The sequence below is a fragment of the Serratia sp. BIGb0234 genome (assembly GCF_024809915.1).
Classification (GTDB): Bacteria; Pseudomonadota; Gammaproteobacteria; order Enterobacterales; family Enterobacteriaceae; genus Serratia; species Serratia liquefaciens.
The window spans coordinates 57,672-173,014 of record NZ_JANUEI010000003.1 but is presented as its reverse complement, the minus strand read 5'-3'; the positions used below and the strand labels follow the sequence as shown (position 1 = coordinate 173,014).

Genomic DNA, 115,343 nt, shown 5'->3' with positions numbered 1-115,343 from the left:
GCCATGATGGATTCCGGTTCAGATCGGAATAATAAAGTTTCTAACGGTGGCGATAAACGCCACTGAGATGCCAGGGGGAGTTGCCACATGGTGCTGATGATTGTCAGCGGCCGTTCCGGTTCAGGGAAATCCGTCGCCTTGCGGGCGCTGGAAGACATGGGTTTTTACTGCGTTGATAACCTGCCCGTGGTACTGCTGCCGCAGCTTGCCAATACGCTGGCGGAACGCAACAGCTCCGCGGCGGTAAGCATCGACGTGCGTAACATGCCGGAATCGCCGGAAGTGTTTGAATATGCGATGACCCAACTGCCGGACAGCTTTTCGCCGCAGTTGCTGTTCCTCGACGCCGATCGCAACACGCTGATTCGTCGTTACAGTGATACTCGCCGTTTGCACCCGCTGTCCAGCAAGAACCTGTCGCTGGAAAGCGCTATCGATGAAGAAAGCGATCTGCTGGAACCACTGCGTTCACGAGCCGATCTGATCATCGACACCTCGGAAATGTCGGTGCATGAACTGGCCGAAATGCTGCGTACCCGTTTACTGGGCAAACGCGAGCGCGAGCTGACCATGGTGTTTGAATCCTTCGGCTTTAAGCACGGTATCCCGATCGACGCCGATTACGTGTTCGACGTACGTTTCCTGCCGAACCCACACTGGGATCCTAAACTTCGCCCGATGACCGGCCTGGATAAACCCGTCGCCTCATTCCTCGATCGTCACACTGAGGTGCACAACTTTATCTACCAGACCCGCAGCTATCTGGAACAGTGGTTGCCAATGCTGGAAACCAACAACCGCAGCTATCTGACGGTGGCCATTGGCTGTACCGGCGGTAAACACCGTTCAGTCTACGTAGCGGAACAGTTGGCCGATTACTTCCGCTCACGCGGCAAGAACGTACAGTCACGCCACCGCACGCTGGAAAAACGCAAACAATGACGGTCAAGCAAACGGTTGAAATCAAAAACAAACTGGGCATGCACGCCCGCCCGGCGATGAAGCTGTTCGAGCTGGTGCAGAGTTTTGATGCCGAAGTGATGCTGCGTAACGACAGCGGCACCGAGGCCGAGGCCAGCAGCGTGATTGCGCTGCTGATGCTGGACTCTGCGCAAGGGCGCCATATCGAGGTGGAAGCCACCGGGCCGGATGAGGTTAAAGCGCTGGCCGCGGTGATTGAACTGATTAATTCCGGTTTTGACGAAGACTAGCTTCCCCGCAGCGAAGAAGCCAATATCAAGAACGCGCCCATCAAGGCGCGTTCAGCATTTGTGAGACATCCCCAATTCCCGATGCATGCTAAATAGAAACACCTTGCCTCTCCGCAAACCCGATCCCAACGATTGTAATAAGCATAATCACATGATTTTATTATTTAATAATAAATCTATAGTGGTTTCTCAACGGCAAAATACTAAACCCTACCGACAAGTTACGCCGCCGCTCGCCGCAGAGACAAAAAGGAAGTTTACAATTTGTGAACTAGCGATTCAGCCGCTACAATGATGACAGGGCATGGATGAGGGAGAGATGCATATAATTTCAAGGGAACCGTTCAACGAGGCCGCAATCCGCTACCCCAACGAAGCAGCCTCTCTCAACACAATCTACAAAACGCTGCGCCGGGGGACATTTCATACGCCGGAAGATTTAAAATCCCTTTTCCCCAGCCTGGACAGAATGAAGTACAAAGCAAAATGGTGGGTCATTGATGTCGGAGGAAATCATCTCAGGATCTTATTCTTTGCCAGTTTTGATACCCAGAAAATATTTGTTAAACAGATAGTGACTCATGCAGAGTACGACAGATTACTGCAGCAGTACCGGAGGAACCCAAAATGATCGCCGATGCGCTTAAGGCCACCCATGAGCTGTTACGCGCCATACCCTTGTTAGGTGGCAGCACCTCGCCACAGGATTACCGTGATGCTCTGGCGTTAGTGGAACACCTGCTTGAAACCGACGAGCACCACCCGCTGATTGACGTTCTGGCAGCCAAGATCGTCGAGTATGAAGATAACAGCCCTGATTTTGCAGAGTTCAATCAGCGTATCGCACAGCTACCACAAGGTGTAGCCGCGCTGAGCGTGCTGATGGAGCAATATGGCCTCAGTCAAAGCGACTTCGAAAAGGAGATCGGCAAAAAGTCACTGGTGAGCCAAATTCTAAGCGGAAAGCGATCGCTGACCATCCCCCATATCATGGCGCTGGCAAAACGTTTCAACCTGCCGCCGGCCTTGTTCTTGCCTGAAGCCCGTTAGAGAGGGCCCTCCAGTCCTAGATCCGGCTCAAACAGTCCAGCGCCACCGCCTTGAAGCTATCGAAGTTGTTGCTGCCCAACAGGCGGCTCATTGACCGCTCGCGTACAAAGGTGACAAACAGCTCATAAATAGCCATCGCTTCTTCGTAATCGCTTTTGCTGATCGCCAACAGGAAGATCACGTGGGCGATTTCGCCCTCTCCCCAGACCACACCCTGCGGCGCCAGCAACGTCACCACCACGGTTTTTTTCGCCAACAGGCCCAGCGAGTGCGGCAGTGCGATCCCCTCGCCCAGCAGCGTGGAAACTATCGCCTCGCGCTCTACGACCGACGGATAAAAGTCATCACCCACGTAGCCTTCGCGCTCAAGCTGGCTGCACACTTTCTGGAACAATTGCGCCTGAGTCAGCGGCTCGTTCACCACCATAAAATGGTCGGCGTCGAAAAACTTCTCCAGCATATAGGGCTTGGTGCGATCCACCAGCACCAGCTTACCCAACTGTTCTAGCTGGTATTCGGTCGGGAACGGTGACATCACCACCACCGGTTTGTTCTTTTCACTGACCCGCGCGTTGGAAATGACAAAGTCTTCGTCGATATGATTGAGCACCTCGTAATCGCGTAGCGAAACGATGCGCGTCATCACCAACTGCGGGTATTTGCGTGCGATTTGCGCCTGGATCATCCGGACCGTCGAATTGCCGGTATCGCAGACCAACATCACCTGCGGATGGCGCTCATAACCGATGTTGTAATGCCGCTCCAGGCCAACGCCAATGTGCAGCACCAAATAGCCGATCTCGTTTTCACTCAGGGTATAAGGCGTGTATTTTCCCCAGCTCGATACGGCCGCCAGCGTCACGTCGTAGGCCATCGGGTAGTGCTGCTTGATGTTCGCCAACAGCGGGTTGGGGATATTAATCTGGTATTTCACCCTAGTGATCATGGTTTTGATGTGGGTGAGCAGATCGGCCCGCAGCTGCTTATCCCCCTGCAGGTTGTAGTTATAGTGCGAATTGATATACGACAGGATGTAATCCACCAGCGCTTCTTCATCGTCGGCGTTGATCTCGGTCGGCTGCACCTCCTGCACACGACGCGCGGCGATGTTGACCCGTAGATAAGCCTCCTCCGCCATCGAGACCTCTTTGCCGCTGGCTTTGCGTAACTCCCCGGCTAGCCAGGTAGAAGCCTTACGCACAGCGTCATCACCGTCCTCAACGTCAAAATCCGGCAACGGATAGCCGTCGGTAATGCGCCGCAATGCCACCGCACAGTAGAAAATCAGGTACTGTTCACCTTCGTCGGTCAGACGAATAGCATATTGAGACAACAGCGGATGCAGCAGCCCGGCAAAGGTCGCCACCTGCGGTTTCTGCAGGATCTCATTGTTAAGCAATGGGTTTTCGGCGTCGGCCAAATGCAGTTGGAATAACAAGTCGGTCAGGCAGGCGCGGATCGCCATCTCCGAGCCGAACAGCTTCATGCCGTAGCGCGGCTTGGTCTCGATGGTCAACTGATAGTGCGCCAGGCGCTCCCTCACCTCAGCCATGTCGTTTTGCAGCGTGCCGCGGCTGACAAACCATTCGTCGGCTAAATCTTCCAGCTTCAGAGAAAAGGCTGAGGTCAAAAAACGAACCAGCAGATAGTGTACCCGCTCCTGTGCGCTGCGTGGCGTGGCGTGTTTTTTACGCTCCTGATGCTGCAGGGCGCTGAACAACCTGGCGTCATCCACCTGCAGGCGATAGCCCGCACCGCGGCTATGCACAAAGTGCGCACCATATTTTTCCAAAATATCGTTCAGCGCGGTGATATCAGCACGCACGGTTCGGGTGGACACGGCAAAACGCTTCGCCAACTCGTCCTGCGGCAAGGTTTCAGACTGCAAAGCATCGAACAGATAGGCCAAACGCGGGTAGGGAAATCGCACCATTCTCTTTCCGTCAATTAGAGTGCCCGCCAGGTGGATCCGGCGGGCAACAAGTTACTTGGCTAGCGGCAAGAACACCATTTGCGAGGGGCTGCCGACCGGCGTATAGCCTTCAACAAAGCTGAGTTTGCCACTGGCCTTATCCACGCTGAAACGGGTGACGTTATCGCTGCGTTGATTCATCGCATACAGATAGCGCCCGTCCGGACTCAGCGTTAACGAGCGCGGATAATCCCCGCGCGTCCAGGTTTCCGCCACCGAATGCAGCTCGCCGCCACTGCCAACGCTGAACTGCGCGATGCTGTTATGCAGCCGATTGGCCACGTACAGATTTTTGCCATCCTCGCTCAGCACCAGGCCGGCGGCGAAGTTGGTGCCCTTATAATCGGCTGGCAGCGAAGAGATCACGTGCAACTGTTTCAGAGTACCTTTTTGGTTATCAAAACGGTAGCTGGTCAGCGTGGAAGCCTCTTCGTTCACCAGCAGCAAGGTTTTCCCGTCCGGATGAAACACGAAATGACGCGGCCCGGCGCCGGCGGAAGATGCCGCGATCCACGGCGGATCGTTCGGCGTTAACTGTCCGCTGGCATCGTCAAAGCGCCATTGATAAATACGATCCAGCCCCAGATCGGTGGAGAACACAAACTTGCCGCTCGGATCGCTGGCGATCATATGCGCATGCGGGCCGTTGTGATCGCTGATAGCAAAGCTGCCCTCCACCGCCGCCTCCGGCTTGCCGGCCCCTGCCGGTCCTTGCTGTTGCTGCACCGAACTGGCCGTGCCCAGCTTGCCGTCGCTTTCAACCGGGAAAGCCGCTACGGTGCCGCTGACATAGTTTGCCACCAACAGATGACGACCGTTTGGCGTCAGGAAGAGATAAACCGGCCCCGCCCCCTGCGCATCAACCTGATTGAGCTGGGTCAGGTTGCCGTCCGTCGGATTGATACGGTAAGCAATAATGCCGCCATGCTGAGTCCCGTTAAAGTCAGCCACTTCGCTGGCGACATACAGCGTCTGGCCTTTGGCATCCACGGTAAGCTGTGCTGGGTTCGGCTGGCTGCTGGCCAGGGTTCTGGCGCTCAGTGCGCCGCTGACCGGATCGACCTGCACCCGGTAAACGCCTTCGCCGTTAGGGTTGTAAGTACCGATATAAGCAAAATGAGATGACGTAGATTTCATTGCATCCTCAGCATGAAGCGCCGGGCTAGCCATCGCCAGCAGCGCCAGAGTGACTGCAGTTCGCAGGGTGGAAGATGTTTGCCAGTTTCGCATAGTTATCCTGATGGTATACCCGTCATCTTTCAAGCCACAGCGTAGTTAGCTGCAACTTGAAAGCCAGAGGGGAAAGATAGCGGCGCGGTGTGCCCGCGCCTGGGGATACAGAGCCTGCGCCTCCCTGCCTTACGTCATCCGATAATGCGCTTTAACCCACCAGCTTTTTGGTGGTCACCAGCAGGGTTTTCACGTCCTGTGGGCGGGTGTTACCGGTGCTGGAGTCGATGATTGAGCTATAGATGTGCGGGATCACGCGCTTCACGCCGGCAGCCAATGCGATCTCGACGATCGGCTCGAAGTTTTCCAGATCGATACCGCCGGTCGGTTCCAGCATAAAGTCATGCTCGGCACAGGCTTTGGCGACATACTCGTATTCCTCTCTGCATGCCAGTCCGCCCATCGGGAAATATTTGATTGAGCTACCGCCCATGTCTTTCAACAAGGCGATGGCGGTTTCCACCGGTACAATGCCGTCCGGCGCGGCAGCGCTCAGCGGCCCCGTCGAAATTTTTACCCAGCCAACGCGGCCGGTTGGCGACACCAGACCGTTCACCACGCTGTCATTCTGCCCCAGCAGCGCACGGCTTGCGCCCACGCCGGTAAACACCTGATTGACGTGCTGCGGCTGTACCCGCTGGGAAATCAGGCTGACCATCGCCGATTGTTTAGGATCGCCTGCGCCCAAGCCTACCGACAGCGCATTTTCTATCAGACGCGCATAACGCTGCATGTCCGCAACTGCACTGTCGACGTCCGGGTAGTTCTTGGAAAGCACCCCTACCAGCACATGCCCTTCTGCCGCCGCATAAATCTCCTGCGCGTTGTCTTTCGAACCGGCCAACACGTTGAGGCACACGCGATCGCGATAGTAGTTAGGTTGCAGCTTCATGCTTGTTTCTCCGTGAACAGATTTTTAATACAGGTGAAAACGGTCATCAGCTGTTGCTGATCAACGCTGCGCACGTCCACTTCAATCTTGCCTTCGTTAGCTTTATAGCCACGGAAGTAGATAGCGATCTCGCCGGTTTTCAGCGCCTGCACAATGTCGTAGGTCGACCATCCCAGCACCGCTTCGTCGAACGTGATTTCTGCCCGTGCGATATCACGCCCGGCGCTGTCCCAGACGGTTTTGGCACTGATACCGGTCAGGGTATTCAGACTGTCGATAAACGGCGTCATTCTTTCAACCATCTGCTGCCCGGTGGTTTTCTCCAGCCGCAGGTAGCTTTCTATCGCCTGCGTCAGGCCGAGGATGCCCTCTTTGCCGACCTTCATCGCCCGGCCGATACCGCCGGTTTGCAGCTTCACCCATTCGACGTACTGTTTCTTGCCAATCACCAGACCGCTGGTCGGGCCTTCGATGGCCTTGGCGCCGCTGTAAACCACCAGGTCGGCTCCCATCTGGTAGTAGCACAGCAGATCTTCTTCCGCCGCGGCATCGACGATCAGCGGCAGGTTATGTTTGCGCGCCACCACCACCGCCTGCTCAACGGAAAGAATGCTTTTCTGCACGCAGTGGTGTGACTTGATATAGAGGATCGCCGCCGTTTGCGGCGTAATGCAGGCCTCGAGCTGTTCGGCGGAACACTCGTTGGCATAACCGGCTTCAACCACCTTACCGCCGCCCAGCGCCACCATGGTATCGACCGGCGCACCAAAGTTGACGTTATGACCGCGCGGCAACACGATTTCGCGCGGAACGGTAATAGGTGCAGAGTGCAGGTTCACCAACAAGTTGGCGTTGTCTTTGACGATCAGCGCCGCCACTGACTGGGCAATGCCCGCCGAGGCGCAGGAAACCACCACCGCGCTTTCGACATTCAGCAAATTGGCGATGTAAGCGCCGGTTTTGTCGACCAGATCCTTGATTTCGAAGTAGTGGTTCATGCCGTAATCCACGGCATCAATGACGTCCTGGCGCGGCGTAGACACGCCGAGTGCAGTCATGCGACCTGAAGTGTTGATGACCTGTTTTAAATTATATTTTTCATAAATCGAAGACATGAGCGGCTTTCCCTTCATCGGTTAATAGGATTTCCCCGGCCACCACGGCGGCCAGCGGAACCAGCAATTGTTGACCCTCGGCCGACTGCCCTTCTGAATCGGCGAACACCTGTGGCCCCTGACGGAGCTCGAACAGCGTGAAATCGGCATCGCAGCCCGGTTCTAGTCGCCCCTTATGGGACAGGTGCAGCGCCGAGGCGGCATTTTCCGTAACGCAGGCAATCACCTGCGGCAGCGATAGCCCAACGCTGAAGAATTTGGACATCACCGTCGCCAGGCTGTGTACCGGCCCGGCCATCCGGTTGCGGCAGTAGATATCGGAGCTGATGGTATGCGGCAAAATGCCGAGCGCTATCGCCTGGCGCGCCACCTCGAAGCTGAAGCTGGCGGTGCCGTGGCCAACATCCAGCAGGACGCCGCGCTTTAGCGCGCGCTGGATAGACTCACGCAGCGTGCCCGCCGGCGTCAGAATGCGATTCGGTTTGCCGTTGTAGCAGTGAGTGATAATGTCGCCACGGGTTAGCAGATCGGCTATTTCATCCAGATCCGGCGGGTTATTGCCAATATGAACCATCAACGGCAACAGGTTATTTTCTTGCTGGATCTCTTTGGCCAGCACCAGCGGCCGGATGCCGTTCTGGCCAACGACGCTGCTGCTCATGCGCGCCTTGATGCCGATGACAAAACCGGCATGTTTGTCGATCGCCCGGCTGACTTTCTGTTTGTCGATGTCTGCCAAATCAGCCAGTTCGTTCTGACGCAGCAGGCCGATGCGCGAAATGTTCAGGAAGGCGAAAACGTTGGTTTTGCTGCTGCGCGTCAGCGTATAAAACGCATCCACGTCGTCGGTGCCGGTGCTGCCGGCATCCACCACCGTGGTGACGCCACAGGCCGTCCCGACCAAGTCCGGTTGGTCATGGTAAATCGGCGAAGAGGGGTAGCAGTGCACGTGGGAGTCGATCCAGCCGGCGCTCAGGCGGCAGTTACCCGCCAGATCCAGTTTTCGATGGGCGTGGACGTCATCGGCCAATTGCCCCACTTCGGCAATCTTGCCGTCTTTGACCGCCAGATCCACCAGCCGATCATCCGCCAGTCTGGCGCCTGTGATTACTAAGTCATACATACCGCATTACTCCTTTTACAGCCTGGGGACGGCACCCGGTACCGCCCCCAGCAATCACGTTCGTGATTAGGCGATAGCTACCGGGAAAATGGCCCCTAACAGCATCGCACCGAGGATCGCCCCACCGGTGATCGGCTTATTCCAGATATAGAACAGCAAGGCGCCAAGCAGCGAGCCGATACCGATCGGAATGGAAGCGGTCATCGCCGACAAGATGATCAACGGCCCCAGGAAACGCCCTGAGGAGTTACCGGCGCCCATCATCACGTCCGCCCCGTAGGTGGAGTTGCTCTGATTGATGGTAAATTTACGCGCCAAAATGATCAGGTAGCCAATCGCCAGGCCAATCACCAGGCCGGTCACCAGCGAGGCGGCAAAGTTAGCGACCGGGAAAATGATCCCCGCCCCCAGCAACAGCGCCGGAACCCCCAGCCCCACGCCGGTCTGGATCGCACCGCCGATGTCCAGGATCCCCACCAGCGAACCTTCAATGATGCGCGCAAACAGGAAGCTGGCCCCGAAGGCCGCCACGGCACCGTAAACGCCAGTGTCCATTCCCGCACGCAGCATGGAAACAAAGGCCACTTCGTTAAACGCGCCGATGCCGTACAGGTAGTACATATGTGTTCCGGCGAACACGCCTGAGGAAAGCAGACCGACAAAAATCGGGAATGACCAGTCGGCATACCAGAAGCCTTTTTGGGTTTGTTCTTCCATTATCCAGCTCCTTATTTACCGCTCAGGGTGTTGTGAATGGCGTCCAACCAACCCGGCACGCCAAGGCTGAAGGACTCGAGGACTTTCATGTCGAAGCCGCGGAAGAACCCGCTCAGCACGAACAGCAGCACGATCACCGCCATCATGATCTTGGTGATTTTGTTCCAGCCGCTCTCTTCCACGCCTTTACCGATCAGGATGCCCAGCACCAGCCCCGGTACGGCGTTGCCCATAATCAGCTGCGCCAGGCCGCCGAAGATGGTGCCCCAGAAGCCGGAACGGCGTCCGGCGTCGATCGCCGCCAGCCAGAAGATCACCGGCATCACGGTATTCACCAGCAGGTTTGCTGCTGGCACCAGCACCTTGATCGCCGTCACCTGCAATGCGGCAGGCACGGCGGAAGCGGTGGTATTCAGGAATGCCACAACCAGCATGCCGATGATGCCGCAGGCGATAGCCATTTTTTTCGGATCGTGCAGCGTTTGCGCCAGGTTGCGGTTTTTGACCATCAACGCAGCCGCGCCCCAGTGTGGAATAATGCGGTGGTCAACGTCCTGCGTGAAGGCCCCTGCTGCCACGGAAGACGCCCAGGCGTTGAAGAAGAAGCCCAGACCGAATGAGAAGTGGGAAGCCGGGTCACCCTCGCAGGAGTTCAACTCGCCCAAGGTGCGGAAAGCTCCCATGCCCTGTGTCGTCGGAGCATGGAACATACGTGCGGCGCCGGCCCCTACGCCAACCCCCACCAGTCCGCCGATAATAAGCGACTTAAATAAGATGATTAAAAACATCAGTATACCCTTTGATTTATGCTAACGTTTTTATTTCGCGACGAAGACAACTTTTTCTGTATTGATCATTGTCACGTTCACGGTTATTTCCAGAGCCACGAAGTAGCTTTTTCTTTCGCGCGGCAGAAAGAAAAACAGAAACTTTTCTTTTGTTATTTTCTCTTCTGCTTTTAATACGCTGACATCCTGCGGTTCAATACGCAGCAGAATATTACCGGTGGATTTTAATACCGCGCCCTGCACATTGGCCAAGGCGGAAGCAAAAGCTTTCGCTTTGCTATCGCCCTTACCCTCCACCTTTACCGACGTTGTATATTGTTCTTTCATTACGGGTTGCCGTGTTTTTTGACGTAGGCTTCAACCAGTCTTTGACCCAGCTCTTCTTTATCCATAAAACCAAAACCCAATACGGTGCAGCCTTCGTTTATTGCCGTCACGCCCTCATCAATGGAACGCATGCCGTATTTGGCTTTGTAGCCATATTTAGTCTGGGCGGTAATGGCCCCGGCACCGCCGCTGCCGCAGAAAGAAATCCCCAGCTGCGCGCCTTCCGCTTTCATCACGTCACCCAGCTTCATGTCGGCCGCCACACCGGGGATCACGATGGCTTTTCCGCCTGCGTTTTCAATACCCTGACCCACTTTCTGACCTTTACCCAAACGATCGCCAATCACTACGGTAATCTGACCCATGGTATTTTCTCCTGATTAATTTAATTCGGTAAAAGCTATTGGTTATTATCTTTTGCCACTTCAAAATGGACGGAAAGCAAATAAGCCTCTTCAATCGGCAGAGTGGTAAATTGGTCGACTACCCGCTCCGCCATTTGCATGGATTCCGCCGAGATCTCGTCAAACAGTGATTTATCGACTTCCGGTAATGGCTCGCCGGTTATTGAGCGCAACACCATGGCGCGAATATGCGACTCCAGCATCTGTTGCTGCACCGCATTGGTATAAATATCTTCGGCGTTTAGCATGGCGGTAATATCAGCCAGCACCCGTTCGGTTATCGCCCCGGCCGTGCTGACGTCAGGTTGTTCACTATTTTCTCTCGCAGCAGATCCATCATTCACTTTTCAGTACCCCTAGATCCAAACATGATTCCGTAAGTCGCACAGCACATCACCTGAATAAGCCGCCTTCTCTGATGCCTTTACCCTAACCCCGGAGCGATATTCTGTGTACTCTGTTTTTTTCCAGTTGAAAGTGGAAATTCAATGACCGTCAGGGATCCATTTCGCAAAATAAGCATCTGCCAGATAATTCAATTAGATTACAAAAAGATATCGCCACAAAAGGTTTCCAGTTGAGCCAAGGGAGGTGAAAAGCTTCGTGATCGGGATCTCTTTCTTTTCCCGGCTTAACCGCCTACTATCGGTAAGACAATTCGACATCAACAACACCCCCGTACCTCTGGCGCGGGGGTTTTGCTTTTGTGCTGTTTTTCCGAATTTATGGGCGCGTTACCCGACGCCTTTTGATTTGACTGGAGAGTGGAATGACCAAGCCAACCATTACTATTAATGAGCTGGATGCGGAACGCCTGGATGCGCTATTGGAACAACCGGCCTTTGCCAACACCGATGTCGCGGCTGCGCTGAACATCGAGCTGGATCGCGCCGAAATTCTGCCGCCGTCCCAGATCCCGGCCAACGTAGTGACCATGAACAGCCGCGTACGTTTCCGCGATCTGCACACGGCAGAAGAACACGTGCGTACGCTGGTTTACCCGGCTTCGCTGAAGGATAGCCACGAACAGCTGTCGGTGATGGCGCCGCTGGGCGCAGCGCTGCTGGGCATGCACATCGGCAACCAGATTACCTGGCAGTTGCCGAACGGTGAAGAAGCGCGTATCGAAGTGCTGGAACTGTTGTACCAGCCGGAAGCGGCGGGTGAATACCACCGCTAAGCGGTTTTCAGGGCGGTGACCAGCCGCCCTTTCTGTCTCTTACACACCGATGGCGATCAAAACCAGGATCAGCAACAGCACGTAAATTCTGGCATGCAGCCGATCATTGACCTTCGGCAGCCACTTCCTGGCAACCACCGTCCCCACGACACCGCTCGTCACCAACTGCCCGAGCAGGGCCAGATTGACGTAACCCAGATAGTGTGGCCCTGTCATTTCCCTCCATCCCAAACCGACGTACATCAATGCCCCCACGACGGCGACAGGGATCGACAACGCATTGGCCGAACTGACGCAATGCCGCATCTCGAACCCATGGCGACGCAACAGAGGCACCGTCATCACGCTCCCCCCTACGCCGAGCAGGGTCGCGATGACACCAATCAGCGGGCCGCCGATCAACAGAGTCGATGGTGAAAGTGCAGCGCGTACCGGCTTAACCAAAAACCCCGGCCTGAACAGACAATCCGCAATCGTCACCAAGATGTAAATCACAAACAACAAGCGCACCGTGCCGTCCGCCAACAGGCTGGATGCAAAAGCCCCCAGCACCGCCCCCATCCCGATATAAAAAATGAGCGGAACCAGAGTTTCACGCAGCAGGTTGCCACTGCGCCACTGGGCAAAAGTGGCGTAACCTGCCGTGAAAATCATCACCGCCGTCGAGGTGGCCACTGCGATATGCATCGCCTGACCAGGCTGTTCCCCCGAGGCGATCACCAGATGGTAAACCAGTGGCACCACCACAAAACCACCGCCAAAACCGAACACGATGGTCGTCATACCGGTAACAAAGCCGGTCAACAGCACGAAAATAATATCCGCCATAGCCGCAGGCACTCCTGAGTAAAGATGTCGAGCGGCAGCATAAAACACCGGCTTTTGGCTTGCTTCATATCAAAGGCCAACTATCATTGCGTTTCGGCCAACTGTTCAGCGTAAGACTTTATGCGCAATCGACATATTGACGATCTCGACTCGGTGCAAAGGCCCGTGATTGCTATTGGCACCGACTACCCAAGGGGTTACCTGCTGCCTATGCACCAGCATCGGCGCGCTCAATTGCTTTACGGCGCCACCGGGGTAATGCACGTGTTCACCCGTCAGGGGAACTGGATTGTGCCGCCTCAGCATGCGGTGTGGCTGCCCCCACAGATGGCGCATGAAGTAAGAATGGTCGGCGTCACGACCCGCAGCCTGTACATTGAACCGGTCGCGTTGTTGGTTGACCCACCACAGGATTGCCAGGTGGTCAGCGTAACGCCGCTGATGCGCCAACTGTTGATGGCCGCCGTCGATATGCCACTGGATTACAATGAGCAAGGCCGGGATGGCGCGCTGGTTAGCCTGCTGCTGCATGAGCTGGCCAATCTACCGCCTCTGCCACTGCATATCCCCCTGCCGGCGGACCGGCGGCTGAGTGAACTCTGCCAGCAATTCCTGCAACACCCTGACGCGCACGATTCACCTCAGGCATGGGCTTCGCGGCTGTATATGAGCATCCGCAGTTTCAGCCGCCTGTTTCGCGCTCAGACAGGAATGTCCTTCTCACAATGGCGTCAGCGTGCCTGCGTGGTGTTGGCGCTGGCCCAATTGGCCGAAGGCAGCAGCGTGACGCAGGTGGCTCTGGAATTGGGGTATGAAAGCAGCGCGGCGTTTGCCACCATGTTTCGCCGCGTGCTGGGGCAGGCGCCGTCCTGCTATCTGGCTTCAGAACGGCGCGAAAGGGGTTAGCGGAACTTCTTGTGGTTAGCGTCGCGGGTTTGTTTGAAGCCCTGCGCGACCTGCTTGGCTTCGGCCAGCTTGCCCTGGTTGGCCAGCGCCAGCGATTGGTCGATCTGACCGATCAGCGTGTCCAGCCCGTGGTGGAAATCTTTTATCTCCGGGCTATCGGGCGCTTTGTCCTCCAGCTTGGGCGGCGTGCTTTGCTTTGCATCCACTGCGGCGGCGCGCATGTTCTGCAAACTTTGCTTCAAGGTATCCGTGGAGTCAGTGCTCAGCACCGTTTTGTAATTGCCTGCGATGGTATCCATATCGTCGGCCAGATCGGCCGCGACCGCCAGTGAACTGGCGCCCAGCAGCGCCAGCGCCATCAGCGCTTTCAGTTTGTTCGACATGCTTGCTCACCTTCCAGTTATTGTTTTAGTGGTCCCCTTTTAGGGCCGTGCGCCGCCATTGACCACGCCATGACGCAGCACAGCCTAAACATAGGCAAGGGAGCAGAAAACCGAAACCGGAGATTTGTAAGCAAGGTTAAAACAGAGGAAGGGGAAACGGCTGGCAACGGGAGCGGCCAGCCGTGGCGAACATTATTGACCGGCGATTTTCATGTCCGGCAGTAAAACGGAGCCGCACTGAATATTGCTGCGGGTTTCGATGTCGCTGCCCACGCTGACAATGTTGCGCAGCATATCCTTGAGGTTGCCGGCGATGGTGATCTCGCTGACCGGATACTGGATCTCGCCGTTTTCCACCCAGAAACCGGCGGCGCCACGCGAATAGTCACCGGTAATACCGCTAACGCCCTGGCCCATCAGTTCGGTCACCACCAGGCCCGTGCCCAGTTGCTTCAGCATGCCGGCAAAGTCATTACCCTGCCCGGCAATGCGCCAGTTGTGAATACCGCCTGCGTGTCCGGTGCTGTGCATACCGAGCTTGCGGGCCGCATAGCTGGTCAGCAGCCAGGTTTGCAGTACGCCATCTTTAACGATGTCGCGCCGTTGGGTGCGTACACCTTCGCTGTCGAACGGCGTGGAAGCCAGGCCTTTCAGCAGATGCGGGTGTTCTTCAATGGTCAGCCAGTCCGGCAGGATCTGCTTGCCCAAAGAATCCAGCAGGAAGGTGGATTTACGGTAAACGCTGCTGCCGCTGATGGCGCCAACCAAATGCCCGAACAGGCCGGTAGCCACTTCAGAAGCGAACAGCACCGGGGCGGTCATGGTAGACAGCTTGCGCGGTGCCAGACGCGACAGCGTGCGGCGGGCACATTCCTGACCCACCCATTCAGGGCTTTCCAGATCGCCCATCGCACGGCCGATGGTATAGGCGTAGTCGCGCTCCATATCGCCATCCTGCTCGGCAATCACGCAGCTCGACAGCGAGTGCCGGCTGGAACAGTAGCTTTGCAGCATGCCATGACTGTTGCCGAACACCTTGATGCCGTAGTGGCTGTTAAAACTGCCGCCTTCGGTATTGGTGATGCGCTTGTCAGCCGCCAACGAAGCCTGCTCTGCGCGAGCAGCCAATTCGATACCGCGTTCGGCGTCCAGTTCTGCCGGATGGAACAGATCCAAGTCCGGTGCATCAAACGCCAACAGGTCCTTTTCCGCCGGGCCGGCGTTCGGATCTACCGAGGTGTAACGGGCAATATCCAGCGCCGCCTGCACGGTGCGGGCAATGGCATCCGGGCTGAGATCGGTGGAAGAAGCGCTGCCTTTGCGTTGCTGGTGATAGACGGTAATGCCCAACGCGCCATCGCTGTTGAACTCAACGTTCTCCACTTCGCCAAAGCGAGTGCTGACGCTGATACCGGTAGATTTGGTCACGGCAACTTCTGCCGCATCAGAACCGGCGCGCGCCAGTTCCAAAGCCTGTGAAACGGCCTGTTCCAGCGCCTTGCGCTGTTCTGCAACTTGAGTGACTACTTTCATCAATCTGCCATACTTAATCAGAAAATCGTTGAGAAAAGTGCCGTGGCGGCGTGGTTGCGCGCGGAGTCACGCGCAAAAATCATGTGATTTATACTTTTGAGTCTAACAGGAACCGCGTGGAATTTCGCATAAAGCCGGCAACCTGTTAGGATTAGCCTCTTTTTAACGGAGCCTACCATGAACAAACAGCCTGAAGACTGGCTCGACGATGTCCCGGAGAACACGGACGAGGACGATGACGAGATTATCTGGGTCAGTAAAAGTGAAATTAAACGTGATGCCGAAGCCCTGAAAGACCTGGGGACCGAACTGGTCGAACTGGGTAAAAACGCGCTGGAACGCATCCCGCTGGACGAAGATTTGCGCGCCGCAGTTGAGCTGGCGCAGAAGATCAAGAAAGAAGGCCGCCGCCGTCAGTTGCAGCTGATTGGCAAAATGCTGCGCGCCCGCGATGTAGAGCCGATCCAAACCGCACTCGACAAGCTGAAGAACCGCCATAACCAACAGGTTTCGCTGTTCCACAAGCTGGAAGCGCTGCGTGACCGTCTGGTGGAAGAAGGTGATGACGCGATCCCGTCGATTCTGGCGCTGTATCCGGAAGCCGACCGCCAGCAGCTGCGCTCACTGGTGCGTAACGCACAGAAAGAGAAAGCCGCTAACAAGCCGCCGAAAGCTTACCGTCAAATTTTCCAATACCTGCGCGATCTGGCCGAAACCGCCGAATAATCGCCGCCGTCACCACGGGATGAACCCGATTCATCCCCGGTGATGTGCAGGTTCACCGCTGCTTTCACGGATATTGAAACGCAGGCTGCCTTCCAGTTCTTCTTCCGCCTCTTCAAACAACAGGATAATCGCACCAAAGCGACGTTTGCTGCGGGCGTTGAGATGGGTAAACTCAATCTCGACCGGCAGGCCGATATCCGCCGTGACCACGTCCCACAGCGCGTCAAGATTGGCACCAAAAGCCTCATCCAGTGCAAACTTATGCGCAAAAACGCGGTAAAACGCCGGCAGATCGCTAATCTGATTAAAATCGAACTCTACTTTTGCCATCAAGCTCACTCCACCCGAATGAAGTTTTTATAATGGTCACGCGTGACAAAAATCAGGCCATCACTGGAATACAGCAGGCGATCGGCACCACGCCGGCCGCATTGGTAATTGATATCCGCCTCGCGCCATACCCGGCTGCGGGCCGCAGGCAGTTGTCCTTCACGGTTTGAGAAACGGTCGCCACCAATTGCCTTGCCCGGCAGCACCGAACACAGGTTGCCGTTACGTGCATCCCATCCCTGCTCGCGCGCCTGTTTTTTGGTGATGTAATAGTCCGGCAGCCGCTGATGCTGCTGCAGGTAGCTCACCACCCTTTTCTGCTGCGTCAGTTGGTCAATACTCTGGCCTTCGGCCACCGCCGGTACGTTGGTAATCGCCCGATCGTTACCACGCAGTGCGCTAAAACCGGCTATCACAATGGCGATAACTACCGCCACGAGGATCCGCTTATTCATTGCTGTCCCTGAATTATGGCCGACAAGGGTGCACCGGCACCCATGCTAGTTGGATTTATAGATGAAGAGGATGAAGCAGAGATGACTGGTATGTAACGTTTTCACTTCAGGGAAACCACGCCCCACAACCTGCAACACCCATTCAAGCTAATCATGCCATTGTGCAGCGCGTCTGGCACTCAGTGCAACTCTGAAACAGGCCTCTATCAGGCAAGTATAGCCCCGGCAGGGGCGTTTGGCGTATCAGTCGATCAACGCGTGGCGGTAGCGATGCAGCATGCCGGCCAGGCGTTTTACCGGATCGGTAACGCTGAGCGGTGCGTGATAATCCACCAGCTTTTGCTGATAGTCATTCATTTCGTCCAGCAGCCGATCGTAATAGTAAGCGCGCTTCACGTCGTTCTTGGCCGAAACCACATGATCGGCAGTGTTGCGAATCTGCTTGTGGAACGCCGAAAGCTCCTCGCTAACCGGGATCTCCGCCCGCTGCATGCGCTGATGAGCAATGATCAGGTTCAGCGCCAGCCGGTATTTGGCAATGTCGTTCGGGAACATCATCAGCAGTTGGTTAAGCTGCTGATACAGCGCCGGCAGATGGTTTTGCCGACGGCGCGACGCCTTGGTGGTCAGTGCCGATACTGCGCTGCTGACAAACTGGTTCAGCAGCGTGCGGCCGGTGCGCTCACGTGAATTATCGCGGATCAGCAACAGCACCATCAACCCCACGCAGCTACCGAGGAACTGGCCAAGCGCACCGTCGAGAAACTGAGTGACGTTGAATTCCATCGGGTTACTCAACACCAAAATGTTGATGGTCCCCGCCAGCAGACCAAGCGAACCCAGCCGCCTTTTCTGCACTTCGATACCGATGAAAAACGCCAGCAGCCCCAGGCTGAGACACAGCAGCAAAATGCTTTGCTGGGTCGCCGGCAGGATCACCATAAAGAACAGCGAACCGACCGGGATTGCCGCCAGCATGCCCAGCACAAAATCCATTGCGACCATACGCGGCGCGGGGGTACGCATCGCCAGCGAGGTGATCACCGCAATGATCACCATAAAACCGCTGCCGGAGGTCCAACCGGTCCACAGCCACAACAGGCTGCCGAAGGTCGTCGCCACAAAGGTACGCAGACCGTTGATCATCGCGTGATGACCTTCCGCCGACGTCGGTTTGATCACCACCTCACTGCTCAGCACACTTTCTTCCACCGCACTGATGCTGCTGTTGGTGTGCACGCCTTTAGCCAATAACAGATAACGCGTGGCCGCCCCGACCCAACTGCTGATGGTCAGCAAGGTTTCGTCGGTGCGGTTGGTGGTCAGCACCTGGCGCAACAGCTTCATGCGCTTGTGAATTTCCTGCGGGGTATCCGCCGGCACCATCAGCAGTTCGCGAATATTCTCTTTCACCGCATCCGGATGATTCAGCAGGATTAAATACGTCTCGCAGGCCTGGGTAATCAGCGTCAGCGACAGCGTATGCAACGCCTGAACACGACGGTTCACCTTTTGCCAGCGTGAAGACTCCATCATCAGGTTGCTGCGCATGCCGTTCAGCGCAGTGGTGCTTTTCACCAGGTTGCTCCAGGCGCGGTCAATGTCTTCTTTCTCGGCATCGCTGATGCACATCTGCATCAAGCGGTACTGATCCACCAACAGTTGATCCACCGCGCGATCGATATCCTGCTTGATCGATCGCGGCGAGAACAACAGATCCGCCAGCACTGCGCTGACGATCCCCAGCACGATCTCGCTGCAGCGCTCAATGGCGAACTGCGGCGCTTCCAGCAGGTGGGATTCGCTGGTGGCGACCGTCACGATAATGATCAGCGCGGTATAACCGGCCAACCCCCAGGCGTAAGAATTCTCGACTTTAATCAGCGAGGACAACCAGGTACAAAAACCGGCCCAGATACAGCACAACAACAGCATCACAACGGGCGCACGCGCCGTAGTGACGATAATCGCCAGACCGACGAAACACCCGATAAAGGTACCGATGATACGCAGCCAGCCGCGGTGGCGGATAGCGCCGGAGAAGGGTTCGCCACCGGCGGCAAAGGCCGGGCCGGCGGCCACGATGGCGGCGGTCATCGCCGACCAACGTGGCGTTTCCAGATTGAGGTGGAAGCCGACAAACAGGGCAAACACAATGGCAAAGCTGAGCTTGAAGGCAAATCTCAGCCTGATAAAGGTTGGGTTATTCATTAACCGAACTCACGCAGCCGATGCATCAAACGCACAAAAGGCGAGCCGCTGTCGGTAGCGCGATCGTTCTTGCCGGTGATCACCACGGTAGCCGTGGTACCTGCCGGGTACGGATGCAATTGGTCTTTGTCATCCAGCAGAATTTTCACCGGCACGCGCTGTGCCAGGCGCACCCACTCCAGGTTGCTGTCGATCGACGCCAGCCCTTTGCTGTTCACGGTGCTGCTGCTGTTATTGACGGCGGCAGCCACGCTGTCGACGGTGCCATGCATGATACGGTTACTGCCCAACGGGGTAATTTCCGCACGATCGCCTTTGTTCAGACCATGCAGCTTGGTTTCTTCCAGATAGGCCAAAATATAGAAACTGTTTTTCTTCACCAGCGCCACAGCGACTGAACCACGGGTAATGTACTCACCGGCATGCACGTTCAGGTTTGTGATCCAGCCATCGGCCGGTGCGCGCACTGTGGTACGTTCCAGGTCCAGCTTCGCCAGTTCACGCGTCGCTACAGCCTTCGCCAACTGATGTTCTACGGTTTGCAGAACGTTATTCGCCTGGTCTATTTCTTCCTGCGACATCGCCTGCACGCCCAAGCGAACACGACGGCCCGCCTCCCTTCTTTTTTCCGCTGCCAAGGTCTGGTAGTAGGCCACGTCGGCGTTAGCTTCCGCCAGAGCCTGCTGGTAGCGCGGCTGGTCGATCACCAACAGCACCTGCCCTTTCTTGACCAACTGGTTATCCACCAGCGGCACGTCGGTCAGCAGCCCGGTAACGTCCGGCGCTATCGCCACCACGTCGGCAGTAAACTTGGCATCACGCGTCCAGGGGGACTCGGTGTAAAACACCCAGGCTTTGAATACGGCGACGATCCCCAGCAGGACCAGAATCAGAGTGATCGCGATTCGGGTTATTTTTATTGAAAAATTTTTCACAGCGACCTCAAACGAAAAGACATGAAATCAGATAGAACAAACAGCAGTACAGCGCGGTATTGAACAGCGCTGGATGCCAGACAAAATCGTAGATCCCGGTAGGCTGCAGCAGACGGCGCAGCAAGAAAAACAGCGCCAGCGAGACCAGCAATTCAAAAAATACCGGGGGGAACGACAGTCCGAAAATGACCATAACCGGAAGCAAACTCATCAATTTTTCCTTATTACTCACTGCACCGGGCGTAACCCTTTATACCCGTCATCTTTCAAGTTGCAGCGCTGTTATCTGCACTCGCTCACCCCAGTTACTTACTTAAGTAAGCGCCTGGGGTGAGCGAGCTGGTCGCCTAGCTGCAACTTGAAAGCTATAGGGTATATTTCATTCACATTCTCTTTACATTTTAGCCGACACGCACCACAAATTCCGCCCCAGACAGGTTGTCCAGGCCACGAACCTGAAAAAAAGGTAAACTCTGGAACGTACATCCGCGATAGGGAATGCGAGGATACCGGAGGGATCGGCCACGACGTCGGCGCCGATCGCACTCGCGCGTTGATAAGGTCTTTCCACCCGACCCCGTTATATTAGCGTGCTTACTATCAACTCATCAACAATCTGTGATCTAAATCACTTTTAAGCCAGAGTGAATAATGGAACGATTAAAACGGATGTCGGTATTCGCCAAAGTGGTTGAATGCGGGTCATTTACTGCGGCGGCGCGCCAACTCGATATGAGCGTTTCGTCTATCAGCCAGACCGTCTCCAAACTGGAGAATGAGCTGCAGGTTAAACTGCTTAACCGCAGCACCCGCAGCATTGGCCTGACGGAAGCCGGAAAAATCTATTACCAGGGTTGTCGTCGCATGTTGTTGGAAGTGAGCGAGGTGCACGAACAGCTGTACGCGTTTAACAATACCCCGACCGGCACGCTGCGCATTGGCAGCTCGTCCACCATGGCGCAAAACGTGCTGGCGACCATGACTGCCGATATGTTGAAGGAATATCCTGGCCTGACGGTGAACCTGGTGACCGGTATTCCGGCGCCGGACCTGATTGCTGACGGGCTGGACGTGGTGATCCGTACCGGTGCGCTTCAAGACTCCAGCCTGTTCTCCAAACGTCTGGGATCCATGCCGATGGTGGTCTGCGCCGCCAAAAGCTATCTCAGCCAGCACGGTACGCCGCAGAAGCCCAGCGACATGGTCAACTTTTCCTGGCTGGAATACAGCGTGCGGCCGGATAGCGAATTCGAACTGATCGCCCCCGAAGGCATCAGCACGCGTATTGCGCCGCAGGGACGTTTTATCACCAATGATTCACAGACCATGATCCGCTGGCTGAAAGCCGGGGCCGGTATCGCCTATGCGCCGCTGATGTGGGTGATCGAAGAGATCAAACGTGGTGAGATCGAGATTCTGTTTAAAAGCTATCATGCGGATCCTCGCCCGGTGTACGCGGTGTACACCGAGAAAGATAAGCTGCCGCTCAAGGTGCAGGTGTGCATCAACTACCTGAGCGATTACTTCAAGCGCGTGGCGGAAGTTTATCAGGAGTATCGCTGAGCAAAATACGGCGTGCCAACGCGCCAAGCAACAGCAAGGCCAGCATGCCCAGCCCCCAAACCAGCCAGACAAGATACCCAGCCCAGGTGATCAACTGCGGGAAATAACTCGCCAGCCAATCCCCCAGTTGCTGCAACAACGGTAACCAGCTTTCCAACAGCGCCTGCGGCACCAGGCTAAGCAACCCCGCCAACGGGGGCGCCAGCTCCGCAGAACCCCTTTGTGCCAGCCCCGTCAACGACGGCAGCCAGGCCAACACGCCGGAAGCTCCCCCGGCCAGCAGCGTCCATAACGTCATGGCCGCCAACAGGACGACCAGACTCCATCCTGATTTGGTCATGGTTGCCCTCCGCTGACCGCCGTACCACACTGTTGGCAGAAACGGCTCCCCGGCGGCAGCGGCGCCGAACACCCGCGGCAGGACGCTGACTCCGTTTCGAAAGGTTGGCCGCAGCGGTGGCAGTAACGGGCACCGGGCCGGTTAGGCGCCTGACATTGCAGGCACTGCTGGCCCTGATCGCCATGCTGGTTATAACGGTTACCATGGTGCCCGCCCCCGTGCCGCGAACGTGAGTAGCCACCACCAAAGCCACCTTGTCCCAAAAACTTTTTCAACATGCTCATCGCTCTTCACCTCTCTGCTGTACGCCAGGACTCAATGTAAACCCTGGAGTAAACTCCAGGGTAAAGCGCTGCGAGAAGGATTTACGTTTAATTACATCCTAAGATCAGCAACGCTTTGATGTGGCTAGCAAAAAGCATCATCTGTCATTACCTGGCCTGCTGCCGGTGCGCTATGCTGCGGAGACCTCTCCCTGCATCAGGAATAAAAATGAAAAAAATCATACTGGACTGCGATCCGGGGCATGACGATGCTATCGCCATGCTGCTGGCCTGGGGCAATCCGCAGATCGAGCTGCTGGCCGTCACCACAGTGGTGGGCAACCAAACGCTGGATAAGGTGACCCGCAACGCGCTGGCTGTTGCACGCATCGCCAATATTACCGGCGTGCCCTTCGCCGCCGGCTGCCCACGGCCGCTGGTGCGGCAAATCGAGGTTGCGCCCGATATTCACGGCGAGTCCGGCCTGGACGGCCCGGTTTTACCTGAGCCAACGCTGACGCTGGAAACGCGACACGCGGTAGATTTGATTATCGACACCATCATGGCCCATCCGCCAGGCAGCGTGACGCTGGTCCCCACCGGCGGCCTGACCAATATCGCCATGGCAGTTCGTAAAGAACCACGGATTGCCGAACGGGTGAAGGAAGTGGTGCTGATGGGGGGTGGCTACCACGTGGGTAACTGGAGTGCGGTAGCGGAATTCAATATCAAGATTGATCCGGAAGCCGCGCACATCGTTTTTAATGAGAAATGGCCGCTGACCATGGTCGGGCTGGATCTGACCCATCAGGCGCTCGCCACCCCAGAGGTGTGTGCACGCATTGCCGCCATCCACACCGGACCAGCCAGGTTTGTCGGCGAATTGCTCGAGTTCTTTGGCAAAATGTACCAGCAGGCGCAGGGGTTCAGTGCACCGCCGGTGCACGATCCCTGTGCGGTGGCTTACGTTATTGCCCCCGATGTGATGACGGTGCGAAAAGTCCCGGTAGATATCGAACTCACCGGCACCCTGACACTGGGCATGACGGTAGCCGATTTCCGCACAGCACCACCGCCCGACTGCCAGACGCAGGTAGCAGTAACGCTGGATCAGGATAAATTCTGGGGTTTGGTGGTGGATGCTCTAGAGAGGATTGGGGACGTGAAGATTTAATAAACGGTTAACGAGCCGGGTATTACCGATGCCGAACAACTGGAGCTCACCGCCGCACCCGGTGTTATTCGGTTGCTGTGGCGGGAGGACGAAGTTTTTAGGGTATAGATGTAAAAATCCCGGCCAGTTGGCCGGGATATAATATTACTGTTCCAATAGTTTTCTCTTGGCTTCATTTAATGCATTTTGAAGCCAATCAAAATTCATTGCACTAATATTAGATGAAAATTCAACCTTTATATCGTTTATCCCATCTTCTTGTTGTAAAAGTGCAATAAATTCATCATTTCGATAAATTTCAGCTATTAGATTTTCATAATCGACATCACTAGCAATGACAATTTTTAAGTGATCTTTACAATTCATAATTACGGTTCCAAAAATCCACGGAAGTTACCTTGAGGGTCAAACCTGGCCCCTCGTCCATCAGGATGGATAACATCAAATCCTCCAAAAAGATTCCCTTTTTTTACGGATGCTCCAGGTACTTTAACTATCCCGTCTAATATTTTCTACCCCTGTTCGTTGATTTGAGTAGGAGTACCTTTGGCAACAGGATAGACACTTCCTTCACGGCTGCCATGTTTCTGTAATGCTCTGCCTGCAACGGTAAAATTGCCAGATTTAGCTGCTGGATCAATATTGGTTCCAGTTTTAGAAAGAGAATTTAATTCAAGCTGGCCAAATTTACCGGCATTAATTTTACCTATATCTGAAGAGAGACTCTTCGCCGCATTAGCCGCCACAGCTTCAGCTTTCGCCGCCGTTGCCTCAGCCGCTGTCTTACCGATACCTACCGCACCACCGGCCCCAACACCGCCCGGTACGATGGCTTCCGACATCTGGATACCGGCATTATTCAGGCACAGTACAACATTACCCGCACAGGCTTGTATTGCTGCTTTCGCTGCCGCAGCGATTTCAGGAGTGGCCGCTGCCAGTAAACCACCGCCAAGACCTGCAGCGCGCCCGTTACCGCCTGCGCGGCCCGTTGCATATCGCTGCCGGTGCCGTATTTCTGCATCTCGGCCTGATATTCCGGCGTTTTACGCAACGCTGTCGCATCCAGCTCCGGATGCTTGTCCTTTGCCTTCTGCAAGCCATTGATATCACCCTGGGTGCGGACAATATCCATCGTCTGCCCGGCGATTTCGCCGATCAGCTGCGCCTGCTTCAGCCGGTTCTGCTCTTTCTCCTTGTCGAAGATCGGCCCGATACTGCCATTGGCGTTATCCGTATCCCGGCTCAACGCATTCACATCTTGCTGCTGGTTGGCCCGATCGCGAATAACCACGCTACCGCCCAACACCGCAGCCTTGGTCGTGCCTTCTGCATGCCTTTTAGAACGGCAATCTGATCATCGACATAACTGGCTCACCGAGTACGGCATCACCAACCCGAAACCTCTGAAGATCACCGCCGTACCCGGTGTGATCCGGTTACGACACAGGGAAGAGGAGGTTTTGAGGGCTTAGGAAGCAAAGATCCCGGCCAGTTCAAGTTGGCCGGGATTCATTTGATAGATCATCGTTTATTTAGAAACGTTATTTATCAAGTTTTATACCTAAGCGAATCACTTCTGTTGGAAATAAGGGCTGTAATATTATTTCATTGTTAAAAATAAACAATTTTGGTGATAACGCTGTCACATCATAAATATTTTCAGCAATCAAGCTTAAACTTGTCCTAAAAACAGGAATACTAGCATCATCCACAAAAACGAATACTGCATCATTTTTTATATAATTTGCATTCAATAGTTCATTAATGCCCTCATAATCTGAGTACTCTATCTCCGACCAAGATACATTACCACTTACAAAAGGATATTTATTTAAAATATCAATAACATCCTTCTGATCCTGACCGTCAACTATACTAAAATCAGCACTAAGTGCTTCTTTACACTCTTCAAATAAAGTCATTTGCTCTACCTGTTTAGCTGTTTTAATATTGTTTCAAAAGATTTCTCATTACCATCAAATGGTATGACCTGCTTTATTGCCTTACCCGGCCCTTTACCTTGAGAATAATCCCAAATATTAATATGAGTACCTTTTTCAGGATCATAATCAACACGCCAACCTACTTTTCCATCTTTAGATTGACGACCAATAACCTTTCCATTCCCGGCGCTTATTTCTAGCCGTCCAATAACAGGCTTAGAATCCGCTCCTAGATTACCAACAAGATTTAATGCTTTATTTCGAGCACTTTCCCAGTTTTTCTCTGGTGTGAGAGTTTGTTCAATTTTATTTCCCGGTTGTGTCCCAGGCTTAACCTTACCAATCACACCAAGCGCCGCCAGGGCCTTACCACCAACCGCAGCACCCAGCCCTATCGCTTCTACCGCTTCCTTACCGTTCAGCGCCACCTTCACATAGTCCGGCATCGCCTGGTAAATCGCTCTGGCGCTATCTTCATTCTCTGCCAGCACGAACCGGTCAAGCTGCGCCAGGTCGTCACTGCTCAGATTAGAGAATACTGGCAGACGTTTCAGGCTGTTGGCAATATCCGAACCTGCACCGGCCTCTGACAACGCTCCGTTTGCACAGAACGGATTACCGGAACAACCTTCCGCTACCGCTTCTTCTCTGTTTTTCTTGCTGACCTCAGCATATTTCTCGTAAATATCCTGTTTGTCAGCACCGGTTTTATCAGCGGCCTCAAGCTCTTTGTGCAGATTCAGCACGTCTTTAGCGCTTAAGAAGTTATTCTCTACCGCATTCTTACCGGCCTGCGAAGCCGCTACCGCCCCTGCCGTACTGTCTGAAGCTATCCCCCCTGCCAGTCCTGCGGCCAGTTGGCTCAAAGCACTCACCTCCTGCTTCTCGCCTTCTGTCAGGCTGCTTATGTCACGGCCCGGGAACCTTATCTCTACTATCACCCGCGCGGCCAGCTCGCCACCGCCCGCACCCACCGCACCGGCTACCGCAGACTGGTTGTTCAGTTGCGCAGTTATCGCCCCCAATAACGCATGCGCCATTGCGTTCGCTGCCACGTTATTTTCACCGACCCGCGCCTTGATTTCTTTCGCCAGATACGGTGCCGCTCCGCTCGCCAAAGCGCCGGCCAAATTGTTCCCCGCCAACGCCTGCAGCGCGCCCGTTACCGCCTGTGCGGCCCGTTGCATATCGCTGCCGGTGCCGTATTTCTGCATCTCGGCCTGATATTCCGGCGTTTTACGCAACGCTTTCGCATCCAGCCCCGGATGCTTGTCCTTTGCCTTCTGCAATCCATTGATATCACCCTGGGTGCGGACAATATCCATCGTTTGCCCGGCGATTTCGCCGATCAGCTGCGCCTGCTTCAGCCGGTTCTGCTCTTTCTCCTTGTCGAAGATCGCCCCGATACTGCCATTGGCGTTATCCGTATCCCGGCTCAACGCATTCACATCTTGCTGCTGGTTGGCCCGATCGCGAATAACCACGCTACCGCCCGACACCGCAGCCTTGGTCGTGCCTTCTGCATGCCCTTTAGAACGGCAATCTGATCATCGACGATAACTGGCTCACCGAATACGGCATCACCAACCCGAAACCTCTGAAGATCACCGCCGCACCCGGTGTTATTCGATTACGGCGGCGAGAAGATGAGGTTTTTAGGGCTTGATAACACTCCCCCGGCCAAGGCTGGGGGAGTAGATTAGTTCAGAAGATCCGTTGATACATTGCCAGTATCGAAGAACTCCTTAAAGATCCTGACAACAAGATCGAAGTCTTTTGTAAGCTGACGCTCAGGCCAGTGATTACCAAGGATAATGATACTATCTCCTGATGATGACGTATTATCCCATATGGATCTTACATCACCTCCAGACTCATCATATTCCAGCAAAGTAACTAGATAAAAACCATTCTCTGCCTCAACACTGAGTCTCTCTGGCCCGGTATCTGGAGCATTAATAATCCTGATATTTACGCTACCGCTGCTATTCTTCAGAACATTTAAAAAATCGAGCACATCAGACCACAAAGGGGATTCATTTCTGACATATTCCTCACCAGAACATAAACGAGAAAGCTCATATTTTATTATCATTTTGCAGGCCCCTTATTTTCTATTTTTTTCATACCCTGCTGCCAGAACAGAACGTTACCTGTTGACTCTTCATAAATTGTCAGTGATTTAAGCCCTGCTTTTTCTGCCATGACCTTTACATCACTCAAGCAATAGTTGCAGACTTCTTTCCCTGCTACGCTCATTGCCATTTCGCGCCCTTGAGTCATTCCCTTATCATAAGCCTGCTGGATCACTCCCACTTCCGCATGGGTTGTTCCCATGTTTCCATTAGGGTGATTTTTATCCGGGCGCTTATCTATCTTAGCCTGCACAACATCATTGATGAGAGTCGGTTTATTAAAATCGGCTAACTGTGAAGGCCTTGCTCCCTGGTTAGTATCACTGAACTTATTACCATCAACATTTCCTTTCGCAACGACCTTCACATTCGCATCTACAATCTTGCCAAGTTGTTTCGCCGCTGCCGCACCAAGTACCGGAGTGACCGAAGCAACAATAATATCGGCTCCTTGCTTCAACTCGGCGTAATCTTTGGCTGTTGCGTAATCAACCCCTTTCGTGGTCATAAAGAAGTTGATCAGTGCGTCTTGGATCTGCTGCTGATTCTGCGCATCAACACTGGTGATATTCAGCAGGTTCACTATCTGGCCGTAAGCATCCGCGTATTGCTGGCTCACCTTCGAGTTATACGGCCCGGTTTCATACTCACCCTTGGCCGCGATAACCTCCAGTCTCGCCGCACCACAGGCCGCACTGGCTGCCGCACCATTTCCGCAGGCCTCGATCACCTTCTTGTCGCTGGCGATATCCTTTTCACGCAGTTCATTAACTTTCTGCTGGGCCTGCTCACGCTCTGCCGGGTCTTTACTGTTCTGGAGCTTCTGCTTCGCCAGCTCGAGCTCTGTCTTTTCAGACACGCTCAGGAAGTTATTCTCCACCGCATTCTTACCGGCCTGCGAAGCCGCTACCGCCCCTGCCGTACTGTCTGAAGCTATCCCCCCTGCCAGCCCTGCGGCCAGTTGGCTCAAAGCACTGACCTCTTGCTTCTCGCCTTCTGTCAGGCTGCTTATGTCACGGCCCGGGAACCTTATCTCTGCTATCACCCGCGCGGCCAGCTCGCCACCGCCCGCACCCACCGCACCGGCTACCGCAGACTGGTTGTTCAGTTGCGCAGTTATCGCCCCCAGTAACGCATGCGCCATTGCGTTCGCTGCCACGTTATTTTCACCGACCCGCGCCTTGATTTCTCTCGCCAGATACGGTGCCGCTCCGCTCGCCAAGGCGCCAGCCAGATTGTTCCCCGCCAACGCCTGCAGCGCGCCCGTTACCGCCTGCGCGGCCCGTTGCATATCGCTGCCGGTGCCGTATTTCTGCATCTCGGCCTGATATTCCGGCGTTTTACGCAACGCTTTCGCATCCAGCCCCGGATGCTTGTCCTTTGCCTTCTGCAAGCCATTGATATCACCCTGGGTGCGGACAATATCCATCGTTTGCCCGGCGATTTCGCCGATCAGCTGCGCCTGCTTCAGCCGGTTCTGCTCTTTCTCCTTGTCGAAGATCGCCCCGATACTGCCATTGGCGTTATCCGTATCCCGGCTCAACGCATTCACATCTTGCTGCTGGTTGGCCGTAAGGCCATTTCCGAAGAGGTAAAGATCCGTAACCATACGCTACATGCACTGTGGCAGAAGGCGGATTTGTTTCCGGACTCCGATCAGCAAGCACTGATCGCCGTGCTGGACAGTTTTGTTAAGAAGTCGATGGCAGAGCAGGTTATTGGATTTAACAGCAGACGTTAACTAAGCGCGACGGAGTGAGTTCGCACCTCGCCCCGCCGCTGACCACAACCAACTAAGCAGGAGTTGATAATGGCTGAACACGATATTAAGCCAGAAGTTGTCACAACTGAAGCCACGGAGCTAAAAACCCTAGGTTATACCGTGGGTTACATCCGCGACTGGAAGACCCACAACAAGGCCACTTCCATCACCCTGAAGGGGGCTGGCTCGATGACGCGGGATTTGAGACGGGAACGGCGCTGAAGGTGCGGGTGATGCCCGGTTGCCTGATGCTCACAACTCAGGAACTCCCCCCGGCCCCACCGCCCGAGCCGGAGATTATGCAGACGCTACGCAGGGTCTGTAAGCTCTCCGCTCGTAAGCAGAAGCAGGTGACGGAGCTGATCGAAGCGATCGGCAAGCCGCAGCGGTGAAACGGTAACTGACTGGCGTATATAGTAAAATCACAGCTGCAGGGCTGGGATTTCTTTTATTAAGGGCCAACCCACGTTAATTTAGACTTCAAATCCTCAGGCACTATATCAATTAACTCTTTTATATAAATAAGATGTTGATTATAATTGGGAGATATATCTTCATTACATTTCTCAAAATAATATCTCGCCTGATTATTTAAAAACCACACATCATGCTCCACCATATCTTTCTCTAAAATACTTTTAGGTAGATTATGTATAAGCTCAGTTTCAAAGTAGCAAGACATATCTCTTGCCTTCACCCAGCAATTTTGTGACTGAATACTTCTTACATAAGGCAAAACAAGATCAAACATCTTGGTATATATTTCTAACTTTGTCATTTCTATCATCTCCATCAACGCTTAGGCATAGGTACTGAGCCAGCAGGAGCATTTTTACTTTGGGTCCAAACGCCGTTCCTTAATAACTGATCAATATATTTCGCATCGCCAGTTTGTTTATATATTTCTTGAGCGGCGACCATCCGATGGTTTCCTTCAGTTATATAATAACGCCCCTGAGCATCAACATAGCCAGCAATTTTTCCTTTAGGATCTGTGAATTTAAAATCACCACCTAGCATATCTTTCTTAAGCTTATCGACATAATCAGGATTCCTTAATCCTACTTGTAAGCTTTTGATAGTTACAGGATAGGATTGTGATGTTATCGCAGCTTTTGCCAACTGAACCACATCTTTACTTATTTTCGCGAAGGAAGCTACCGCAGCCTGGTTTTCCGGATCAGATACGAACGCCGCAAACTTCGTCCATCCCGGACTGTTTACATCTATATTTGCCAGATCCTGGCCGTTCCACTGCTGAACATAGGCTTTGGCTTCCTCACTGGTCATTACATCTGCACCAATGTTGTTCAGCCAGCCAGGCCGTTGTGTCATGTCGTAGCCACCCAGGGCCGTTTCCTTGTCGATAACCTGAGCTTCCAGCGGGTTATCTTTCAGCTTCTGATCGGTTTCTACGCTTTGCCCGTCACTGACGGCTTTCCATTTATCAATAACCGTCTGGCAGTCACCACCGGATTTGCGACAGTCTGACAGTTCTTTATCAAAGGTCAGCGCCTGAGTGCTGCTTAAATGATTATTCTCCACCGCATTCTTACCGGCCTGCGAAGCCACTACCGCCCCTGCCGTACCGTCTGAAGCTATCCCCCCTGCCAGTCCTGCGGCCAACTGGCTCAAAGCACTGACCTCCTGCTTCTCACCTTCTGTCAGGCTGCTTATGTCACGGCCCGGGAACCTGATCTCTACTATCACCCGCGCGGCCAGCTCGCCACCGCCCGCACCCACCGCACCGGCTACCGCAGACTGGTTGTTCAGTTGCGCAGTTATCGCCCCCAATAACGCATGCGCCATTGCGTTCGCTGCCACGTTATTTTCACCGACCCGCGCCTTGATTTCTTTCGCCAGATACGGTGCCGCTCCGCTCGCCAAGGCTCCAGCCAGATTGTTCCCCGCCAACGCCTGCAGCGCGCCCGTTACCGCCTGTGCGGCCCGTTGCATATCGCTGCCGGTGCCGTATTTCTGCATCTCGGCCTGATATTCCGGCGTTTTACGCAACGCTTTCGCATCCAGCCCCGGATGCTTGTCCTTTGCCTTCTGCAAGCCATTGATATCACCCTGGGTGCGGACAATATCCATCGTTTGCCCGGCGATTTCGCCGATCAGCTGCGCCTGCTTCAGCCGGTTCTGCTCTTTCTCCTTGTCGAAGATCGCCCCGATACTGCCATTGGCGTTATCCGTATCCCGGCTCAACGCATTCACATCTTGCTGCTGGTTGGCCCGATCGCGAATAACCACGCTACCGCCCGACACCGCAGCCTTGGTCGTGCCTTCTGCATGCCCTCTATTGCCCGCGCCGGAAAGGGCCGCGCCCGCCAGATTGGTCAGCAGATCTGACCCCACCGGGCCGCCGCTGCTGATGCTGCCCCCTTGATGCTCGGCCTTGAAATCCGCCTGATTATGGATATCACTGAAGCCCAGGGTGCCGGTATCAAGACGGTTTTTCTCTGGCGCGGCAGTACTGGCGATGACCGCACCGTCCAACTGCGTATGCTGGTTAACCTTAATATCATAGCCGCCCTTGCCGGCAAATATACCGGTTTGCTCCTGCACGCTGTTATAATTGCTGTGCAATTTGTCATGGCTCATACTCAGACTCCCCGAGCCGCCAGCACCGATGATAGCCACACTGACACCACCACTGACGCTGCTTTGTTTGGCGTCATAGTTGTCGCTATCCTGCTGGCTTTGCATTATCAGGTTACCGCCGGTATCCACCTCCACCCTTTCGCCACTGATTTGTGCCCCTGACAAAAGAGTATTCCGGGTACTGCGCAGTGACAGCACGCCAACGGTGTCTATCTTCGCCTGAGTCCAAAACGTTCCATCACCATGCTCACTGCCCTGGCTTTTGTTGGCATTGGCGAAGACGCTCAATCCCGTCTGTTTTCCCACGCCAATGCTGACGCCGATATTGCCGCCGCTGCTCTTGTTACTTCCTTCGGTCTTCTGAGTATTGGCTGCGCCCAACAGCAAGATGTCACGCTCGGCGACCACGGTGGTGTTGCCCGCCACTTTAAACTGACCGCCGACAACGACAATGTCACCGCTGTCAGCAGTATTGCCCTTGCCGGTTGCAGTCACCTGCATATTATTACCGGCACTGAATGTTGAACCGGCGATGCTCGTTTGTTCCTGATGCTGTTTCGACGACGATTTCTGGCCGCCAAGAGAAATACTGATCCCCACCATGCTGCCTTCTTCAGTATCGGTATCGCCGACTTTTGCCAGTCGACCCGCCTGAGCGGCCTGCACGCCGAATAATGCCGCTTTGACCCCCTGTAAGGCAGCCAGTCGACCATCGGTCTCCTGCTTTGCCTGTTGGGCCGTTGTCACCGCACTATTAATCGCACTGCCCACCGTACCGGACAGCGCCAGACTCAGGCCACTCTGTTTCTGTTCGAAGGCTTCGTCACGACGACGAATATCCTTACCCGGGTCGATATGGACGCTATCCCCCGTCACCGACAGATTCTTATCCGCAATCACATCTGCGCCACTGATATGCACCTTGCCGCGCGCTTCGATATCCACGCTGCCGCCGGTCGAACCTATGGTGCTGACGCTCTGGCTTTGGGTAGTACCATCTTCGTTCAATTGATGACGAGAAGATTTACTGCCGATGGTCACGCCGATGCCGCCACCGCTGAACACGCCGCTGGTTTTTTTCTCGTTCAGCCGGTAAAGGGATTGCTCCTCGGTGGCGGCAAAAATATCGATGGTATTATCGGCCTTTAATGTGACCTGGCCGTCACCCACTATCGTCGAACCCCGTACTGTCAGGTCGTTACCGGCGTTGAGTAAAACGTTGTCGCCACTTAGTACCGCTCCTTTCTCATGGGTCGCGTAGTCCTCCTCCACCGTATGGGTGGTGGTTTTGGACATAAACCCTTTCTTGACCTTAGTCTCTTCGAAGAAGCTGTAGTCACTTTCAGTTACGCTGTCCACCACGATATTACGGTCGGCGTTAACCACAAAATCTCCACTTACCTGTGCCTGAGTACCCTCGAAGATGGCATCCTGGCCAGCATCAACGCGCAAACTGCCGCCGGCGATTTCGGTGACCTGTTGGCGTATGGACTCCTTCACCCGCAGCTGGCCGCCGCCGTGGCTTGCCTGATACTCCCGGTTTTCCACGCTGTTAAGATTTACGTCTCGCTTGCCACTCAGAAGGATGTCGCCGTCACCCACCAACACCGCCGCCTGCGAGTTCAAATCATGCTCGGCATGTAGCGTCATATTCCCACTACTGGTGATAATGCTGCGATCGGCACCGCTGCTGATGCGCTCGCTATTACTGGTTTTATCAATGGATTCCGTGTGATTGACAAGCAGGTTGATATCACCCGTCGCCTGCAGATTCATCGTGCCATCAGAGGCGATCCTCGCGCCGATAACATCGATATTTTTGTCGGCACGCATGATCAACGCATCTTCTGCGCTAATGACAGCAGTATCGCCAACTTCGGTACGCGACAGCGACAACGTCTGGCCGCCCTGAGTCCCTGTGGCATCCCACTGGCGAGCCTGAGTTTTATTGATAATGCTGCCATCCAGACTTTCAATCACGACCCGCTTGCCGCTGATGGTCGAGCCGATATTGCTGATATCGCCAATGGCGCTGAGCTGCAAATTGCCGTCGGCGTCGAACAGCCCCTGGTTAAGGTTGCTGATACCCGTTTTACTATTAACGTTGAGCCGTTCACCACCTTGTAGCGAGCTGCCGTCATTACGAATACTGCCGCCGTTCAGGTTAACGATATTGCCGGTGATCACGCTGCCATTGAGCTGGGCTGCGTCACCTTTGGCCAAATAGAGTTTTGGCGCCAACACCGTCTGGCCGTTAATCGTTACCTTCTCCCACCAGACGATGCTTTTATCCAACTGCGCAACCTGGCCCGGCGTCAGGCTAACGCCAAACTGCAAGTTCAGGCCGCTCTGCGCTTGTGCGGCGTTGTCGATCAACTGCTGCATCTGCGCCAAATCGGAGCCGATACCGTTGAGATAGCGCTTGCCGGTCTGGCTGAGCATGGCGTTGCTGATATAGCGGGTATCGAACGCCGCATCCCCCAGGAACCGATAGTCGTAGTCCGGATTAAGTCGCAGCCGATCGAGGAAGTAGGCCGAACCGATAAACTGTTTTTCATCGGTAAAACGGCGGTCGTTTTCACGCGGAGCGGCACCCGGCTGTTGGCCCAGCATGGCGTAGAGATCGTTGAACAGGCCGTTATCCAACTGCCCCAGGCCGTCCAGTTTCGGGTTGGTGGTGATCAGGTATGGGCTATTGGGATCCGCGCTGACGACAAAACGGCCGCTATCCCCGCCCGGCAGTGGGTAGTCCGCCAAGGCTACGGCGTTATTACCCAGCGAGCCCAAGGCCGCCTGCAGGTTGTCTTTCCACTCCGCTGAACCGAAGGCAACGCTCTGATCCGCCGCCAGATCCTGCTGTTGAACACCGCTGATAACCTCCGGCTGCTGCAGGCTGTCCAACGTTGGTCTAGCCAGGGTATGGCTCAGGCTGCCGGCGTTCGGTGTCACCATGCTGTTGCTGATATCGTCGGTAAAGCGGACGTTAATGGCACCACCGGCCTGGATCACGCTGCGATAAACAGCGGTGTTTTCGTTCTGGTACTCTGGCTGTCCGGTTAAGCGGTACTGAATGGGGGTATTGACGTTATCACGGATGTAATTGCCGCTCTTTTTGAAGTCAGCCAACGAGCGGTGCTTGTCGAAATCATACTGTGCGATTTCGCCGTCATAACGGTAATTCAGGTATTTATTCTGGCTTCCTGCCTGGGTGCTCTCATTATTCAGCGAGCCGCCACTCAGCGAAATATCACCATTGGCCAGCATGTCGCTGGCAATATTTTCAAAACGCGTAATGGTGCCGACAATGTCCTTTCCTGCGGCAATTCGCCCAGCGCCCCCGTTCGCAGTGACGGTTACGCTGGAGGATTCAACCAGGATCTTTTTATCAACGGCAGGCGCTTTAGGCGCTAAATAATAGTAATCATCAACGGAACCGTTGCCATGCCCCATGCTGCCGCCGGTGCGCACCGTTTTGATGTAATAACCGAGCTCGCTTTCAGCCAAATCCCCCAGTTTCATATTGACCAGCGTCTGGCCATTCCACAGCGGATCTTTCGCCGTCGTCTGCTTTTCGGTGCTCACCGACCAGCCATCACGCTGATTGAGCAAATGCGCGGTGTTGATCTGAATATTGCCATTTTCGGTCTCGATGGTGCCGGAGGTATTGACGATCTCACTGTTGGCATTGCCGGCCACGTCTTTTTGCATCCACAGGTTGTTGCCCGCCAGGACGTCGCCACGCTGGTTAGTGATACGTTCCGCCAACAGTTGCACATCGCCACCGCCGTACAACATGCCGATGTTGAGCAGATGGTTAGCCGCGCTCAGCAGCAAATTGCCGGCGGTACCGATAAACCCGTTATTATTGATGTCGCCACGGCTCAGCAACTGTACCCAGCCACCCGACTGCAGACTGGCGGTGCTGGTTTGCGTGATGCCGGCGGCTTCGATCCGCACGTCGCCGCTTCCGCCGCGCAGGGTACCGGCATGGGTCAGTTGGCCAGCGCTACGCACATCGATGCTCTGGCCCTGGAGGGTACCCAGCAGCACAACATCGCCGTCGCTGCTCAGGGTCAGCTTTTTACCTGCCGCCAAAGTGCCATTCTGGGTGAAGGCTTCCTTTAACGTCAGCGTAATATTGCCCAGCGCCACCAGTTGACCGTACTGATTCAGCAGGCTGTTCACCAATGTCGCATCGCCACCGCTGAACAGCTTTCCGTTCTGGTGGTTATCAATCTGCCGCGCGTTAACGCTCATCTGGCTTGTCGCCAATAGCGTGCCGGTATTATCTAGGCTGCCTGTCTGCAGCGTTAAATTGCCGCCCTGCAGGGTTCCCATATTATTCAGAACATCGAGCGTAAACCGGGTATCTCCGATACCGCTCAATGTGCCGCTGTTATCCAACCGGGTGCCCCTGAACGTCAGGCTATTGGCCTGCAGCCAGCCGAGGTTATTCAGCGAAGGCGCTTGAAGATCCAGTGCGCCGCCGACGATCATTTTGCCTGAGTTGATCAACTGGCGATCCAACCGCAATACGCTGCCGCCATCTCCCTGCAGATCCCCAGCGTTGTTTAGCTCTGCCGCCTCTACCCGCAGGGTTCCCAGGCTGCGCACCGTGCCACCAGCCAGGTTATGGAATATGCCACTCAGCTTGGCCTCCAGATTTTTCTGCCCCTGCAGCCTGCCGGTGTTGGTCAGTTCAGCGGCTTTTAACGTCAACTCGCCCGCCTGTACATGGCCCTGATTGTTCAAGGTCTGCGCAGTCAGATCCGTTTTCCCACTGGAGAAGATCTTGCTGCTGGTTTCCGTCTTGAGGCTGTCACTGAGATCCAAATGGATCCCTCCCGTGCCCGCCTGCAACACGCCTTTATGATCCAACTGCTGAGCCGCCAGCCTGATGCTGTCGCCCTGCCATACTCCGTCGTTATCGACGGTCGCCGCCCCTACCGTCAGTTCCCCTTCGCTGAGCAACTTGCCGCTTACTGTGCTGTTCAGATCCTTTTGCAACTGCAACGCCAACTGCCGTAGACCAATCAGATTGCCGCTGTTGTTCACCGTGTTGGCCGTGACGGTGGTCGCCGCACCCTGCGCTTCCCCCTGATTGCTGATGCTGTCGGCCGAAAGCTGTAATGCGCCTTCGCTCAATACCTTGCCGTCGTTATTCAGCGTGGCAGCCGTCAGTTTCAGTAGCCCCTGGCTCAGCACTTGCCCACTGTTGTGCAACGTCTGTTCAACCGTTGCCGTCAGCCCATTTTCCCCCAGGGTGCTGCCAGTGTTGGCCCAACCTTGTACGCCGATATCAATGTTCTGTCCCTGTAGCTTACCGGCGTTATTCAACCGTTCCCCCTGCAGCGCCAACGCCCCCCCGGCCAGCACTCGCCCTGCCACGCGGTTTTGCAGATCTTTCGCTGTAATCTCCGCCAGCCCCTTGGCCTGTATCAGCCCACTGTTCTCCACGTCTTGCGCCGTGAGCTTCATGCTGTTTGCCGCGAGGGTGCCGGTATTGTTTAACGTTGGAGCCTTTAACGTCAGCGTATTGTCCGCCACCAGCTTGCCCTGGTTGTCCACCTTTTCACTAAAGCTCAGCTCTACTCCGGAGGCGCCGATCTGCCCACTGTTGACCAAGGTAGTGCCATTCACCGTCAGCCGTTTGCCGGCCAGCAGTTCGCCTTGTTGATCGAGCCGATTTACCTTCAGCGTGAAGCCATTATCGGCCTGCAGATGCCCTCGCTGGCGCAGTGAACCACCGCGCCAGTCAATGTTAAGTGCATTGATTTGGCCGCTGTTATCGGCCGTCGCAGCGGAAAAGTTCAAATCCCCCAAGGTGTTAAACACGCCCGCCAACTGCGCATCCTGCGTAATTTTTAACGCCATGCCCTGTTTGGCCTGGGTGCGGGCGCCTGTGGTAGTCGACAAATTCTGGCTGTCCATCGTCAGGGCGAGTTCGCTGGAAAGCAGCCCGCCCAACCGCACGTCATTAGCCTGAATGACAATATCGCTATCACTCAGCAGCGATGAGCCTGCAGCTGTGCTCAGTATGCCGCCGTTGAGGGTGATGCCCTGTTTGCCGCTGGCGCGGCCCGCCAGCAAGAATTCCCCGGCCTGTACGGTTAAGGGGCCATCTGCAGACAGGGAACCTGCCACGTTAAGTTTGTCGCGCACGCGCAGCTCAAGCTGCTGCCTGGCCCCGATGGCCCCCTGGTTATCGACGCTTTTAGCCGTAATCCGCTGAACACCGCCCGCTTGCAACTGCCCCCGGTTATCAAGCCGTTCGCCGATCAGCGTCTGCGTGCCCTGTGCCTGTATCCGCCCGCTGTTGTCCAGGCTCTGTGTCTGAATGTGGCTGTCGCGGTTGGCGGCCAGCTGGCCGCTGCTGCTGAGGTTATTGGCTTGCAGGTGCAGATCGCGCCCGGCGGTCAGAACGCCCTGCCAGTCGCCGTCACCGTTAAGCGTCATATTGATGTCGCCTTCGGCAGTCAGGCTGCTGTCTTTAGCGCTGCTCAGGCTGCCTGCGGTCAGCTGCAGTTTGCCGTCAGTACTGGCTTTGCCTGCCTGCAATTTGCCTGCGGCGGTAAGCTGCATATCGCCTTTGGCGTTCAACGCGGCCTTGTCCAGGGCCAGTTCACCCCGGCTGTTCAGGTTCATCGCCTGGCCGGCCTTATGGTTGCCGCTCAGCGTCATTCCTGCCGCCGTAGCATTCAGGCTCCCCTCTGCCAGCGTATTATTCAGCCGCAGTTGCCCATTGGCATCCAATTGAATATCGTCCTCACGCGCGTTGAGGTTGCCGAGGTTGACCCCAACGCCTTTTTCACTGGAGACCAGGTGGATACGGTTGGCGTACATGCCACCAAGCGCACCAGTATCAATCGCCACCTTGGGCGCGTCGCCGCTGCCTGCAATCGCCGTGGCCTTGCCGGTAGCATCTACCCGGTTGGCCCCGAGCGTGATGCTGAGGTCCTTGGCGTGCAGTTGCGCGTTAATCTCGGTTGCGCGGGCGATCAAGGCAAATTTTTCGCTCTTGCCGGCGTCCAGCCCTTTACCCTGAATGGTGATTGCCCCCTGGGTGACTTCCAGCGCCTGCAGCTTGCCGTCAGCACCCAGCACCGGCTTGCCGGTCGTCAGCGTCGCGTTGGGGGTATTGATAAAGCCGCAGCCGTCGCAGGTGATGCCATAGGGGTTGGCAACCATCACGCTGGCCTGCTTGCCCGCGACCTCCAGGTAACCGCGCAGCTGTGAGGGGTTCGGTGCCACCACCTCATTGATGATGCCCTGCGCTTCCCCGCCGGCCTGCAGGTTGGGGTTGTTCTGGATCAGCCCGCCAAGCTGGCTCTGATTGAGCTGGCCAGTGGCGTTGTTGAGGATCGTCCCCTCTTTGCCAACGTTGAAATCGTTGTATTTGTTATGCGAAATACCGGCCTGGTTCGGCGTGGCAATATTGATCACCGGCACACCATTGGCGGCCTGATCCACTCGGGTATTGCCTTCGGCTACGTTAATGCCCTCGGCCAGTACAGGCAGCAACGGTTGCCCCGCCAGCAATGTGCACAGGGTATAACTCAGCAGGCGCTGCGTGGTATTAAGGTTTTGATTATCACTATGTTTCATCCTTGAAACCTTCCTGTGCGTTAGCGTTAAATTACGATATTGACCCGGTAATAGACCGAAACACGATCCGGTTTCATTCCATCCGGGTAAGCCAGTGGCCAGCCGACGGTCAGTTGACTGCTGAAATAGCGGCTACGGCTCCCCAGGCCCAGGGCGCCGCCCCACAGCGTCCCCGAGGCATTGGCATCCAGCGCGTCAAGGTGCAGATAGCCGCCGTCCACCGCCACCAGGGCGTTAATACTGCCGACATACGGCAAGGTCACCAGCGCCCGGTTAACTTCATTACGCCAGTAGCCGCCCTTGTCACCGGAAAGATACTGCTCCTTGAAACCACGTACCGAGCTCTCACCACCGATGGTCAGACGTTCGCTGCCGTATAAGCGGTGATTGCTCCACTGGCTGTACAGGCTGGTGAGATAAGTCCAATCTTGCGCCAGCGGCAGGTAGTAGCTGCCGGAAAGCGAAAGTTTATGAAATTCGGCGCGGGGGGCTTCCTTGATTTTTCCGCTGTCGTTCTCTGCCCCTAGCCACGGCACCCCGCGGCTGTAAGCCGGGTTCAGGGTGGCGAAACCGCCCAACAGCTTTTGGCTGTGGCTAACACCCAGCGTCACGCTGGTCAGTTTGCGGCTGCTGCTTTCCAGCCGGGTGTCATTGAGATAATTGCGATTGATGCGGTGCGTGACCCCCAGCGATAGGCCGGTTTTCATTTCGCCGTCACGGAACAACACCCGCGAAACGCCCAACCGATGGATCTGGCTGTCACCGCTGGAACGCCAGTCAAAGCCCTGGTTGTTGAGGGTAGCCAGGTAGTCGCTGTAGGAATAGTTGTAATCCAGCGTCCAGTAGCCGTAAGGCAAGCTGAGGCCGGCCTGCACGCTGCGCGCATTGTGATCGTTGGCAAAATCGCTGCTGCGGGCACCGGCGACAAACCATTGATCCGCCAGCCCCAACAGGTTATTGCCGGTCAGCGATCCGTTGATCTGACCGGCACCGGTACTTTTTTGCCCGCTGTTGTCGAACCCTGCCCCCAGCGTCAGAGGAAACTCAGGTTTGGCGCTCAGATTGACCACCGAGTAACCCGGCCGGCTACCCGGCAGAATTTCTATCTGTACCGGCTGCTGACGCAGTCGGTTGATCTGTTCCATGCCCTGTTCGATATCACGCAGATTAAGAATATTGCCCTGCAGGCCCGGGAAGGCCATTTTCAGCATGCGATCGTCTCGTTGCTCCAGCAGAACGTTCTCCAGCTTGCCCTCCAGCACCAGCAACCGCAGCTCGCCGCGCGACAGATCCTGTTCGGTCAGGAATGCGCGGCTGGTGATATAGCCACGGTTGATATACCAATCGGAGATTTGCTGCACCAGCGTCTGGACTTGGCCCAGATTCAGACATTGCTGCAGATAAGGCTGCGTGAGTTTACGTTGTGCACTGGCGGGCAGATGATCCGCGCCTTCCAGCCGGATATGGGTGATGCTAAAACAAGGTCCGCCAGCGTTGGCGTTGGGTGATGCAGGGGGCGGCAAGGCCGGCGTCAGGCTACGTTGCAGCTCCTGCCGCTGCTGCTGGTTTTGCTCCAGCAATTCACGCTGCTGTTGTTGAATGGTGTCACGATCTGCCGGGCTAAGCAGGTTAGCGCACGCCGCGGAGGAAAAGAAAATGCACAGCAAAGCTGTCGAAAGCCGTTGAGTCACTGAATCCATTCAGAAGATCATCCGTGTGTTTTTTCAGCATTTTAACGACGGAAGGAAGAATGTAACAAGCTGTGAATCATTAGCTGGAGAGGCAATTAGGGCAATCGATACAGAAAGCTCTTAGGGAAAACCGCAGAAAATAGCTTCAAATAGTTAAATCTAATTTATTGATTTACTGAGGCTGGGAAAAACAGTGAATCGCTCTTAATTTAAGCAAAGCCAACTCATTGCCGTTAATGCGATGCAGGCCGCAAAATGGCGTTTGATAGGGGCCGGGATCCGGCCCCAGGAGACGGTTACGCGGTACCGCCAACGGTCAGGGTGTCCAGCTTCAGGGTCGGTTGGCCGACGCCCACCGGCAGGCTTTGCCCCTCTTTGCCACATACACCAACGCCTTTATCCAGCGCCAGATCGTTGCCGACCATTGAAATCTGCTGCATCGCCTCGATACCGGAGCCAATCAGCGTAGCGCCTTTCACCGGTTTGGTGATGCGGCCATTTTCAATCAAATAGGCTTCGGTGGTGGAGAACACGAACTTGCCCGAAGTGATGTCCACCTGACCGCCGCCGAAGTTAGGCGCATACAGCCCGTACTCGACGCTGGCGATGATCTCTTCCGGCGTCGACTTACCCGCCAGCATGTAGGTATTGGTCATGCGCGGCATTGGCAGGTGCGCATAAGACTCGCGGCGGCCGTTACCGGTCGGTGCAACGCCCATCAGGCGCGCATTGAGCTTGTCCTGCATGTAGCCTTTCAGGATGCCGTTCTCAATCAGCACATTGTACTGACCCGGTACGCCTTCGTCATCGATAGCCAGTGACCCACGACGCCCTTGCAGAGTACCGTCATCCACTACGGTGCAAAGCTCGGAAGCCACCAGTTGGCCCATCTGACCGCTGAACACCGACGTACCGCGACGGTTGAAGTCACCTTCCAGGCCGTGGCCTACCGCCTCATGCAGCAGTACGCCTGGCCAGCCTGCGCCCAACACCACCGGCATATTGCCCGCCGGCGCCGCAACGGCAGACAGGTTGATCAACGCCATGCGCACCGCCTCTTTGGCGTAGGCATCGGCGCGAACGTCACCCTCGACGATTTCCAGGAAATAATCATAGCCAAAACGACCGCCGCCGCCGCTGGAGCCGCGCTCACGCTTGCCGTCTTGTTCCACCAGCACGCTGACGGACAAACGCACCAAGGGGCGCACGTCCGCCGCCAGGGTGCCGTCAGTAGCAGCGACCAGGATCTGCTCATATACGCCGGTGATACTGGCGCTGACTTCCTGTACGCGCTTATCGGTAGCGCGGGCCACCTTATCAACGCGATGCAGCAAGGCGATTTTTTCTTCACGCGGCAGGCTTTGCAGCGGATCAAGCAGCGGGTACAGCGCCTTATGGCTGATTTCGCCCAGGGTATGTACCTGGCCGTTGCCCTTGTCACGTACGATGCTGCGCGCCGCCTGCGCGCTCTGCTGCAAAGCGTTCAGGGTGATCTGATCGGCATAGGCGAAGCCGGTTTTTTCGCCGCTGACGGCGCGCACCCCGACCCCTTGGTCGATATTGTAAGAACCATCCTTGATAATGCCGTCTTCAATCACCCAGGCTTCATGGTAGCTCGACTGGAAATAGAGATCGGCATAATCGAGGCGGCGTTCTGCCAGTTGCCCCAGGACGGAAAACAGGTCTTGGTGGCTCAACTTATTCGCAGCAAGTAACTGCTCACTGACAAACGTCAGGCTCATAATTTTTTCACTCTTTAATGGAGGAGTTTTTTTCAAACGGCGCCGTCAGCGACATCTGGAATCTGTTGTGTTGCAACACCGGCATCTGCTCACGAATCGTTTTGAGGCCGGTAGTGTCAACCCGCACTTTCAACGCCGAGACCGCATCCGCGTTTTCGGCCAGCACCTTGCCCCAACCGTCTACCGCCAGCGAGTGACCCCAGGTGCGGCGAGTCGGGCCATGGCTGCCGACCTGCGCCGGCGCCAGGATCACACACTGGTTTTCAATCGCCCTTGCGCGCAGCAGTATTTCCCAGTGCGCTTCGCCGGTCACGCGGGTAAAGGCTGCAGGCACGGAAATCAGTTCAGCGCCCTGCGCTCGCAACGCCTGGAACAGCGCCGGGAAGCGCAAATCGTAGCAGATGGTCATGCCAAGCCGACCGACCGGGGTATCCACTACCGTGAGCTGTTGGCCATGTTGATAGGTGTCCGACTCACGATAATGGCCGTGGGAGTCGTTAATGTCCACGTCGAACATGTGCAGTTTGTCGTAACGCGCTCGGATCTCGCCCTGATCGTCAAACAGCAGGCTGCTGGTAGTGATAAGCGCAGGATTTTCGCGGCTGACCAGCGGCATGGAACCGACCAGCAACCACACGCCATAGCGTCGCGCCATTTCACGCACCGCGTTTTGCAACGGCCCGTCGCCCTGTTGCTCCGCATGCTCACGATAGGCCGCAGAGTTGGCGAACAGCAGCGCATTCTCCGGCGTCATTACCAGTTTTACCCCGGCATTGAGCTGCTTAATCTGCTGTTCAATCTGGGCCAGGTTGTCACGCACCCGATCGCCACTGCACAACTGTAACAACGCAACGTTAGCATTTCTCATGACGCCTTATCCTCCTTTGGCTTACGCAACACCTCATTGATCTTCGGCTGATCCAGGCTGCCGCCGATATGGTAACGAATCAGCGAAATCTTGTTCCACAGCGGCCCCAGCACTTTGGACGCGGCAAACACCGCAGCACCAACAATCGGGTTAATCACGAATGCCGTCGCCACGCCGACGGTGGCTGAAATTTCCGGCGCCACCACCGCTTCCATATCAATCTGCCGACGCGCCAGGTCAATTTGCCCGCTCATGGCAATATCCGCTGCCAGTCCGTCAACCAAAAGGTTATCGGTATGCATTATGCCATCTTTCAACCACGAGGTGCTGCGGATGGAGTCAAAGTAGAAGCCTTTGCCGAAGGTATCGCTAAAATCGAACTGTAGCTTGCGTAACAGGGCATCGAAGCTCACCAGACGCAACAGCTGGCCGGCACGACCGCCGCCCATGCTGTCGATTTCGCCCTTGCCCATATTGATTTTCAGCGCGCCACTCAGGGTATTCAACTGCGGTTTCCACGGCTGGCCGCGCCAGTAGAGATCGAAATCGACGTCATAAGGTGCGCCTTTCAGCGGCGTGGTGATGCCGAAGAAAGCCGCGGTTTCATCAATTTTGGCACCCAGCAGTTTACCTTTCAGCGAGCTGCGCTCTTCCTGGGCATTCTGTTTCCACAAACCGCTGGCGGTCATGCGCCCTTTGCCGGTATCGACTAACCCGTGCGTCAGCAGGAGGGTATCCCCCTGATTGGTCAAATCAGCCTCAACCTTGCCGAGGTTCTGCCCCATCACCCAGCACGACTTACAGCGCAGCATCAGCGACGGCCAGTCGCGGAAGGAAACCTTGTCTGCGGCCACCTGCGCAGCTGCGGTCGCCGTCGGAGTGCTCTTAGCCGCGTCAAACTGCGGGTTGTAATAGAGATAATTGATATCGGCGCGCCACGGCCCCCGGTCCGCCACCCGTAAACTGCCATCAACCTCATCGCCCTTGGCGCTGACCAGCGTGGCCCCCAGCTGCTTCTCTGCCGACAGCGTCAGCTTATGCCACGCCTGACCGCCTAGCAGCAGCTGTGGCGTTTTTAGTGCGACGGTGGTCGGGAAGTTAAATCCGCCCACCTTGCCCATACCGCCACTTTGTTTCAGCGCCGGTGCCATCAGGCCCAGCCATTTCTCACCGTCCAGCGGCGGCAGGTTAAGCGTCAGCGATTTTCCGTTCGGTAACGGTGGGGTTCCACTACCAGCGGTCTGCCAGGCCGCCCGTGCCAGCGTGACCTGCTGTTTGGCGAAGGTCCATTCGCTGTTGAATTTGTTTTGTTTGCCAGCACTGCCGGTCAGCATGAATCCATTCAGGCCACCTTTCACTTTTACGCTCAGCGGCAATGGCTCACCCGCCGGTTTATCTAATGGCGAAGGTAAGTGACTACTTACTTTCTTAAGATCCGCATCAACGCCAATGTCATAGCTGGCCGCGCCCTGATGAGGCAAGACGATGGCCACCTGACCCTGCCAAGGGGCGCTGCCGCTCAGTGCATCGCTCACTTCCTGCGGGATGCCAGGGAATTTGCCCGGCTGCCAGTCAGCTTTCAGGCCAACGTTGACCTTGTAATCGTTTTTCCCTTCCTGAGTGTTGAAATCCACCGCCACCGGCTGTCCAAACCAATTGGCAGACAGGGTATCGCTGCTCAGGTTGCCGTTATCAAAACGGAACTTGCCGCTGACCTTTTGCAGCTCACTGTCGATAGGCTTCACCAACAGTGAGTTATTGTTCAGCGCGACTTCACCGGTGGCGCGCACCAGCTCGCCGTTCAAGGGAATATCGAGGTGTAAGCGCCCACTGACATTACCACCAATCTGCAGTTCGTCCAGGGCCGAGCCCAATGAATCGTGCAGCGGAGTCTGTTTGAAATAGTCATGGATTTCCCCCCCCTGGCCCGCGACCTCGGCATCCACCAACAAACGCTCTTTCAGGTAGTCCGGAATGACGGCGCTGACATTTTTGCCATCGACTTTACCCAATTTGGTTTGCGGAGCGTTCATCCACAGCCCTTCATTGGCGAAGTCGAGATCGATAGCCAGATCGGTCAACGCCGGCCAATCCGGTTGGAACTGGAAGGTGGAATGACGCAGCGGGACAAACACCTCAAACTGACCTTCGTTTTTGCGGTACGGGAAATGCTGCGGGTCACCGTTGTAGATCAGCGTGGCGTTATCCACCTGCCCACCCTGGATGGCGCCGCTGAGGTAATCCACCAGATGCTTGCCCATCAGGGGCTCAGGGAAGTAGCGCCAGGCGTCCGCGCCGTCGTACAGACGGATACCTGCCAGAATATTCAGCCACGGGTCGCCTTTGGCCGGCTGCTGATAGCGGAAGTCACCGTTAACCCACAGCGATTTGGCTTTCACATCCAGGTTTTGGCTCGCCAGTTCCCAGCCCTGGTCATTGTTCTGCCAGGTCAGAGCCCCCCGCGCGCTGCTGATTTCCAGAGGTGCCCGGAACATATCGCCGTACGGCAGGGTGCTGTTATTGAGATCAAGCTGCAGACGACCATTTTCCACACCGCCACTCAGTGCGCCGGAGAAGTGATTCACGCCGGGCAACAGTTTCCAGTGCTGCCAGCTGACGTCCTGCCAGAGGGCCTGGAAACGCGTTTTTTCCGGTTGTTTCAGCGGGATATCCAACGCCAGCGCGTTGACCTTGCCTTGCGGCTGCAGATCGTTCCAGCGATCCAACACGTCCGGGCTGAGGAAAGAGAAGGTCGGCAGTAGCGCGGCCAGGCGCTCAAGCTGAATGTCAGTGGCGCGCACGCGCAGCTCTTCGGTTTGCCCTGGGCCCAGGAATTCGGTGTTTTCCGGCAACCACAGCGCAGACAGTTTACCCTGTGGCCAGGCCTGACCGTCGGTGGCCAGGTTCAACTGCGGAACGTCCACCTGCCAGCCGGTACCCTGACGGCTGAGCGTCAGCGCCAGATTGTCCACGTCGAGCCGGTGAGCTTGAGTCCCCACGTTCCAATTGGCCGCCCCCTGTTTCAGTAATGCACTGCCGGTGGCGATTTCACCATTTTGGATCTGCAGCCAGGCCGCCAGACTGAAGTCTGCGCTTTCCAGCCCGGTATTGGCGCGCAGCCAACGGGTGAACCAGGGCTTCATATCGATATTGTCGGCCTGCATATAGACAGTGCCGGTATTCAATAGCCCTTGGTTATCACGCAGATCCATGCGCAGTTGCACCACACCATGCTGACCGTTCAGCGTCGACAGGCTGATCTGCCCTTCTGCCCGGTGACGATCGCGGCCGTTCAGCCAGGTCAACTGTGGGATTTCGAATTCGGCACGCGCGCCGGCGGGCGTCAGGAATGAGATGCGGCTGTCGCGCAGGTCGAAATGATCCAGCTGATGCAGCAGCAAATCGGTGATTTTACCCGGTTCGATGGTGCTACCCTGGTGCTCATCGCCGCCCAGCGTGGTGTTAAGATCGAACTGGAGTTGGTGAAAGGTAAGATCGCGGAACTGCCAGCGCAAATGCAGCAGCGATTGCCACACGTCCAGCGCCAAGGTCACGCGTTCAATCTTCAGATTGCTTTTGGGCAGCGTGGCGCGCACGTTGCGCATTTCAAGCTGTGGGCCAAAAGTTTCCCAACTGCCCTGGATGAAATCGACCTGTACGGGCACGCCGGATAGGCTTTCAACCTTTGCCAGCAATTGAGGGCGATAGTTGTTCAGTTCAGGCAGCACCAGACGCAGCCCGCTGATCAGCAACGCCACGATGACAATCAGAGTGGCGCCTGTAGCTAACAAAATCCCAGGCAGTCGCCTCACGCAGTTCTCCTTGCTTCCGCTGCCTGGCAACGGGAATATCTATGCACGATGGGGCTCAGTATGCTGAGCCCCACTCATGTCTGACTTTAGCCACCAACGGGCGAACTACATCATGACAACGTCAAATTGTTCCTGGCTGTATAAAGGTTCGATTTGTACCTTCACCTGCTTGCCCACAAAGATTTCCACTTCGGCCAGCGCATGGGACTCTTCGCTTTTCAGCGCCTCACCCACCGCCGCAGAGGCGTAAACCAGGAAACGATCTGAATCATAAGCATGGTGCACGCGCACAATTTCACGCAAAATTTCGTAGCACACGGTTTCCACTGTTTTCACCGTGCCGCGTCCCTGACAGGTAGGACAATCGTTACACAGCACATGTTCAATGCTTTCCCGTGTACGTTTACGCGTCATTTCCACTAAGCCTAGCTGAGAGAAGCCGTTGATCGTGGTTTTTACCCGATCTTTACTCAGCGCCAGCTCCAGCGAATGCAATACTCGACGGCGATGTTCTTCATTATTCATATCAATGAAGTCAATGATGATAATGCCGCCCAAGTTGCGCAGCCGCAGTTGGCGGGCAATGGCCTGGGTCGCTTCGATATTGGTGTTGAAGATGGTTTCGTCGAGATTGCGGTGGCCGACAAAGGCGCCGGTATTGATATCCACGGTCGTCATCGCCTCGGTCTGATCGATGATCAGATAACCGCCGGACTTCAGCTCGACCTTGCGCTCCAGCGCACGCTGTATCTCGTTTTCGACGTCGTACAGATCGAAGATTGGCTGGCTGCCGGTGTACAGCTCCAGCTTGGCGGTGATATCCGGGATGTACTCACCGGTAAACTCCACCAGCAGATCGTGGGTCAGGCGGGAATCCACGCGGATCCGGTCCAGCGCCGCGCCGGCGAAGTCACGCAAAATGCGCTGCGCCAACGCCAACTCACCGTATAATTTGTATTTGGTCTGGTTGCGTTTTTTACGCTCCATCACCTTGGTCCACAGGCGTTTGAGGAAAGCGGCGTCCTGCGCCAACTCTTCTTCGCCAATGCCTTCAGCCGCGGTGCGGATGATAAAGCCGCCCAGCTCATCACAGTAACCGGCCACCGCTTTTTTCAGGCGATCGCGCTCGGCTTCACTTTCTATACGCTGCGAAACGCCAACGTGCGCCGCCCCCGGCATAAACACCAGGTAACGCGAAGGCAAAGTGATGTCGGTGGTCAGGCGTGCGCCCTTGGTACCGAGCGGATCTTTCACCACCTGGACCATCAGATCCTGTCCCTGGCGCACCAGTTCGGCAATGTCACGCACGTGGAAATTTTTCTGCTCATCGCCGGCGACACATTCCGTGTGCGGCATGATATCGGAAGCGTGCAGGAAGGCCGCTTTATCCAGGCCGATATCGACGAATGCCGCCTGCATGCCCGGCAACACGCGGCTTACGCGCCCTTTATAAATATTGCCGACGATGCCGCGCTTAGATTCGCGTTCGATATGGATCTCTTGCAGGATGCCGCCATCAATATAGGCAACCCGCGTTTCAGACGGTGTGATATTAACCAGTAGCTCAGCTGTCATGCCTTCTCCTCAGAGCCGGTCGATAATGGCAGCGCCCATCAACCGGTTCTTACATCACGTAATGCGACAAAATTACTGAGCAGCTCATGTGTTTCGACTAACGGCAGGCCCATCACCGCATGATAACTCCCGGTTATCGTTCTGACGAAACAACCACCCTTTCCTTGAATTCCGTAGGCGCCCGCTTTATCCATCGGCTCGCCCGTAGCAATATAGTCGCAGATATCCTGCTGTGACAGGTTGCGGAATGTCACGTCCGTCACCACCAGTTGGCACAGAACGTCATGGCGATCGGCGATCGCCACCGCAGTCATCACCTGATGCTGTTTACCCGACAGCGCCGCCAGCATTTGCGCCGCGTGCGTCTCGTCCTGAGGTTTTTCCAACACCCGGCCATTGAGCACCACAATGGTATCGGCACCCAGCACCGGCCACGCCTGCGGTGCCAGCGCCACGCCGGCTTTGGCCTTATCCTGCGCCAAACGGCGCACATAGGCTTCCGCGGATTCCCCTTCCTGCCGCTGCTCTTCGGTATCCGTCAGGATAACTTCAAAGGGGACGCCCAACAGGGTCAGTAATTCATGTCGACGGGGAGAGCCGGAGGCCAGATAAAGCGAAGTCATTGTTATACCCTTACTGTACGGCGAACTGACGGCGAATTTTTCGCATCAACAGGAACAACCATGGCCACAGGATGCCGTTTACCACACTACTCCAGAACACCTCTGGGCGGAAAGAAACGTTGATCACTAAAAACTCGGCCCAGAACACCACAACGTCCATCGCCAGTGACAGCAGCACGACGATCAGCGCCTGTTGCCAGAGCGCCATATTGCGGAACAGTTGGAATTTGAACGCCACCAGATAGGCAATAATACCTAACGCCAGTGCGCGTACGCCCAGCGTGGAACCGAGGATCAGATCCATAATCAGCCCCAGCACGAAGCCGGTGCCGACGTTAACCCGATGAGGCAACGCCATCACCCAGTAGATCAGGATCAAAGCCAGCCAGGAGGGACGGAACATGTAGATCTGTTCCGGCCACGGCATGATTTGCAGCACCAGCGCCACCAGGAATGACAGCCAGATTATCCAGCGCCCGTTGCTGCGGTAACGATTCATTGCGTGACTCCCGCGGCAGGAGCAGCGGTTTGTACCGCGGCCCCGGTTGCCGGAGCAGGCAGAGGCAGTTGCGGCCCCACCGCATCAGCTGGCGGCAGAACCTGCGGCATCATCTGCATCAGACGCTCATTGGCGACGCGATGAACTTCATCGGGCGGCAACGGCATGTCGCCGTTACGATCGGCCCCCCACAGCAGCAGCAGATAGCGCAAGCGCTGTAACCCTGCGGTTGGTCGAGCCTGAATCACGGTATAGGCGCGCTGATTATCCACTTTGACCGAGGACACCACCGCCACCGGATAGCCTTCAGGGAAGCGACCACCAAGGCCGGATGTGACCAGCACATCACCCACGCGGATATCGGTATTGTTCGGCAGATGTTCAAGCTGTAAATCGTCGGCACAGCCGCTGCCTGCGGCGATCACCCGGATATCGTTGCGCAGCACCTGAATTGGCAGCGCATGTGAAGCATCGCAGATCAGCAACACGCGGCTGGTGACTTTAGCCACCGCCACCACCTGGCCCACTACGCCTTTATCACTGATGACCGGCTGGCCTTCATAAACGCCGTTATCCGATCCTTTGTCGATCACTACCTGATCGCTGTAAGGATCCGAGCCGGTCGAGATCACCTGAGTGACCATTTTGTGTTCGTCCTGGCGCAGCGGCGAGCCTAACAGCTCACGCAAGCGGGCGTTTTCCTGCTTGAATTGGCCAAGAAGAAGAATATCGCTGTTTTTCAGCAGCAGTTCCTGCCGCAGAGCCCGGTTTTCCAGCTCCAGCTGTTGGCGGGTAGCCAGCGTTTCTGAAACGCTGTCCAAAACTTTACGTGGCCCATTGGCCAAAAAATAGAAAGGGCTGACGGCCGTGTCCATGTAGTTACGTATTTTCACGAACGTACCGAGACGGCTATCGGCAACGATCAGGCCAATGGCCACGATCACCGCCAAAAAAAGTCGTAGTTGCAGGGAAGGCCCCCTGCTAAAAATCGGCTTCATAAATTATGCGTGTTCCTCGACAACAGAAAGAGGAACCGTACCTGATTTTCGCTTTGCGCATTCACCCGATACGATTCCTCCTTCTTGGGGCTGACTATTCTTCGCTGAACAAATCGCCGCCATGCATGTCGATCATTTCCAACGCCTTGCCACCGCCGCGGGCTACGCAGGTCAGCGGATCTTCTGCCACGACCACCGGAATACCGGTTTCTTCCATCAGCAGGCGATCCAGGTTGCGCAGCAATGCGCCACCGCCGGTCAACACCATGCCGCGTTCGGAAATGTCTGAAGCCAGCTCTGGTGGACACTGCTCCAGCGCCACCATCACCGCACTGACGATGCCGGTCAACGGCTCCTGCAGCGCTTCAAGGATTTCATTGGAATTCAGGGTAAAGCCACGTGGCACGCCCTCAGCCAGGTTACGGCCGCGAACTTCGATTTCATGCACTTCATCGCCCGGATAAGCGGAACCGATGCCATGCTTGATACGTTCGGCAGTTGCTTCACCGATCAGTGAGCCGTAGTTACGACGCACGTAATTAATGATAGCTTCGTCGAAACGGTCACCACCGATACGTACAGAAGAAGAGTAGACCACACCGTTCAGTGAGATCACCGCCACTTCAGTGGTACCGCCACCGATATCCACCACCATGGAACCTGTCGCTTCAGAAACCGGCAGGCCGGCACCGATTGCGGCAGCCATAGGTTCTTCAATCAGAAACACCTCACGCGCACCGGCCCCTTGGGCAGATTCGCGGATGGCGCGGCGCTCAACTTGAGTTGCGCCAACCGGCACACACACCAGCACGCGCGGGCTTGGCCGCATGAAGCTGTTGCTGTGTACCTGTTTAATAAAGTGCTGCAGCATTTTTTCGGTCACGAAGAAATCGGCGATCACGCCGTCTTTCATCGGACGAATAGCCGCGATGTTGCCGGGCGTACGCCCCAGCATTTGTTTAGCCTCATGACCCACGGCCGCAACGCTCTTGGGTGAACCGGCACGATCCTGGCGAATGGCAACCACCGACGGTTCGTTCAGTACAATGCCTTGCCCTTTAACATAAATCAGGGTATTGGCGGTACCCAAGTCGATGGACAAGTCATTGGAAAACATGCCACGAAATTTCTTAAACATAACTAAAGGATAATCCTGCAAGCTGGGGGCGGAAAATAAAATCCGCCTACTTTACCAACCACACGAAGCAGCGACAAGGCGCAAAAACGTTCTACTTCGGTGAAAAATAGTCTGTATTGTTTCTGCTCGAATGCACGGAAATTGGATGAGGCCTGAATTCCCTGAACAAAGGCTCAGTTTACCACCCTGTCAGCGCACGAAACGGCGTAACACAGCTCATAAAATCTAACATATTCCCTGATTGCCGCTGGTGGTAAGCACCTACCAACGTTCAACAGAAAAGGACTGACAAGAGCCTATATCAAATAGGCGTCATTGTCGCAGGCAGTTTGGGGGTTATCCCAAAATGACAGAGAAAAAAGCCCAGATGAATTGGCGCTCATTCTACGTTAATTTTTGTTCGGTATTCAGGTTAAACACGATAACGACGCGAATATTTTTTACGCCCGACGTCTATCGGTTCCGGCGACGCGAAAAAGTCGCCCTGTCCACCGAGGATCCCCCGCTCTTTCAGCGTCTGCCACTCATTACGCGTCCGCACGCTGGCGGCGAAAACCTGAGTGCTGGTGCCTTCACAGGCGCCGGTCAGGCTTTGAACGAACAGCTGATTTTCATCACGCTTATCAATACTCCGCACCAGACCCGGATGGAGCTTAACCAATTCCACCGGTAAGGACTTGATATAGGAGGTACTTACCACGGTTAACCCGGCCTGGGACACCGCCAGACGACAGCCCAGCCCTGACAGTAACTTCAGTACCGGACGTAAACGGTCGATATGTTGACACACGTCTGCCTCTGCAAGTTCAATCAGAATTCGCCGACGATGACTTTTTTCACACTGTAACAGGCTATCACGCAGCCAACGCTGGAAACTACGCTGCAACAGTGAGTCTACGCTCAGCGTAAAAGCCAATGTTTCTTCGGGCCACAGCGTCAGTAAAGGAAGAATACGGCTCAGATGTTGACGATCGTAGCTTTCCGCCAGCCCTAACTGCCGTACCAGAGGCATATACTCCGATGGCAGCAGTTCCTGGGTGCCATCGTAGATCCGGCTCATGATCTCACGGTGATGCACTTCCCCTTCTACCGTCACCGCCGGTTTCTGATACAAACGCGGGCCTCCCCGCGCCAGCACCTGCTCCAGCAGGGTGCGCCACTTGACGCTGCCGCGCCCTTTTTCCGGCACCTGGCTGTCATAAACATACCAGCCGTTTTCGCCTTGCAACGTAGCATGGCGCGTTGCCTGCTCCGCGTAATCGATCACCTGCTCGGTGGTTTGTCCGCTGCGGTACGCCACGATGCCAATGTGCAGGAATGCTTCACGATCGATAAGCGCCGTTGAAGGCAAGGCGTCAATCGCGTGGACCAGCTGTGAAGCAATGCCGTCCGCCTCTTTCAGCGTACGGTGCGGCAGCAGGACGGTGAAGTCGCTGTGGAAATAACGCGCCAGCAGCGCCGCCGGATAGCGCATCACGAAGGTCGACAGCAGATTGACCAGCGAGTACATCAGTTCCTGCACCGCGCCGTTGCCGTGAATTTCCCGCAGCGTGTCAAAATCGGGCAGTCGCACCATCATCACAATACCGTGCGAGCCCTCTTCTTCCAGTTGGGTGGTTAGCTGGTTGTCGAAGAACAGTCGGTTATTCAGGCCGGTTTTGGCATCCTGGGCGGCAAAGGCGCGGATCAAGGTATCGACCCGATTGCGTTCCTCGCGCGCTTCCGCCAAATCTGCCAGCAAGCGATCGAGCGCGCCACTGACGTTCGCCGGCCATTCGCGCATATCGCCCTGCATCACGCTCTCTCTTTCGCCGTTGAGAATGCGTCGTGCACGGCGTTCCAGCCGATCCTCTCCGTCGGCCTGATCGCGAAGCCAGCGCAGGCTAAACAGCAAGATCACCACCATCACAACGATCGAAAGCGTCACGGCGGCAGTAGATTGCAACGAGCGTACGTCGCTGGCGAAAGGATCGATATAAGTAATTTGCAGTGCCGCGCCGGGATGCTGCATCAGCGGCAAAGTCACCTGCCTGTAACCGTTGAGCGGATCCCAGGGCTGTTTGTTGAGCGTCGGCAATTTATAGGAAAGGAGGTTACTGTGGCTGGTATCCACGCTGACCGCCACAATACCCAGTGGACGCATCACCAACGGCAACCAGCGTTTCTGTTCCTCTGGGGATTCGCGCAGCATCGCTTGGTCGAGTGAGGTCATCAGCGACTCGAAGCGGCGATCCAGACGCTCCTGAGTGACGTAAAAGAAGCTGTATGAGCAGCCCATCAGCATCAAAAACATCGCCAAAGCAACAAGCAAGGTGATCAATGCAGAGAGTTTGGTGGTGAATCGCATCCCTGTGCCTTGTCCGGTATGGTTACGTGAGTTTTCACCTTTGGAAGTATAAAGGCCCCGAATCCGCTCAAATGAATCCAACACAATATCCTGATTTTTTTAATGAATAGCGGGTACCGCTCCGGCGATACCCGCTGTCGGTTCACGCCACCCAAGCTACCAAGCCTCGACAACGAAGAAAACCTTCAATCACCCTTTTTTGTCTTTTATCAGGACATAAATTTCTTATATGCATATAGTCAATTAAATCTGGTTCAGCCATCCATGGCAAAAATGCAAACAAGAGGAAGAGTGACATGCGTGCACTGTTATTGGAACAACAAGGCGATCAAACTCTGGCTCACATCAAGGATATCAGCAGCGATCTGCTGCCCGACGGCGATGTCCTGGTGGACGTCAACTGGTCCAGCCTTAACTATAAAGATGCGTTGGCGATCACCGGCAAAGGCAAGATCGTGCGTAACTTCCCGATGGTGCCAGGCATCGATTTCGCCGGTACGGTACGCGAAAGCCGCGACGATCGTTTTAAAGAAGGCCAAAGCGTGGTGCTCACCGGTTGGGGCGTGGGTGAAAACCACTGGGGTGGCCTGGCCGAACAGGCACGAGTCTCAGGCGAATGGCTGGTGCCGCTGCCGAACGGGCTGGATGAACGCAAAGCGATGATCCTGGGTACCGCCGGCTTTACCGCCATGCTGTGCGTGATGGCGCTGGAAGAAGGCGGCGTACACCCGGACGACGGCGATATTCTGGTTACCGGTGCCAGCGGCGGCGTGGGCAGCACGGCCATCGCGATTCTGGCGGCATTGGGCTATCACGTCACCGCCATCAGCGGCCGCGAGAGCAATACCGAGTATCTGAAAGCGCTGGGCGCCAAAGAAGTCCTGTCGCGCGACGGCTACCTGGAAGCCCCGCGTCCGCTGGAAAAGCAACTGTGGGCCGGGGCGGTCGATACCGTTGGCGACACGCTGCTGGCGCGAGTCCTGTCACAGATGAATTATAACGGCACGGTCGCCGCCTGTGGCCTGGCCGGTGGCTATCACCTGCCCACCACGGTGATGCCGTTTATCCTGCGCAACGTTCGCCTGCAGGGCGTGGACTCGGTTCATACGCCGCTGCATCGCCGCCAAACCGCCTGGGAACGGCTAGCCGGTATTTTGCCGGACAGTTTCTACCAACAGGCCACCCAGGAAATCACTTTGGAACAGGCACCGGCCACCGCCGCCGCGCTGCTGAATCATCAAGTGACCGGACGCACTCTGGTTAAAATCCGCTAAAGCTTAAATCGCCCCCCGGCAACGGGGGGAACATTCGCCTGCGAAATTTCATATTTTCCCGCGCCCTCTCGCATATAGCCTGATTTCACGCCATGCTTACAACACAGATACCCCAGCATACTGTAGGGGCGTTGCATGCTGCGTCCGCGTTAATCGGGCTCAGAAGGTTACCTCCTACAGTCACTCTGACGGGAGCAGGTTTGAGTACCCGCACCTGAAAGGCGGCGGGGATGAAACGCGGAGAAAACACCATGAGAAAGCCCCCTAAATTGACCGAAGCCGATGTCACGCCCGAGAGCGTGTTCCATCAGCGGCGCAAAGTGCTGCAGGCGTTGGGTATCACCGCCGCGTCGCTGGCCTTGCCGCTTAATGCGCAGGCCGATTTGCTGTCATGGTTCAAAGGCAACGATCGGCCCAAGGCCCCCGCCGGTAAACCGCTGTCATTCAGCAAGCCTGCGGCCTGGCAGGCGCAACTGGCCATGACGCCGGAAGACAAAGTCACCGGTTACAACAACTTCTACGAATTCGGTCTGGATAAAGCCGATCCTGCCGCGAATGCCGGCGGCCTGAAAACCGAAGGCTGGAAAGTGCGTATCGACGGCGAGGTCGCCAAACCGATCACATTGGATATCGATGACTTGATCAAACGCTTCCCGCTGGAACAACGCATCTACCGTATGCGCTGCGTGGAGGCCTGGTCGATGGTCGTGCCCTGGATTGGCTTTGAGCTGGGTAAGCTGATCAAGCTGGCGGAGCCGAACAGCAATGCCCGCTACGTCGCTTTCCAAACGCTGTACGATCCGGAACAGATGCCAGGCCAGAAGGATCGTTTTATCGGCGGCGGGCTGAAATACCCTTATGTTGAAGGGCTGCGTCTCGATGAGGCCATGAACCCATTGGCCCTGCTGACCGTCGGCGTATACGGCAAAACGCTGCCGCCGCAAAACGGTGCGCCGCTGCGGTTGATCACCCCCTGGAAATACGGCTTTAAAGGCATTAAGTCGATAGTCCATATCCGTCTGGTGCGCGATCAGCCGCCCACCACCTGGAATGAATCTGCGCCGAATGAGTACGGCTTCTATGCCAACGTAAACCCGAACGTCGATCATCCACGCTGGTCACAGGCCACCGAACGCTTTATCGGCTCCGGCGGCATCCTGGACGTTAAACGCCAACCCACGCTGCTGTTTAACGGCTATGGCGAACAGGTAGCGTCGCTGTACCGCGGCCTGGATCTAAGGGAGAATTTTTAGGTGCGTTTAACTCCGGCTCATATCAAGTGGATTAAGGTCGCCATTTATCTGGCGGCATTCCTGCCTTTTCTCTGGCTGGTGCTGTCGGTGGACCAGGGTTGGTTCAGCGCCGATCCGGCCAAAGACATTCAACACTTTACCGGCAGAATGACGTTGAAACTGTTGCTGGCGACCTTGATGATTGCGCCACTGGCGCGCTATGCCCGGCAACCGCTGCTGATTCGCTGTCGTCGTCTGGTGGGACTATGGTGTTTTGCCTGGGGCACGCTGCATCTGATAAGCTATTCGACGCTGGAGCTGGGGCTGAGCAATATCGGCCTGCTGGGGCGTGAACTGGTCACCCGCCCTTACCTGACGCTCGGCATTGTCAGTTGGCTGATCCTGCTGGCGCTGGCCGCAACCTCCACGCTGTGGGCGATGCGCAAACTGGGGGCCAAATGGCAGACGTTGCATAATCTGGTCTATCTGGTGGCGATTCTGGCACCGATTCACTACCTGTGGTCGGTAAAAACCTTTTCGCCGCAGCCCTTCATTTATGCTCTGCTGGCCGTCGCGCTACTGGCGCTGCGATACAAGAAATTCCGCAATTGGTGGCGTTAAAAGCCGGAACTTTTCTGTGTTCTACCCCTCATAATGCAATATCGCCCTGGCCAGTTTACTGATTTAGGGTTGAATATCTTCGCTGATAAGACCAGTATTTAGCTGCGAATTGCTACGATATCGTTATAATGCCCGACCTTGTTCCTGTTCTCAGGGTGAATTTTCCCCTTAACAGGTGACAAATCTGTGACGTCGGGTTATTTTCTACGATGATGGTTTTATTGCCGGAGATACCAGCACAATGGCGGATAAGTTTCACATTTTGCTTCTGAACGGCCCCAATCTGAATCTGCTGGGGACGCGTGAGCCGGAGAAGTACGGCAGCACGACGTTAACAGAGATTGTTAACGGATTGGAAAACCAGGCATCCGCACTGGATATTACCCTGAGCCATCTGCAGTCTAACGCCGAACATGCGCTGATCGATCGCATACATCAGGCGCGCGGCAACACAGATTTTATTCTGATTAACCCTGCCGCGTTCACGCATACCAGCGTGGCGCTGCGTGATGCATTGCTGGCGGTGCAGATCCCGTTTATCGAGATCCACCTCTCCAACGTGCATGCCCGAGAGCCTTTCCGCCATCACTCTTACCTTTCCGATATTGCGGTAGGCGTGATTTGCGGCCTCGGCGCGGATGGCTACACATTTGCTTTACAGGCAGCGGTTAACCGTCTGTCGAAAACCCACTAATTGCTACGCAAAAGAGTACGGAATCACACTCATGGATATTCGTAAAATCAAGAAACTGATCGAACTGGTTGAAGAATCAGGTATTTCTGAACTGGAAATTTCTGAAGGCGAAGAGTCAGTTCGCATCAGCCGCGCTGCTCCAGCGCAGGCTTACCCAATGATGCCACAGGCATACGCAATGCCGGCACAGCCGCAGCCAGCACTGGCTACCGCCGTTGCCAGCGCGCCAGCCGAAACGCCTGCAGCACCAGCGGCCATGAGTGGCCACGTCGTTCGTTCCCCAATGGTCGGTACTTTCTACCGCACGCCAAGCCCGGATGCGAAAGCCTTCATCGAAGTCGGCCAGAAAGTGAACGCCGGCGACACTCTGTGCATCGTTGAAGCAATGAAAATGATGAACCAGATCGAAGCGGACAAATCCGGCGTGGTGAAAGCCATCCTGGTAGAGAACGGCCAACCGGTAGAATTTGACGAGCCACTGGTCGTCATCGAATAACGAGGCGAACATGCTTGATAAAATTGTTATCGCCAACCGTGGCGAGATCGCGCTTCGTATCCTGCGTGCTTGTAAAGAGCTGGGCATCAAAACCGTTGCCGTGCACTCGACAGCCGATCGCGATCTGAAACACGTACTGCTGGCTGACGAGACCGTGTGTATCGGTCCTGCGCCATCGGTAAAAAGTTACCTGAATATCCCGGCAATCATCTCTGCGGCTGAAATCACCGGCGCAGTGGCGATCCACCCGGGCTACGGCTTCCTGTCTGAAAACGCCGATTTCGCCGAGCAGATCGAACGCTCCGGCTTTATCTTCATTGGCCCGAGAGCCGAAACTATCCGCCTGATGGGCGACAAGGTTTCTGCCATCAATGCCATGAAGAAAGCTGGCGTGCCTTGCGTACCTGGCTCTGATGGCCCGCTGACCGACGACATGGATAAAAACCGTGCCTTCGCCAAGCGCATCGGCTACCCGGTTATCATCAAGGCATCCGGCGGCGGCGGCGGTCGCGGCATGCGCGTAGTGCGCAGCGACAAAGACCTCGAGCAATCCATTTCCATGACCAAGGCGGAGGCCAAAGCGGCTTTCAACAACGACATGGTTTACATGGAAAAATACCTGGAAAACCCACGCCATATCGAAATTCAGGTGTTGGCGGACGGTCAGGGTAACGCCATCTATCTGGCCGAGCGCGACTGCTCCATGCAGCGCCGCCACCAGAAAGTGGTTGAAGAGGCTCCGGCACCGGGCATCACCAGCGAAATGCGCCGTTATATCGGCGAGCGCTGCTCGAAAGCCTGTGTGGAAATCGGTTACCGCGGCGCAGGCACTTTCGAGTTCCTGTATGAAAACGGCGAGTTCTATTTCATCGAAATGAACACCCGTATTCAGGTTGAGCATCCGGTTACCGAGATGATCACCGGCGTGGATCTGATTAAAGAGCAGCTGCGTATCGCTGCCGGTCAGCCTTTGTCGATCAAACAGGAAGAAGTGAAGGTTCACGGCCACGCGGTGGAATGCCGTATCAACGCCGAAGACCCGAACACCTTCCTGCCTAGCCCAGGCAAGATCACCCGTTTCCATGCGCCAGGCGGTTTCGGCGTGCGTTGGGAATCTCATATTTACGCCGGTTATACCGTACCGCCGTACTATGATTCCATGATCGGCAAACTGATCACCTACGGTGAAAACCGTGACGTGGCGATTGCCCGCATGAAGAACGCCCTGGCTGAGCTGATCATCGATGGCATCAAAACCAACGTTGAACTGCAACAGCGGATCATGAGCGACGAAAACTTCCAGCACGGTGGCACCAACATCCACTATCTGGAGAAAAAGCTCGGTCTGCAGGAAACCTAAGGCAGGCTATTCGCATCGCCTGACAGAAGGCCGGTTAATCACCGGCCTTTTTCTTTACTGCTTTGGGTCACTCAATGGATGATCAAATCCATAATAGTTGTATACCCTAAATAATTGGAGTTGCATCAAGGCGGCAAAGGAGCGCATCCCGATGATGCTTACTGTAGTAAGTGATTCGGGTAAGTGAGCGCAGCCAACACAGAGGCAGCTTCAAGTATGACGGGTATATTGGAGAAACGGATGGACACACGTTTTATTCAAGCTCACCGCGAGGCGCGCTGGGCTCTGGGCCTGACGCTGCTTTATCTGCTGGCCTGGTCGCTGGCAGCCTATCTGCCGGACAGCGCATCCGGTATTACCGGTCTGCCGCATTGGTTCGAAATGGCCTGCCTGTTGGTTCCGCTGCTGTTCATCGGCCTGTGTTGGCTAATGGTACGCGGCATATTCCGTGATATTTCGCTGGAGGACGGCGATGCAAACTGAAGTCATTCTGCCGCTGGTCGCCTATCTGGTGCTGGTGTTCGGGCTGTCGGTTTACGCCTATAGCCGACGCCAGAGCGGCAACTTCCTCAGCGAATATTTTCTGGGCAACCGATCGATGGGCGGCTTCGTACTGGCCATGACCTTGACCGCCACCTATATCAGTGCCAGTTCCTTTATCGGGGGCCCCGGCGCCGCCTATAAATACGGCCTTGGCTGGGTGCTGTTGGCGATGATCCAACTGCCGGCGGTTTGGCTTTCACTCGGCGTGCTGGGCAAGAAGTTTGCCATTCTGGCTCGCCGCTACAACGCCATTACCCTGAACGATATGCTTTACGGCCGCTATCAAAGTCGTCTGTTGGTCTGGCTGGCCAGCCTCAGCCTGCTGGTGGCGTTCCTGGGTGCCATGACGGTGCAGTTTATCGGCGGCGCGCGCCTGCTGGAAACCGCCGCCGGTATTCCTTACGACACCGGTTTGCTGATCTTCGGTATCAGCATCGCGCTGTATACCGCCTTTGGCGGCTTCCGCGCCAGCGTGCTCAATGACGCCATGCAGGGGCTGGTGATGCTGATCGGCACCGTGCTGCTGCTGGTTGCGGTGATTCACGCCGCCGGCGGCCTGCACAGCGCCGTGGATAAGCTGCAACAGATTGACCCCGCGCTGGTATCACCGCAGGGCGGTGAACAGATCCTCAGCCTGCCGTTTATGGCATCGTTCTGGATCCTGGTGTGCTTTGGCGTGATTGGCCTGCCGCACACGGCGGTGCGCTGCATCTCCTACAAGGACAGCAAGGCGGTGCATCGCGGGATCATCCTCGGCACCATGGTGGTCGCGGTGCTGATGTTTGGCATGCATCTGGCTGGCGCGCTGGGCCGTGCGGTATTGCCGGACCTGAAGATCCCCGATCAGGTGATCCCGACGCTGATGATCACCGTGCTGCCGCCTTATGCCGCCGGTATTTTCCTGGCGGCGCCGATGGCGGCAATCATGTCGACCATTAACGCCCAATTGCTGCAATCTTCCGCCACCATCATCAAAGATCTCTACCTTGGCGTACGCCCACAGCACATGCAGAACGAGCGCCTGATCAAACGCTTCTCCAGCCTGACCACGTTGATTTTGGGCTTGCTGGTGCTGTTGGCAGCCTGGCGGCCACCGGAAATGATCATCTGGCTGAACCTGCTGGCATTTGGCGGCCTGGAAGCGGTATTCCTGTGGCCACTGGTGCTGGGCCTGTACTGGGAACGCGCCAATGCGCAGGGAGCACTTAGCTCAATGGTGACGGGTGCGGTATGCTATACGCTATTGGCCAGCTTCAATCTGCAGCTAGCGGGGTTGCACCCTATCGTGCCTTCGCTGCTGCTTAGCCTGCTGGCGTTTTATATCGGTAACGTCATAGGCGAAAAGCGCCGAGTGGCGTCATCATTAGCCTCTTAAAGAGAATTGTTATGCCTTGGATCCAACTAAAACTGAACACCACCGGCAGCCAGGCGGAAGACCTGAGCGACGCGCTGGTTGAAAGCGGCGCCGTATCGGTCACTTTCCAGGACACCCACGACAATCCGGTGTTCGAACCGCTACCGGGCGAGACCCTGCTGTGGGGCGACACTGATGTGATCGGGTTGTACGATGCCGAAACCGACATGGCCGACGTGGTCGCCATGCTGGAACAGCACCCGCTGCTGGGCGCCGGCTTCCGCCATAAAATTGAACAGCTGGAAGACAAGGACTGGGAGCGCGAGTGGATGGACAACTTCCACCCGATGCGCTTCGGCGAACGTCTGTGGATCTGCCCAAGCTGGCGCGACGTGCCCGACCCGAACGCGGTCAACGTCATGCTGGACCCGGGCCTGGCATTTGGTACCGGCACTCACCCAACGACTGCACTGTGCCTTCAATGGCTAGACGGCCTCGATCTGGCCGGTAAAACCATTATCGACTTCGGCTGTGGTTCCGGCATCCTGGCAATTGCCGCGTTGAAGCTCGGTGCAGCGCGCGCTATCGGCATCGATATCGATCCCCAGGCCATTCAGGCCAGCCGCGACAACGCGCAGCGTAACGGCGTTTCAGAGCGTCTGGAGCTGTATCTGCCAAAAGACCAGCCTGCCGATCTGCAGGCCGACGTGGTCGTCGCCAACATCCTGGCGGGCCCATTGCGTGAGCTGGCCCCCTTGATCGGCTGTCTGCCGAAGTCCGGCGGTTATCTGGGCCTGTCCGGCGTGCTGGCAACACAGGCGGCAAGCGTGGCGCAAGCCTATGAAGAGAAATTCACGCTGGATCCGGTCGCAGAGCGTGAAGAGTGGTGCCGCATCACCGGTCAGCGCAAGTAATCCCCTTACTGCCCTGATAAAAACCACTGCCAACGTAGCCCGTGGCGGTGGTTTTTTGTTTTCCTGTCTACGCGACGGCGACACCCCGCTCCTTTGAAACGCCATGCCAAATTCACGTGACCCTGAATATTTTCTGCCTAAGCCTTCACCACGCGATTTCAGCATAATTCAGCCCATTCTCAATGAAAAACCCTGACAAACGACTTAAATCACTGCCGTTCTCGAGCTGAATCGAGACTCATTACAGATAAAATCCTGTTGTATTGGGAATATTTTATAGCGCACTAATTAACCAAAATCAGGCAAGCCATTGTTAAGTATATATAATATTTTTATGAATCCCGACAAACCGCATTTTTAATGGCGAATAGCGGCCAATTGGTCAAAGTTTGGCCTTTCATCTCAGCGCAAAAATGCGTAATATACGCGCCCTTGCGGACACAGTATGGTTACTCTTTGTCTATGCGCATTGGACACCACCAGCTTACAAATTGCCTGATTGCGGCCCCGATGGCCGGCATTACAGATCGCCCATTTAGGACCCTATGTCATGCAATGGGTGCTGGGATGGCTGTATCCGAAATGCTCTCCTCCAATCCGGAGGTGTGGCGGACGGATAAGTCGCGTCTGCGTATGGTCCATAGCGATGAACCAGGGATCCGCTCCGTGCAGATTGCCGGATGCGATCCGGATGATATGGCCGCCGCGGCGCGTATTAACGTGGCCGGCGGTGCACAGATCATCGACATCAATATGGGTTGCCCGGCCAAGAAAGTGAACCGGAAACTTGCAGGGTCTGCATTGCTGCAGTACCCGGATCTGGTTAAACAGATCCTCCACGCGGTGGTTAACGCCGTGGATGTGCCGGTAACGCTTAAGATCCGCACTGGCTGGGCGCCAGAACACCGTAACTGTGTAGAGATTGCCCAACTGGCCGAAGACTGTGGTATACAGGCCCTGACTATTCATGGCCGAACCCGTGCCTGCCTGTTCAACGGCGACGCGGAGTACGACAGCATTCGGGCAGTTAAGCAGAATGTTTCCATTCCGATTATCGCGAATGGTGACATTACTGACCCGCATAAAGCCAGAGCAGTGCTCGACTACACTGGGGCTGATGCCCTGATGATAGGCCGCGCTGCTCAGGGGAGACCCTGGATCTTCCGGGAAATCCAGCATTATCTGGACACTGGGGAACTGCTGCCCCCTCTGCCACTTGGCGAGGTTAAGCGTTTGTTGATAGGGCATATTCGGGAATTGCACGGCTTTTACGGCCAAGGCAAGGGATTCCGGATTGCTCGTAAGCACGTATCCTGGTATCTCCAGGAGCACGCCCCGAATGACCAGTTTCGGCGCACATTCAACGCCATAGAGGATGCCAGCGAACAGCTGGAGGCGTTGGAGGCATATTTCGAAAATCTTGCGTAACAAAAAAGAGCTGACAGAACTATGTTCGAACAACGCGTAAATTCTGACGTACTGACCGTTTCAACCGTGAACTCACAGGATCAAGTGACTCAAAAGCCTCTGCGTGACTCGGTTAAACAAGCACTGAAGAACTATTTTGCTCAACTGAATGGTCAAGACGTTAACGATCTGTATGAGCTGGTATTGGCTGAAGTTGAACAGCCACTGTTGGACATGGTGATGCAATACACCCGTGGCAACCAGACCCGTGCAGCCCTGATGATGGGCATCAACCGCGGTACGCTGCGTAAGAAATTGAAAAAATACGGCATGAACTGATACTAGTCAGTTGGCATGTTGAAAAGGCGCAACCTCGCAAGAGGCGGCGCCTTTTTCTTGTGGGCCGTCCCATTAGAACGCAAAAAAGGCGCTTTTCCCTCAGGATCAGCGCCTTTGTGTTTATTAAGCCTTATTAAACCGCGTGATGATGGCCGTGGTGGTGGCCGTCATCTCCCGACTCATCCATCCGTTTTGCTCGCGGTTGCGCGTACAGGAAGTACACCAGCAGGGAAATCACTATCAACCCAAGCGTAATCAACAGCACGGTTGGCGGGGTGCATGAACCGAGATAGAGGCAAACCAATACGCAAATAGGCACCAGTACCTTGAACCACGGCATGCGGTAAGTCCCTTGCATCTTTTTCTTGCGCACCACAAAGATACCGACAATCACCGCCAGATACTGCAGCAGACGGCAAACCGTTGCGACCTCCACCAGCAGTACAAAGGACTCTTTCGACATCGCATTCGCCAAGACGATAAAGATGATAGTCACCACCAGCATCGCAATGATCGACTTGGCCGGTACGCCGCGTTTGTTATTGGCACCGGCTGACTCTGGCAGGAAGCCATCCACCGCCAGCGGCACCAGATTTCGCGGCCCGGCAAAGCACATGGCCAGACCGATACCAAACAGGGCAACCACCGACCCTAAGGACATGATCGCACGAGCGCCATTGCCCAGAACCATCCCCACGCTGTCCGCCACGGAGTTATCGGAAAACGCCAGATGCTCGCCCCCCATAGACCCGATAATGGAAGCAAACAGCAGGAAATAGAGCGCCGTGACCGATAACAGCACCAGAATGATCGCCCTTGGGATATCGCGAGTAGGGTTTTCCATATCTTGCGAGGCCACGCCAATATTCTCGAAACCCACCATCGCGTAAAACAACAGCAGGAAGCCGCCTGAAAATTCTGCCGAGGTCAAATGGCCAAACGCGGGAACTTCAACCCCGGTCGACTGTGCCACCAACCCTGGCACATCGGTAAAATTAGCCAGGTCGAAATGGCTGAAAGAGACCAGGATGCAGCTGATTAATGCCGCCAATACCAGCCAACTGCTCACGCGGGTAAACACCGACATCACTTTTACCGAGATCAGGTTGATACCGCAAAGCACGCAGGCAAAAGCGATACTGATCATCGCCGAGTTGGCTGGCGCCAAATGGATACCTAACGCGGTCGTAATGATCCCCGGCAATGCGGCCACCTGTACTGCCAATGCTACGCAGGCGGCAAGAAAACGCATAAAGCCAATGTTAAATCCCAGGAAAGGACCAAAAGTGGCGCTTACGTAAACGTACACCCCGCCGGTTTTAGTAAAAATCCCGGCCATTTCGGCAAAAGCCAATGCCATGATCAGCGCCAGAACGGCACAGACCACCAGTACCGGAAACAGGTTCATACCGAGTTCAGAATAAGCTTTGCCGGGGGTGATGAAGATCCCTGCCCCCAGCAGGCAGTTAATGCCGAACAGGACTATCGTCCCGAACTTCATTTTGCCCGAGGTCGTTGTTTGAGTGCTCATTATTCACCTTTGCGAGACAAAGCGCCCAGGCACCAGCATTAGGTGCCCGGACGCTCAGTAAGAAGGTCTGTCAAAGCAAAGACGGGAGTAGCTCAGAACATCGGCAGCAACGGGGCCTGCCGGCACGCTGAGCACTGACGTCAGTGTGTTTGACGTCCCCATTGGGATACGGCGTGAATGCCGTCAGGAAGCGCTCAGCAGAGCACGGACTCATGGGTAGTGGCGTTGGCCTTTAGCTGGTCAACAATGTTGCGAATGTCCTGCGCCAGCAGGTTCATCAATGTGGTGCTGACGCCGTAGCGGATCAGAACGCGCATGATGATGGTGTTTTGACGGTTGCTCGGTAGCGGGTATGCCGCCGTTTGCCAGCCGCGCTGTTTCACCTGGTTTTGCAAATCATACAGGGTGAAGCCTTTTACATCGTCTTTCAGGGTAAAGACCACGCCAGGCAACCCCCCTTCGCTGCTGTACAGCATTTCAAATTCTGGGAAGTCGGCCAATTTATGCGCCAGGAACTTGCCGGTATCCACACAGGTCTGCTGGATCTCGGAATAACCTTCTTTGCCCAGACGCAGCAGTTGGTAGTACTGAGCAATGACGGAACCGCCGGGACGGCTGAAGTTGAGGGCGAAAGTCGCCATGTTGCCGCCGAGATAGTTAACGTAGAACACCAGGTCGTCAGGCAAGTCTTGTTTTTCACGCCATACCACCCAACCCAGACCCAGCGGGGCCAGGCCGTATTTATGGCCGGAAGAGTTGATGGATTTTACGCGCGGCAGACGGAAGTCCCAAACGATGTGGCTTTGCTCTTCGACGAAAGGCGCAATAAAGCTGCCGGATGCCGCATCAACGTGAATCGGAATATCCAGGCCACGCTCTTTCTGTAGCTTGTCCAGCGCATTGGACAGGCCAAGCACGTCTTCGTACACCAGCGTAAAGGTCGTCCCGAAAGTCGGCACCACACCGATGGTATTTTCATCGATGTAATTAACCATGTCGTCGGGGTGAGCGCACAGGGCGCCTTCGCGGATGGGCACCTCGCGGTGCTCGATCTCAAAATAGGTGCAGAATTTTTTCCAGCAAATTTGTACCGGGCCAGTGACCAGGTTTGGCTTGGAAGTGTCCAGCCCTTTTGCCTTGCGTTTTTGCTGCCAGTTGCGTTTCAACGCCAAACCGCCCAACATTGCCGCTTCGCTGGACCCCACGCAGGAAGTACCAATCGAATTATTCACGTCTGGCGCATGCCACAACCCCGCCAGCATTTTTGTACAGCACACTTCAATTTTTGCCGTTTCTGGGTACAACTCTTTATCAATCAGGTTTTTTACCGATCCCAGCTTCATCAGTTCGTCGACTTCGGGCTCTGACCAGGTGGTGCAGAACGTCGCCAAATTCTGTTTTTCATTGCCGTCTAGCATTAAACGATCTTTAATCAAATTCAAAACAGAACTCGGGCAGCTGGATGATTCTGGGATCTTTCCCTCAGATAAAGTGTGTTGAGCCACCTCAGTGGAATAGATAGGCATATATTGATTAGTCATAATAAATCACCTCTTTTTATTTGATGTGTTTTCATGAAAGTTGCCGTGGATACCGCTAATAATTACGCTTCGACTTACCTCCTTCAGGAATTAATATTGGTTGTCATCCCAGCCTAATACATTCCGACCATCGTGATTAATCTTACGATGGCCGGCCCTATTACCTGCTATTTACACGACATATTCTCTATTGCCGCATGTAAGCGATTCAACGTTTTTTCTTTTCCCAATACGGCCAGACAATCATTTAACGATGGTGTATCTTTCGCCCCGAGAATAAATAATCGCAACGGCATATTGATGTCTTTTAACGACGTGCCGAATTCCTTGGAAATATCGCCAATCACTTGGTTAATCTCGGCACTTTGCCAGTCGTTTATCGTGGAGAAGTGCTGATAGATTTCACAGAAAACCGTCGGATGTGCCGAGGCAAGCAACTGCTCGTAAGTTTCCTGGTTGTTACACTGATATTCACCGTAATAACTACGGCAGGCTTCCGCCATTTCCTTCATCGTTCTGGCTCGGGTTTTTAACAGCATGACAACCCGTTCCAGCGGTGGGCCGTCCTCCGTACTGATAGCCAGCCGTTGGAGTTGCCATTGCAAATCGGGTAATAAATTTTCGGTCGTAGCGGCAGCGATATAATGCTTGTTGAGCCACAGTAATTTCTCTGTATTGAACGCGCTCGGTGAGTTGCTGACATTGTTAATATCGAAAAGAGAGATCATCTCATCCAAAGAGAAAATTTCCTTATCCTGATGCCCCCACCCCAAACGCACTAAATAGTTACGCAATGCCTCAGGTAAAAAACCTTCCTCTTGGTATTGCATAACGTTGGCTGCACCGTGGCGCTTGGAGAGTTTTTTACCGTCATCCCCGAGTATTGGCGAAACATGAGCAAACACAGGCGGCTCCAGCCCCAACGCCCGGTAAACATAAATTTGCTTCGGTGTATTATTGATATGTTCTTCGGCGCGGATGATATGCGTCATCTGCATGTCGATATCATCGACCACCACACAAAAATTATACGTTGGCCAACCGTCGGTGCGGCGAATAATAAAGTCATCAAACTCGCTGTTGCTGAATTCAATACGTCCGCGGATCATGTCGTCCCAGGCCACAATACCCTGCTGTGGGCTTTTCAAACGCACCACGTGAGGCAGGCTGGGATCGTGCCCCAGATGATGCAGACAGTGGCGGTCGTAAATGAAGTTCTCTTTGTTCTTTTCCTGCTGAGCCTTGAGTGCATTCAAGCGCTCCTCGCTGCAGTAGCAGCGGTAGGCCTGCCCAGACGCCAACAGTTGATCGACCACCTCGTTGTAACGCTCCAGGCGTTTAGTCTGGTAGAAGGGGCCTTCGTCCCAATACATACCCAACCACTTCATCGAGTCCAGGATGGCGTCGACTGCACCCTCCTTTTCCCGTTCCACGTCGGTATCTTCAATACGCAGAATAAATTTGCCGTGATTATGGCGTGCATAGAGCCAGGAATAGAGAGCTGTTCTTGCCCCGCCTACGTGTAAAAAACCCGTTGGGCTGGGCGCAAACCTTGTTCTTACGCTCATTAGAGAACTCCTTATTATTGAATAAAACCCCAAATAATGAGCATTGCATCAAGGTGATAAACACATTTATCAACCCTGAAGCAACTTCAAGCATTGCGGGGTTAAAACAGCGCCAGAGATAACACCTGCCAATATCAGGTGGCATTTCAAGCCATGCCCATGAGGTTCATTAACCGCTTGCCAATAAAGCCGTTGGATGTTGTATTGAATAAGAGAGATATTGCAATAATGTTTGTGTTCTAACCTCTGGCTTTTCCACCTTTATTATTTTCTCTATCTCTTTCAACATGCCAGGAGAAACATTTTTACATTCTATATAGCTTAATCTTTCATCCTTATTCTCTAATCGAAAAGAAAGACGTCTGATAGCATCAATAATATTTTGAGGGACGGTGCAAATCTCTCTTCCAAGACGAACAAACCCCTGCACGCTACTTTGCTTAGCAATTAAAGTGGTATGAGTGATCTCTGGTGAGAATCGCACAAATAAATAACCGGGGAACAATGGAGTGGTGTGAGTTCTAAACGAATTTTTCCGATCGGCACGTAATGTTAACCTGGTTTTCATTGGCATATAACATTCAACACCAATACGTTCTATTTCATCAATAACCTTCGCATGTAATCTGGAACGATAGCAAATGAGATACCATGAGTACATTTCTGCCCCTTATTCATTTCATTGCTTGTGATGGAAAACCAATTCATTGCTTATCAGGCGAATGGAAATAGCCATCCGCAGCCATTGTTCTTAGGAACAAAGCTGAATCGGCACATTAGTTTTCATTGATCAGATGGCTATTTTCGCCAGGAAATAATCCCCAGGCGTTATCAGGAATTTGGATAGGGTATTTATCGAGATTGGGTCTAGTCAGAGTACGAGTTGGCGTTTTACCAATGCAGTAGCAGTGAGCGATCCCACTGAGTTTTTGAAAATTTCATTTTGACCACCAGCACTACGCCAAAAACAATATTCCCTCTTGAGATAAAAATCCAGTACAAGAATCCACAGACGCAATTTTACTGGCTGAGAATTTTAAATGGGCATTAAAATAAAATGAAATGTATCACCCTGTATCAAAAAGTTTCCCGCTGATTTTATTTTAATAAAAAAAACAATAAAAACAAAATTTTGAGAAAAGATGACCATTAAAAATCAATAGTACTAACACCTTCTGTTGCAGGGGAAAAAATCCACAAACGCATAATGCATATGAACTGACTTCGCCATGATATAAAACAAAGATCAAACTTTATATCCCACCGTATTTCCGCGCATTTACATGCTTATTTTTTGATCTTCTCTCGCATGTTTTGCACAAAAGCAAACCAACGAAAATGCGTCGTTCTCTTCCCATGGGAATCGGAATATTCGGATCCTCCCCCTGATGTTGTGTGGTAAAATGCCCCGTCTTGGACCGCCTTCGCTGGCCTACAGCCCTCCTCCCGAAGCCTGATAGCAGCGCGAACCGCCCTTCGAGTGTAAAGATTTAGTCAATTATGGAATCTGGCTAAACCATAGTGGTATCTGGGTGTCTGAGTGGTTGTATCGCAATTGAGTGGATCTTTATGCGTTACAGGTTGCTGCCCCCTTAAACGCATAAATGAGTTCATATGAAGCGTCCGCAAAAATTCAAATCGGCCCTGCTGCATCCGCGCTACTGGTTTACCTGGTTCGGCCTGGCCTGCTTATTCCTGTTGGTCCAACTCCCCTACCCGGTGCTGCACAAGCTCGGCGTGTGGATGGGCCGCACCTCGATGCGCTTTCTGAAGCGCCGCGTTTCCATCACCCGCCGCAACCTGGAACTGTGCTTCCCGGATATGGACGAGGCTCAGCGCGAGCGTAAAGTGGTCGGCAACTTCGAATCCCTCGGCATGGGCCTGCTGGAAACCGGCATGGCCTGGTTCTGGTCAGATAAGCGCGTCAAACGTTGGTTCAACGTTTCCGGCATCAACCACCTGAAAATGGCGCAGCAGAACCAGCGCGGTGTGTTGGTGATTGGCGTGCACTTTATGTCGCTGGAGTTGGGTGGCCGTGCCATGGGCCTGTGTCAGCCAATGATGGCGATGTACCGCCCACACAACAATAAAGCGATGGAATGGGCGCAGACCAAAGGTCGCATGCGTTCCAACAAGGCGATGCTCGATCGCAAAGATCTGCGCGGCATGGTTCATGCCCTCAAGCGCGGCGAGGCCGTATGGTTCGCCCCGGATCAAGACTACGGCCCACGCGGTAGCGTGTTCGCTCCACTGTTCGCCGTCGATCAGGCTGCCACCACCAGCGGTACCTTTATGCTGGCGCGCATGGCCAAGCCGGCGCTGGTGCCGGTGGTTCTGATCCGCCGCGAAAAAGGTCGGGGTTATGACCTGCTGATCCAACCGGCGCTGGAAAATTATCCTATCGGCGATGAGATTGCCGCGGCGGCTTACATGAATAAAGTGGTGGAAAAAGAGATCATGCGCGCACCTGAGCAATACATGTGGCTGCATCGTCGCTTTAAAACCCGGCCGGTCGGGGCTCCGTCATTGTACTGAGCCCAAAAACCATATTTATCAGCCCGGCCAATGCCGGGCTTAGTTTAGTGGCAAACACCCGAAAAATGGGATTTTCGGATGTTTGGGGGAAACCGAAGGCATAATCCTTTGTTTTTAACCGAATCATCATCATGATTTTAGTCACACAGAATTCCCTCCACAGTCTGAGCCCGGCCAATGCCGGGCTTTTTTGTGCGCCGGATTTAAAAAATTGCGGATGAGCGCCGATCTTTGCTGTAACCTCCTTTTTTACCCGCACAGGAAAAGGAAATGATGAAAGCTCAAGTCCGTATTGCTCTGGTCGGTGACTACCAACCTCAGGCCATTTCTCACCAGGCCATCCCCATTGCTCTCCAGCTCACCGCCTCCCATCTTAACGTCGACATTCAATCCCACTGGCTGCCCACAGAAACCATTACCGACACGTCGGTTCTGCAGGACTACGATGCCATCTGGGTGGTACCCGGCAGCCCGTATAATCATGACGATGGTGCCTTTATGGCTATCCGCCATGCGCGCGAGCAAAACGTTCCCTTCCTGGGCTCTTGCGGTGGTTTCCAATATGCGATCGTAGAGTACGCCCGTAACGTGATGGGCTGGCACGATGCCGGGCATGCGGAAACCGACAGCGGGGGTCGGTTGGTAATAGCTCCCCTGAGCTGTTCGCTGGTTGAAAAAAGCGGGGTCATTATTTTCCAATCCAATACGCTGGCAGCCCGTGTCTACGGCAAGCTGGAAACGCACGAAGGCTACCACTGCAACTTTGGCGTCAACCCGGAGTTTGTCGCCGACCTGCAACGGCACCCGCTGATAATCAGCGGCCACGACAGTGAAGGTGACGTTCGCTCGGTAGAACTACCGGGACACCGTTTTTACGCTGCCACGCTGTTTCAGTCCGAACGTGCGGCATTGCGAAACGAGCTTTCGCCACTGGTGGTGGAACTGATCAGGACCGCGGCAACGGCCTGATAGCCCCTGGGAGGGTCATGGCATAATGGCCCTCCTTGCCTTAATTCCAAACAGGGCCAGGAAAATAAGATAGCGTAAGCTGGTTTGTGATAAAGAAACTTAATTCATTCCAAATTAATTGTTCCGTCATGCGCATGCCATATTTTCACACGCCGACCCGACAATAATCTGATAATGCTCTTATTTATTACTAAATAATATATCATTAGAAACCCTGCAGTTTGATGCAAAAATTGTACTCGCGGAGAACCTGGCGATAAATCTGAAGTAGCAAGAATAGCAATAAACTATTGTCATTTTTGATAGGAGATCAGAAGTAAATGAAGCCATCATTACAACGACAACATCCCCTCCTAAATTTTTCAGAAAAATAACGCCGACAACAAAATAAAAATAAACCAATTAAAATCAATATATTACATATAAAAAACCCATCAGTACCTCAGAAAGCTCCTTGATAACCCCCTTATTTTTTCTCGTCAAACAATTGAAAATAGCTATTTATATCGTTACTAACGATACACAAAGAAATAAATTAAACACAAAACAATTCAATCACAAACAAATCCAATTTAAATTATTCAAACAAACAATTTAAAATAGTTAATGTGAAATTGGGCGAATTTACCATCACCTCTTATAATGTTCGAGTACTTACCGACTACGCACCTATTTAAGTCGACTCTTTCCTATTTTTATGGAGGTGGTTCCGTGTCCGCTTATTCTCTCACGACGGTACAACAGGCCGTATGGCTCGACCAGACATTAAATCCTGATATTCCTCTCTATAATGTGGGGTGTTTATGGCGAGTGGAGCGGGAGATCTCTTTCCCTCTGTTTAAAGAAGCCATCCAACAGGTTCAGCAACGGCATGATGCATTGCAAACCACCCTGAAGGAAACACCGCAAGGCATCATTCAGCAACCTCTTTCTCAAAGATCCATTGAACTTCACTACACCGACTTTTCGCAGCAAGAAGATGCCGCCAGCCTGGCGCAGAACCATCTGCGTGACATGTTTATCCAACCTTATCAACTCTATGAAGACCTGCTCTGGCGCTGCCATTTAACCAAAATCGATGATTCAACTACGCTATGGTTATTGGCCTCGCACCATCTGATTGCCGATGGCACCTCGATCTCTTTATTAAGCCGTATGATCATGGATCGCTATAAGCAATTAAAAGCTGGGGATAAAAGTGAGGCCAGCAAGTCACACTACGGGGATTTCGTCGTTAGCGATCAGGCTTATCTCCAGTCGTTACGTTATCAACGCGACCGTGACTGGTGGCTGGAACGTTTTGCAACGGCACCAGCTTCTGTGCTGGAGCGGCGACCACATTACACAGAGCAGCAAGCCTATCCCAGCAGTCAAATCATCAAGCGTTTACCGCGTGAACGTTTCCTGCGGTTGGAGCAATATGCAGCTCAGCACGGCGGTTCGGCCATGCATTTTATGGTGGCTCTGTTGGCAAGTTGGTTCGCCCGAATTTGGCAGATGGATAATGTCACCCTGGGCGTCCCGGTGCATAACCGCAGCACTCAGGATCATAAACAAACGCTGGGCATGTTCTCCTCCATGATCCCACTCAATATCGACGTGGATCTGCAGCAGCCCTTTCACCACCTGCTGCGACAAGTGGGCAGCGAGCTGCGCAGATGCTATCGCCACCAGCGCTTTCCCATTGCCGAACTGAACCGTCAGTTGAACCTGCATCAACAGGGAAGACGCCAGGTGTTTGATATCAGCTTTTCGCTTGAGGCCTTCCCAACCGATATCGAGCTGGAGGGAAGCCAGTTCAAGGTAGAAAACATCCATCATGGCTATGAACAGCTGCCATTGGGTATCTATCTGCGCCATTACCACCCGAGTGACGATCCGCTGCTGGAGTTCAACCTCAACCAAGCCTGGTTTAGCGATAAAGACGGTGAACGTATCGCCAGCCGCATCCTGCAAATGCTCGATAGCCTGTTAGAAGGCGATCCTGACCTGCCCCTGGGTCAATTGCCGCTGTTACTGCCCGTTGAACGGCAACAGATTTTTGGCGAATGGAATCATACGCAGCAATCCTGGGCCATGCCGCAGGGCATTCATCAATTTTTAGAGCAACAGGTTCTGCGCACGCCTAACGCCCCGGCACTGTGCTATGAGCAACAACAGGTAAGCTATCTGCAGTTGAATCAGCAGGCGAACCAGTTTGCCAGATTCTTGCGTCAGCAAGGGATACAGCCGGACGATCGCATCGCGGTTTGCGTCAACCGCAGCCCGGAGATGGTGATGGCGCTGTATGCCATTTTAAAATCGGGGGCCGCCTATGTGCCAATCGATCCTGACTACCCGCAGGATCGCTTGCGCCATATGCTGCAGGATTGCGGCGCGAAATTCGTGCTGATTGACGAGGCCGGTGAGCAGGCGCTGCATTCGATCCATGACGTCGTTATTCCGCGTCTGCACCTGCAGCATGATAGTCATCGCTGGCAACAGGGAGCCACGGAAAACCTTGCCCCTTTGGCATCCGATCCGCAACGCAGCCTGGCTTATGTGATTTATACCTCAGGCTCGACAGGAAAACCCAAGGGCGTGATGAATGAACATCGGGGCGTGATCAACCGCCTGCTTTGGACACAGCAAGCCTATCCTCTGACGCATGACGACGTGATACTGCAAAAAACGCCGTTCAGTTTCGACGTTTCAGTTTGGGAATTCTTCTGGCCGCTGATGGTGGGTGCGCAACTGGTCATTGCCAAACCCGGCGGCCATCAGGACCCCGACTATCTGAGCGCCTGCATCGCACAAAACCGCGTCACCACGCTGCATTTTGTCCCTTCGATGCTGCAATTATTCCTGCGGCATGGCGAAATGACACAGTGCGCGTCCCTGCGTCGCATACTCTGCAGCGGCGAAGCCTTGCCCCTGGCGACAGTGCAACGCTGCCTGCAACAGTTGCCTCAGGCGCAATTGTACAACCTCTACGGACCGACGGAGGCCGCAGTGGATGTTTCGAGTTGGCAATGTCTGCCCAATGACGAACGGCCGTTGGTGCCGATCGGCAAACCCATCGCCAATACGCAGCTCCATATTCTGGACCATCAGCTACAGCCGCTGCCACCCGGCGTCGCCGGCGAACTCCATATCGGCGGTATCCAGGTCGCCCGCGGTTACCTTAATCGCCCGGAATTGAACGCCGAGCGTTTTATTGCCGACCCCTTTAGCCCCGAGTCCGATGCACGTTTGTATAAAACCGGCGATCTCGCCCGCTGGCTGCCGGATGGCAACATTGAGTACCTGGGCAGAAATGATTTCCAGGTCAAGATCCATGGGGTACGTATTGAATTGGGTGAAATCGAACAGCAACTGCGGCAGTGCACAGGTGTGGAAGATGCTGCAATACTGGCAAAGGAAGACGGACAGGGCGGAAAACGGCTGATAGCCTACGTGGTGGCACCGGACGAGAATGTCCATTCGACACAGTGGCGTCAGCAGTTGCAACAGCAGTTACCCGATTTTATGGTGCCCTCCAGCTTTGTCAGGCTGAAAGCATTACCCCTCTCGCCTAATGGGAAGCTGGATCGCAAAGCCCTTCCTGCCCCCGCACCGGTTACGCAAGTTTCACTGCGCTATGAAGCGCCCCAAACTGCGTTGGAAAAACAGCTTGCCGAACTCTGGTCCGAACTGCTGGGCGTTGCGCAAATTGGCCTGGACGATGATTTCTTTGAGCTCGGCGGCCACTCGCTGCATGCCATTCAACTGCTGGTCAAACTGAAACGCCGTGGCTACCCGGTGGTGATAAAAACGCTGTTCGCTCATCCGTCGTTACGCGCCCAGGCGCAAGCACTGGCCAGCGAGAAGGACTCTGACATTGATGCACCGATTACGGCAGCACCGCTACAACAGCTGTTGGCGCGACTGAACCAAACCAGCCTGGCCTTCAAGCAGGTACTGCGGCTTAACCGCACCCAGGCCGCCAACGATATCTGGATGGTTCATCCTGCGGTCACCGGCTGCGATATTTACCACGATCTGGCCAGTTCGCTGGAGGGTGAGTTTAACGCCTTTGGCATTAACAATTACAACCTGTTTATGCCAACGCCCATCACGTCATTACGCGAATTGGCATCATATTATCTCGGCCATATGAAACTGGCTCCCAGCCGCCCCGTGCGCCTTTTGGGGTGGTCGCTTAGGGGGGCTGATTGCGCTTGAAATGGCGGCGCAGCTTGAAAGCCGCGGCTTTAGTGACGTGCAGGTCTTCCTGCTGGATACCTTCTACCAAACCGCCTTCCAGCTCCGCAGCGAACCGGGCCTGCTGGCGGCCATGCTGGCGATGCTGGGCATTGATGGCGAGGCCGCCGCCAGAGCGCTACGGGCGGAGCCTACGGAGTTATCTTTGAATAAGGAAAGGCTCAGTGCGCCATTGAGGCACGCACGGATCACGCTATTCAAAGCCACGGAAGACGTGAATTTGAGTATGAACGACCAAGGGGATGGGCGCGAGCTGCTGGCGATTGCCGACAACGGGTTGTCATCCATCAGCCCGTCTTTGCAGATACAGCCTCTGGCTTGTAACCACCACTCTATTATTTTCAGCCATGAGGAAATCGGTCGCGTTCTGCGCGAGTCTACGCGAGCGCCCGCTGCATCGACCGGTATCCGTTAACGTTCCCCCGCCTGCGGCGCTTGTGCCGCAGGCTCACCACATCAGTTGCCCTATCAGTGGGGCGGCAATCACCGTGATAATCCCCGCCAGCATCATCACCAGGCTGGAGACGACGCCTTCTTCCTGCCCCATCTCATAGGCTTTCGCGGTACCGGCGCCGTGCGACGAAGCCCCCAGCCCGGCCCCTTTCGCCAGACTGCTGCGCACTGACAGCCGCAGAAACAGGATGTCCCCCACTGCCATACCGAATACCCCGGTGATCACCACGAACAGCGCCACCAGATCCGGCTGGCCGCCCATCTGTTTGGCGGCCTCCAGCGCAAACGGCGTGGTGATGGATCGCACCGCCAGGCTGCGTTGCACTTCTTCCGGCAAGGTCAGCAGGCGAGCCAGCCACACCGAGCTGTAAACCGCCACCAACACCGCCGTTAGCACCCCGGCGCTGAGCGATAACCAATGGCGACGAATGATATGCAGATTTTCGTAGACCGGCACCGCGAAGGCGATGGTCGCCGGCCCCAATAGCCATAGCAGCCAGTGCGTTTCACCGATGTAGTCCTGGTAGGAAATATGGGTCACCACCAGCAGCAGCACCAGGATCATCGGCGTCAACACCAATGGCATCAACAGCAGGGTACGACGGCGCCGGTAAAGTTTTTTATTGGCGAAGTACAACACCAGGGTTGCCAGAAAGCAGGCGAGGCTAAGGATAAAATCATTCATCGCGTTGTTTACGCCGTTGCAGCCAGACTTCCAGTCTATAGACGCGATCGACCACCAATCCGGTCGCGCCCAGCGTTAGCATGGTGCTGATCGCAATCACCAGGAAAATTTTCCACCCCTCCACCATTAACAGCTGGGCATAGTTCACCACGGCCACCACCGCCGGAACAAAGAACAGCAGCATCTCGGCCAGCAACCAGCGCGAACCGGCCTTGACCCAGTTCAGCGGCAGAATGCGCAACAGGATCAGCGCCAACAACATCAACATGCCAACAATGTTGGCGGGCAGCGGCAGATGGAACTGCTGCACCAATCGGTCGGCAATCAAAAATAACACTGCATATAAAGCAACCTGGATCGGCACCTGCAGCCGGTTCAACAAAGAGGGAGCAGCGTGGCGGAACGCCAATAACATGGGGGAAGGCCTTAAACAAAAAATTCACGGTTTACAGTATACGCAGCCAGGAAACCTCGCCTGAAATGAATTAAAATTATCGACATCATGCCATCAGGGAATAGTTTCCCGACGGTACTTCCCCCAGGAGAATCCAACGTGGATGTCCGCACCCTGCGCTACTTCGTGGAAGTGGTGCGCCAGCAAAGCTTTACCCGCGCGGCGGAGAAACTGTTCGTCACCCAACCGACCATCAGCAAGATGCTGCGCCATTTGGAAGAAGAACTGGAATGCACGCTGCTGATCCGCGAAGGCCGCAAACTGCACCTGACCGACAGCGGGCAAGCGGTATACCAGCGCGGGCTGGCGATCATTGATGAGTTCCGCCAATTGGAGGCGGAGCTGGAAGACATCAGTTCGGTTAAAAAAGGCGTGCTGCGGCTGGGTATTCCCCCCATGGTCGGCCGGCAGATTGCCGATCTGATCCGTCAATTCCGCCAAACCTACCCTGGCATCGAACTGAAAATCTCCGAGCTGGGTGGGCTGTCGGTGGAGCAGGCGGTGATGTCCGGCGAGCTGGATCTGGCGATGACCATACTGCCGGTCGATTCGGATCAACCACTGACCTTCCTGCCGTTACTCGTCCACCCCATGTGCGTGGTTGCGCCGCGTACGCCACACTGGCTTAATCGTACCAGCATCAATATCACCGAGTTGGCTAACTGGCCGATCCTGCTTTATAACGAGGACTTCGCGCTGTACAAAATGCTGATGAAAGCGTTCCGTCAGGCCGGGTTTGAGCCACAGATTGCGGTGCGCAGCGGACAGTGGGATTTTTTGGCTTCGATGGTACAGGCCGGGGTCGGCATCGCCACCCTGCCGGAGCCGGTCTGCCAATGGCTGGATAAGGAAAACCTGATCTGGCTGCCACTGGAACCCCGTATGGAATGGAAAGTCGGGTTGATCTGGCGGCAGGGCAGCTACCTGTCGCACAGTGCACAGGCCTGGATAGCCTGCTGCCGCGACTACTGGCCCGCAGCCAGTACCAGTCACCACAAATAACAAGGGCCGCATATGCGGCCCCAGACTGCTGATAATTCCTTTGTACTTAAAAGTCATGGATTGCGTGCTGATAAAAACAAAGGATGATGTCTTCAGTTTTACCCCAAACACCCGAAAACCACGCTTTTCGGGTGTTTGTCATCAAATCAGGGCCGCATATGCGGCCCCGTGAGTATTATCCTTCTCGCTCTATCAACAGCGCTTCCAGCAGGTCGAGATCGTGCAACAGCTTTTGCAGCGTCTCGTTGCTGATTTTTTGCGTAGCGCGCAGGTGATATAGCTCACCGCGCTCAGCGCGTAGCGCCGTCAGGCGGAAACGACGCTCGAGGTTTTCCAGCATCAGCGCATTCTCGATATCGTCTTTGGTGGTGATACGGCGCCGCAGCGTCCCCACCACTCGCGAACTGATCTCTTTCAGCACCTGCGGATCGAGGTTTTCCTCGGTATCAACCGCCAACCGCTCTTCCATTTTGTTGATGCTTTCGATCGCCACTTCAGCCGCCATGGCGATTGCCATCCGCTCTTCGCTTTTGCTGACGCTCTTATCCGCCACCTGAACGCCGCGCAGCAACAGCGGCAGCGCCAGTACGCCGGCAATCAATGAAAGCAGGATCACCCCAGCGGCGATAAACACCAGTTGGTAACGCGCCGGGAAGGCGGTGCCGTCACTCAGCAACAGTGGAATTGATAGCACACCGGCCAGCGTAATCGCCCCGCGTACCCCGGCAAACGACGCTACCCACAGTTCGCGGGTGGTGTAATCGCCGAACTGCAACGGCCGTTTTTTCATAAAGCGACGGCTGGCGTTTTTCATCAGCCACAGCCAGGTAAAACGCAATACCAGCAGCGCCGCGTAGATAATCGCCACGTCGGCAAACAGGTACCAGGTCTGAATGGTCGGATCCAGCTCCGCCTGCAGGATAGAGGTTTCCAGGATCCCCGGCAGTTGCAGGCCCAACATGATGAACACCATGCCGTTGAACACAAACTCCAGCATCGCCCAGACGCTGTTGGCGCGCAGGCGCATCGCCAGCGGCGCGTTGCGGATCACGCCGGACTGGCTGATGGTCATCCCCGCTGCCACCGCCGCCAGGATGCCGGACACGCCAATGTGTTCGGCAATCAGGTAAGAAGCAAAAGGTAACAGCAGCAGGAAGACTATCTGCGTCGCCGGGTCATCGCCGCTCCAGCGGCTCATGATCCGCAAAGATTTACTGTAGAGCCAGGTGACCGCTACGCCGGCCAGCAGGCCGCCGATCGCCACCTTGAGGAATTCGAGCGTCGCGCCGCCCACGGTAAACACCATGGTGCCCATCGCCACCGCGATAGCGAATTTGAGTGAGACCAGGCCGGACGCGTCGTTCATCAGCGCCTCGCCTTCCAGCACGCCCATGATCGGCTTCGGAATACGCCCTTTACCGACGATGCCGGACAGCGCCACGGCATCCGTTGGCGACAGCACCGCCGCCAGCGCAAACGCCGCCACCAGAGGAATGCCCGGCACCATGGCGTAAATCAGATAACCGACGCCGACCACGGTGATCAGCACCAATACCAGCGCCAGGCCAAGAATTTCACGACCGTGGTGCAAAAACTCCCGCGTCGGGGTTTTCCAGCCATCGGCAAACAGCAGCGGCGGGATAAACAGCACCAGGAACAGTTCAGGGTCAAAGTCGACGTGCAACCCGAAATGCGGCCAGGCCAACAGGGCCCCGATACCGATTTGCATTAACGGCAGCGGCACCTGGAACGGCAACATGCGCGTCACCACCCCGGACAGGGAGACCACCAGGATTAAAATGAGGATTGTAAAAAAGATTTCCATGCTTTCCTTAGACTCTTGGGTTCAGACTACATCTCTGATGTATACCCGATAGTAGATCACTTTTTTTACGGCGGTTAAAGCTTGTTGTGCCTTTCAAAATGCAGCATCGGCAGAAGGAGATTTATCTGAATAGGGTATGAGGGCAAACATCCCCCGCCAGAGCGACGGGGGAAACGACATAGCGGTTAGATTGCCCAGCCGCCGGCATAGAATGCCACCAGCGCCACGGCGATCAGCACGGTACCGATATTCAGCCGACGCCATTCGCCGGAGAAGATGCGGCCAATCACCAATGAGCTGAAGCCCAGCATGATACCGGTGACGATATTGCAGGTCAGCACGATAAACACGGCGCACAGCAGGCCGGACATGGCATCGACAAAATCATTGAAGTCCAGCTTGGTGACGTTGCTCAGCATCAGCAGGCCAACGTACATCAGCGCCGGTGCGGTCGCGTAAACCGGCACCAGATAAGATAACGGCGACAGGAACAGGATCAGCAGGAACAGCAAACCGACTATGGTTGCTGTCAGCCCGGTTTTACCGCCCGCAGCCGTGCCCGCTGCGGATTCTATATACACCGCCGCCGGGGCCGCACCGACCAGACCAGAGAAAATGCTGCTCAGGGAGTCCGAAGTCAGCGCCTTGCCGCCGTTGATGATTTGCCCGTCTTTATCCAGCAGGTTGGCCTGACCGGCCACCGCACGGATAGTACCGGTAGCGTCAAATACCGCGGTCATCACCAGCGCCAGCACGCTCGGCAAGACCACCGGCTGCAATGCGCCCATGATATCCAGGCTGAAAATCAACGAATTGCCGTTGGCATCCGCCAGGCTTGGCATCGCGAATAAGCCCTGGTATTTCACCGCCGGGTCAAACACCAACCCCACCACCGAAATAGTGATGATCACCAGCAGAATACCGCCGGGAACGCGCAGTTTTTCCAGCCCGAAAATCACCGCCAGCCCGAGCAGCGTCATCACTACCGGGAACGAAGTGAATGCGCCCAAAGCCACCGGCAGGCCGTCCAGTGGGTTTTTCACCACCAGGCCAACGCCGTTAGCGGCGATCAGCAACAGGAACAGACCAATACCGATGCCGGTACCATGAGCGACGCCCATCGGCAAATTGCGCAGGATCCAGGCGCGAATACCGGTTACCGAAATAATGGTAAAAAGCACCCCCATCAGGAATACCGCCCCCAACGCCACCGGAATGCTGATGTGTTGGCCCAGCACCAGACTGAACGCCGTGAAAGCGGTCAGGGAAATCGCACAGCCGATGGCCATCGGCAAATTGGCCCATAACCCCATCAGCAACGAACCGAGCCCCGCCACCAGGCAGGTGGCGACAAACACCGCCGTTGGCGGGAAGCCGGCTTTGCCCAGCATGCTCGGCACCACGATCACCGAGTACACCATCGCCAGGAAGGTGGTTAGCCCCGCCACCACTTCCTGACGCACGGTGCTGCCGCGCGCAGAAATATTAAAATAACCATCAAGCCCGCCTTTTGGTTTAACGGCGTTATTCGCTTGAGAATTCGACATGTTGCTGTCCCCTGTGTTTCATTGCCAGCCCGTTTAAAGAGGCTTGTTATTCCGCCCACGCATGTTCATTAGGGTAACGTTTGCTTTTCTGCCCTTTGCTCACGTCGCCAATGGGCGTCGCATCAAAGGCAAACGTTTAACTCACAGTGAATGGTGCGGGTAATTTATGGTGGTTTATTCAAGGCAAACGATTATCCAGCCTTCCATACCGTCTGATCAACCAAAGATCGCGCCAATTTATGCGGAAAAGCACTGGGATCAATCATTATCGAAAATACGGTATTTGTCTCATAGGTAAATCCGATGGGAAGGCCCCCCTTTCGGAGGGCAAAACGACTACTGAGCCTGGGCCGCCTTTTCATCCATGTACATCAGTTCCCAGATGTGTCCGTCCAGATCCTGAAAACCGTGGCCGTACATAAAGCCATAATCCTGCGGCTGGTTATAGGTATTGCCGCCGGCGGCGATCGCTTTGCGCACCAGATCGTCCACCGCTGCCCGATTAGGCTGCGACAGGCATATCAGCACTTCGGTCGCCTTTCTGGCATCGCTGATCGGGTTCGGGGTGAACATTTTGAATTTGTCGTGGGTTAACAGCATCACATAGATGCTGTCGCTGACCACCATGCAGGCGGCGGTGTCATCGGTGAACTGTGGATTAAAGCTGAAACCAAGACGAGTGAAAAACTCGATGGATACGGGCAAATCGCCCACCGGCAGGTTAACAAAAATTTGCGTAGCCATGGGCTACCTCCGACGAAGAGTGACCTCATCGAGTATAGCCCACCCGCTCATTTCAGCAGGTCATAAGGCCCGCCCTGCTCCAGCGCCCGTTGGTAGGCCGGCCGCGCATGGATACGCTGGAGATAGTCGCGTAGCTTTGGACAGCCATCCAATGCGCCACGTGCCGCCATCGCTTCCAGCGGAAAACTCATCTGGATGTCCGCCGCGCTGAATTCATTGCCGACAAACCAGGTGCTTTTGGCCAGGTGCTGTTCAAGATAGTCGCGGTGCGGAGCAATCTGTTTATCCAGATACTCCCGCTGTACGCCTTTGCCAATAGCCCCTGCCACTGGTCGTAACAGCCAGGGAATGGGCGGCTGGCCCAAACGGCTAAACACCAGCTTCATCACTAACAGCGGCATCAGTGACCCTTCGGCATAATGCAGCCAGTAACGATACTGTTGCCGGGCATGATAGTCGGTGGGGATAAACTGCCCCTGCGCATCGTAGGCTTCCTGCAGATATTCAATAATGGCGCCGGACTCCGCCAGCGTCAGATCGCCATCGACAATCACTGGCGACTTGCCGAGCGGATGGATCTTTTTCAACTCCGCAGGCGCCAGCATGGTTTGCGGATCGCGCTGATAGCGCTGCACCTGGTACGGCACTCCCAATTCTTCCAAAAACCACAGGATGCGCTGCGACCGCGAGTTATTTAGATGGTGCACGATAATCATGGGGCTTCTCCACTCTGTTGCCACACCCGTTATATGTCGAGGCTTCTGGTTAAAGGGTAGTGGTGAATTATCCCACCCGCCAACAAGGTCATCTGTCGCTCAAAATTAAATCAATAAATTTGACAGAGATACTCAAAACTCTCCGATTTTCTCTTTGGGCATGACGGCCTATTATCTAACACATCGAGAGACAACAGCCTCTCACCTAAAAAATACCCTGAGGATTGAATCATGAAAAACATCAAATTTTTTGCTACCGCTCTGCTGCTGACTACCGCTTCTTTCGCCAGCATTGCCGCTGACCAACCCGCTAACCAGCCTGCAGCCGGTGCTCAGAAAATCGGTGTGGTGTCCGTGAGCGGCGCTTCTAACCTGAGCACGCTGGAAAATGAACTGGCCAGCAAAGCCGCTGCATCCGGTGCCAGCTCTTACCGCATCATCTCCGCCGGTGGCCAGAACAAACTGTATGGCACCGCAGAAATCTTCAACTGATCGTCAGACAGTAAACTGACGGAAGAAAAAAGCCCCGCAAGGGGCTTTTCTCGTTTCTAGCGAGCATCAAACCTCGCCGCCAGCTTCTGCAGCCGAAATTGTTCGATCATGAAATCAACAAACACTCGGGTTTTGGTCGGCAGGAACTTGGTGGTGGGGAAATACAGGTGCACGCTGCCGCGATCGACATACCAGCCCGACAATACCCGCACCAGTCGACCGCTTTCCAGATAAGGCAAGGCGTTCGGCATGGCGATCAGCGCGATCCCCAACCCCATTTCCGCCGCCTGCGCTGCGGCATCCGGTTCATTTACCGTCATTTTGATTTCCATCGACGGCGCTCGCTGTTCATTCTCCGCATTACGCAGCGGCAGATTACGGATCCGCCCGGTTTGCGGTGAGCGGATAAAAATACCCGCATGATTCATCAACTGTTCCGGCTGCCGGATGGCAGTGTTGCGCTGCAGATACGCTGCAGAAGCCACCAGGACGCCGTGGGCTGGAGCCAGTTCACGGGCAATCATGCCCTGCGCCAATTCGATACCGCCCCCCATAGCGGCATCAAAATGCTCACCAATCAGATCCACTTTGCGGTTGTCGAAATGCCAGTCGGGGACAATTGCCGGGTACCGCTCCAGAAAGTCGGGCAGCATCGGCATGACAAAATGCAGGCCGAACGCCGTCCCCATGCTGACCTTCAGCGTGCCGGCCGCCACGCCGCCGCTGCTGCTTACTCCTTTTAATGCGCACTGGATCGACAACAGGCCGCCGCTGACCTCCTGCAAAAAACGTTCGCCCTCTTCGGTCAGGATCAATTTGCGCGTATTGCGCTGGAAAAGCCTTACCCCGACGATCGTCTCCAGCTTGGTCACGTTCTTCCCGACTGCCGCAGAGCTGATGCCCAGCTTGCGTCCGGCCGCAGAAAAGCTGCCGTTCTCTGCGCTGCAAACAAAACATTCCAGATGGCCAAGCATGGTTGCTCCTGTTGATTTCAAACCCACGGTTTAAGCTGATTATAGCTCTTTGTGGCTAGTGGCGACCCGGCGTTTCCCAGATACTGATCCGGTAGATGTTTAACCTCACCCCACTCTGGAGAAGCACCATGACAACAGCACATCCTCTGCAAAACAAAGTCGCATTTATTCAGGGCGGCTCACGCGGCATTGGTGCCGCCATCGTTAAGCGCCTGGCACGTGAAGGCGCCACCGTAGCCTTCACCTACGTCGCCTCCGCCGAAAAAGCAGACGCCCTGGTGGCCGAAATCAGCGCCACCGGCGGTAAAGCGCTCGCCATCAAGGCCGACAGTGCCGATGCCGCGGCCCTGCAACAAGCGGTACGCCAGGCAGTAAACAGCCTGGGTAATCTGGACATTCTGGTGAACAACGCCGGCGTGCTTGCGATGGGCAGTACCGAAGAGCTGCCGCTGGAAGATCTGGATCGCACCCTGGCTGTCAACGTGCGCAGCGTATTTGTCGCCAGCCAGGAAGCAGCGCGCCATATGAATGACGGTGGCCGAATCATCAATATTGGCAGCACCAACGCTGAACGCATGCCCTTTGCCGGCGGCGCAGTTTATGCCATGAGCAAATCCGCGCTGGTCGGTCTGACCAAAGGCATGGCGCGCGATCTGGGCCCACGCGGCATCACCGTCAATAACGTGCAACCCGGCCCGGTCGATACCGACATGAATCCGGCCAGCGGTGATTTCGCCGAACAGTTAAAAGCCATGATGGCCATTAGCCGTTACGGTAAAGATGAGGAGATCGCCAGCTTTGTCGCTTACCTCGCCGGTCCGGAGGCGGGCTATATCACCGGCGCCAGCCTGAGCATCGACGGCGGTTTTTCGGCTTAAATGTTCTGAAAAGCAAAAAGCCCCGAAAGGGGCTTTTTTTTGGGCTTAAGACAACCTGATATCAGAAAGGAATATCGTCGTCGAAGTCCATTGGCGGTTCATTGCTGCTGGCTGCCGGTGCGTTGTTCTGCGCCGGGCGCGCCTGCTGGCCACCGCTGAACTGGTTGCCGCCTTGTGGCTGCTGAGGTTGACCCCAACCGCCCTGGCCGCCGGAAGCCTGACCACCGCCTGCCGGTGCGCCACCGCCTTGACGGCCGCCCAGCATCTGCATGGTGCCACCAACGTTAACCACAACTTCGGTGGTGTATTTTTCTACGCCAGCCTGATCGGTCCATTTGCGAGTCTGCAGCGCGCCCTCGATGTACACCTGGGAACCTTTACGCAGATATTCGCCCGCCACTTCAGCCAGCTTGCCGAACAGCACAACGCGGTGCCACTCGGTCTTTTCTTTCTGCTCGCCAGTCGCCTTGTCACGCCAGCTTTCGGAGGTTGCCAGCGTAATGTTGGCCACTGCACCGCCATTCGGCATGTAACGGACTTCCGGGTCTTGGCCCAGATTCCCGACCAGAATTACTTTGTTTACGCCTCTGCTGGCCATGAGAACTCTCCTGATGATTGATTTTTACACAGTATAAACGAGTAAGTTTAACACGCTCAGCCTGAAACGACACCCGTGTTGATTACTGCGTGCTGTATTCCGGAATTGTCCTTTCGATCGACCTGTTTGCATTCATATACTGGATATTCATTCAGGTTTTTTTGTGTCATAATTATGCGTTTCGTACTGGCTGTGCCGGTTTTTTGCGCGTTCGATCACATAATCGTGCGTAAATCACCCAGACAGGCGCGGTGTATCATCAAGACGGGAAGTGTAAATGGACAATATCGAAGTTCGTGGTGCTCGAACCCATAATCTCAAAAACATCAACCTGATTATCCCGCGTGACAAGCTGATCGTCGTCACCGGTCTGTCCGGTTCAGGCAAGTCCTCGCTGGCCTTTGATACCCTGTATGCCGAAGGGCAGCGTCGCTACGTCGAATCGCTCTCCGCCTATGCACGCCAGTTCCTTTCGCTGATGGAAAAACCGGACGTCGACCACATTGAAGGTCTGTCACCGGCAATTTCCATCGAGCAGAAATCGACCTCGCATAACCCGCGATCGACGGTCGGCACCATCACCGAGATCCACGATTACCTGCGTCTGCTGTTTGCCCGCGTCGGCGAACCGCGTTGCCCGGATCACCATGTCGAACTGGCGGCGCAGACCGTTAGCCAGATGGTGGATAACGTGCTCAGCCAGCCGGAAGGCAAACGCCTGATGCTGCTGGCCCCGGTGGTAAAAGACCGCAAGGGCGAGCACACCAAAACGCTGGAAAACCTCGCGAGCCAGGGCTATATCCGTGCGCGCATCGACGGCGAAGTGTGCGATCTTTCCGATCCCCCGAAGCTGGAGTTGCAGAAAAAGCACACCATCGAAGTGGTAGTCGATCGCTTTAAAGTGCGTGATGATCTGTCGCAGCGTCTGGCGGAATCCTTCGAGACCGTGCTGGAGCTGTCCGGCGGCACCGCCATTGTGGCTGATATGGACGACGAAAAAGCGGATGAGCTGCTGTTTTCCGCCAACTTCGCCTGCCCTATCTGCGGCTACAGCATGCGCGAACTCGAACCGCGCCTGTTTTCGTTCAACAACCCGGCCGGCGCCTGCCCAACGTGCGACGGTCTGGGCGTACAGCAGTTCTTCGATCCGGAACGCGTAGTGCAAAACCCCGAGCTTTCGCTGGCCGGCGGTGCCATTCGCGGTTGGGATCGTCGCAACTTCTACTACTTCCAGATGCTGCGTTCGCTGGCAGAGCATTACGCGTTTGACGTTGAAGCGCCTTTCAACAGCCTGGACGCCAACGTGCAGAAAGCGGTGCTCAGCGGCTCCGGTAAAGAATCGATCGAATTCAAATACATCAACGATCGCGGTGACACCACCGTGCGCCGCCATCCGTTCGAAGGCGTGCTGCACAACATGGAGCGCCGTTATAAAGAAACCGAATCCAGTGCGGTGCGCGAAGAGCTGGCGAAGTTTATCAGCAACCGTCCTTGCGCCTCGTGCCACGGCACCCGTCTGCGCGAAGAAGCGCGAAACGTGTTCGTTGAAGACACCACGCTGCCGGAAATTTCCGATCTGAGCATCGGCCATGCGATGACCTTCTTCCAGAACATGAAGCTCAGCGGCCAGCGCGCCAAGATCGCCGAGAAAGTGCTGAAAGAGATTGGCGATCGCCTGAAATTCCTGGTGAACGTCGGCCTGAACTACCTGTCGCTGTCGCGTTCGGCGGAAACCCTCTCCGGCGGTGAAGCGCAGCGTATCCGTTTGGCCAGCCAGATTGGCGCCGGCCTGGTGGGCGTGATGTACGTGCTCGATGAGCCGTCAATCGGCCTGCATCAGCGCGACAACGAACGCCTGCTGGAAACCCTGATCCACCTGCGTAACCTCGGCAATACGGTCATCGTGGTGGAACATGACGAAGACGCCATCCGCGCCGCCGACCATGTGATCGACATCGGTCCCGGTGCCGGCGTGCACGGCGGTCAGGTAGTGGCGGAAGGCACCGTCGAAGACATCATGGCGCAGCCTGAGTCCTTGACCGGCCAGTTCCTCAGCGGCAAACGCGAGATTGCCATTCCGGAACAGCGCGTACCAGCGGACCCGACCAAGGTGCTGAAACTGAGCGGTGCTCGCGGTAACAACCTGAAGGACGTGACGCTGACGCTGCCGGTGGGGCTATTTACCTGCATTACCGGGGTATCCGGCTCCGGCAAATCCACGCTGATCAACGACACGCTGTTCCCGATCGCCCAGCGCCAGCTCAACGGTGCCACTATCGCCGAACCGGCGCCGTTCCGCGAAGTGACCGGTCTGGAGCACTTCGACAAGGTGATCGACATCGATCAAAGCCCGATCGGGCGCACTCCGCGTTCCAACCCGGCGACCTACACCGGCATCTTCACTCCGGTGCGTGAGCTGTTCGCCGGCGTGCCGGAATCGCGCAGTCGCGGTTACAACCCGGGCCGCTTCAGCTTTAACGTCAAGGGCGGCCGCTGCGAAGCCTGCCAGGGTGACGGTGTGATCAAGGTGGAAATGCACTTCCTGCCGGACATCTATGTGCCGTGCGACCAGTGCAAAGGCAAACGCTATAACCGCGAAACGCTGGAAGTGAAGTACAAAGGCAAAAGCATCCACGAAGTGCTGGAGATGACCATCGAAGAGGCTCGTGATTTCTTCGACGCGGTACCGGCATTGGCGCGTAAGTTGCAAACCTTGATTGAAGTCGGCCTGTCTTACATCCGTCTCGGCCAGTCGGCGACCACGCTGTCCGGCGGGGAAGCGCAGCGCGTCAAGCTGGCTCGTGAGCTGTCAAAACGCGGTACCGGTCAAACGCTGTACATCCTGGATGAGCCGACCACCGGGCTGCACTTCGCCGATATTCAGCAACTGCTGGCGGTGCTGCATCAACTGCGCGATCAGGGCAATACCATCGTGGTGATTGAGCACAACCTGGACGTGATTAAAACCGCGGACTGGATTGTCGACCTGGGGCCGGAAGGCGGCAGCGGCGGCGGTGAGATCCTGGTTGCCGGCACGCCGGAAACCGTGGCTAATTGCGAAACGTCGCACACCGCGCGCTTCCTTAAGCCGTTACTGAAGAAGAAATAATCCCCTGCCAGGCGGGCCGTTACTGTAGCGGCCCGCACGCTTACCCGTTTCGGTCAAATTGAACAGAAACAGGCAAGATTTAGACATTTTCAGGCATTTCCCTCCCCGCTCTCAGCTTTTATCATCAATGTTCCCTCTGTGGCCCTTTGCCGTACTCAGGCCACGTCCACCGGCACCCTACTGCCGGAAGCCGTTCCCCCCATACACTGATGACTGGAGTTACCATGAACATTACGCACGCCTATGCCGCGCATGACGCCAAATCAGCGTTAGTTCCTTTTGATTACACGCCGCGCACCTTGCGCGACCACGATGTGCAAATCAAGGTTCTGTTCTGTGGCGTCTGCCATTCGGATTTACACCAGGCCCGCAACGAATGGAGCAACACCCTTTTTCCGGTGGTTCCCGGCCACGAAATTGTGGGGCGCGTGAGCGCCGTCGGCAACCATGTGTCACGCTATCAGGTCGGTGATTTGGTCGGGGTGGGCTGTATGGTGGACTCCTGCCGCAGCTGTCCGAGCTGTGACGAGGGTCTGGAGCAATATTGTGAAAATGGGTTTACCGGCACCTATAACGGTGAGGATCGACAAACCGGCGCCACCACCTACGGCGGCTACTCCACCGATATGGTGGTAGATCAGGACTTTGTACTTCGCGTACCGGAAAACCTCGATCCTGCCGGTGTCGCCCCCTTACTGTGCGCCGGTATCACCACCTATTCCCCGCTGCGTCAATGGGGCGCCGGTCCGGGTAAAAAGGTGGGCATCGTCGGTCTCGGCGGGCTGGGGCACATGGGCGTTAAACTGGCCCGGGCGATGGGAGCGCATGTGGTGCTGTTCACGACTTCAGCGTCCAAAGTCGAAGATGCCAAACGCCTCGGCGCTCACGAAGTGGTGATCTCACGCAATCCGGAAGAGATGGCGCAGCACACCAACAGTTTCGATTTTATTCTTAACACGGTGGCGGCCCAGCACGATCTGAACCCGTTCCTCAATCTGCTGCGCCGTGACGGCACCCTGACGCTGGTTGGCGCACCGGAGCATGACCACCCGTCACCGCAGGTGTTTAACCTGATCATGAAGCGTCGTCGCATCGCCGGTTCACTGATTGGCGGCATTGCAGAAACCCAGGAGATGCTGGATTTCTGCGGCCAGCACGGCATTACCTCGGATATCGAACTGATCCCGATGCAGCAAATCAATGAAGCCTTCGAGCGGATGCTGAAAAGCGACGTGAAATATCGCTTCGTGGTGGATATCGACTCTTTGCGAGCCTAAGCCTCTCGGGCGCCCACAGCGGCGCCCGATTTTCTTACAGCTGCTTTATCACTCGCGCCGGATTGCCGCCGACCACGCAGTTCGCAGGCACGTCCTTGGTCACCACCGCACCGGACGCCACCACCACGTTATCCCCCAGTGTAACGCCGGGATTAATCACCGCACGACCGCCAATCCACACATTATTGCCAATGCGCACCGGCTTGCCGAACTCCGCCCCGCCCACGCGGGTTTCCGCATCCAGCGGATGGGTGGCGGTATAAATATGCACTCCAGGCGCCAGCAGGCAGTTATCACCGATATGCACTTCGCATACGTCGAGGATCACGCAGTCAAAATTGGCGTAGAAATTCTTCCCCAGATAGATGTTGTAGCCGTAATCGCAGCGAAACGTCGGCTCGATAGTGCCCCCCTGATACTGGCCCAGCAGCTCCGCCAATCCCTGTTTACGCAGGTCGCTCTCATCCGGTGACGAATGGTTGTAGCGGTGGATCAATTGGCGTGCGCGCTTGCGCTCGCTGCGCAGCAGTTCGTCGCCGGCGTCGTACAATTCACCGGCAATCATTTTGCGTTTTTCTTCACTCATCGCCATCTCGCGGCATCCTTTGGTATTTCGGCTTATTGATTAAAAAGCCTAGTCTTTCCTCATCAACAATAAAACGGGAACGTTCCCAATATCGAATCGCGATCACAGTTTGGCGGAAAAACAGAAGAAATAAACGAAGGACTCAGGCAGGCGCTACACCTGCCGTTATCTATGGTTAGGCTCGCAATTCCTGGCGCACATGGTCGGGTAACCCTTCCAGCACCAGCTGATAGGAACTGTCGATCAACGTATAGAACTGCGAGTTCGGCAGATTGCCATCAAGAAAGACCGTATTCCAGTGTGCCTTGTTCAGTCCGACGCAGGGGACGATCTCCGGGTGATGCTCCCGTAGGCTTTCCGCCAGTTCCGGGCTGGATTTTACCGCCAGCGCAGGTCGCCCCTGTACCTCGCACACCATGGCGAACATAACGTCGCCGACTTTGATCTGGCTGGCCTGCCACTGGTTCTGGTCGCTCTGTTCCGCGCCCGGCTTCGCCATGCAGTATTCCAGCAGTGCTGTGTTATTCATTGGGTTATTCCCCCTGTAACGTGGCCACAACCCGGCGTGAACCGCCGTGGATGCGGTGCTCCCCCAGCCAAATTCCCTGCCATGTGCCCAGCATCAGCCGCCCGTGACCGACAGGCAGCGTCAACGACGTGCCCAACAGAGAGGATTTGATGTGCGCCGGCATGTCGTCCGGCCCTTCGTAGTCATGCTGATAGGGTGCGTTCTCTGGCACCTGACGCAGGAAATGCTGCTCCATGTCGGCTCGCACCGTAGGATCGCAATTCTCGTTCAGCGTCAGCGAGGCCGAGGTATGCTGCAATAACAGATGCAGCAGGCCAGTTTGCAGGCGGTGTAAGTGGGTTAGCTGGTCAGTAATCTCTTCGGTAACCAGATGAAAACCACGCGCTTTTGCGCTGAGGATTAGCGTTTGCTGATGCCACATAAGTGAGCGCCCCTCAATCAGTATATTCTCTCTCCAGTTTGCGGCAACTCTGGCGGCAAACCGACAACAAAAAAGGAGCGATATCGCTATCGCTCCCTGGCTAACGTCAGTTTACCCTAACAGCTTTTACTGCACGGCAGCAAACGCCTCGGCTACCTGATGCACGTTGTGGTGGTTCAGGCCAGCCATGCAAACGCGTCCGCTGTGGATCAGGTACACGCCGAACTCTTCACGCAGGCGATCAACCTGTGCGGCGCTGAAGCCGGTGTAGCTGAACATGCCGCGCTGTGCCAGCAGATAATCGAAGTTCCGTTGCGGCAGGGCGATTTTCAGCGCTTCCACCAGCGTCTTGCGCATCTCGAGAATACGGGTGCGCATGGTTTCCACTTCGGCCAACCACTGGGCTTTCAGCTGCGTGTCGTTCAGCACCTTCGCCACCACCTGCGCACCGAAGTTCGGCGGGCTGGAGTAGTTGCGACGCACCGTGGCCTTCAGTTGCCCCAACACGCGTCCGGCCGCTTCTTCGCTTTCACACACCACAGACAGGCCGCCGACGCGTTCGCCGTACAGCGAGAAAATTTTCGAGAAGGAATTGCTCACCAGGCATGGCAAACCGGCCGCAGCAATAGTGCGGATAGCGTAGGCATCATCGGCAATGCCGCCGCCGAAGCCCTGATAAGCGATATCGAGGAACGGGATCAGTTCACGCTCGGCGATCACTTTGACCACTTCATCCCACTGAGTGTGGGTCAGGTCGGAACCTGTCGGGTTATGGCAGCACGGGTGCAGCAATGCGATGCTGTGCTTCGGCAGCTGTTTCAACGCGCTCAGCATGGCGTCAAATTTCACGCCCAGGCTTTCGCTGTCGAAATACGGATAGGTGTTCACTTTGAACCCAGCGCCGCCAAAGATGGCAACGTGGTTTTCCCAGGTCGGATCGCTGACCCACACCTGCGAATCCGGGAAGTAGCTTTTCAGGAAGTCGGCACCGACTTTCAGCGCGCCGGAACCGCCCACGGTTTGAATGGTGGCGATGCGCCCTTGCTGCAGCATCGGGTGTTCGGCACCGAACAGCAAATGTTGGATCGCCGTGCGGTAAGGCAGAAGACCTTCCATCGGTAGGTACACCGATGCCCCATGATCCACACTGTTCAGCTGCGCTTCTGCCGCAGCAACCGCTTTCATCTGCGGGATAATGCCCTGCTCATCATAGTAAAGGCCGATACTCAGGTTAACCTTGTGCGCACGTGAGTCTTTTTTGAATTTTTCCATCAGCGACAGGATCGGGTCACCTGCGTAGGCATCAACATTCTGGAACACGGATTATTCTCCTGGATTATGGTGAGTAGGCACAGCGTTACGCTCCTAATATAGACGGAAAAGGCCGTTCAGTTTGAGCTTTATCTCGCAACCGGCAACAAACCATTTTCCTTGATTCGGTTGAGCACCACCGCCGTTTTGATATGCGCCACGCTTTTGTGGCGGGACAGCGTCTGGCTGATCAAATCGTCCAGTGCCGGCAGGTCCGCCACCGCAACCTTCAGCAGATAATCAGCATCGCCGGTGGTTTTGTAAGCGTCAAGAATGGCGTCCACTTCTTCCAGCATCTGATGGAAACTGTCGATCTGCTCCTGAGCATGGTGGGTCAGGCTCACTTCTATCAGGCCAACCAACCCTAGCCCGACGGCCTCCGGTGCCAGTCGCGCGTGGTAACCGCGGATCAGTTGCGCCTGTTCCAGGCTGATACGCCGCCGCGAACACTGGGATGCCGACAGCCCCACCAGATCGCTCAGTTCCTGATTGGTCAGACGGCCATTGGCCTGTAACAGCGTCAGGATTTTCATATCAAAATCGTCAATGTTGTACATAGCCACCTGTAAACTGTGTTAATAAATGTTGACGTTACAGCCTATCAGTTTTTTGACTGTGGATACCCTTCCCGCGCCGAGGTTGTGAAGCGCACAGCAGCAATGCCGGACGTTTCCGCCTGCAAATGGCATAAAAAACGGGTAACTCGCGCAAGTCAGCAACAATGAGCGGTTAAATAGCGCATAAAACCACGAATGTATAATAAGGACGCCGATGAAAAGATTTCTCCCTCTCGCACTGCTGGTTGCCGCCGGAAGCGCCAGCGCACAATCGCATTTGGATAAGGTGATACAACAAGGCACGCTGGAAGTGTGCACCACCGGCGATTACAAACCCTATACCTTCCAAAAAGAAGACGGCAGCTACGAAGGCATTGATATCGCCATGGCGGAATCGCTGGCAAAAAGCCTCGGCGCCAAGGTGAAATGGGTGAAAACCAGTTGGAAAACCCTGACACCGGACTTTGTCGCCGGCAAATGTGATATCGCCATGGGCGGCATCTCGGTCACGCTGCAACGTCAAAAGCAGGTGTTCTTCGCCGACCCGTTGGATACCGACGGCAAGATCCCGTTAGTGCGCTGCACCGACGTGAAGAAATACCGCACCATTGACCAGATCAATAAACCGTCCGTGCGCCTGCTTGAGCCGGCAGGCGGCACCAACGAGGCCTTTGTCCACGCCTATCTGCCCAAGGCCAAACTGACGTTGACCCATGATAATTTGGGGATTTTCCAGCAGTTGGTCGACAAGAAAGCCGATGTGATGATCACCGACGCTTCCGAGGCGCAGTATCAGCAAAAACGCTATCCGAAGCTGTGCGCGGTCAACCCGAAAAAGCCGATGCAGTATGGCGAAAAGGCTTACATGCTGCCGCGTGACGATTTGAGCTGGAAGCTGTATGTGGATCAGTGGCTGCACCTGGCCAAGGCGACCGGTGAGTATCAAAGCATTATCGATCAGTGGTTGGCAGTGAAGAAGTAACTCAATATAACGGGGCCGCTGCCTGGCGGCCCCTCAATGGACTTATTCGCCGATATATTCCATCGCCACGCGCTGCGTCAGCTTGGTAATCAGTTCATAAGCACTGATGCCAGTGCATTCGGCGATGCGTTCGACCGGTAACTCCCGCCCCCAAAGCACCACCTCATCCCCGACCTTGTCGGTCGCGTTCGGCCCCAGATCGACCGACATCATGTCCATCGACACCCGGCCCACGATCGGCACTTCACGGCCGTTGAGCCACACCGGCGTACCGGAAGGCGCGCTGCGCGGGTAACCGTCGCCGTAACCCATCGCCACCACGCCCAAGCGAGTATCACCTTCACTGACCCAGGTGCCACCGTAGCCTACGGACTCGCCGGCCTTGTGCTCACGCACCGCGATCAGGTTGGACTTGAGCGTCATCGCCGGCTGCAGATCAAACTGGCTGCCGTTGGCGTCCTCCATCGGCGAGACGCCATACAGGATAATGCCTGGGCGAACCCAGTCGTTATGCGCATCCGGCCACAGCAGGGTACCGCCGGAGGCGGCAATAGAACGCTGGCCCGGTTTGCCACGGGCAAACTGTTCAAAGCACTGCATTTGTTTGAGCGTGGCATCGGAACTCGGCTCATCGGCACGGCTGAAGTGGCTCATGATATTGACCGGCTGCACCACATTGCGGCAGGCGCTCAGACGCTGATAAAACGCCTCGGCATGCTCAGGGCGGACCCCCAGACGATGCATGCCGGTATCCAGCTTCATCCACACCGGCACCGGACGCGCCAGCGTGGCCTGCTCCAGCGCTTCAAGCTGTTCGATACTGTGCACGGCGGTTTCGATGTTATTGGCCACCAGCACCGGCAGATCCTCGGCCGAGAAGAAGCCCTCGAGCATCAGGATAGGTTTGACGATGCCGCCGGAGCGCAGCTTCAACGCCTCGCCAATGCGGGCCACGCCGTAACAATCGGCATCTTGCAGGGTGTGGGCTGTTTCCAGCAGGCCATGTCCATAAGCGTTTGCTTTCACAACGGCAATCAGGCGACTTTGCGGCGCCTGACGGCGCACCTGTTGCAGATTATGTCGCAGAGCGCGGCGGTCGATTACAGCGGTTGCCGCTTTCATTTCAGTTCCTTAGCTGATTATTCGTCATCATACTGTGGCCCCGCATAGTTATCGAAGCGCGACCACTGGCCGTTAAAGGTAAGGCGTACGGTACCGATTGGGCCGTTACGCTGCTTACCCAGAATAATTTCGGCAATCCCTTTCAGATCGCTGTTCTCGTGATAAACCTCATCACGGTAGATGAACATAATCAGGTCGGCATCCTGCTCGATGGAGCCGGACTCACGCAGGTCGGAGTTGACCGGGCGCTTGTCGGCACGCTGCTCCAGGCTTCGGTTCAGCTGCGACAGCGCCACCACCGGTACCTGCAGCTCTTTCGCCAGGGCTTTTAACGAGCGGGAGATCTCGGCGATTTCCAACGTTCGGTTGTCGGAGAGCGACGGCACGCGCATCAACTGCAGGTAGTCGATCATGATCAGGCTGATGCCGTCATGTTCACGGAAAATACGCCGCGCACGGGAGCGCACTTCGGTTGGCGTCAGGCCAGAGGAGTCGTCAATGTACATATTGCGCTTCTCCAGCAGGATACCCATGGTGCTGGAAATTCGCGCCCAGTCCTCATCGTCCAACTGGCCGGTACGAATACGGGTCTGATCCACACGCGACAGCGAGGCCAGCATACGCATCATGATCTGATTGCAGGGCATTTCCAGGCTGAAAATCAGCACGGGCTTGTCCTGCGTCATCGCGGCGTGTTCGCACAGGTTCATGGCGAAGGTGGTTTTACCCATTGCAGGACGGGCAGCGACGATGATCAGATCCGATTTTTGCAAACCGGCGGTTTTCTTATTGAGATCCTGATAGCCGGTATCCACCCCGGTGACGCCATCGTGCGGCTGCTGATACAGCTGCTCAATACGCGCAACGGTATCTTCCAGGATACGCTCGATCCCTTTTGGACCCTCATCTTTGCTGGCACGGTTTTCCGCGATTTGGAATACCCGCGATTCGGCTAAATCGAGCAGATCTTCGCTGCTGCGCCCTTGCGGATCGTAGCCGGCGTCAGCGATCTCATTGGCCACCGAGATCATCTCACGCACTACCGCACGTTCACGCACGATATCCGCATAAGCGCCGATGTTGGCAGCGCTTGGGGTGTTTTTCGATAATTCGGCCAGATAGGCGAAGCCGCCGACAGAGTCCAGTTCGCCCCGCTGTTCCAGTGATTCGGACAGGGTGATCAAATCGATAGGCCGACTCATCTCCAGCAGGCGCTGCATCTCGGTAAAGATCAGGCGGTGCGGGCGGCTGAAGAAATCATTGGAGACCACGCGTTCCGCCACGTTATCCCAGCGTTCGTTATCCAGCATCAAACCGCCCAACACTGACTGCTCAGCCTCCAGCGAATGTGGCGGCATCTTCAGCCCTTCCATCTGGCGATCGCGGGGACGTTCTCTGGCTTCGTCTGCGTTTGTTTTGTTGGTTGGTTTTTTTCCTGCCATGAAGCGTATTCTTAATCCGGTTGCGAATGAAGGATCCTGACGCGAGAGTATACGTGATTTTTATCTGTGATTCCTGCGGCATAACCGATGCAAAAAAGGTATCAATCCGCGCGCGGACAAACTGGATCGCCAATACTAAAACGCGTAGGGTGAAATCAGACACCCACACGAGGTACTGATATGGCCAAGCGCATTCAATTCTCCGCCACCGGCGGCCCTGAAGTGTTGCAATACGTTGATTTTACCCCACCAGACCCGGCAGCCGGTGAGGTGCAGATCGAGAACAAGGCGATCGGCATCAACTATATCGACACCTACATACGCAGCGGGTTATACCCGCCCGCCAGCCTGCCAAGCGGGTTGGGCACCGAGGCGGCCGGCGTGGTCACCAAGATCGGCGCAGGAGTCAGCGCGCTGAAGCCGGGTGACCGCGTGGTTTACGCCCAGTCAACGCTCGGTGCTTACAGCGAAGTGCACAACGTCGCGCAGGAAAAAGTGGCCATCCTGCCGCACAATTTGAGTTTCGAGCAAGGGGCAGCCTCATTCCTGAAGGGGCTGACGGTGCATTACCTGCTGCGTCAAACCCATGAGGTGCAGCCGGGTGAAGTATTCCTGTTCCATGCTGCCGCAGGCGGTGTCGGGTTGATTGCCTGCCAATGGGCCAAAGCGCTCGGGGCGAAGTTAATCGGCAGCGTCGGTTCCGACGAAAAAGCCGAGCTGGCGAAGCGTGCCGGCGCCTGGGCCACCATCAATTACCATAAGGAAGACATCGCCCAGCGCGTCGCCGAACTGACCCAGGGCGAAAAAGTCGGCGTGGTGTACGACTCTGTGGGCCAAAGCACCTGGCAAGCCTCGCTCAATAGCCTCAAGCGACGTGGGCTGATGGTGAGCTTTGGCAACGCCTCCGGCCCGGTTACCGGTGTCGATCTGGCATTGCTTAACCAGAAAGGCTCTCTGTATGTCACCCGCCCTTCCCTCAATGGCTACATCACCAGCCGCGCGGAGCTGCAATTTGCCAGCAATGAGCTGTTTTCATTGATCGGCAGCGGGGCCATCAAGGTCGACGTGAAGGAAGAGCAGAAGTTTGCGCTGGCTGACGCACAACGTGCGCATCAGGTGCTGGAAAGCCGTAATACCAGCGGCTCAAGCCTGCTGATCCCTGGTCGTTGAGTTGGAAAAAAGATCGGTAAAATTAGGTATAACGTGCGGTGGTACATCGTCTAAAGGCGAAGAGTGGAATATGATCTTCCGGCAATTCACGTTGTTCAATAGGGAAATAGCTCTGAAATGAAAATAAAAATGCTGGTTACAGCGCTGGTTTTCGCCGCAGCTCCAGCGTTGGCCACCGCAGCGCAGGCAGCGACGCCTAACGCAGAAAAAGACGCATTGATGAAATACCCTTACTCTGCCGCCTATACGCAATGTATGAGCAAACCAGATCTCAATACACCAAGTATGGCTGCCTGCATTGACACAGAGTTCAATCTTTGGGATGCACGCCTGAACAAGTCCTATAAAGAAGCGCTCAAGTTTAAGGCGGCCCCAAAAGCCTGGCGTGAGGCACAGCGTAACTGGCTGAAGTTCAAAGACAGCCAATGCCAGGCGCTGGTGGCAGCACCGCATGGCTCCGGCGATGCACTGGATGCGGCTTCATGCCAACTGAACATGACCATTGAACGCACGTTGCAGCTTGAAAGCGACGACTGGCCAAGATCTTAATATTCCTGGATTATCAGTAACAAAAAGGGCTCCGTAAGGAGCCCTTTTTGTTACTGCGTTTGTAGGGGTAGAGCAGAGTCCGCCAGAGACAGTGGGTTGCTTGAGCAACGCTCGTATTATTATTGTCTCTTGCGGTGATGAAATCGGTCGCATCGCTGCATCGGCAAACATCCTAACAGCCCCGAGGCGCAAAAAAAATGGCTAATGCGCCGCACCGGCCGTTTAAACGTCAAGCTGTGATCGCTGCCGCATTAAGAACGCCTCTGTTGCTCGATTTTCAGCGTGACCGACTGATTATTCGACAAAAAATTAATAGCGGCGTATTGAAGGCTTCTGCATTGAACGGTAGATCCAAACGCCAACCACCGCCAAAATCAGCCACGGCAACAGCTTAATCACCATCGCAAACAGCCCGCCAATCAGCATGAATGCCGCGGCCACCAGCAACGCCGCGAATACGCCCAGCAACGAAATGCCCGTCACCATCAGCATGACGATAAAGCCGACCAGAAAGAAGAGTTCCAACATGATTTTGCTCCTTCGCAAAACAAAGTATCTGCGAAGGTATTACAAGAAGCGTGCCAAAATGGTGAGAGGACTAAGTTATTGAAATTGAAAAAAAGGCATGCCACATCACGCAACATGCCTGGTCAAAAACACTAACTGTTAGTCAGAATTTTATCTCTATTACGCCATCTCGGTGCGCGGTAGGCGAACCAAATCCAGCGCCTGCTCAACCACGCGTGCATCGGCCCCTGGCTTATGGGCATTCTCACTCAGGTGACGGCGCCACTGGCGGGCACCGGGCACGCCCTGGAACAATCCAAGGATATGGCGGGTGATATGGCCCAAATAGGTGCCCTTAGACAGCTCGCGTTCAATGTACGGATACAGCGATTCGATAATCGCTATGCTGTCCATAACTTCGCTTTGGCAGCCAAACAGTTCACTGTCGACCCGCGCCAGAATGCCTGGGTTCTGGTAGGCTTCGCGCCCCATCATCACGCCATCCAGATGCTGCAGATGCTGTTTCGCCTCTTCCAGCGTTTTCACCCCCCCGTTAATCGCCAGAGTGAGCGTCGGAAAATCCCTTTTTAACTGGTACACGCGCGGATAATCCAGCGGCGGCACTTCGCGGTTCTCTTTCGGACTCAGGCCCGACAGCCATGCCTTGCGGGCATGAATGGTAAACATGTCACATTCACCGCGCCCGGCGACGGTGGCGATGAAATCGCACAGAAACTCGTAGCTGTCCTGATCGTCAATACCAATGCGGGTTTTCACCGTCACCGGGATCGACACCACGTCGCGCATCGCCTTGATGCAGTCGGCAACCAGCGTTGCCTGTCCCATCAGGCAGGCACCGAACATGCCGTTCTGTACCCTATCCGACGGGCAACCGACGTTGAGGTTGATCTCGTCATAGCCGCGCTGCTCAGCCAGTTTGGCGCAGTGCGCCAGCGCAGCCGGATCGCTGCCGCCCAGTTGCAGCGCCACAGGATGTTCTTCTTCGCTGTAGGCCAGATAGTCGCCCTTACCGTGGATAATCGCGCCGGTAGTCACCATCTCGGTGTACAGCAAGGTTTCCTTGGTCAACAAGCGGTGGAAGTAACGGCAATGACGATCGGTCCAGTCGAGCATAGGCGCGATGGAAAAACGATTGGCGGCGTATTTTGGGGCGTTATTGTCTGTCGTCATGCTGGGCTACTGGCTACCTGATTCTGTCTGGGGTTCAACGAACGGCATGCTGCCGCAAACGGCTATTATAACGACAATCGGCGGCGTTGGGAAAACCGCTGTGTCGCCGATAAAAAAGCACCGGCAAAAGCGAATAAAAAGAGGCTGTCAGGTGTTCTCTCTGTAAGGCCGCAGTTCTGCGTCCTTCATGATGAGGAAATAACCATGAACAGTTTCGTTAAACGCCTGCTGCTGCCAGTCATTGCCGGTTCACTGCTGTTTTCCTGTACCGCTCTGGCGATGGGCGGCGATGGCAGCGGTCAAACCACGCCAACCTGCCCCAAAGGCCAGATATACGATACGAAAACCAAAACCTGCATGGTGGATAAAAGCAGCATGGTCAGCGACAACGATCGCACGAACTATGCCTATGCGCTGGCCAAAAGCGGCCGCTATCAGGAAGCGCTGGATGTGCTGAATACCCTCAAAGATCCCAACACTGCCGTGGCGCTGAATTACCGCGGCTATGCCACCCGCAAGCTCGGCCGCACCGACGAAGGGATCGGCTACTATTTAAAATCAGTGGCGCTCGATCCGAAATACCCCAAAGTCCGCGAATACCTGGGTGAGGCTTATATGATCAAAGGGCGTCAGGACCTGGCGAAGGAGCAGCTTAAGGTTATTCAATCGCTGTGCGGTACCGGTTGTGAAGAGTACCGAGATCTGGCGGCGGCTATCGATCATCACCCTGAATCGTAAAACCCGGAGGCAAACATCAGCAGCGACGCGATCCGCAACGAAATCGGCCAATATCTCTCCCGCCTGTGGCGCTATGGCTTGGTGCTGACCCACCGGCGGGACGTAGCCGACGACTTGGTTCAGGCCACCTGCGTGCGGGCGTTGGAACGCGCCGCACAGTTTGCCGTGGGAACGCGTATGGACCGCTGGTTATTTTCCATTCTTCACTCCATCTGGTTGAACGAGGTCCGCTCTCAGCACATTCGCCAGGGACAGGGCTTTGTCGACGTTGACGAACTGGCCGGTGCGGAAAACGGCGAGCAGCCGATTTGGGCCAATGAGGTGATGCAACGGGTTAATCAACTGCCGGAGTCGCAGCGCAATACGTTGTTTCTGGTGTACGTGGAGGAACTTTCTTACCGGGAAGCCGCTGAGGTGCTGGGTGTGCCCATTGGCACCATCATGAGCCGTCTGGCGGCGGCACGGCTGCGGTTGGCGAACGACAGCCTGCTGCAAACCCGTACCCCGCAGGTAAAAGGAGAACAATCATGAGTTCAGCCTACGCAACGGATGAACTGCTGGTCGCCTATCTGGATAATCAGTTGGACCCACAGCAACGCCACCGGCTGGAACAGCGTCTGGCCGGCGAACCGGCGTTGGCAGAACGCTTGTCGTTGCTGGAGCGCAGCAGCTTGCCCTTTAAGCAAGCCTTTGCGCCTTTGCTTGATGAAGCGCCGGTGCAAAGATTGCAGTCAAAATTGCCACTTATCGTCCCCTCGCCACCGCACGCTATCAGCCGCCGTGGCCTGATTGCCGCCGCCGTCGCTTTTCTGGCACTGGGCATCGCAGGCGATCGCGCCTATCTGCAGCTCAGCCAACCGGATGACAACTGGCGGAGCCTGGTCGCTCAATATATGGCGTTGTACACCCCGGAAACGCTGATGGGTTTTGAGGGCTCCGCAGCGCAGATTGCCAGTCAACTACAGCACACCGGTGATCGGCTGAGCATCGCGCTTCCTCTGTCGCAGCTGACGTTGCAAGGGGCCGAACTAAAAAACGCCCGTGTGCTGGCGTACGACGATCGCCGTATTGCTCAATTGACCTGGTTGGATGCGCGGTACGGTGTATTGGCACTGTGTATTATCCAGCAACCGGGCAAGTCGCAGCCCGCAGAGAGCGAACAACGCCTGGGAATGAATGTGGTCTATTGGTCCGATAGCAGACACAGTTTCATGCTGATTGGCCATAATCCAGCAGTGGAAATGGTCAGATTGGCCAGTCAATTACAGCGTTCGCTGACTGCCTAAGAGCCTACGCGAAGCCATAACCTGCGAGAACGGCACGGAACATCGTGAATACCATCACATTTCTGGCTAACAACGGGCGCTAAACCGGACGTTTAATGCGCCATACTGGCAGAAAAGTGGCCGACTCTCGGCGATTTGGCTGAAGCATGGTAAAATCGGCTTTTTTACGTACCGGGAAATTTGCCATGAACTCAAGCACCCAGGAAAAGCTGCTGGCGCAGGCTGAACAACTCTGTCAGCAACGCAATGTGCGACTAACACCGCAGCGGCTGGAAGTGTTACGCCTGATGGCACAACAGCCCGGTGCCATCAGCGCTTACGACCTGCTGGATTTGCTGCGCGTAGCCGAACCCCAGGCCAAACCCCCCACGGTTTACCGTGCATTGGATTTCCTGTTGGAACAAGGCTTTATTCATCGCGTGGAATCGGCGAACAGCTATGTGTTGTGCCATCATTTCGAACAGCCGATGCATACTTCCGCACTGTTCATTTGCGATCGCTGCGGCCAGGTGACTGAGCGCACAACCGAAGGGATCGAAGAGACGCTGCAAAAGCTGGCTAAAGAGTCAGGATTTGCCCTGCGTCACAGCGTGGTAGAAGCCCATGGCCTGTGTGAGGGTTGCGTTGAGGTAGAAGCCTGCGATAGCAAACATGATTGCGGCGAACACGATCACAGCATCGCTATCAAGAAGAAATAAGAGGGTATCAGGTACCTCCCTGTACCTTCGGCCATAGCGTCAAGGGGATTGAAACGCCTGGCCATCAGCATAGTTTACGGCCGCAATCCGCTGCGGCCTATCGCACTACCAGCGATACTTGTTGTGGTCTTCCCAGGATTTCACTTCTTTCTCGGCCGCCTCTTTCTGGTAGCCGTAGCGTTCCTGAATTTTACCGACAAGCTGTTCGCGTTTCCCTTCAATGACCGTCAAATCATCATCGGTCAGCTTGCCCCATTTTTCCTTCACTTTCCCTTTAAACTGCTTCCAGTTACCGTCGGCTTGATCTTTGTTCATAACCTCTCCGTTACCTGTGATTAGTCAGTTTTAAAAACTTGTCGCTGGGCTTAACTGAGTAATAATCATGGTCAATTGACCTAAAATGAAGGGAATATCATTCCAATTCATTCCGCCAGCCACATGATTAACTATAGCAACAGATATCGATAAATAACAAAAAACCAGAATAAAAATTCAACAAAACAACAAAATTCAGTAAAACACCCGAAATAACAGTCAGTAAGCGGGACTAAATCGACGCGATAATATGTAACTCAATATGAATACAAAACATTAGTTAATTTTATGATAACGTCTCATTGTGAGCCGTTGGATCCGCGGCAAACCAGGTACCGCGCAGCCTGTGGCGGTGCCAAATCCAGCCGAGCGCGATGCCGCGCAGAGAAAGAAAGACCGCCAGCGCCAGCCATAAACCATGATTGCCCAAGGCGGGTACGGTCAGCAGCGTCAAACCATAGCCGGCCGCTGCCACTGCCATGCTGTTGCGCATTTCTGCTCCTCGGGTGGCGCCAATAAACATGCCGTCCAGCAAATAGCACCATACGCCCACCAATGGCAGCACCACCTGCCACGGCAGATAGTGGCCGGCCAGCGCACGCAGTTCCGGTAACGAGGTCAAGGCGGCGATAATATGCTGACCGGCAACGGCATAAACCAGGCCAAAGGCCAACGCGACCAGACAGGCTTGTCGGCAAGCCGCACGCCACACCTTGCGCAGTTGGCTATCGTCACGCGCGCCATAGGCATGGCCAGAATGCGCTTCAACCGCGTAGGCAAAACCGTCGAGCGCATAGGCGGTAAAGGTCAGTAAGTTCATCAGCACCGCATTCACCGCCACCACTTCGCCGCCAAGCCGGGCACCGAAGATGGTCAAAGAAGCGAAACACAGCTGCAGCAGCAGGGAACGCAGCATAATGTCGCGATTCAGCGCCAGTAAACGCCGCAGGTTGCCACGCCAGGCAGTGCGCAGCATCGGCATGGAAATGCCACGTAGGCGCATGACCCGCCAGGACAGCCATAAGCCCAGCAGCAGCGTGGCATACTCAGAAATAGCGGTTGCCGTCGCCGCACCTTGCACGTTCCAGCCCAGCCCCATCACCAGCCAGATATCCAGTACAATATTCAATAAGTTGCCGACAATCAGCAGGATCACCGGCGCACGTACGTATTGCACGCCAAGCAGCCAGCCCAGGATAACCATGTTCGCCAATGCCGCCGGCGCGCTCAGCCAGCGGATCTCGAGGAATAATCGGGCCTGCTCCAGCACCGCCTCGTCGCCACCGACGATTTTCAGCGCCAGTTCGATCAGCGGATGGCGCAGCAAGACAATGGCCACACCGGCCAACGCCGCCAGCAGCAGCGGTTGCATAAAGGCGCGCGCCAATCCCTGTGGGTTTTGTGCGCCCAGAGCCTGCGCAGTCAGACCGGTGGTGCTCATACGCAGGAACAACAACAGCATGAACAGGAAGCTGGTCGCCATCGCTCCCACCGCCACACCGCCCAGATAAACAGGGCTGTCGAGGTGACCGATCACTGCGGTATCCACCAGCCCAAGCAACGGCACGGTGATATTGGAGAAGATCATGGGCAGCGCCAGGCGCCACAAGGCTTTATCGGTATCGCTGGTGAAGGCGGAGAGCAGGCGCATAGTGAAATGTTCCCGTGGCAAAGCGGTTTTAATCGATCAGAAATGACATCGCCCCAGAGCTGGGGCGATTTAAATCAAAGGGCAGCGTGCAGGCTTATGGGTTAAACCCAGTCGCCGTTGCGGATCACGCCGACCGCCAAGCCTTCAATGGTGAAGTTCTGCTGACGCAGATCAACCACAATCGGCTGGAACTCACTGTTTTCCGGTAGCAGCTCAACCACGTTACCGTGCTTTTTCAGCCGCTTGACCGTAACTTCATCTTCGATGCGCGCCACAACCACCTGGCCATTACGCACGTCCTGAGTTTTATGCACCGCCAGCAGATCACCGTCCAGAATACCGATATCACGCATCGACATACCGTTAACCCGCAGCAGGAAATCCGCGCTCGGTTTGAACAGGGAAGGATCCACCTTGTAGTGACCTTCGATATGCTGCTGTGCCAGCAGCGGCTCACCGGCAGCCACACGGCCAATCAGCGGTAAACCCTCTTCATCTTCCATCAGCAACCGAATGCCGCGCGAAGCGCCGGAGACAATTTCGATGACGCCTTTACGCGCCAGCGCTTTCAGATGTTCTTCTGCGGCATTTGGCGAACGGAACCCCAGACGCATGGCGATCTCGGCACGCGTCGGCGGCATGCCAGTGGACGAAATATGATCGCGAATCAGATCATAGACCTCTTGCTGTCTGGTAGTTAGTGCTTTCATTCCGCCCCCTGTTTGTTTATACAGTCTTGCTGTGAGTATATACAGGTAAGTGCGGCTTGGGAACCGAAGAATGAATAAAAATCAGGGATTAGCGACCCGGATCGCAACGAGCTTGCTCTGCTCAGACAAAGTGCTGCCACAGCACCGCGCCCCAAACAAACAGCGCCAAAATAACCGCCAGCAAAACTGCCGCCGACCCCATATCCTTGGCCCGGCCGGACAGCTCGTGATACTCGGTCCCCACCCGGTCAACAATCGCCTCAATCGCGCTGTTGAGCATCTCGACAATCATCACCAGCACCACCGACCCAATCAGTAAAATGCGCGCTATCGCACCCACGTCCAGCCAAATCGCCAGTATGATAGCCAGGACGGTCACCACCAACTCCTGGCGGAACGCCGCTTCGTGCTGCCAGGCAGCGGAAAAACCTTTATAAGAGTAGCCGGCGGCTTTAATAATACGGGTCAGGCCGGTTGCTTGGTTCGTCATGTTTTTAGTGCCTTTCGCAGAGGTAAGTCATAATTAAACAGTTTAGGCCAGGAAGCGCTCACGGCTCCCGGTTTTCCAACACCACAGATCTGCTACCCGGTTTCTGGTATGCTTGCGGCGCATTGCTAACAAGAGGCTTCACGTTGTTATGTCAGGTTGGCGTAAAATTTATTATAAACTATTGAATTTACCACTCAAATTGTTGGTAAGAAGTAAGGTTATCCCTTCAGATCCGGTCACGGAGTTAGGGTTGGATCCCTCACGGCCGATTTTGTATGTTTTACCTTATAATTCCAAGGCGGATTTACTGACGCTGCGCACCCAGTGCCTGGCGCAGGATTTGCCCGATCCTCTCGAACCGCTGGAAATAGACGGCACCGTGCTGCCCAGCCACGTGTTTATTCACGACGGCCCGCGCGTATTCCGCTACTACACGCCGAAAGAAGAGTCGGTAAAACTGTTCCACGACTATCTGGATCTGCACCGCAGTAACCCGGATCTCGATATTCAGATGCTGCCGGTTTCGGTGATGTTTGGCCGCTCTCCGGGGCGCGAAGGCCACGGCACACCGCATCTGCGCTTGCTAAATGGCGTGCAGAAATTCTTCGCCGTGCTGTGGCTCGGCCGCGATAGCTTTGTGCGCTTCTCCAATACCGTTTCGCTGCGCCGCATGGCGACCGAGCACGGTACGGACAAGATCATCGCGCAAAAGCTGGCTCGCGTAGCCCGGATGCACTTCTCACGTCAGCGTCTGGCCGCCGTAGGCCCAAGCCTGCCGGCCCGTCAGGACCTGTTCAACAAGCTGTTGGCGTCCAAAGCGATCGAAAAAGCGGTCGAAGACGAAGCGCGCAGTAAAAAAATCTCCCACGAAAAAGCCCAGCAAAATGCCATTGCATTGATGGAAGAGATTGCCGCCGACTTTTCTTACGAGACGGTGCGCCTTTCCGACCGTGTGCTGAGCTGGACCTGGAACCGCTTGTATCAGGGCATCAACGTCACCAACGCCGAACGCGTGCGTCAGCTGGCGCAGGACGGCCACGAGATCGTGTATGTGCCCTGTCACCGCAGCCACATGGACTATCTGCTGTTGTCCTATGTGTTGTACCACCAGGGCCTGGTGCCGCCGCACATTGCTGCCGGTATTAACCTCAACTTCTGGCCGGCCGGGCCGATCTTCCGCCGCCTGGGCGCGTTCTTTATCCGCCGGACCTTCAAAGGCAACAAGCTGTACTCGACGGTGTTCCGTGAATACCTCGGCGAGCTGTTTACCCGCGGTTACTCGGTCGAGTACTTTGTCGAAGGCGGGCGTTCCCGTACCGGGCGTTTGCTGGAGCCGAAGACCGGCACCCTGTCGATGACCATTCAGGCGATGCTGCGCGGCGGGGCCCGCCCTATCACGCTGGTGCCGATCTACATCGGTTACGAGCACGTGATGGAAGTGGGTACCTACGCCAAAGAGCTGCGTGGCGCCACCAAGGAAAAAGAGAGCCTGCTGCAGATGCTGCGCGGCTTGCGCAAACTGCGTAATCTCGGCCAAGGCTACGTGAACTTCGGCGATCCCCTGCCGTTGACCACCTACCTGAACCAGAATGTGCCGCAGTGGCGCGAATCGATTGACCCGATCGAATCCCAGCGCCCAAGCTGGCTGACGCCGACGGTCAACGATCTGGCGGCCAAGATTATGGTGCGCATCAACAATGCCGCAGCGGCCAACGCCATGAACCTGTGTTCCACGGCGTTACTGGCTTCTCGCCAGCGCTCGTTAACCCGCGAGCAGTTGCTTGAACAGTTGGAATGCTATCTGCAACTGATGCGCAACGTGCCTTATGCCGATGACGTTACCGTGCCGACTCAAACTCCGGATGAGTTGCTGGATCACGCGCTGAACATGAACAAGTTCGAGGTGGAGAAGGATAACATCGGCGATATCATCATCCTGCCGCGCGAGCAGGCGGTGCTGATGACCTATTACCGCAACAATATCCATCACCTGCTGGTTCTGCCGTCACTGATTGCCACCATCGTGATGCACCATCGCCGGGTATCTCGCGCTGAACTGCTGCGCCAGATTGGTTTGATTTACCCGATGCTGAAAGCCGAGCTGTTCCTGCACAACGACAAGGAACAACTGCCGGAGGTGCTGCAACCGCTGATAGAGGAAATGATCCGTCAGCAATTGATCTGCGATAAAGGCGACGATCTGGTACTGAATCCAGCACGTATCCGTCCGCTGCAGCTGCTGGCCGCCGGTGTCCGTGAAACCTTGCAGCGCTACGCCATCACCATGTCTATCCTCAGCGCCAACCCGAGCATTAACCGCGGTGCGCTGGAGAAAGAGAGCCGTATCATGGCGCAGCGTTTGTCCGTGCTGCACGGCATCAACGCACCGGAGTTCTTCGACAAGGCGGTATTCTCCACTCTGGTGGCTACGTTGCGTGAAGAAGGCTACATCAATGATATTGGCGATGCGGTGCGTGAGCACACCCTAGAGGTGTACAACATGCTGAGCGACCTGATTACCCCGGAAATCAAACTGACCATTGAAAGCGTCAGCATGCCGGCGGAAACCAACGCTCTGCCGGAAGCGATTGAACCGGAAGAGAAAGACCAGTAATACGTTGATAAAAAAAACAAAAAGGCACCCTAGGGTGCCTTTTTTACTGTCCGAACGCGGTCAACTTTGCCAGTAACTCAACGCAATACCGATAAACAGTACCAGCCCGACGTAGTTGTTATCCAGGAACGCTTTGAAGCAGGCATCCCGTTCACGACCGGCAATTTGTTTTTGCTGATGGATAAACAGGGCTCCCGCCAGCAACAGCGACCAATAAAACGCGCCGCTCAACTGCGCCAGATAGCCCACCCACAGCATCAGCAGCAAGGTGGCGAACTGCAGCAGGCCGACGATCAGTTTGTCGTAACGGCCGAACAAAATGGCGGTGGATTTCACACCAATCTTCAGATCATCGTCGCGATCGACCATGGCATACAGCGTATCGTAAGCTACCGTCCAGCAGATGTTGGCCAGCAGCAGCAGCCAGCAGCTCAGCGGCAGCGATTCGCTGACGGCGGCGTAGGCCATCGGAATGCCCCAACCAAACGCGGCGCCCAATACGAACTGCGGCAAATGAGTGACCCGCTTCATAAACGGATAGGCCCATGCCAGCGCCAACGCCGCCAGAGACAGCCAGATGGTCATCGCATTCAGCGTCAGCACCAGCGCGAACGAAATCAGCACCAGCACCACAAACAGGATCTTGGCCTCTTTTTCGCTCACCCGGCCGCTGGGCATTGGGCGTCCGGCGGTACGCTTCACATGGCCATCGACGGCGCGATCGGCATAATCATTCACCACACAGCCGGCGGCACGCATCAGGAAAACCCCGACCACAAACACCAGCAGGATAGACAACGACGGCATGCCCTTCCCCGCCAGCCACAGCGCCCACAGCGTCGGCCACAGCAACAGCAAGGTGCCAATAGGTTTATCGATGCGCATCAGATGGCTATAAGCCTGCCATTTACTTTGAATCACGCTTCCCTCCAAGGTATTTCCTCTCCTCATCATTCGGGGTCAGTACTGCCCGCGGCGTACAGCGGCGAAGCCGGTAGAAACAGTTCGGTCAGCAACAGCGGTTTACCCGCCAGCCGCAGGCGGGAACGGCGTGCCCACAGCGCATCTTGCCGACCGATATGGATGTAATCGCGAGTTAACTCGTCGCTGCTAAAAAGATAGCGCCCCAACGGCAATGTGCCCAAATCCACCAACGCCAAATCCGGGCCGGTCAGAGTTTCCTGCGGGATCACCGTACGCCCCAGCAGCCAGGGCTGGTTGTCGCCCAACAGCACGATTTCACGCAGCCAGTATCGTGGGCTCTCAGGAAGATGGTCGGCTTCTTCGCCCAGTTGATCGCGGGTGATAAAACACTCGCGCTGCGGCTCAACGTGCACGCGCCCGCAGTGACGTTCAAAGCGGCGGGTCATGGATCCTAACTCCATCAGCCAATCACTGACGGCGGCCGGTGGCGGAGATTGTTGTGCGGATAACCACTCCAACGGCGGCAGGATGGAATCCTTATTGCCAGACATTGCTCTACTCCATGCCTGACGCCGCGCCCTGCGGCCGCGCCAGACCAGACAAACTGTTAACAGTCGACCATTGTAACGCAGAAATTCAAAAGCGGCAGGCTGATTCGTGGCGTGACGCGCAGCATAATAACGCCCAAAAAAGCGGCGCAATGTCATCTTTCTGCCATCTGTTTTCTTTACCTTCGTCCACCGGAGCGATGGGGATTCTGTGATCGCCTGCAAACTTTCGCCTCTGCCACATTGTTTTATCTACGCGCGTAGATACTCTTGTGCCGCAGCGTTGAATCGCCATCAGTCCAACACTTTGTCAGCAAACCTTCTTGCCGACACCAGGGAAACCATCTTTAACGGCGCCATTTATGGCGCATGACGAAAAGAGGATATCAATGCCATGAGCGAAACAACGCTTGCACACCAACAGGCCGCCGGCGATACGCTGGCGGCCGACGAACGCCTGGCCACCAAAGAAGGACGCGGCCAATTCTGGCGTGCCACTTTTTCCTGCTGGCTCGGCACCGCGATGGAATATGTCGATTTCGCACTGTATGGCCTGGCGGCCGGTATGGTGTTCGGCGACGTGTTCTTTCCCGAAGCCACACCGATAGTGGCGCTGTTGGCCAGCTTTGCCACTTACTCCGTCGGCTTTGTCGCCCGTCCAATCGGTGCGTTGGTCTTTGGCTGGATTGGCGATCGCAAAGGCCGCCGCGTGGTACTGCTCACCACGGTCGCGTTGATGGGCGTTTCTACCACGCTGATCGGGCTGATCCCCTCCTACGCACAAATTGGCGTTTGGGCGCCTGTCTGCCTGGTGATCCTGCGTTTTGCGCAAGGCTTCGGTGCCGGAGCGGAGCTCTCCGGCGGCGCGGTGATGCTGGCAGAATACGCACCGGCAAAACGACGCGGTCTGGTCGCGTCGATCATCGCCATCGGTTCCAACAGCGGCACCCTGCTGGCGTCGCTGGTGTGGTTGTTAGTGTTGCAGTTGGACAAAGCGGATCTTATCGCCTGGGGCTGGCGTATTCCGTTCCTTGCCAGCATCCTGATCGCCGCAGGAGCACTGTACCTGCGCCGCCACGTACGCGAAACGCCGGTTTTTGAACGCGAGCTGCAGCAAAACCACCAGCGGATGCTGGAAAATACCCCCACCGAGCCGGATAACCGCAGTTACTTGCAGCGCACCAAAGCTTTTTGGATCATGCTTGGCCTGCGCATTGGCGAGAATGGCCCCTCCTATCTGTGCCAGGGCTTTATCGTCGGTTACGTCGCCAAAGTGCTGATGGTGGACAAATCGGTGCCCGCGCTGGCGGTGATGATCGCCTCACTGTGCGGTTTCCTGGTGATCCCCCTGGCCGGTTGGCTTTCCGATCGCTTCGGCCGTCGCATCACTTACCGCTGGTTCTGTCTGTTGCTGGTGTTGTATGCCTTCCCGGCGTTCTGGCTGCTCGACAGCCGCGAACCGGCAACCGTCATTTCAGTGATTGTGGTCGGCATGTGCATTGCGTCACTCGGCATTTTTGGGGTGCAGGCGGCCTATGGCGTGGAACTGTTCGGCGTCAAAAATCGCTATTCAAAAATGGCGTTCGCCAAGGAGCTGGGGTCGATCCTTTCCGGCGGTACCGCTCCGCTGATCGCCACCGCGTTGCTGTCCGGCTTCGGTCACTGGTGGCCTGTCGCCTGCTATTTTGTTGTAATGGCGGCCATTGGCTTAATCACCACCTTCTTTGCACCGGAAACACGCGGCCGCGATCTAAACCTGCCGCAGGACGCGGCGTAATCAGGGCGCACAGGAACCCAACTTGGATAATCAATCCGCGCGACGCATCACCCGTGCCGACGTCGCCCGCGTAGCGGGCACCTCGGTTGCGGTCGTCAGCTACGTGATCAACAACGGACCGCGCCCGGTGGCGGAAGCCACCCGTCTGCGGGTGCTGGAGGCTATTGAAAAAACCGGTTACCGACCAAACGATATCGCTCGGGCACTGGCCTCAGGCAACACCCTGACCTACGGGTTGGTGGTACCCGATATCTCCAACCCGTTTTTTGCCACCCTGGCCCAGGCGTTGCAGCGAGAGGCTTTCAGCCACGGTCGGGTACTGCTGTTGGGTGACGCCGGTGACGACCGCCAGCGCGAGCACGACCTGATTAATCATCTGCTGCGCCGTCAGGTTGACGGGCTGCTGTACACCAGCGTCGATCGCCATCCCTGGTTCGATCTGATCCGCGCATCCGGCACGCCATGCGTAATGATTGACACCATAGACAGCCATGCCGGCGTCTGCGCCATTCGCGTCGACGAGCGTGATGCAGCCTGTCAGGCAACCCGCCACCTGTTGCAGCACGGCTATCAGGACATCGGCATTTTTGTGGGCCCCTTGACCATGCTCAACGCGCAGGACCGCCTTAACGGCTGGCGTGATGCACTGAAGGAAGCGGGCATTGCGCCACGCGAAGAGTGGATATTCGAAGCGCCCTATACCCGTCAGGGGGGCTATCAGGCCAGCCAGAAAATGCTGCAAGCCCCGCGGCCGCGGGCCATATTCACCTCTAACGAACAACAGGCGCTCGGTTGCCTGTCGGCACTGGCAGAACACCGGCTTCGCGTACCGGACGATCTGGCGATCATT

Annotated in this window: 106 protein-coding genes and 1 pseudogene (1 of these 107 only partly in view); 41 read left to right on the top strand and 66 right to left on the bottom strand. The window is 55.4% G+C overall.

Annotated elements, in window-relative coordinates; all coding sequences use genetic code 11:
• Positions 1 to 87: 87 nt before the first annotated feature.
• From rapZ to M2407_RS13615, 4 genes are all read left to right on the top strand, one after another.
• Positions 88 to 942: an RNase adapter RapZ gene (gene rapZ, locus M2407_RS13630; RefSeq protein WP_012147065.1), complete on the top strand. Its 855-nt coding sequence runs from the start codon at positions 88 to 90 to the stop codon at positions 940 to 942.
• Positions 939 to 1,211 carry a PTS phosphocarrier protein NPr gene (gene npr, locus M2407_RS13625; protein ID WP_020831874.1) on the top strand — a complete coding sequence of 91 codons (273 nt, stop codon included), beginning with the start codon at positions 939 to 941 and terminating at the stop codon, positions 1,209 to 1,211. Before rapZ ends, npr begins: the two co-directional genes overlap by 4 nt.
• A 319-nt stretch (positions 1,212 to 1,530) precedes the next feature.
• A complete protein-coding gene (locus M2407_RS13620; protein ID WP_041415720.1) occupies positions 1,531 to 1,842 on the top strand; it encodes a type II toxin-antitoxin system HigB family toxin in 312 nt (103 codons plus the stop codon).
• Positions 1,839 to 2,261: a type II toxin-antitoxin system HigA family antitoxin gene (locus M2407_RS13615; RefSeq protein ID WP_130017018.1), complete on the top strand. Its 423-nt coding sequence runs from the start codon at positions 1,839 to 1,841 to the stop codon at positions 2,259 to 2,261. Before M2407_RS13620 ends, M2407_RS13615 begins: the two co-directional genes overlap by 4 nt.
• Before the next feature lie 16 nt (positions 2,262 to 2,277).
• On the opposite strand, the gene M2407_RS13610 is transcribed toward M2407_RS13615, so the two are convergent.
• The 10 genes from M2407_RS13610 to M2407_RS13565 form a co-directional block, all read right to left on the bottom strand.
• Positions 2,278 to 4,194: a transcription antiterminator gene (locus M2407_RS13610; protein WP_259218420.1), complete on the bottom strand. Its 1,917-nt coding sequence runs from the start codon at positions 4,192 to 4,194 to the stop codon at positions 2,278 to 2,280.
• Positions 4,195 to 4,245: 51 nt separating this feature from the next.
• Positions 4,246 to 5,463: a lactonase family protein gene (locus tag M2407_RS13605; protein WP_122080299.1), complete on the bottom strand. Its 1,218-nt coding sequence runs from the start codon at positions 5,461 to 5,463 to the stop codon at positions 4,246 to 4,248.
• A gap of 151 nt (positions 5,464 to 5,614) precedes the next feature.
• On the bottom strand, positions 5,615 to 6,355 hold the full coding sequence (gene dagF / locus M2407_RS13600) for a 2-dehydro-3-deoxy-phosphogluconate aldolase (RefSeq protein ID WP_197821274.1): 741 nt from the start codon (positions 6,353 to 6,355) through the stop codon (positions 5,615 to 5,617).
• Entirely contained in the window at positions 6,352 to 7,470 is a 1,119-nt protein-coding gene (locus tag M2407_RS13595; RefSeq protein ID WP_020831886.1) for a DgaE family pyridoxal phosphate-dependent ammonia lyase, read from the bottom strand. The genes dagF and M2407_RS13595 overlap by 4 nt, the downstream gene beginning before the upstream one ends.
• Positions 7,454 to 8,593: an amidohydrolase/deacetylase family metallohydrolase gene (locus tag M2407_RS13590; protein ID WP_130017020.1), complete on the bottom strand. Its 1,140-nt coding sequence runs from the start codon at positions 8,591 to 8,593 to the stop codon at positions 7,454 to 7,456. The genes M2407_RS13595 and M2407_RS13590 overlap by 17 nt, the downstream gene beginning before the upstream one ends.
• A gap of 66 nt (positions 8,594 to 8,659) precedes the next feature.
• Complete coding sequence (locus M2407_RS13585; protein WP_017894152.1) at positions 8,660 to 9,310, bottom strand: DUF4310 family protein; 651 nt, start codon at positions 9,308 to 9,310, stop codon at positions 8,660 to 8,662.
• A gap of 11 nt (positions 9,311 to 9,321) precedes the next feature.
• Entirely contained in the window at positions 9,322 to 10,098 is a 777-nt protein-coding gene (locus M2407_RS13580; RefSeq protein ID WP_012147073.1) for a DUF4311 domain-containing protein, read from the bottom strand.
• Positions 10,099 to 10,128: 30 nt separating this feature from the next.
• Positions 10,129 to 10,425 carry a DUF4312 family protein gene (locus tag M2407_RS13575; RefSeq protein WP_020831890.1) on the bottom strand — a complete coding sequence of 99 codons (297 nt, stop codon included), beginning with the start codon at positions 10,423 to 10,425 and terminating at the stop codon, positions 10,129 to 10,131.
• Positions 10,425 to 10,790, bottom strand: a complete 366-nt coding sequence (locus M2407_RS13570) for a glycine-rich SFCGS family protein (RefSeq protein WP_012147075.1) — start codon at positions 10,788 to 10,790, stop codon at positions 10,425 to 10,427. Before M2407_RS13570 ends, M2407_RS13575 begins: the two co-directional genes overlap by 1 nt.
• A gap of 35 nt (positions 10,791 to 10,825) precedes the next feature.
• Complete coding sequence (locus tag M2407_RS13565; RefSeq protein ID WP_041415017.1) at positions 10,826 to 11,173, bottom strand: glycine dehydrogenase; 348 nt, start codon at positions 11,171 to 11,173, stop codon at positions 10,826 to 10,828.
• 425 nt (positions 11,174 to 11,598) lie between these two features.
• Between M2407_RS13565 and rnk the strand changes: the two genes are divergently transcribed.
• Positions 11,599 to 12,009 (top strand): nucleoside diphosphate kinase regulator, encoded by a 411-nt coding sequence (rnk, locus tag M2407_RS13560; RefSeq protein ID WP_020831894.1) that lies wholly within the window; start codon positions 11,599 to 11,601, stop codon positions 12,007 to 12,009.
• 39 nt (positions 12,010 to 12,048) lie between these two features.
• Here the strand turns inward: rnk and M2407_RS13555 are convergent, their stop codons facing one another.
• A complete protein-coding gene (locus M2407_RS13555; protein ID WP_259218418.1) occupies positions 12,049 to 12,837 on the bottom strand; it encodes a sulfite exporter TauE/SafE family protein in 789 nt (262 codons plus the stop codon).
• Positions 12,838 to 12,957: 120 nt separating this feature from the next.
• Here M2407_RS13555 and M2407_RS13550 point away from each other — a divergent pair, with 120 nt between their 5' ends.
• Positions 12,958 to 13,743 (top strand): helix-turn-helix domain-containing protein, encoded by a 786-nt coding sequence (locus M2407_RS13550; protein ID WP_122080683.1) that lies wholly within the window; start codon positions 12,958 to 12,960, stop codon positions 13,741 to 13,743.
• Here the strand turns inward: M2407_RS13550 and cybC are convergent.
• Both cybC and pmbA read right to left on the bottom strand, forming a co-directional pair.
• Complete coding sequence (gene cybC / locus M2407_RS13545; protein ID WP_020831899.1) at positions 13,740 to 14,126, bottom strand: cytochrome b562; 387 nt, start codon at positions 14,124 to 14,126, stop codon at positions 13,740 to 13,742. The genes M2407_RS13550 and cybC overlap by 4 nt on opposite strands.
• A 192-nt stretch (positions 14,127 to 14,318) precedes the next feature.
• Positions 14,319 to 15,659, bottom strand: a complete 1,341-nt coding sequence (gene pmbA, locus M2407_RS13540; RefSeq protein ID WP_020831900.1) for a metalloprotease PmbA — start codon at positions 15,657 to 15,659, stop codon at positions 14,319 to 14,321.
• Between the two features lie 177 nt (positions 15,660 to 15,836).
• On the opposite strand from pmbA, the gene yjgA reads away from it, so the two are divergent.
• Complete coding sequence (gene yjgA, locus M2407_RS13535; RefSeq protein ID WP_020831901.1) at positions 15,837 to 16,385, top strand: ribosome biogenesis factor YjgA; 549 nt, start codon at positions 15,837 to 15,839, stop codon at positions 16,383 to 16,385.
• 30 nt (positions 16,386 to 16,415) lie between these two features.
• On the opposite strand, the gene M2407_RS13530 is transcribed toward yjgA, so the two are convergent.
• The 5 genes from M2407_RS13530 to aaeX form a co-directional block, all read right to left on the bottom strand.
• Positions 16,416 to 16,715, bottom strand: coding sequence for a barstar family protein (locus tag M2407_RS13530; protein WP_122080306.1), 300 nt, complete (start codon positions 16,713 to 16,715; stop codon positions 16,416 to 16,418).
• 5 nt (positions 16,716 to 16,720) lie between these two features.
• Entirely contained in the window at positions 16,721 to 17,170 is a 450-nt protein-coding gene (locus tag M2407_RS13525; protein WP_020831903.1) for a ribonuclease, read from the bottom strand.
• Positions 17,171 to 17,413: 243 nt separating this feature from the next.
• Positions 17,414 to 19,381, bottom strand: coding sequence for a p-hydroxybenzoic acid efflux pump subunit AaeB (gene aaeB, locus M2407_RS13520; protein WP_020831904.1), 1,968 nt, complete (start codon positions 19,379 to 19,381; stop codon positions 17,414 to 17,416).
• A complete protein-coding gene (gene aaeA / locus M2407_RS13515; RefSeq protein WP_020831905.1) occupies positions 19,381 to 20,316 on the bottom strand; it encodes a p-hydroxybenzoic acid efflux pump subunit AaeA in 936 nt (311 codons plus the stop codon). The genes aaeB and aaeA overlap by 1 nt, the downstream gene beginning before the upstream one ends.
• A 7-nt stretch (positions 20,317 to 20,323) precedes the next feature.
• Positions 20,324 to 20,527: a p-hydroxybenzoic acid efflux pump operon protein AaeX gene (aaeX, locus tag M2407_RS13510; protein ID WP_004936952.1), complete on the bottom strand. Its 204-nt coding sequence runs from the start codon at positions 20,525 to 20,527 to the stop codon at positions 20,324 to 20,326.
• A gap of 440 nt (positions 20,528 to 20,967) precedes the next feature.
• Here aaeX and aaeR point away from each other — a divergent pair, with 440 nt between their 5' ends.
• Positions 20,968 to 21,879: an HTH-type transcriptional activator AaeR gene (gene aaeR / locus M2407_RS13505; protein WP_041415021.1), complete on the top strand. Its 912-nt coding sequence runs from the start codon at positions 20,968 to 20,970 to the stop codon at positions 21,877 to 21,879.
• Here the strand turns inward: aaeR and M2407_RS13500 are convergent.
• Both M2407_RS13500 and M2407_RS13495 read right to left on the bottom strand, forming a co-directional pair.
• Entirely contained in the window at positions 21,842 to 22,219 is a 378-nt protein-coding gene (locus M2407_RS13500; RefSeq protein WP_259218414.1) for a hypothetical protein, read from the bottom strand. The two genes, aaeR and M2407_RS13500, sit on opposite strands and share 38 nt — an antisense overlap.
• A complete protein-coding gene (locus M2407_RS13495) occupies positions 22,216 to 22,503 on the bottom strand; it encodes a zinc ribbon domain-containing protein (RefSeq protein ID WP_259218413.1) in 288 nt (95 codons plus the stop codon). The genes M2407_RS13500 and M2407_RS13495 overlap by 4 nt, the downstream gene beginning before the upstream one ends.
• A 208-nt stretch (positions 22,504 to 22,711) precedes the next feature.
• Between M2407_RS13495 and M2407_RS13490 the strand changes: the two genes are divergently transcribed.
• Positions 22,712 to 23,656, top strand: coding sequence for a nucleoside hydrolase (locus M2407_RS13490; RefSeq protein WP_259218412.1), 945 nt, complete (start codon positions 22,712 to 22,714; stop codon positions 23,654 to 23,656).
• A gap of 144 nt (positions 23,657 to 23,800) precedes the next feature.
• Here M2407_RS13490 and M2407_RS13485 read toward each other — a convergent pair whose 3' ends face one another.
• The 7 genes and pseudogenes from M2407_RS13485 to M2407_RS13455 all read right to left on the bottom strand — a co-directional run.
• Positions 23,801 to 24,022, bottom strand: coding sequence for a hypothetical protein (locus M2407_RS13485; RefSeq protein ID WP_116691081.1), 222 nt, complete (start codon positions 24,020 to 24,022; stop codon positions 23,801 to 23,803).
• Between the two features lie 146 nt (positions 24,023 to 24,168).
• The gene (locus tag M2407_RS13480; RefSeq protein ID WP_259218410.1) at positions 24,169 to 24,498 is read right to left on the bottom strand and encodes a hypothetical protein; all 330 of its coding nucleotides are present in this window, start codon (positions 24,496 to 24,498) and stop codon (positions 24,169 to 24,171) included.
• 17 nt (positions 24,499 to 24,515) lie between these two features.
• Entirely contained in the window at positions 24,516 to 24,950 is a 435-nt protein-coding gene (locus M2407_RS13475; protein ID WP_259218409.1) for a hypothetical protein, read from the bottom strand.
• A 250-nt stretch (positions 24,951 to 25,200) separates the two neighbouring features.
• A complete protein-coding gene (locus M2407_RS13470; protein WP_142816303.1) occupies positions 25,201 to 25,581 on the bottom strand; it encodes a hypothetical protein in 381 nt (126 codons plus the stop codon).
• A 5-nt stretch (positions 25,582 to 25,586) separates the two neighbouring features.
• A complete protein-coding gene (locus M2407_RS13465; RefSeq protein WP_259218408.1) occupies positions 25,587 to 27,086 on the bottom strand; it encodes a VENN motif pre-toxin domain-containing protein in 1,500 nt (499 codons plus the stop codon).
• 215 nt (positions 27,087 to 27,301) lie between these two features.
• Entirely contained in the window at positions 27,302 to 27,697 is a 396-nt protein-coding gene (locus tag M2407_RS13460; protein WP_020831919.1) for a DUF6911 family protein, read from the bottom strand.
• Positions 27,694 to 29,310 (bottom strand): annotated as a pseudogene (locus M2407_RS13455) (VENN motif pre-toxin domain-containing protein); the annotation flags it as partial. The gene M2407_RS13460 and the pseudogene M2407_RS13455, both read right to left, overlap by 4 nt.
• 237 nt (positions 29,311 to 29,547) lie before the next feature.
• On the opposite strand from M2407_RS13455, the gene M2407_RS26260 reads away from it, so the two are divergent.
• Positions 29,548 to 29,721 (top strand): hypothetical protein, encoded by a 174-nt coding sequence (locus tag M2407_RS26260; RefSeq protein ID WP_310445680.1) that lies wholly within the window; start codon positions 29,548 to 29,550, stop codon positions 29,719 to 29,721.
• A complete protein-coding gene (locus M2407_RS26305; RefSeq protein WP_323113010.1) occupies positions 29,637 to 29,891 on the top strand; it encodes a SymE family type I addiction module toxin in 255 nt (84 codons plus the stop codon). Before M2407_RS26260 ends, M2407_RS26305 begins: the two co-directional genes overlap by 85 nt.
• Before the next feature lie 59 nt (positions 29,892 to 29,950).
• Here M2407_RS26305 and M2407_RS13445 read toward each other — a convergent pair whose 3' ends face one another.
• The 12 genes from M2407_RS13445 to csrD form a co-directional block, all read right to left on the bottom strand.
• Positions 29,951 to 30,277, bottom strand: a complete 327-nt coding sequence (locus M2407_RS13445; protein ID WP_240504862.1) for a zinc ABC transporter substrate-binding protein — start codon at positions 30,275 to 30,277, stop codon at positions 29,951 to 29,953.
• A gap of 14 nt (positions 30,278 to 30,291) precedes the next feature.
• Positions 30,292 to 39,708 carry a hemagglutinin repeat-containing protein gene (locus M2407_RS13440; protein WP_259218405.1) on the bottom strand — a complete coding sequence of 3,139 codons (9,417 nt, stop codon included), beginning with the start codon at positions 39,706 to 39,708 and terminating at the stop codon, positions 30,292 to 30,294.
• A 26-nt stretch (positions 39,709 to 39,734) separates the two neighbouring features.
• On the bottom strand, positions 39,735 to 41,408 hold the full coding sequence (locus tag M2407_RS13435) for a ShlB/FhaC/HecB family hemolysin secretion/activation protein (RefSeq protein WP_259218404.1): 1,674 nt from the start codon (positions 41,406 to 41,408) through the stop codon (positions 39,735 to 39,737).
• A 287-nt stretch (positions 41,409 to 41,695) separates the two neighbouring features.
• On the bottom strand, positions 41,696 to 43,141 hold the full coding sequence (gene tldD, locus M2407_RS13430; protein WP_046372542.1) for a metalloprotease TldD: 1,446 nt from the start codon (positions 43,139 to 43,141) through the stop codon (positions 41,696 to 41,698).
• A 7-nt stretch (positions 43,142 to 43,148) separates the two neighbouring features.
• On the bottom strand, positions 43,149 to 44,009 hold the full coding sequence (gene nit1, locus M2407_RS13425; protein ID WP_020832065.1) for a deaminated glutathione amidase: 861 nt from the start codon (positions 44,007 to 44,009) through the stop codon (positions 43,149 to 43,151).
• Positions 44,006 to 47,821, bottom strand: a complete 3,816-nt coding sequence (gene yhdP, locus M2407_RS13420; protein WP_259218403.1) for an AsmA2 domain-containing protein YhdP — start codon at positions 47,819 to 47,821, stop codon at positions 44,006 to 44,008. The genes nit1 and yhdP overlap by 4 nt, the downstream gene beginning before the upstream one ends.
• Positions 47,822 to 47,926: 105 nt before the next feature.
• On the bottom strand, positions 47,927 to 49,396 hold the full coding sequence (gene rng, locus M2407_RS13415; RefSeq protein ID WP_020832068.1) for a ribonuclease G: 1,470 nt from the start codon (positions 49,394 to 49,396) through the stop codon (positions 47,927 to 47,929).
• 38 nt (positions 49,397 to 49,434) lie between these two features.
• Entirely contained in the window at positions 49,435 to 50,019 is a 585-nt protein-coding gene (locus tag M2407_RS13410; protein WP_020832069.1) for a nucleoside triphosphate pyrophosphatase, read from the bottom strand.
• A gap of 10 nt (positions 50,020 to 50,029) precedes the next feature.
• Complete coding sequence (mreD, locus tag M2407_RS13405) at positions 50,030 to 50,518, bottom strand: rod shape-determining protein MreD (RefSeq protein WP_012147104.1); 489 nt, start codon at positions 50,516 to 50,518, stop codon at positions 50,030 to 50,032.
• Entirely contained in the window at positions 50,515 to 51,516 is a 1,002-nt protein-coding gene (mreC, locus tag M2407_RS13400) for a rod shape-determining protein MreC (protein ID WP_041415027.1), read from the bottom strand. The genes mreD and mreC overlap by 4 nt, the downstream gene beginning before the upstream one ends.
• A 94-nt stretch (positions 51,517 to 51,610) precedes the next feature.
• Positions 51,611 to 52,654 (bottom strand): rod shape-determining protein MreB, encoded by a 1,044-nt coding sequence (mreB, locus tag M2407_RS13395; protein ID WP_012147106.1) that lies wholly within the window; start codon positions 52,652 to 52,654, stop codon positions 51,611 to 51,613.
• Positions 52,655 to 53,066: 412 nt separating this feature from the next.
• Entirely contained in the window at positions 53,067 to 55,001 is a 1,935-nt protein-coding gene (gene csrD, locus M2407_RS13390) for an RNase E specificity factor CsrD (RefSeq protein WP_128864519.1), read from the bottom strand.
• Positions 55,002 to 55,297: 296 nt separating this feature from the next.
• Between csrD and M2407_RS13385 the strand changes: the two genes are divergently transcribed.
• The 11 genes from M2407_RS13385 to fis all read left to right on the top strand — a co-directional run bounded on the left by M2407_RS13385 (position 55,298) and on the right by fis (position 65,235).
• The gene (locus M2407_RS13385) at positions 55,298 to 56,275 is read left to right on the top strand and encodes an oxidoreductase (RefSeq protein ID WP_201895968.1); all 978 of its coding nucleotides are present in this window, start codon (positions 55,298 to 55,300) and stop codon (positions 56,273 to 56,275) included.
• 251 nt (positions 56,276 to 56,526) lie between these two features.
• Positions 56,527 to 57,528: a protein-methionine-sulfoxide reductase catalytic subunit MsrP gene (msrP, locus tag M2407_RS13380; RefSeq protein WP_129984027.1), complete on the top strand. Its 1,002-nt coding sequence runs from the start codon at positions 56,527 to 56,529 to the stop codon at positions 57,526 to 57,528.
• Positions 57,529 to 58,128 (top strand): protein-methionine-sulfoxide reductase heme-binding subunit MsrQ, encoded by a 600-nt coding sequence (gene msrQ / locus M2407_RS13375; RefSeq protein ID WP_020832077.1) that lies wholly within the window; start codon positions 57,529 to 57,531, stop codon positions 58,126 to 58,128. It begins immediately after the preceding gene.
• Between the two features lie 241 nt (positions 58,129 to 58,369).
• Positions 58,370 to 58,822 (top strand): type II 3-dehydroquinate dehydratase, encoded by a 453-nt coding sequence (aroQ, locus tag M2407_RS13370; RefSeq protein ID WP_020832079.1) that lies wholly within the window; start codon positions 58,370 to 58,372, stop codon positions 58,820 to 58,822.
• Between the two features lie 31 nt (positions 58,823 to 58,853).
• Positions 58,854 to 59,318: an acetyl-CoA carboxylase biotin carboxyl carrier protein gene (gene accB / locus M2407_RS13365; protein WP_020832085.1), complete on the top strand. Its 465-nt coding sequence runs from the start codon at positions 58,854 to 58,856 to the stop codon at positions 59,316 to 59,318.
• 10 nt (positions 59,319 to 59,328) lie between these two features.
• Entirely contained in the window at positions 59,329 to 60,678 is a 1,350-nt protein-coding gene (accC, locus tag M2407_RS13360) for an acetyl-CoA carboxylase biotin carboxylase subunit (RefSeq protein ID WP_020832086.1), read from the top strand.
• Positions 60,679 to 60,918: 240 nt separating this feature from the next.
• Entirely contained in the window at positions 60,919 to 61,161 is a 243-nt protein-coding gene (locus M2407_RS13355) for a YhdT family protein (RefSeq protein ID WP_020832087.1), read from the top strand.
• Positions 61,151 to 62,596, top strand: a complete 1,446-nt coding sequence (panF, locus tag M2407_RS13350; RefSeq protein WP_122080321.1) for a sodium/pantothenate symporter — start codon at positions 61,151 to 61,153, stop codon at positions 62,594 to 62,596. The genes M2407_RS13355 and panF overlap by 11 nt, the downstream gene beginning before the upstream one ends.
• A gap of 11 nt (positions 62,597 to 62,607) precedes the next feature.
• A complete protein-coding gene (gene prmA, locus M2407_RS13345; RefSeq protein WP_046372537.1) occupies positions 62,608 to 63,489 on the top strand; it encodes a 50S ribosomal protein L11 methyltransferase in 882 nt (293 codons plus the stop codon).
• Between the two features lie 462 nt (positions 63,490 to 63,951).
• Positions 63,952 to 64,917, top strand: coding sequence for a tRNA dihydrouridine synthase DusB (gene dusB / locus M2407_RS13340; protein ID WP_046374956.1), 966 nt, complete (start codon positions 63,952 to 63,954; stop codon positions 64,915 to 64,917).
• Between the two features lie 21 nt (positions 64,918 to 64,938).
• Positions 64,939 to 65,235: a DNA-binding transcriptional regulator Fis gene (fis, locus tag M2407_RS13335; RefSeq protein ID WP_000462905.1), complete on the top strand. Its 297-nt coding sequence runs from the start codon at positions 64,939 to 64,941 to the stop codon at positions 65,233 to 65,235.
• A gap of 133 nt (positions 65,236 to 65,368) precedes the next feature.
• Here the strand turns inward: fis and M2407_RS13330 are convergent, their stop codons facing one another.
• The 4 genes from M2407_RS13330 to M2407_RS13315 all read right to left on the bottom strand — a co-directional run bounded on the left by M2407_RS13330 (position 65,369) and on the right by M2407_RS13315 (position 70,536).
• Positions 65,369 to 66,766, bottom strand: a complete 1,398-nt coding sequence (locus M2407_RS13330; protein ID WP_122080322.1) for an APC family permease — start codon at positions 66,764 to 66,766, stop codon at positions 65,369 to 65,371.
• A 194-nt stretch (positions 66,767 to 66,960) separates the two neighbouring features.
• Positions 66,961 to 68,292 (bottom strand): glutamate decarboxylase, encoded by a 1,332-nt coding sequence (locus M2407_RS13325; protein WP_236591420.1) that lies wholly within the window; start codon positions 68,290 to 68,292, stop codon positions 66,961 to 66,963.
• 182 nt (positions 68,293 to 68,474) lie between these two features.
• Positions 68,475 to 69,875, bottom strand: coding sequence for a glutamate--tRNA ligase (gene gltX, locus M2407_RS13320; protein WP_259218397.1), 1,401 nt, complete (start codon positions 69,873 to 69,875; stop codon positions 68,475 to 68,477).
• Between the two features lie 169 nt (positions 69,876 to 70,044).
• Positions 70,045 to 70,536 (bottom strand): transcription termination/antitermination NusG family protein, encoded by a 492-nt coding sequence (locus M2407_RS13315; RefSeq protein WP_122080325.1) that lies wholly within the window; start codon positions 70,534 to 70,536, stop codon positions 70,045 to 70,047.
• Positions 70,537 to 71,489: 953 nt separating this feature from the next.
• On the opposite strand from M2407_RS13315, the gene lpxP reads away from it, so the two are divergent.
• From lpxP to M2407_RS13295, 4 genes are all read left to right on the top strand, one after another.
• The gene (gene lpxP / locus M2407_RS13310) at positions 71,490 to 72,410 is read left to right on the top strand and encodes a kdo(2)-lipid IV(A) palmitoleoyltransferase (RefSeq protein ID WP_122080326.1); all 921 of its coding nucleotides are present in this window, start codon (positions 71,490 to 71,492) and stop codon (positions 72,408 to 72,410) included.
• Between the two features lie 273 nt (positions 72,411 to 72,683).
• The gene (locus tag M2407_RS13305; protein WP_259218597.1) at positions 72,684 to 73,379 is read left to right on the top strand and encodes a CTP synthase; all 696 of its coding nucleotides are present in this window, start codon (positions 72,684 to 72,686) and stop codon (positions 73,377 to 73,379) included.
• A 711-nt stretch (positions 73,380 to 74,090) separates the two neighbouring features.
• Complete coding sequence (locus tag M2407_RS13300) at positions 74,091 to 77,582, top strand: amino acid adenylation domain-containing protein (protein WP_259218396.1); 3,492 nt, start codon at positions 74,091 to 74,093, stop codon at positions 77,580 to 77,582.
• A gap of 1 nt (position 77,583) precedes the next feature.
• Positions 77,584 to 78,036 carry a hypothetical protein gene (locus M2407_RS13295; protein WP_259218395.1) on the top strand — a complete coding sequence of 151 codons (453 nt, stop codon included), beginning with the start codon at positions 77,584 to 77,586 and terminating at the stop codon, positions 78,034 to 78,036.
• Between the two features lie 33 nt (positions 78,037 to 78,069).
• On the opposite strand, the gene M2407_RS13290 is transcribed toward M2407_RS13295, so the two are convergent.
• Together M2407_RS13290 and M2407_RS13285 are read right to left on the bottom strand one after the other, a co-directional pair.
• Positions 78,070 to 78,759: an LrgB family protein gene (locus tag M2407_RS13290; RefSeq protein WP_020837140.1), complete on the bottom strand. Its 690-nt coding sequence runs from the start codon at positions 78,757 to 78,759 to the stop codon at positions 78,070 to 78,072.
• On the bottom strand, positions 78,752 to 79,174 hold the full coding sequence (locus M2407_RS13285) for a CidA/LrgA family protein (RefSeq protein ID WP_115060649.1): 423 nt from the start codon (positions 79,172 to 79,174) through the stop codon (positions 78,752 to 78,754). Before M2407_RS13285 ends, M2407_RS13290 begins: the two co-directional genes overlap by 8 nt.
• 138 nt (positions 79,175 to 79,312) lie before the next feature.
• On the opposite strand from M2407_RS13285, the gene M2407_RS13280 reads away from it, so the two are divergent.
• Complete coding sequence (locus tag M2407_RS13280; protein WP_020837142.1) at positions 79,313 to 80,215, top strand: LysR family transcriptional regulator; 903 nt, start codon at positions 79,313 to 79,315, stop codon at positions 80,213 to 80,215.
• A 175-nt stretch (positions 80,216 to 80,390) separates the two neighbouring features.
• On the opposite strand, the gene M2407_RS13275 is transcribed toward M2407_RS13280, so the two are convergent.
• The 4 genes from M2407_RS13275 to M2407_RS13260 all read right to left on the bottom strand — a co-directional run bounded on the left by M2407_RS13275 (position 80,391) and on the right by M2407_RS13260 (position 85,047).
• The gene (locus M2407_RS13275) at positions 80,391 to 82,040 is read right to left on the bottom strand and encodes a Na+/H+ antiporter (protein WP_020837143.1); all 1,650 of its coding nucleotides are present in this window, start codon (positions 82,038 to 82,040) and stop codon (positions 80,391 to 80,393) included.
• A 185-nt stretch (positions 82,041 to 82,225) separates the two neighbouring features.
• Positions 82,226 to 83,587: an NCS2 family permease gene (locus tag M2407_RS13270; RefSeq protein WP_198640223.1), complete on the bottom strand. Its 1,362-nt coding sequence runs from the start codon at positions 83,585 to 83,587 to the stop codon at positions 82,226 to 82,228.
• A 336-nt stretch (positions 83,588 to 83,923) separates the two neighbouring features.
• Positions 83,924 to 84,331: a VOC family protein gene (locus M2407_RS13265; protein WP_020837145.1), complete on the bottom strand. Its 408-nt coding sequence runs from the start codon at positions 84,329 to 84,331 to the stop codon at positions 83,924 to 83,926.
• Between the two features lie 47 nt (positions 84,332 to 84,378).
• Positions 84,379 to 85,047 carry a glutathione S-transferase family protein gene (locus M2407_RS13260; RefSeq protein WP_020837146.1) on the bottom strand — a complete coding sequence of 223 codons (669 nt, stop codon included), beginning with the start codon at positions 85,045 to 85,047 and terminating at the stop codon, positions 84,379 to 84,381.
• A gap of 231 nt (positions 85,048 to 85,278) precedes the next feature.
• Between M2407_RS13260 and bhsA the strand changes: the two genes are divergently transcribed.
• A complete protein-coding gene (gene bhsA / locus M2407_RS13255; RefSeq protein ID WP_259218393.1) occupies positions 85,279 to 85,539 on the top strand; it encodes a multiple stress resistance protein BhsA in 261 nt (86 codons plus the stop codon).
• A gap of 56 nt (positions 85,540 to 85,595) precedes the next feature.
• Here bhsA and M2407_RS13250 read toward each other — a convergent pair whose 3' ends face one another.
• A complete protein-coding gene (locus M2407_RS13250; RefSeq protein ID WP_259218392.1) occupies positions 85,596 to 86,513 on the bottom strand; it encodes a LysR family transcriptional regulator in 918 nt (305 codons plus the stop codon).
• 128 nt (positions 86,514 to 86,641) lie between these two features.
• On the opposite strand from M2407_RS13250, the gene M2407_RS13245 reads away from it, so the two are divergent.
• Positions 86,642 to 87,391 carry a 3-oxoacyl-ACP reductase family protein gene (locus M2407_RS13245; RefSeq protein ID WP_046372533.1) on the top strand — a complete coding sequence of 250 codons (750 nt, stop codon included), beginning with the start codon at positions 86,642 to 86,644 and terminating at the stop codon, positions 87,389 to 87,391.
• A gap of 61 nt (positions 87,392 to 87,452) precedes the next feature.
• Here M2407_RS13245 and ssb1 read toward each other — a convergent pair whose 3' ends face one another.
• Positions 87,453 to 87,989, bottom strand: coding sequence for a single-stranded DNA-binding protein SSB1 (gene ssb1 / locus M2407_RS13240; protein WP_020837150.1), 537 nt, complete (start codon positions 87,987 to 87,989; stop codon positions 87,453 to 87,455).
• A gap of 277 nt (positions 87,990 to 88,266) precedes the next feature.
• Between ssb1 and uvrA the strand changes: the two genes are divergently transcribed.
• Together uvrA and M2407_RS13230 are read left to right on the top strand one after the other, a co-directional pair.
• Complete coding sequence (uvrA, locus tag M2407_RS13235; RefSeq protein ID WP_259218391.1) at positions 88,267 to 91,098, top strand: excinuclease ABC subunit UvrA; 2,832 nt, start codon at positions 88,267 to 88,269, stop codon at positions 91,096 to 91,098.
• A gap of 224 nt (positions 91,099 to 91,322) precedes the next feature.
• Positions 91,323 to 92,375: an NAD(P)-dependent alcohol dehydrogenase gene (locus M2407_RS13230; protein ID WP_044553778.1), complete on the top strand. Its 1,053-nt coding sequence runs from the start codon at positions 91,323 to 91,325 to the stop codon at positions 92,373 to 92,375.
• A 34-nt stretch (positions 92,376 to 92,409) separates the two neighbouring features.
• On the opposite strand, the gene maa is transcribed toward M2407_RS13230, so the two are convergent.
• From maa to M2407_RS13205, 5 genes are all read right to left on the bottom strand, one after another.
• On the bottom strand, positions 92,410 to 92,967 hold the full coding sequence (gene maa, locus M2407_RS13225) for a maltose O-acetyltransferase (RefSeq protein ID WP_142816292.1): 558 nt from the start codon (positions 92,965 to 92,967) through the stop codon (positions 92,410 to 92,412).
• A gap of 169 nt (positions 92,968 to 93,136) precedes the next feature.
• The gene (locus tag M2407_RS13220; protein WP_020837154.1) at positions 93,137 to 93,490 is read right to left on the bottom strand and encodes an MmcQ/YjbR family DNA-binding protein; all 354 of its coding nucleotides are present in this window, start codon (positions 93,488 to 93,490) and stop codon (positions 93,137 to 93,139) included.
• A gap of 4 nt (positions 93,491 to 93,494) precedes the next feature.
• Entirely contained in the window at positions 93,495 to 93,911 is a 417-nt protein-coding gene (locus tag M2407_RS13215; protein ID WP_017894193.1) for a secondary thiamine-phosphate synthase enzyme YjbQ, read from the bottom strand.
• A gap of 126 nt (positions 93,912 to 94,037) precedes the next feature.
• Positions 94,038 to 95,231 carry an amino acid aminotransferase gene (locus M2407_RS13210; protein WP_046372530.1) on the bottom strand — a complete coding sequence of 398 codons (1,194 nt, stop codon included), beginning with the start codon at positions 95,229 to 95,231 and terminating at the stop codon, positions 94,038 to 94,040.
• 80 nt (positions 95,232 to 95,311) lie between these two features.
• Positions 95,312 to 95,779, bottom strand: a complete 468-nt coding sequence (locus M2407_RS13205; protein WP_020837156.1) for an Lrp/AsnC family transcriptional regulator — start codon at positions 95,777 to 95,779, stop codon at positions 95,312 to 95,314.
• Positions 95,780 to 95,993: 214 nt separating this feature from the next.
• On the opposite strand from M2407_RS13205, the gene M2407_RS13200 reads away from it, so the two are divergent.
• Positions 95,994 to 96,761: a transporter substrate-binding domain-containing protein gene (locus M2407_RS13200; RefSeq protein ID WP_048759931.1), complete on the top strand. Its 768-nt coding sequence runs from the start codon at positions 95,994 to 95,996 to the stop codon at positions 96,759 to 96,761.
• 42 nt (positions 96,762 to 96,803) lie between these two features.
• On the opposite strand, the gene alr is transcribed toward M2407_RS13200, so the two are convergent.
• Together alr and dnaB are read right to left on the bottom strand one after the other, a co-directional pair.
• Positions 96,804 to 97,883, bottom strand: coding sequence for an alanine racemase (gene alr, locus M2407_RS13195; RefSeq protein WP_020837158.1), 1,080 nt, complete (start codon positions 97,881 to 97,883; stop codon positions 96,804 to 96,806).
• A 17-nt stretch (positions 97,884 to 97,900) separates the two neighbouring features.
• Positions 97,901 to 99,325 carry a replicative DNA helicase gene (dnaB, locus tag M2407_RS13190; protein WP_020837159.1) on the bottom strand — a complete coding sequence of 475 codons (1,425 nt, stop codon included), beginning with the start codon at positions 99,323 to 99,325 and terminating at the stop codon, positions 97,901 to 97,903.
• 180 nt (positions 99,326 to 99,505) lie between these two features.
• Here dnaB and M2407_RS13185 point away from each other — a divergent pair, with 180 nt between their 5' ends.
• Complete coding sequence (locus M2407_RS13185) at positions 99,506 to 100,495, top strand: quinone oxidoreductase (RefSeq protein WP_046372527.1); 990 nt, start codon at positions 99,506 to 99,508, stop codon at positions 100,493 to 100,495.
• Between the two features lie 117 nt (positions 100,496 to 100,612).
• On the top strand, positions 100,613 to 101,044 hold the full coding sequence (locus M2407_RS13180) for a lysozyme inhibitor LprI family protein (protein ID WP_259218389.1): 432 nt from the start codon (positions 100,613 to 100,615) through the stop codon (positions 101,042 to 101,044).
• A gap of 309 nt (positions 101,045 to 101,353) precedes the next feature.
• Here the strand turns inward: M2407_RS13180 and pspG are convergent, their stop codons facing one another.
• Both pspG and dusA read right to left on the bottom strand, forming a co-directional pair.
• On the bottom strand, positions 101,354 to 101,572 hold the full coding sequence (gene pspG, locus M2407_RS13175; protein ID WP_258090750.1) for an envelope stress response protein PspG: 219 nt from the start codon (positions 101,570 to 101,572) through the stop codon (positions 101,354 to 101,356).
• 159 nt (positions 101,573 to 101,731) lie between these two features.
• Positions 101,732 to 102,742, bottom strand: coding sequence for a tRNA dihydrouridine(20/20a) synthase DusA (gene dusA / locus M2407_RS13170; protein ID WP_046372526.1), 1,011 nt, complete (start codon positions 102,740 to 102,742; stop codon positions 101,732 to 101,734).
• Positions 102,743 to 102,946: 204 nt separating this feature from the next.
• Between dusA and M2407_RS13165 the strand changes: the two genes are divergently transcribed.
• The 4 genes from M2407_RS13165 (at position 102,947) to zur (ending at position 105,464) form a co-directional block, all read left to right on the top strand.
• The gene (locus M2407_RS13165) at positions 102,947 to 103,480 is read left to right on the top strand and encodes a tetratricopeptide repeat protein (protein ID WP_020837164.1); all 534 of its coding nucleotides are present in this window, start codon (positions 102,947 to 102,949) and stop codon (positions 103,478 to 103,480) included.
• Positions 103,481 to 103,522: 42 nt separating this feature from the next.
• Complete coding sequence (locus tag M2407_RS13160) at positions 103,523 to 104,011, top strand: RNA polymerase sigma factor (RefSeq protein WP_259218596.1); 489 nt, start codon at positions 103,523 to 103,525, stop codon at positions 104,009 to 104,011.
• Complete coding sequence (locus M2407_RS13155; protein WP_129941615.1) at positions 104,008 to 104,766, top strand: anti-sigma factor; 759 nt, start codon at positions 104,008 to 104,010, stop codon at positions 104,764 to 104,766. The genes M2407_RS13160 and M2407_RS13155 overlap by 4 nt, the downstream gene beginning before the upstream one ends.
• A 185-nt stretch (positions 104,767 to 104,951) precedes the next feature.
• On the top strand, positions 104,952 to 105,464 hold the full coding sequence (zur, locus tag M2407_RS13150) for a zinc uptake transcriptional repressor Zur (protein WP_041415728.1): 513 nt from the start codon (positions 104,952 to 104,954) through the stop codon (positions 105,462 to 105,464).
• 105 nt (positions 105,465 to 105,569) lie between these two features.
• On the opposite strand, the gene M2407_RS13145 is transcribed toward zur, so the two are convergent.
• The 4 genes from M2407_RS13145 to M2407_RS13130 form a co-directional block, all read right to left on the bottom strand.
• Entirely contained in the window at positions 105,570 to 105,779 is a 210-nt protein-coding gene (locus M2407_RS13145; protein ID WP_017894203.1) for a CsbD family protein, read from the bottom strand.
• Between the two features lie 286 nt (positions 105,780 to 106,065).
• Positions 106,066 to 107,430 carry an MATE family efflux transporter DinF gene (gene dinF / locus M2407_RS13140; RefSeq protein WP_128864501.1) on the bottom strand — a complete coding sequence of 455 codons (1,365 nt, stop codon included), beginning with the start codon at positions 107,428 to 107,430 and terminating at the stop codon, positions 106,066 to 106,068.
• Between the two features lie 101 nt (positions 107,431 to 107,531).
• A complete protein-coding gene (gene lexA, locus M2407_RS13135) occupies positions 107,532 to 108,140 on the bottom strand; it encodes a transcriptional repressor LexA (RefSeq protein WP_037416119.1) in 609 nt (202 codons plus the stop codon).
• 121 nt (positions 108,141 to 108,261) lie between these two features.
• Positions 108,262 to 108,630 (bottom strand): diacylglycerol kinase, encoded by a 369-nt coding sequence (locus M2407_RS13130; RefSeq protein WP_128864499.1) that lies wholly within the window; start codon positions 108,628 to 108,630, stop codon positions 108,262 to 108,264.
• Between the two features lie 148 nt (positions 108,631 to 108,778).
• Between M2407_RS13130 and plsB the strand changes: the two genes are divergently transcribed.
• Positions 108,779 to 111,244: a glycerol-3-phosphate 1-O-acyltransferase PlsB gene (gene plsB / locus M2407_RS13125; RefSeq protein ID WP_115060665.1), complete on the top strand. Its 2,466-nt coding sequence runs from the start codon at positions 108,779 to 108,781 to the stop codon at positions 111,242 to 111,244.
• 60 nt (positions 111,245 to 111,304) lie between these two features.
• On the opposite strand, the gene ubiA is transcribed toward plsB, so the two are convergent.
• A complete protein-coding gene (gene ubiA / locus M2407_RS13120; RefSeq protein ID WP_128864498.1) occupies positions 111,305 to 112,198 on the bottom strand; it encodes a 4-hydroxybenzoate octaprenyltransferase in 894 nt (297 codons plus the stop codon).
• Entirely contained in the window at positions 112,195 to 112,719 is a 525-nt protein-coding gene (ubiC, locus tag M2407_RS13115) for a chorismate lyase (RefSeq protein ID WP_122080338.1), read from the bottom strand. Before ubiC ends, ubiA begins: the two co-directional genes overlap by 4 nt.
• Before the next feature lie 391 nt (positions 112,720 to 113,110).
• Between ubiC and M2407_RS13110 the strand changes: the two genes are divergently transcribed.
• Both M2407_RS13110 and M2407_RS13105 read left to right on the top strand, forming a co-directional pair.
• Positions 113,111 to 114,493 carry an MFS transporter gene (locus M2407_RS13110; RefSeq protein ID WP_044553806.1) on the top strand — a complete coding sequence of 461 codons (1,383 nt, stop codon included), beginning with the start codon at positions 113,111 to 113,113 and terminating at the stop codon, positions 114,491 to 114,493.
• Positions 114,494 to 114,515: 22 nt separating this feature from the next.
• Positions 114,516 to 115,343, top strand: the 5' portion of a protein-coding gene (locus tag M2407_RS13105) for a LacI family DNA-binding transcriptional regulator (RefSeq protein WP_122080339.1). It continues 174 nt past the right edge of the window; 828 of the gene's 1,002 nt are visible here — the first part of the coding sequence; the start codon lies at positions 114,516 to 114,518; its stop codon lies beyond the right edge, outside the window.

Excerpts from the sequence above, each read along its gene's own strand:
- zur (WP_041415728.1), top strand. The coding sequence starts at position 104,952 with ATGAACTCAAGCACCCAGGAAAAGCTGCTGGCGCAGGCTGAACAACTC.
- yjgA (WP_020831901.1), top strand. The coding sequence starts at position 15,837 with ATGAACAAACAGCCTGAAGACTGGCTCGACGATGTCCCGGAGAACACG.
- tldD (WP_046372542.1), bottom strand. The coding sequence starts at position 43,141 with ATGAGCCTGACGTTTGTCAGTGAGCAGTTACTTGCTGCGAATAAGTTG.
- M2407_RS13550 (WP_122080683.1), top strand. The coding sequence starts at position 12,958 with ATGCGCAATCGACATATTGACGATCTCGACTCGGTGCAAAGGCCCGTG.
- mreB (WP_012147106.1), bottom strand. The coding sequence starts at position 52,654 with ATGTTTAAGAAATTTCGTGGCATGTTTTCCAATGACTTGTCCATCGAC.
- M2407_RS13130 (WP_128864499.1), bottom strand. The coding sequence starts at position 108,630 with ATGACGAACCAAGCAACCGGCCTGACCCGTATTATTAAAGCCGCCGGC.
- M2407_RS13220 (WP_020837154.1), bottom strand. The coding sequence starts at position 93,490 with ATGAATAACACAGCACTGCTGGAATACTGCATGGCGAAGCCGGGCGCG.
- M2407_RS13110 (WP_044553806.1), top strand. The coding sequence starts at position 113,111 with ATGAGCGAAACAACGCTTGCACACCAACAGGCCGCCGGCGATACGCTG.
- M2407_RS13590 (WP_130017020.1), bottom strand. The coding sequence starts at position 8,593 with ATGTATGACTTAGTAATCACAGGCGCCAGACTGGCGGATGATCGGCTG.
- cybC (WP_020831899.1), bottom strand. The coding sequence starts at position 14,126 with ATGTCGAACAAACTGAAAGCGCTGATGGCGCTGGCGCTGCTGGGCGCC.
- M2407_RS13325 (WP_236591420.1), bottom strand. The coding sequence starts at position 68,292 with ATGCCTATCTATTCCACTGAGGTGGCTCAACACACTTTATCTGAGGGA.
- M2407_RS13245 (WP_046372533.1), top strand. The coding sequence starts at position 86,642 with ATGACAACAGCACATCCTCTGCAAAACAAAGTCGCATTTATTCAGGGC.
- accB (WP_020832085.1), top strand. The coding sequence starts at position 58,854 with ATGGATATTCGTAAAATCAAGAAACTGATCGAACTGGTTGAAGAATCA.
- M2407_RS13555 (WP_259218418.1), bottom strand. The coding sequence starts at position 12,837 with ATGGCGGATATTATTTTCGTGCTGTTGACCGGCTTTGTTACCGGTATG.
- uvrA (WP_259218391.1), top strand. The coding sequence starts at position 88,267 with ATGGACAATATCGAAGTTCGTGGTGCTCGAACCCATAATCTCAAAAAC.
- aaeB (WP_020831904.1), bottom strand. The coding sequence starts at position 19,381 with ATGAATAACCCAACCTTTATCAGGCTGAGATTTGCCTTCAAGCTCAGC.
- M2407_RS13490 (WP_259218412.1), top strand. The coding sequence starts at position 22,712 with ATGAAAAAAATCATACTGGACTGCGATCCGGGGCATGACGATGCTATC.
- dagF (WP_197821274.1), bottom strand. The coding sequence starts at position 6,355 with ATGAAGCTGCAACCTAACTACTATCGCGATCGCGTGTGCCTCAACGTG.
- dnaB (WP_020837159.1), bottom strand. The coding sequence starts at position 99,325 with ATGGCAGGAAAAAAACCAACCAACAAAACAAACGCAGACGAAGCCAGA.
- M2407_RS13495 (WP_259218413.1), bottom strand. The coding sequence starts at position 22,503 with ATGAGCATGTTGAAAAAGTTTTTGGGACAAGGTGGCTTTGGTGGTGGC.
- gltX (WP_259218397.1), bottom strand. The coding sequence starts at position 69,875 with ATGAGCGTAAGAACAAGGTTTGCGCCCAGCCCAACGGGTTTTTTACAC.
- M2407_RS13605 (WP_122080299.1), bottom strand. The coding sequence starts at position 5,463 with ATGCGAAACTGGCAAACATCTTCCACCCTGCGAACTGCAGTCACTCTG.
- M2407_RS13525 (WP_020831903.1), bottom strand. The coding sequence starts at position 17,170 with ATGAATAAGCGGATCCTCGTGGCGGTAGTTATCGCCATTGTGATAGCC.
- rnk (WP_020831894.1), top strand. The coding sequence starts at position 11,599 with ATGACCAAGCCAACCATTACTATTAATGAGCTGGATGCGGAACGCCTG.
- panF (WP_122080321.1), top strand. The coding sequence starts at position 61,151 with ATGCAAACTGAAGTCATTCTGCCGCTGGTCGCCTATCTGGTGCTGGTG.
- pspG (WP_258090750.1), bottom strand. The coding sequence starts at position 101,572 with ATGTTGGAACTCTTCTTTCTGGTCGGCTTTATCGTCATGCTGATGGTG.
- maa (WP_142816292.1), bottom strand. The coding sequence starts at position 92,967 with ATGGCGATGAGTGAAGAAAAACGCAAAATGATTGCCGGTGAATTGTAC.
- M2407_RS13570 (WP_012147075.1), bottom strand. The coding sequence starts at position 10,790 with ATGGGTCAGATTACCGTAGTGATTGGCGATCGTTTGGGTAAAGGTCAG.
- M2407_RS13260 (WP_020837146.1), bottom strand. The coding sequence starts at position 85,047 with ATGATTATCGTGCACCATCTAAATAACTCGCGGTCGCAGCGCATCCTG.
- M2407_RS13145 (WP_017894203.1), bottom strand. The coding sequence starts at position 105,779 with ATGAACAAAGATCAAGCCGACGGTAACTGGAAGCAGTTTAAAGGGAAA.
- alr (WP_020837158.1), bottom strand. The coding sequence starts at position 97,883 with ATGAAAGCGGCAACCGCTGTAATCGACCGCCGCGCTCTGCGACATAAT.
- M2407_RS13275 (WP_020837143.1), bottom strand. The coding sequence starts at position 82,040 with ATGGAAATCTTTTTTACAATCCTCATTTTAATCCTGGTGGTCTCCCTG.
- msrP (WP_129984027.1), top strand. The coding sequence starts at position 56,527 with ATGAGAAAGCCCCCTAAATTGACCGAAGCCGATGTCACGCCCGAGAGC.
- rapZ (WP_012147065.1), top strand. The coding sequence starts at position 88 with ATGGTGCTGATGATTGTCAGCGGCCGTTCCGGTTCAGGGAAATCCGTC.
- M2407_RS13485 (WP_116691081.1), bottom strand. The coding sequence starts at position 24,022 with ATGAATTGTAAAGATCACTTAAAAATTGTCATTGCTAGTGATGTCGAT.
- aaeX (WP_004936952.1), bottom strand. The coding sequence starts at position 20,527 with ATGAGTTTGCTTCCGGTTATGGTCATTTTCGGACTGTCGTTCCCCCCG.
- ubiC (WP_122080338.1), bottom strand. The coding sequence starts at position 112,719 with ATGTCTGGCAATAAGGATTCCATCCTGCCGCCGTTGGAGTGGTTATCC.
- M2407_RS13285 (WP_115060649.1), bottom strand. The coding sequence starts at position 79,174 with ATGTTATTGGCGTTCCGCCACGCTGCTCCCTCTTTGTTGAACCGGCTG.
- M2407_RS13250 (WP_259218392.1), bottom strand. The coding sequence starts at position 86,513 with ATGCTTGGCCATCTGGAATGTTTTGTTTGCAGCGCAGAGAACGGCAGC.
- M2407_RS13305 (WP_259218597.1), top strand. The coding sequence starts at position 72,684 with ATGAAAGCTCAAGTCCGTATTGCTCTGGTCGGTGACTACCAACCTCAG.
- lexA (WP_037416119.1), bottom strand. The coding sequence starts at position 108,140 with ATGAAAGCACTAACTACCAGACAGCAAGAGGTCTATGATCTGATTCGC.
- M2407_RS13185 (WP_046372527.1), top strand. The coding sequence starts at position 99,506 with ATGGCCAAGCGCATTCAATTCTCCGCCACCGGCGGCCCTGAAGTGTTG.
- M2407_RS13460 (WP_020831919.1), bottom strand. The coding sequence starts at position 27,697 with ATGATAATAAAATATGAGCTTTCTCGTTTATGTTCTGGTGAGGAATAT.
- M2407_RS13385 (WP_201895968.1), top strand. The coding sequence starts at position 55,298 with ATGCGTGCACTGTTATTGGAACAACAAGGCGATCAAACTCTGGCTCAC.
- M2407_RS13270 (WP_198640223.1), bottom strand. The coding sequence starts at position 83,587 with ATGTCGAATTCTCAAGCGAATAACGCCGTTAAACCAAAAGGCGGGCTT.
- M2407_RS13585 (WP_017894152.1), bottom strand. The coding sequence starts at position 9,310 with ATGGAAGAACAAACCCAAAAAGGCTTCTGGTATGCCGACTGGTCATTC.
- csrD (WP_128864519.1), bottom strand. The coding sequence starts at position 55,001 with ATGCGATTCACCACCAAACTCTCTGCATTGATCACCTTGCTTGTTGCT.
- M2407_RS13595 (WP_020831886.1), bottom strand. The coding sequence starts at position 7,470 with ATGTCTTCGATTTATGAAAAATATAATTTAAAACAGGTCATCAACACT.
- M2407_RS13620 (WP_041415720.1), top strand. The coding sequence starts at position 1,531 with ATGCATATAATTTCAAGGGAACCGTTCAACGAGGCCGCAATCCGCTAC.
- M2407_RS13355 (WP_020832087.1), top strand. The coding sequence starts at position 60,919 with ATGGACACACGTTTTATTCAAGCTCACCGCGAGGCGCGCTGGGCTCTG.
- aaeR (WP_041415021.1), top strand. The coding sequence starts at position 20,968 with ATGGAACGATTAAAACGGATGTCGGTATTCGCCAAAGTGGTTGAATGC.
- fis (WP_000462905.1), top strand. The coding sequence starts at position 64,939 with ATGTTCGAACAACGCGTAAATTCTGACGTACTGACCGTTTCAACCGTG.
- mreC (WP_041415027.1), bottom strand. The coding sequence starts at position 51,516 with ATGAAGCCGATTTTTAGCAGGGGGCCTTCCCTGCAACTACGACTTTTT.
- M2407_RS13315 (WP_122080325.1), bottom strand. The coding sequence starts at position 70,536 with ATGTACTCATGGTATCTCATTTGCTATCGTTCCAGATTACATGCGAAG.
- lpxP (WP_122080326.1), top strand. The coding sequence starts at position 71,490 with ATGAAGCGTCCGCAAAAATTCAAATCGGCCCTGCTGCATCCGCGCTAC.
- dusB (WP_046374956.1), top strand. The coding sequence starts at position 63,952 with ATGCGCATTGGACACCACCAGCTTACAAATTGCCTGATTGCGGCCCCG.
- aroQ (WP_020832079.1), top strand. The coding sequence starts at position 58,370 with ATGGCGGATAAGTTTCACATTTTGCTTCTGAACGGCCCCAATCTGAAT.
- M2407_RS13180 (WP_259218389.1), top strand. The coding sequence starts at position 100,613 with ATGAAAATAAAAATGCTGGTTACAGCGCTGGTTTTCGCCGCAGCTCCA.
- ssb1 (WP_020837150.1), bottom strand. The coding sequence starts at position 87,989 with ATGGCCAGCAGAGGCGTAAACAAAGTAATTCTGGTCGGGAATCTGGGC.
- dinF (WP_128864501.1), bottom strand. The coding sequence starts at position 107,430 with ATGCGCCTGCTCTCCGCCTTCACCAGCGATACCGATAAAGCCTTGTGG.
- M2407_RS13165 (WP_020837164.1), top strand. The coding sequence starts at position 102,947 with ATGAACAGTTTCGTTAAACGCCTGCTGCTGCCAGTCATTGCCGGTTCA.
- M2407_RS13295 (WP_259218395.1), top strand. The coding sequence starts at position 77,584 with ATGGCGGCGCAGCTTGAAAGCCGCGGCTTTAGTGACGTGCAGGTCTTC.
- M2407_RS13155 (WP_129941615.1), top strand. The coding sequence starts at position 104,008 with ATGAGTTCAGCCTACGCAACGGATGAACTGCTGGTCGCCTATCTGGAT.
- ubiA (WP_128864498.1), bottom strand. The coding sequence starts at position 112,198 with ATGATGAGGAGAGGAAATACCTTGGAGGGAAGCGTGATTCAAAGTAAA.
- M2407_RS26260 (WP_310445680.1), top strand. The coding sequence starts at position 29,548 with ATGGCTGAACACGATATTAAGCCAGAAGTTGTCACAACTGAAGCCACG.
- M2407_RS13410 (WP_020832069.1), bottom strand. The coding sequence starts at position 50,019 with ATGACTTCGCTTTATCTGGCCTCCGGCTCTCCCCGTCGACATGAATTA.
- M2407_RS13215 (WP_017894193.1), bottom strand. The coding sequence starts at position 93,911 with ATGTGGCATCAGCAAACGCTAATCCTCAGCGCAAAAGCGCGTGGTTTT.
- M2407_RS13440 (WP_259218405.1), bottom strand. The coding sequence starts at position 39,708 with ATGAAACATAGTGATAATCAAAACCTTAATACCACGCAGCGCCTGCTG.
- bhsA (WP_259218393.1), top strand. The coding sequence starts at position 85,279 with ATGAAAAACATCAAATTTTTTGCTACCGCTCTGCTGCTGACTACCGCT.
- M2407_RS13435 (WP_259218404.1), bottom strand. The coding sequence starts at position 41,408 with ATGGATTCAGTGACTCAACGGCTTTCGACAGCTTTGCTGTGCATTTTC.
- plsB (WP_115060665.1), top strand. The coding sequence starts at position 108,779 with ATGTCAGGTTGGCGTAAAATTTATTATAAACTATTGAATTTACCACTC.
- M2407_RS13470 (WP_142816303.1), bottom strand. The coding sequence starts at position 25,581 with ATGACTTTATTTGAAGAGTGTAAAGAAGCACTTAGTGCTGATTTTAGT.
- M2407_RS13330 (WP_122080322.1), bottom strand. The coding sequence starts at position 66,766 with ATGAGCACTCAAACAACGACCTCGGGCAAAATGAAGTTCGGGACGATA.
- M2407_RS13615 (WP_130017018.1), top strand. The coding sequence starts at position 1,839 with ATGATCGCCGATGCGCTTAAGGCCACCCATGAGCTGTTACGCGCCATA.
- M2407_RS13200 (WP_048759931.1), top strand. The coding sequence starts at position 95,994 with ATGAAAAGATTTCTCCCTCTCGCACTGCTGGTTGCCGCCGGAAGCGCC.
- M2407_RS13290 (WP_020837140.1), bottom strand. The coding sequence starts at position 78,759 with ATGAATGATTTTATCCTTAGCCTCGCCTGCTTTCTGGCAACCCTGGTG.
- M2407_RS13480 (WP_259218410.1), bottom strand. The coding sequence starts at position 24,498 with ATGTCGGAAGCCATCGTACCGGGCGGTGTTGGGGCCGGTGGTGCGGTA.
- accC (WP_020832086.1), top strand. The coding sequence starts at position 59,329 with ATGCTTGATAAAATTGTTATCGCCAACCGTGGCGAGATCGCGCTTCGT.
- nit1 (WP_020832065.1), bottom strand. The coding sequence starts at position 44,009 with ATGAGAAATGCTAACGTTGCGTTGTTACAGTTGTGCAGTGGCGATCGG.
- dusA (WP_046372526.1), bottom strand. The coding sequence starts at position 102,742 with ATGACGACAGACAATAACGCCCCAAAATACGCCGCCAATCGTTTTTCC.
- M2407_RS13500 (WP_259218414.1), bottom strand. The coding sequence starts at position 22,219 with ATGACCAAATCAGGATGGAGTCTGGTCGTCCTGTTGGCGGCCATGACG.
- M2407_RS13580 (WP_012147073.1), bottom strand. The coding sequence starts at position 10,098 with ATGTTTTTAATCATCTTATTTAAGTCGCTTATTATCGGCGGACTGGTG.
- rng (WP_020832068.1), bottom strand. The coding sequence starts at position 49,396 with ATGACAGCTGAGCTACTGGTTAATATCACACCGTCTGAAACGCGGGTT.
- M2407_RS13575 (WP_020831890.1), bottom strand. The coding sequence starts at position 10,425 with ATGAAAGAACAATATACAACGTCGGTAAAGGTGGAGGGTAAGGGCGAT.
- mreD (WP_012147104.1), bottom strand. The coding sequence starts at position 50,518 with ATGAATCGTTACCGCAGCAACGGGCGCTGGATAATCTGGCTGTCATTC.
- prmA (WP_046372537.1), top strand. The coding sequence starts at position 62,608 with ATGCCTTGGATCCAACTAAAACTGAACACCACCGGCAGCCAGGCGGAA.
- npr (WP_020831874.1), top strand. The coding sequence starts at position 939 with ATGACGGTCAAGCAAACGGTTGAAATCAAAAACAAACTGGGCATGCAC.
- M2407_RS13205 (WP_020837156.1), bottom strand. The coding sequence starts at position 95,779 with ATGTACAACATTGACGATTTTGATATGAAAATCCTGACGCTGTTACAG.
- pmbA (WP_020831900.1), bottom strand. The coding sequence starts at position 15,659 with ATGAAAGTAGTCACTCAAGTTGCAGAACAGCGCAAGGCGCTGGAACAG.
- M2407_RS13530 (WP_122080306.1), bottom strand. The coding sequence starts at position 16,715 with ATGGCAAAAGTAGAGTTCGATTTTAATCAGATTAGCGATCTGCCGGCG.
- M2407_RS13265 (WP_020837145.1), bottom strand. The coding sequence starts at position 84,331 with ATGGCTACGCAAATTTTTGTTAACCTGCCGGTGGGCGATTTGCCCGTA.
- M2407_RS13445 (WP_240504862.1), bottom strand. The coding sequence starts at position 30,277 with ATGACAAAGTTAGAAATATATACCAAGATGTTTGATCTTGTTTTGCCT.
- M2407_RS13230 (WP_044553778.1), top strand. The coding sequence starts at position 91,323 with ATGAACATTACGCACGCCTATGCCGCGCATGACGCCAAATCAGCGTTA.
- M2407_RS13610 (WP_259218420.1), bottom strand. The coding sequence starts at position 4,194 with ATGGTGCGATTTCCCTACCCGCGTTTGGCCTATCTGTTCGATGCTTTG.